Genomic DNA, 115343 nt, shown 5'->3' with positions numbered 1-115343 from the left:
GCGTAGTCAGCGCGTTGCGCACGGCGGCAACTCGTCAGAGGCTTGAGGCAGCCGCTCCGGCGGGCTCCGGGGCGACGGCCGCCGCACCAAAGAAATAAGAGCCTCACTTGCCGAGTAACGGGAGCCGCCATGACGCACGAGGCCACTTCGATGATCTCCCGCCGGCATCAGCTGGTCTTCCTGTGCGCGTACATCGCTCCAGGGTTCGCTGGCCGCATTCATGCGCAGCCCTCGGCCACTGACTTCATCGCTGGGGAAATCGTCAAGATCGATGCCGAGCGCGGCGAGGTAACGCTGCGCCACGAACCGATCGCACATCTTCACCTACCCGCAAGGACGACGATCTTCCGCTGCGTGGATGCCAGGGTGATCCTTCGGGCCAAGGGGGGCGACAAGGTCCGATTCCGGGCCGACCGCTTCGAGGGGACGCTGCGAGTGACGGCAATCCTGGTGCCGGGTATGGGCGTGCCCGGGGCGGCACCGGGCGCGGCGCCATCGAGTCCAACCTTCAGAAAGTAAACCGAACATGAGCGAGCCCGTGAAACTTCGCCTGGACCTCCCGCTGGTGCTGCCGGATGTCGACGATGCGAATGACCGCTGCGTCACCCGGCTGCTCGACGCGCTGTCGGGCCTGCCCGGACTTGCCGAGGCACATGTCGTGGGGCGTGAGAGCGGCTCGCCACAGCTATGCATCCATTACGACCCCGCCGCCCTTTCACTGACGCGGGTGCGCGAACTGATGCACTCGGTGGGTGGCCCGCTCACGTCCCGGTTTGCCCACCTGGTGCTGCGCACCGGGCCCCCTGCGCAGCATCCGGGGCGCCGATCTCGGCGTCTCGGATACGGTGCGCATCGAGTATGACCGGTCGGTCTCGTCGGAGGACATCTTGCTGGCCAGGGCTGCAGCGTGCGGTGTCCGCGGTTCGGCATCAGCCCGAGTTACGGCAGCAGCGTCGGCACTGAAAGAAACCGGAAGGCACGTCGATTCGCGAGACATACGGATGGTCCTGACCAGCCTGTTGCCGTACCCGGCGGCCATGCCGATGGTGACCAAGGGCACGATCCCGGCCCTGCCCACGCCGGACAAGCTAAGCGGGACGCCGCGACCATGCAGGTCACGATCACGCCGAGGGCAAGGGTTACCATGCCGGTTTCAACCACGCCCACCGCGGCCCTTTTGGCGAAAAGTCGGAGCTGATCTTCGCGGTGCTGGCGGGCTTGTTGCTGCTGGTCGGCTGGCTGGCTAATCGAGCGCCGGCGCCAGGCCCAGGTGACTGCCTACCGCTTGTTATGTCGCGGCCTATTACTTTTCCGGCTTCTTTACCGTCTAGGAGGCCTTCAAAAACCTGCGCACTCGCCGCTTCAAGCTCGACAAGCTGATGCTGATGGCCGCGCTGGGCGCCGGCGCGCTCGGCAAATGGGCCGAAGACGCTTTGCGGCTCCTCCTGTTCAACCTCGGCCATTCGCTGGAACACTACGCCATGGGCTGAGCTGGCCAGGCAATCGAGGCCCTGCTCAACACCAGCCGTGCGCTCTCACGTTCGATCTCGACACGCAAGACAGGCGGCACCTGCTCGTCGCGCCAATGACAGCCGCGATCGATGACCTCGATGTTGAGGTACATCGGCGCGAAATCGAACGCGGGGGTGAATTGAACGGTGCCGTCGAGAAGCCGCTGCACCGCCGCGTTTCGCGCGTGGTTGTCGGCCCGCGCCTACGCGAAGCCTGCTGAGCGTCCTACCGCCTGAGCTCGGGGTGCAACGTTGAAGAGGAGCGCTAAATCACTGTCAACTTCAAGAGTAAGGGACCTACCATGAAACAAGCGTTGATCTCCCTCGCCGTCGCCGCGTGCTGCGCCTTTGCCGGCTCAGCTTTCGCCGCAATGAATAAAGACGAGTACAAGACCAAGAAGGCCAAAATCGAGGCGACGTACAAGGCCGACAAGAAGGGTTGCGACGGCATGAAAGCAAATGCAAAGGACGTCTGCAATGCCGAAACGAAGGCCAAGGAGAAGGTCGCCAGGGCCGAGCTCGAAGCCAGCGACAAGCCGAGTCCCGGCGCCGACGCCAAGGTGAGAGAGGCCAAAGCCGACGCCGACTACGACGTCGCCAAGGAAAGGTGCGAGGACTTGAAGGGCAAGGAGCAGAGCGCCTGTAAGGTCGAAGCGAAGGCCGCGCACGAAAAGGTCACGCACGAGAAGGCTAAGGGCGAGGTGAAGGCCGCCAAGACGGAAGCCAAGGCCGAGAACAAGGCAGCCATGGGCAACTCGCCGAGCACGACGACGCCCAACACGACTACAGCCGGCCAGAAGAAGTAAGGGCTCATGACTTGGGTCCGATTGAGTAGTTCCATTCACCATGGAGCCGATCGGGCTTGATGGTGGAGAGGTCGGCACGCTTTCCGCACGCGCCCTAACCTGCTGCACCGTTGTACGGGCCTCGAGTTCACGCAGCCGCCGCGCATCGGGCACATCCATGCCGCCGTGCTTCGCACGCCACTTAATGGAATGGACTACTGAACACCTTCAGCTTTCAAGCGCTGGAGTTCTACCTGAAGGTTGGCTATGAACAGGTTGGCTTGGCTCCGGAATACCGCGGTATTCACGGCCTACACAACCGGCAGTACGTGCATAAGTTGTTCCGATAGTCTCCGCACAGCCATGAGCATCGGTGATCGGGCGGGTTGATTTGACCTGCGGAGTTCTCTTCCTAGACTCGTAAATCCACTACGAAGGAGAGCTTGAATGACCTACTTCACCGGAATCGATGTGTCCCTGAGATCCGTCTCAATCTGCATCGTGGACGACCGCGGCGAGGTCTGTCGAGAGGGCAAGGTCGACGCCCATGTCGACGTGATCGTCGACTGGCTGCACGCCTTCAGTCCGGAGCTCAGGTCCGTCGGCTTCGAGGCCGGCGCGCTGAGCCAGTACCTCACCTATGGCCTGCAGGCCGCAGGCTTCGAGGTCATCTGCCTGGAGGCCCGGCGCGTGAAGAACACCCTGGACGCCATGCGCAACAAGACCGACCGCAACGACGCGCGCGGCATCGCTCAGATCCTGCGCACCGGTTGGTACAGCCGCGTGCACATCAAGAGCCTTCACAGCCATCGTGTGCGCGCACTGCTGGCCAGCCGCAAGGCGATTCTCACGAAGTGCGTCGATCTCGAGAACGAGTTGAGGGGGCTGTTGCGCGTGTTCGGTATCCGCCTGGCCCCGCGTGTGGGCCACGGATCGTTCGACGCTCAGGTGCGCCAGACCTTCGCCGATGACGAGATGCTGTCCTGCGCGCTCGTGCCGCTGCTTGACGCGAGGACCGTGCTCTACAAGACCTACCTGAAGCTGGACAACGCGGTCAAGGCGCTGACCAAGGCAGATCCTTTGTGCGTGCGCCTGATGTCGATCCCAGGCGTCGGTCCGGTGACCGCGCTGACCTTCAAGTCCGCCGTGGACGACCCGGCCCGGTTCAAGTCGTCACGTACCGTGGCGGCTCACTTCGGTCTGACACCCAAACGGTACCAGTCGGGGGAGATGGACAACCCCGGCCATATCTCTCGAGCTGGCGATGCCGATGTGCGCTCGGCCTTGTATGTTGCGGCGCACTCGCTACTCACGCGCAACGCGCAGTGGTCATCGCTGAAGGCTTGGGGAATGCGGCTTGCCAAGACAAGAGGCCATCGACGTGCGGTGATCGCTGTGGCGCGCAAGCTGGCCGTCATCCTGCACCGCATGTGGGTGGATGGCTCCGAGTTCCGATGGGGTTCACAGGAGCCTGTTGCCGTGAAGGCCTGAGCGTGTTGGCTGGCTGATTGATTGAAGCGAAAGGAATCGAGGATTGAGCGTTCAGGTGTGGACGATGGTCCGGATGAAGCCGTATATGACTGCTGCGCTGCAAAGCGCGTCCATAAGCCGTATATGACTGCTGCGCTGCAAAGCGCGTCCATAAGCGTGGCTCTCCGCTCCGTCTGACCAATGCGTGCAGCGCCGACCTTCGGGCCGGGACCGACTGCGTAGAGAAGCGTGAACTGCACCGAGACGTTCTGTTCAACGAAACCAAAGACCGAGATACTCTGCCCTTGACAAAACGGCCCGATCAGAGAAGCGGTCGCTCGACGCGACCTACCAGTGCAGGTCCGCGAGGGCCTAGGTTCGCGCAACCCCACTGAGGATCTCGTCGAAGTCAAAGTGAAGCGTGACCGTCCAATCCAACCCATCTTGATCCCGAAACCGCGCCAATACGAGCGTTGTGCCTTAGTGGGTACCATCGCCGCGGTCGCACGCCGCACACTCAGTACGGGATCACAGCTCTTGTGCCTTTCCCTGGATCGCCTTTGCCAATCACCGGTCCGGTGGGCACCTAGCGATTGAGGCCACGGCTCGCAAGTGTCTCCCCATGCTGCCGGTGATAAGGTTCGATGTCGCTCTTGCGCAGATCCTGCTCGATACTGCCCGCGAACCACCGAAAGATGTTGGTGCGGTTTCCCCAGCCGTTGCTGAACCGAACGAATAGAAAACCCCGCTCCGCGTTGCCGAGTGCGTCAACCGGAATGCCGGCAGCGCGCAAGGCAGCGATCTCGGCATCGGCATCGATCCCGACTGGAAGCCTCAAGGTGATCGTCGCGCTATGGTGTTTTGGCATGCCTCCACCTTCGTCGTTTCTTGGACGCGCATTTGATCCAATGCGAGCCTTCTCAGGGATCCCTAGTACATAGGAAGCAGGCGCCGACACGGCACTCAGCCAGCTCGCCTTGTGACCAAGAAGAGATTTAAACGACCTTTCCATTTTAATCAAATCGTCCGAACAGCCTATCTCCCGGCCACGCACTTCCACTTCGGTCTGCTGCATTCTGGAACTCACTGCCGTTGTTCGTTCATGCTGGTGCGGACTCTCCCACTCCTTGACGAGTGGCCGTCGGCCGGCCGGCCACTGCGAGAGCCAGCGCCGGATAGCATAGCGATTACATCTTTCGTGCGCATGCCATGGACCAGCGACTGGATTGGACCCTCGCAGCTTGCGCTCGCATCCTTCGTCCGATGGTCAGGCTCGCTCTTGCCATGGGGGTCAAGCATCCCCATCTCGAAGAACTGCTGCGCGACCTCTTGATCGAGGAAGCGCAACGCTTGTGGCGCAACGAAGGTGTCGCCAAGCCCAATCTCAGTCAGCTATTCATTACCACGGGCCTGAACCGCAAAGCCGTGACCGCCAAGATTCGAGCTACGGCAGACCCACTGTCTCATACGGAGATGTCAGCGGCGGCCAAGACTTTCACGTTGTGGTTGCAAATGTCCATGCAGGATGCTTCCCTGCGGCGTCTGCCGATCACAGCGCGCAACGCGGCCCTTTCGTTCGAGACAGTGGCACGCATGAGCGGCCGGGGCAACGTAAGCCGTCAATAAACTACGCCCTTGCGCGTAGTGTCGGAACCAACGTGCGCGGGGTGGTCTACGGCGAGCCGAGCTCGATGTTCCAGGGCAGCAGCGCCTCGTAGTCGTCGACCGTCTGCGCCAGCGGCAGCTTCTTGAACAGCGCGACGAGGTAGCGGTAGGGCTCGACGTTGTTGGCCTTGGCGGTCTCGATCAGCGAGTAGAGATTGGCGCTCGCGTTGGCACCGCCGACGGTGTCGGCGAACAACCAGCTGCGCCGCCCGACGACGAAGGGCCGGATAGCGTTCTCCACCGGGTTGGAGTCCAACGGCCAGGAGCCGTTGTCCAGGAACCGCACGAGCTTGGGCCACTGACCATGCAGGTAGTGCAGCGCTTCGCCCAGTAGGCTCGACGGCGCAACGCTGTGCAGGTGCGTGAGCAGCAAGCGCTCGATCTCGCGCACGATGGCGGCGCTGTAGCGCGAACGCAGTCGCAGCCGGCGCGCGGGCGTCCAGTTCCTGACCAAGGACTCCGCACGGTACAGCTTGCCAATCAGCCGTACGAACCGGGCCGCGATCTGATCGGACGAGCGGGCTGCCTTCGGGATGGACTCGTCAGCCTTGATGAACGGCCTGCGCGCGTGCACCCAGCATCCAAGGTGCGTGAGACCGCCGGCCTTCGCGATGCCGTTGTAGACCTCTTAGCCGTCGGTGATGAGCGTCGTGCCGGGACGGATGCCGGCATACAGCTTCTCGGCGTGCACGGCGCCGCGCCCCGGTGCATAGGCGAACAACCGTACCGGTGGACCAGTGCCATTCATCTGCGCCCACATGAAGCTCTTCGTCTGTGCCTTGCGCCCAGGCTCCTTGAGCACCTGGACCGTGGTCTCGTCGCCGTAGATCAGGTCCGAGTCCAGCAAGTGGTCGCGCAGCAGGTTGATGACCGGCTGCACAGCCTGGCCGATGCGCACGATGCCGGAAGCCAGCGTATTGCTCGCGATGTCGCCACCGAAGCGGCGCAGCAGCGCGGCCGTGCGATACAGCGGCATGCCGAACTGGTACTTGCCGGTGATGACCCAGGCCTGTGCCTGCTCGGCGAGCAGCCCGCGCGGGATGATGCGCGCTGGCGTCGGTGCAACCTTCAGGCTCTGATCGCAGCAGGGACAGGCGTACTTGATGCGGTGGTGCTGCAGCACGCGCACCTGTTCGGGGATGACATCCATCTGCTCGCTGACCTCGGCGCCGATCTCCACCAGCGCGTGCCCGTCATGCGCGCACACACGCTCGGCCTCGGGCAGTTCGTGGCGCACGATCTCGCGCGGCAGCGCAGGGTCCAGCGGCTTGCGTCCGCGTTTCTTGCGTTGATGGCCCGCGACCGGTGTCGACTCCTCTTCGTCGGTCTCGGCCTGCGGCGTCTGATCTGTGGGCGCGAGCGCCTCGGCCTCGTTGAGGAACAGGTCCTTCTGATCGGTGCCGCGGGCTTCGCTCTTGGCCGCAAACAGCTGGCGCTGCAGCGCCTTCAGCCGCTCCAGTGCGAGGTCCCGCTCGGTGGTCGCGACTCGAAGCGCGCCGGCCAGCGCATCGCGCTCGGCGATGAGCGCGGCGAGTTCTTCAGCGGTGATGGTGGCGGGCGACGACACGCCCGCTTGGATCGGCATGCGCCATCATTGTTCCTTCAGGCCACGCTGGAATAGCGCAGACGAGAGTGGCGTTGCACCACCGCGATGTCGATGCCCTCCAGCAACCAGTGCAGCTGTTCGGCCGTCAGCGTGGGAACCGCATCGGCCGAGGGCCAGATGAACCTGTCCTTCTCCAGGCGCTTGAGCAACAGCCAGAAGCCGTTGCGCTCCCAACCCAGGATCTTCACCCGGTCGCGCCGGCGGTTGCTGAACACGTACGCGCACGAGGCGAACGGGTCCAGGCCCAGCGCCTGCTCCACCAGCACGGCCAGGCCGTTGATGTTCAACCGGAAGTCCACCGGCTCGCGGTGCAGGTAGACCTTCAGCCCTTCGTCGAAGCGGAACATGGAAGTCGGCTCAACATCTGCACCAGCGTCGGCAATTGCTGCAAGCTCGTCTCGCCGAGATCGAGCTGCACGCCGTTGGGCAGGCGCACATGCAACCCGACCATCGGGGTCGGTGCCGTCAAGGAGTTCTCATTCGGGATCACCGCCACTGCCGTAGCGGGTGCGTGGGCCATCGCGGGCGCCGCCACCGCACACTCGCGCTGAGGCACTCGCTGAGGCTGATCTTGTTCACCCTCTACGCGCACGGCAACGAATGCCGCATCTTGCATTCGCGCGATGTCGCCCGCTGGCACCTGGGCGCTTCGCCGCTGGTAAGCCGCGATCCACGTCCTCAGCAGGTTCGTGTTGACACCGTGCTCCATCGCCATGCGTGCCACCGACACTCCTTGCTTGAGGCAGGCAACGATCAACTCCCTCTTGGCGGCTTCGTCGTAGACGCCGCGACCGTCACTCTTGCGCCCCACAACCAACCGGCCTCTCAACTCTTCGTACTGCTCTGTCATGTCTACGTGTCCATGTTGCTATACATGGGCACGTAGCCTCACAGCTCATCGCTCCCTGAACAAGGGCGTGGTTAATTGACGGCTTACGGGGCAACGTCCACCACCGCACCATCCTCGATGAACTGATCCGCTTGACCGTGGTGAGCGAGAACGTTGGCGTGGTTGAGCTCACGAGCGATGGCTTTGTGCCGGAGGAAGATTTGCAGTTCATGCTCGCCTTCCTGGCCGACAACGAGCGCAAGACGCGCCGGCTTGCTCGCGCACGCATCGACAGCCAACTGCCAGCGGACAAGAGCTTGGCCAGCTTCGACTTCGACGCAGTTCCGGCGGTCTCCAAAGCTCACGTCACGGCGTTGGCCGAGGCCGACGGCTGGCTCGCACAAGGGCACAACTTGCTCGCCTTCGGGCCACCGGGCGTCGGCAAGACCCATCTCATCGCCGGCATCGGCCATGCCCTCATCGATCACGGCTACAAGGTGCTCTTCGTGCGAACGAGCGAATTGGCGCAACACCTGCAGGCGGCGCGGCGAGACCTTCGCTTGCCAAACGAACTCGCCAAGCTCGATCGCTTCGATCTCATCATCCTGGACGACCTCAGCTATGCGCGCCGTGGTCAGGCAGAAACCTCCGTGCTGTTCGAGCTCATCGTCGAGCGCTACGAGAGGGAGAGCATCGCCATCACGGCCAACGCGCCCTTCTCGGCGTGGGACGAGGTGTTCCCTGACAAGGCCATGACGATCGCGGCGGTCGACCGCCTGGTACAACACGCCACGATCCTGGAGATGAACGTGGACAGCTACCGCCGCCGCGCTGCGTTGCCAGCTCGCCGGCAACGCGGTGCGACGACAACTACTCAATGATCTTGCTCGACCGCACCGCCGCATTGACTCGTCGGATTTGTTACCCGAGCTGACCTGTTGCCTCACGTAACTTGCTACCCGTCGGATGGGCCGACGGGAGCAGCACTACGTGACGAGGCGAATCAGCATGGCAACACGCAAGGAGTTGGTTGAGGCAGTGCGAGCGCGCTACAGCAGCGCGCCGCCGGGAGAGAAGGCGAAGATCCTGGATGAGTTCGTGGCCTTGACCGGCTACCACCGCAAACACGCCATCCGGGTGTTGCGAGAAGAGGCCAGCACGAAGGAAACGCGGGCACGCAATCGTCTGTATGACGAGGCGGTGCGGCAAGCGCTGACGGTGCTGTGGGAGGCCGCCGATCGAGTCTGCGGCAAGCGGCTGAAGGCGTTGATCCCGATGTTGGTCGATGCGATGGAACGCCATGGCCACCTCGAGCTGGACCCGGTCGTCAAGACCAAGGTCTTGCAGGTCAGCGCAGCGACCATCGATCGCGTGCTGGCCGATGCTCGTTTGCATATCGACGGGAAGCGCAGGCGCCGCACTGGCGTCGGCGCGGCCATCAGACGCAGCATTCCGGTGCGCACGTTCGCCGACTGGCGGGATCCCGCACCTGGCTTCCTCGAGATCGACATGGTCGAACACTGCGGCGGCCCGAAGACGGACGGTGACTACGTTCACACCCTGACGCTGACCGACATTGCCAGCGGTTGGACGGAATGCGTGGCGATGAGGGTGCGCGATCAGATGTTGGTGATCGAAGCCTTCGAGAAGGTGACGGCCGATCTGCCGTTCGCGATGCTGGGCATCGACTCGGACAATGACAGTACCTTCATGAGCCAGGCCGTGTTCGACTATTGCAAGGGGCGCGGCCTTGAGCAGACGAGGTCCCGTCCCTACAAGAAGAACGATCAGGCCTGGGTCGAGCAGAAGAACGGTGCCATCGTTCGACGGCTGGTCGGCTATGGCCGCCTGAGCGGTCGCGAAGCTACCAAGGCCTTGGCGCAGCTGTACGAGTCGTCGCGGTTGTACATCAACTTCTTCCAACCCTCATTCAAACTCAAATCCAAGACGCGCGACGGCGCTCGTGTGCACAAGGTTTACTTCGCGCCGGCGACCCCATGTGAACGGCTGGTTGCCCACAACGGCGTCGAGCCGGCGATCAAGGAGAAGTTGACGGCGCAATTCAAACGACTCGACCCGGTGCGGCTGCTGCAGGAAATCCGCAGCGCGCAGCAGGTGTTGAGCGAGATCGCGGCCCACGGCGTGCCGACTGAAGTGAAGTCGAGAAGTGCAGCCGATGTTGCAACGTTCCTTCAGAGCTTGTCGTCAGCTTGGACGGAAGGCGAAGTGCGTCCAACGCATCGCAAGCAGCCCAAGGCCAAACACTGGTGGAGGACTCGGACCGACCCATTCGCCGACGCGTGGCCAGTCATTGAAGGGTGGTTGATCGCGGAGCCCTCGATAGCGGCCAAGGCCTTGATGGCTCGTCTGGTCGCGATGGTTCCAGAGATCTACGACGGTAAAGCGCAGTTGCGGACACTGCAGCGCCGGGTGAAGGCCTGGCGCTGCGCGCGCGTCACCGAAATGGTCCTGGGCGGTCTGCGCAAGGCTGATGCAGTGCCGGCCGAAGTCTGAACGCAGTCGATCACTTTACGCGATGCCGAGGGGGCCGGGCGCTTCGCGCCCGGCAGGCCATGGACATATGGACGATGCGCCTACGGCGCACCGGCTGCGACCGTGGACAACGCGCCGCTGCGCGGCTGCGTTGCCCACCGCCGCAACCTTCGACCACATGCCCACAGCCCTCAACTAAAGAATTGGAAAAGAAGACCAAACGACAACTAGCCGCCGGGTAACATTCCTTCGTGAGGCAACACGCCGCTCAAAGTAGTTGACGCCGGGCACTCCGCGTGTGCGAGCAGACGCTCGGCGCCACAGCGCATGTCCACCGGCTTCGTGCATACCCGACAAGCTTGGCCGCGCCGATCAAGGTGTAGATCACCGCAGCGCTGTGCCCGCCGTTGTCGGAGCCAAGGTGCAGGTAATTTTTTCGGCCGATCGCGACGCCTCGCAGTGCGCGCTCTGCTGCGTTGTATGAGCCTCGAACCATCCTCGGATACCGCTCGCAGCGATAGCACCCCAGGTCCTGGCAGCCGAGTTGCTGGTCAAGGATAGCGCATCTGGAGCATGGAGCACATTGAAGAATTGAGGCGCGCCCCCGGGGAGTCTGTCAAGTTCACCCCCGGGGGCTTCACTTGATGCTGATGACCCGCCTGCAGTCTCTGTCGGTGGGAGACCGCATGCCGATGACGTTTCTTTTCTCCGATGGCCAGCGGCTGCAGACGGTTTTCAGGGCTGTCCCGCCCTCGGCACATTGATGCACGTAAGGGCATTCGAGACGATTCGTCGCGTCGCGGTCGATCCGCCGTCGCTTTAGGAGGTCGCGCCCGCCGGGACGACTGCCGCGACCTGTGGCGCCAGCAAGGTGCCTTTCTTATAAGCCAGCAGACGCAGCGCGTTCACGACGACCAGTAAAGTTGAGCCTTCGTGGAACAGAACCGCGGTGCCGATGTTCAGGCCGAAGATTGTCGCGGGAATCAGCACAGCGACCACGCCCAGGCTCACGTAGAGGTTCTGCTTGATGATGCGACTCGTGCTGCGCGACAACCCTACCGCGAAGGGCAACTGAGTCAGGTCGTCGGCCATCAGGGCGACGTCGGCGGTTTCAAGCGCGACGTCGGAGCCCGCCGCACCCATGGCGATGCCAACCGTCGAGTTGGCCATCGCAGGCGCATCGTTGACGCCGTCACCAACCATGGCGACCTTGCCATGCTCCTTGCGAAGTGCCTTGATGGCATCGACCTTCTGCTCCGGCATGAGATCGCCCCGTGCCTCGGTCAGGCCGACACTCTTGGCTACCGCATCGGCGACTTGCTGGTTGTCCCCGGAGATCATGATGAGCCGCTCGATGCCAAGCGCTCGGAGTTCAGCCATGACCTGCGCTGCCATGGGCCGCGGGGTGTCCATGACGGCAATCACCCCCAGGTAACGCTCACCTTTGCGCACGACCATGGTTGTTCGACCGGAAGCGACCAGCTTGTCGTTCGCCTCCTTCACGTCCTGAGGCAGTGAAGAGCCTGGCAGCTCGGAAAACAGGATCGGCTTTCCGATGTAAACGAACTCGCCGTCGACCTGTGCTTGGACGCCGCGTCCGGTGAAGCTTTTGACGTCTGAGGCAGCAACCGCCTTCGCGCGATCACCGAGGCGTTCGCGCGCGCCGGACACAATGGCGGTCGCCAGGGGATGGTCGCTGTGCTCTTCAACGGCCAGCGCCACAGCCAACAGTTCATCATCTGTGACGCCCTGCATTGCAACGGCATCGGTCAGTTTGGGTTTGCCTTCGGTCAGCGTTCCAGTCTTGTCGAAAGCGATGGAAGTCAGCGTGCCGAGATTCTCCAGCGGGCCGCCTCCCTTGACCAGGACGCCGCCTCTGCCGGCGCGTGCCACGCCGCTGAGAACGGCGCTGGGGACGGAGATGGCCAATGCGCACGGACTTGCTGCGACCAGAACGGCCATCGCCCGATAGAAGGTGTCGGAAAACGGTTCATCGATCACGAAGCCTGCGAACAGCAGCAGGACAACCAAGGCCAGGACGGCAGGGACGAAGATGCGCTCGAAGCGCTCGGTGAATTGCTGCGTCGGCGAGCGTTGTGCCTCCGCCTCGGTCACCATCTTGACAACGCGGGCCATCGTGGATTGTTCGGCACGGCGAGCAACTGTCACCTCGATGGCACCCGACCCGTTGATCGTGCCCGCGAAGACGCGATGCTCCGGCGCAACGCGATCAAAGGCTGCGAGCGCCGCTTTGATGTCGTCGACCGGCCGCTTGTCGACCGGCACGCTCTCGCCAGTGACGGGCGCCTGGTTCACGCTGGACGTCCCAACCACAACGACACCATCGGCCGGCAGCCGTTCGTTGGGCCGCACGACGACCACGTCGCCGACCTTCAGTTGTTCGACAGCGACCTCTTCGGTACCACTGTCGCGTCGCACGGTAGCCGTCTCGGGTGCGAGCTTGGCAAGTGCTTCGATAGCCTTTCGGGCGCGTCCCATCGCGTAGTGCTCGAGCGAGTGACCCAGGCTGAAAAGGAACAGCAGCAGGGCGCCTTCCGCCCACTTGCCGAGCGCCGCGGCGCCCAGCGCCGCCACCAGCATCAGCGTATCGATCTCGAAACGACGTGCCTTCAGATTCTCAAAGGCTTCCTTGACCGTATAGAAGCCGCCGAAGAAATATGCAGCGATGTAGGTGGCCGTGGGGAGCCAGGCGGGTCCGGCGCCGCTGCGCTCGATCAGCCATCCCGCGGTCAGCAGTACGCCGGCGAGTGCGGCAAAGATCAGTTCGCTCTTCTCTCCCAAGAGGCCGCCCTCGGAGTGATCGTGACCCGCATGACCGCCAGCACCTTGTTTGCTGTGATCATGGCCCGCATGATCCGCGTGGTCGCTGTGGTCAGGCCCGCTGTGCTTGTGGCCCGCGTGGTCGTGGTTGGCATGGTCGATGGGTTCGTCGCCGGAGCGGGAAGGCTGGGGTTGAGTCTCCGGTGCGGCGTCTGTTGGCGGTGCGTTGGCGCCCGTCGTGCGGATCCCAAGCGCCGCCGCCTTTGCCCTCAATGTCTCCGCCGACACCAGTTGCCGGTCGTATTCAATACGGACGGAACCGGAGCCCGACACATCTGCTTCCAGAACGCCCGGAACACTTCGCAGATCGGCGGCAACGCCGCGCGCTGCGCGTGCATGAAGCGAGCCATCGGCTCTGATCGTCAGGTGAGAGAACCGCTCGCTCAACTGCGCGCCGACCGAGCCGACCAGTTCGCGCAGGCGAGTTATGGAGACGACGGACTGGTCGTAGTGCAGGCACAACTGGGGTTGCCCATTGGGGTCTCGAACGACGTGAGCCTCAGAAATGCCGGGTCGCCCCTCGAGCGCTTCCATCAGCCGTTGTACGCAGTGATCCTCGACGTCGTCCACGTCGGGAAGGATCAGGGGTAGATCCAAACGGAGCTTGCTCGAGTCAGTCATGGACGTTGCCTTCTATTGAAAAGTGAATACCGAATGCGGTGGTGCTGGCTTGAGTTGTTTCACACCTCATCGCGCAACAGGATTGTCGAATCATTTTTTGATTTCTCGATGTGCGACAACATCCCAGGTTGGTATGCGCACTGCAGGAAGTAGCGAAGTCACGCTCAACCGGCCTTACTTCGATGTGCCCGGCCTTATGCTCAACCCGAACCCGACTGCGGATGTAGTTCGACAAGACACCAGCGACGTCGGCCATCCGGCGTAGTTCTTTCCCACCCTGCCGAACTAGGCGGCACAGCACATGCTTGCTACATGAAGCAAGGGAATTCCAGAATTACTGGAGGCCTCGAGAAGAGCAGCAGGCTCGAACGGCTGCCCCTGATCGCGCAGGATGTGTTCGGCAGACCTTCAGTGGGGCCGCAGTTTGCACAGGGACATGTCGATTGCCACTGGGCTCATGTCCGGTTATATGCCGATGCCCCAGGCAAACTGGGTCTTCGACACAGGTTGCAGCTTTCACCCAACAGGCACAGGGTTCAATGGGCCGCACATGGCGACTACGGGCGCTATGTCGTGTACGAAAACGTGCCCGGCAACTTCATGTAGCCTTACCTCTAAAACTGGTTTCCTTTTCCATTGCTCGGTGAAGAACTTCTAGAGCCGGCGGGCACCGACCGGACCGGCGCAGTTTTCTTTCTGAATTTCCATGCAAAAAAGCCCGCGTATACGCGGGCCAAAGGTCCCAACTCAAAGACCCCTTGGAGGAACTAAATTTTCAAGACGAGCTTCGCCCTTGGGATCGGGGCCGCTCTAGAACGAGTGACGCATACCAAAGTCGTAACCGGTGGAGGTTTTTGGGGTAAAGGTCGAGTCGTTGAAGAAGGCAGGGCCACCGACCGTTAGTGCGGCACCATTCTTGTTGCTGATACGCGCAACCGTCGCGTACAGAGCAGTGCGCTTCGACAGGTTATGGACGTAGCCAATCGCCAGCTTGTTGGCTTTCGGATCTCGGGCTACGGAAAACGGAGTATTGAGGTCATACTTGACCTGCGAGTAAGCCGCTCGGATCATGCCGGGCCCAACGGGCACTGTCACCCCCAACAGGTAGCCGGTCAGATCGACGTCCGGAACGCCTCCAAGAGCCGGAACAACCGCATAGTCGCGAGTGCTCTTGGAGCGTGAGAGTTCGCCGAACAACTTCGCGGGACCGAAGTCATATGAAGCGCCGAGATTCATGGTCTTCACGGAGTTGGTGGTACCGGCATAGTAGCTGTCACCAGCGGTGCTGTTGCCGTAGGAAAAGGCCACATCGAGGGGACCGCTCTTGTACCCAACCCGGCCACCGAAATAACGACCTGCACGTACGGTTGCGACCGGCCCTGGGTTAATCGCGCCTGAGGGGCTCACGCCCGGGGGTGTCGCTGTACCAGGGTCGTACTTGTTGTTCTCATTGATCGCATACATTGCCTGACCGTAGAAGCCGCCAAGCGTCGAAGGAAGAAAGTATCCGACAGAATTACTCGCTCGATTGTAGTTAGGGTCGCCACCGAAGCCACCCGAACCGCCCGCCGTGTTCGTATTCAGCGCTGTGAAAATCAGACTGCGGCCCACACCCACGATGCCAAATGGATCAAAAACGATGTCGTTCCAAGCTGTTGGGACATAGTCGCGACCAAGGCGCACTTCGCCAAACGGGCCAGACAAGCTCACAGTGGAGCGTCGCTGAAAATTGGAGACGCCCGTCGCACCATCGTCCGGAGAAATCGAGGACTCCAACCAAAAACTTGCGGCAAGGCCACCGCCGAGGTCTTCGGATCCACGAAAGCCTAGTCGACTCGACGAATAATTGCCATTGCTCAAGGCCATCCGGCTCACGGTCCGCGTGCCCTGATTCAGATAGAACGGGTTAACCAAAGTACCACTATTTTTGTCTTGTGACTTCGACGAATAATTACTGACGCCGACGTCCACAACGCCAAACATTGTAATGGTGGATTGTGCGCTCGAAAACCCAGCACCAACCATTGCAGCAATCATGACAAACGACTTTTTCATTGCGACTCTCGAATTGACGGTTTTTATTCGTGTGTTCGGTTTTTTACGAAACACTCAGTTGAGGATTTTGGCTGTAATTTCCTGACACCCATTACACCCAGACGCATTTTAGGCATTCAAGTCTTCTGCCCGCAAGCCATCTCAGCATCCGAGATAAATTATCACTCCGGAATGTGACAAGAATTTCCAAGCCTGCGGCGATTGATTACATTTAGCACCCAATTAGATTACAAATTTGCAATCTTTGAAAGGGTAGTAGCAGGCTACGGAAATACTCTCAGCGAAGCGAGCCATCCTCGCCTGCGAGCGGTCGCTGCGTCCGGCTGCGATTTCTGGAGCCGTTTTCGCCGATTTGTTGAGTGTTTTGGGACCTTTGTGCGCCTCATGCGACTGCGCGTGGGCTTGCTGCCCCCCGCCGAACGCATGCGGGTCAAGTTGTAGGCCGCCATCGTCAGCACGAACAGGTGGTCCACGCGCTTGAGCCCGCGCACCATCACCTGACGAATCCGTCCCACCGTCTTGACCCTGCCGGGTCTCGGCTCTATGAGCTTGTGCATTCTCTGCGGCGGGACATAGCCCTCGCTCGCAGCGATGGTGTCGGGCACTGCCGAGCGCCACCCAGAAGTGCTCGGGTCCACGTGCGGGATCTCGCCCATTTCCAGGCACGCACGGATGAACTCCTGTGCGTCATAGCCGTTTCCCGCCCCCTGCGTGATGCTGATCGTGTCATCGTCCGCGGCCTCACAGCCCTACAGTCAACCCTTGCGATCCGTGGTCCCACGCTGTGGTTGAACAGTTCGATGACCGCGTCATGCGCGATCAGTCGTTCGCGGCTCTTGGTGAACATGCTGGGCACCCAGACCGCATCGTCCACGGCCAGACCGATGAATGCACGAGCAACGCGCGCAGCAGCTTCTCCGGCGCAATGCCGGGACGACCACCCTTGATGTCGGCCTCGTACATACCAGCGAACAGGCCGTCAATCTTGAGAAACGCTTCATTGACCATCGCGCAGATCGGATGAATTACGGCACGAAGTCCTCTAGGCGGCGCATGGTGAACGAACTCTCGGAGAAGGTATCGGCTCCGCGCATCGTCTGGGATCTTTTCTTGTAACTGTCGGAGGATCAACTTCCAACGCTTGTGCGACTCCGCGTGCCGACCGGCGGGAGTATTTCCGTAGCCTGTTAGGCGACGTCACGATTGAGTCATTGGCAAGATCTAGATTATCCGTAGGACGGCGCGCAAGAGGCGTGCCGCTCAGATAACCAAAGAAGGTAGTCGCATGACCCAACGCTTCATCGCCCTAGCGCTGCTGGGCACTTCACTGATGCTGTCCGCCTGCGGCGGCAGCAACAACAACAGCCCGTTGCTGCCGTTCCTTCCACCGCCCACCACGCCGCCGCCGGCCGCGCAGGCACAGAAGAACATCCTCTTCTTCCTGGGCGACGGCATGGGCATCACCACGCTGACCGCCGCGCGCATCTACAAGGTCGGTGAGGACGGCGACCTGACGATCGACACGCTGCCCGAGACCGCCTTCGTCCACACCTATTCGAACGACGCGCAGGTGACCGACAGCGCGCCCTCGATGTCGGCCTACATGACCGGCGTGAAGATGAACAACGAGGTCATCTCGATGAGCGCCGAAACCCGCGCCACCGATGCCTCCGGCAAGGCCTACCACCTCAACTTCGACAGCACCTGCCCCTCGGGCAACGGCCAGGCCGTCGACACCCTGCTCGAACAGAGCAAGGCCAAGGGCTACGCCACCGGCGTGGTCACCACCACGCGCATCACGCACGCCACGCCCGCCGCCACGTATTCGCACGTGTGCCACCGCGACGCCGAGAACACCATCGCCGCGGCGCTGGTGCCGGGCGGTGCCGGCTACAACGGCAAGCTGGGCGACGGCGTCGATGTGTTCTTCGGCGGCGGCACCGACTACTTCACGGCCAAGGAAGCCGGCGGCAAGCGCAACGACAAGCGCGACCTGATCGCCGAGCTGAAGACCGCCAAGTACAGCTTCGCCGCCAGCCGGGCCGAGTTCGACAAGCTGCCGGCCGACGGCGCCACCAAGATCGCCGGCCTCTTCACCAAGAGCCACATGGCCTACGACCTGGACCGCAACCCGACCAAGGAACCGAGCCTGGCCGAGATGACCGGCAAGGCCATCGACGCGCTGGCGGCGCGCAAGAAGGGTTTCTTCCTGATGGTGGAAGGCGGGCGCATCGACCACGCCCTGCACGCCACCAACGCGCGCCGCGCGCTGCAGGACACCGGCGCCTTCGACGACGCCATCAAGCTGGCGCTGCAGAAGATGCAGGCCATCGACCCGGGCCTGAAGAACACGCTGGTGGTGGTCACGGCCGACCACGACCACACGCTGCAGCTCAACGGCTACGCCGCGCGCACGGGCAAGACCGAATCGGGCAAGCCCGGCGTGCTCGGCCTGGTGAAGGACTACGTCGACACCAGCAAGACCAGCAAGGACGTGAACGGCATGCCCTACACCATCATCGGTTTCGGCAACGGCCCGAACCGCACGGCACGCGACATCGCGATCAGCGAGGCCGATCTGGAGCTGGCCGACTACCGCCAGGAAGCCGTGGTGCCGATGGACCCCGCGAGCGATTCCGAAACCCACGGCGGCGCCGACGTGTTCCTGGGCGCGCAAGGCCTGGGCGCCGACAACTTCTCGGGCGTGATCACCAACACCGACGTGTTCGGCCTGATCCGGAAGGCGGTCGGCCTGTGAGGGGCGGCAACCACGCATCGACGAACACAACCATGCACACGACCATGAACCGCCCCCTCCGCACCACCCGCCTGGCCGCCGCGCTCGTCTGCGCCGCCGCCGGCACGCTCGCCACCGGCGCCCACGCCGCCGGCGAAGCCAAGAACGTGATCTTCTTCCTCGGCGACGGCATGGGCCCTGTCACCGTGACCGCCGCGCGCATCTACAAGGGCGAGAAGCAGCTGGCCGCCAAGCCCGGCTCGCTGGTGAGCCCCGAGCGCGCGAACCTCACGATGCAATCGCTGCCGTATGCGGCGCGCGTGAAGACCTTTTCGCTCGACGGCCAGACCACCGACAGCGCGCCCTCGATGGCCGCCTACATGACCGGCGTGAAGATGCGCAACGAGGTGATCTCGATGTCCAGCGACACGGTCGCCGTCGACAGCGCCGGCAAGCAGTACATCAACGGCGAGAACACCACCTGCCCGCCGACCAACGGCCAGGCCGCCGACACGCTGCTCGAACTCGCCAAGGCCAAGGGCCGCGCGGTCGGCGCCGTGTCGACCACGCGCGTCGGCCATGCCACGCCGGCCACCACTTACGCGCACATCTGCAACCGCAACGGCTACAACACCATCGCCGAGCAGAGCGTGCCGGGCCACGCCAACTACAACCCCAAGCTGCTCGACGGCGTGGACGTGCTGCTGGGTGGCGGCCAGCGCAACTACCTGCCGACCACGGTCCTGGCCGGCAGCAAGCGCACCGACGGCGTCAACCTGGTGACTGCGATGCAGGCCAAGGGCTACACCTACGTCGACACGGGCACCAAGCTGCGCGCCGTCGACGCGGGCGCCACGGGCAAGCTGCTGGGCCTGTTCACGCCGAGCGAAATGGCCTACGAGCTCGACCGCGTGAAGCAGAGCCTCGACCAGCCGAGCCTGTCGGAAATGACCGAGAAGGCCCTGGGCGTGCTCAGCAAGAACGACAAGGGCTTCTTCCTCATGGTGGAAGGCGGGCGCATCGACCACGCGCTGCACGGCACCAACGCCAAGCGCGCGCTGGAAGACACGCTGGCCTTCGACACGGCCATCCAGACCGCGCTGGACTACATGAACAAGAAGGACCCGGGCCTGAAGAACACGCTGGTGGTGGTCACGGCCGACCACGACCACGCGATCGCCTTCAACGGCTATCCGAAGATCGGCAACCCGATCCTGGGCAAGGTCAACGGCTACGCCGACGGCAAGCCGTCGAAGGCGGCAGACGGCAAGCCCTACACCACGCTGGTGTTCGGCAACGGCGGCCGGCCCAACGCGACGGCCTCCAGCCAGGTCAACCCGGAAGACGGCAACAAGCCGTGGATCGCGCCGGCGCGCGGCGCCTCGCGCGACGACCAGACCGCGATGGACACCACGGACGACAACTTCCTGCAGGAAGTCGGCATCAACCTGGGCACGCCGGGGTCGGAAACGCACGGCGGCGGCGACGTGATGCTGTTCGCGGGCGGCGCGGGTGCGAAGCTCTTCAAGGGCACCGTGGAGAACATCAAGGTGTTCAACAAGGTCAAGGAAGCGGCGGGCCTGTGAACGAGCCCACACCGCTCAAGATGCTGCTGGCGGTGGCGGCCCTCGCGGCCCTGCCGCTGGTGGCCGGCGCGGCAGGCGATGCCGCCGCGCCCGACCAGACCCTGCGCATCACGCACCACGTGATGTCGATCGGCAAGGACGGCGTGCAACGCGAAAGCCGCTACGCCGACCGCATGGTGCGCCGCGCCGGCACGGTGTGGATCGAGCGCGAGCTGCCGCCCGCGCTGCGCGCCGGCCACGACCACGAGGCCAGCGAAGGCAAGGTGCACATCGGCCACGCGCACGCCGACAACACGGCCGCGCCGCTGTGGCTGCGCCGCGATGCGGCCGGCACAGTGCAGGTGAACATGGTGCTGCGCCAGCAGCGCAAGGTGATCGAGGTGGACGCGGCCAACTACGGCAACGTCGGCTACAGCGGCTCGTGGGCCAACGCCTACTGGCTGATCGATCCGGCCAGCCTGCCGCGCATGAAGGCGCTTGGTACGGCGCGCGGCGGCGTGCAGCGCTACGAGCTGCCGCAAGGCGAACGCACGCTGCGCGTCGACTGGGACGTGGCGGGCCGCTATGCGCGCAAGATCGAGCAGCGTGACGCGCACGGCACCTCGCTCAACGTGATGACCGCCTCGGCCATCGCCGCGCCGAAGGTGCTGCCGTGGCAGCAGGTCGAGAGCTACGCGCGTGGCGACTATTCGGACCTACTGGACTGAGCAGGGTCGCCGCCTAGCGAGGAGTGAGGCCTAGGAAGTCCGCGAGCGCCTGCGTTTCGGATACGTAGCGGCCGACTGGCGCATCAGTCAGCCTGACTGCCCCTTTTTTGATTTCAACTTTGTAATCGCTCTGTTCGCAATCCGACGAGTTGCTCTTTTAGTGTCTCGGCATGAGGGCCAATAGGCACTTATCGCCGATGACGATTTCCGTCCTTGGGCGCAAACTTGAAGGAGCTCACTCATGTCGATCAGAAAGATGGGGCTAGTTTTTGGTGCCACTGCTGCGGCGCTGCTGTCTTTCGTGTCCAGCGCCCAGTTCAGTGCGCAGCATGTGGAAGGGCCGTCGCACTTTGCGGCGACTGAGGAAGGTGTCAAGCAGCACCCGGAAATGACGGGAAAGCAAAGAACGGAAGCAGAAGTCGCCGCCGAACTACGCGCCGCTCAAACTAATCCGGATTGGGCCGGCGTATTGCGCTGGGGTGCTCCCATCCCGATAAAAAACGCCGGGGTGCCGAAGACCAGAGCCGAAGTCATCGCAGAGCTGGAGCGTGCTCAGACGCATCCAAGCTGGGATCGAGCAACAAGGTACGGAGCTCCACTTGTCATGCCGGCAGCACCGGGAAGTACAGTGAACGGTCCCAAGTAGACTAGAAAGAGCCTTCTCAATCCGGTACTGCGACTCGCGAAGAGACCGAAGTACTGCGCTCGAGCGGGGCCGTTTTCGAGGGAAAGCCGGCTCCAGGGGTGACCTACGACTTCTGCGTGGTACATGGTGCGCAATTCCCCACCGCGCTCCTCGGCACAACGCACATCGGCGAGGGCGAGCAAAGTGACGTGGCGCGCTCGAGTGCTATGAATACAAGGTCTATCATCGCGTGGTGAACGCCCAGTTCGGACGGCAGGCCGCCCCAGGTGTTTGGCACACGTGAGACGCAGGTTCGCCGAACTGTTGCTGGACTCAGGCAAGAGTTCGGTCGCACCGGAAGCGCACCGTCCGTCCAATCATGGAAGTCTCTCGCCTCGTACGAGAACGGGTTGTCTTGACGAGCCAAGGAGCGCTGGCGAGAAGGCGCAGTAATGCAAAGCCACTGTGGGAAGGACTACCTGGGTGGCTGCAGCTAGAGCGAAGCTGAGGTCCCGACAGCAAGCCACAGTTAAGGCCCTGAACTACAGCCTCAACCACTGGACAATGCTGACACAACCTGCACGACGATGACGTGAACGTCGACAACAACAGTCTCAAGAATCTCATCTATCCGTGGGCAACGGGATGCCGCGCATGGATCGTCGCAGGTAGCGCGTTGGCCGGCTGATGCCGCGATCGTGATGAGCTCGGTGATGTCGGCCAAGCTGCACAAGCGCGACCTATGGGCCTACCTCGATGATGTCCTGACCCGTTTGCCGTGCGGTTGGGGCAGCCATCATGCGGCGCAGCTCGAGCAGCCCCGCTGCATCTGTATCGGAGGGCACTTGATCGAGCCATACGAACAGAACACGCAGCAGTCCCCAGCATTGGGACTCAGCACCACCTTGCACTGCCCGCATTCGTAGAAGAACTGGCAGGCATCGGTGGGCATGCGCTCACGGCTGACATGGCCGCACTGGGGGCATGTCAGGACAGAGTCCAGTATGGGCGCGGTCGTGGCCGTCACTTGCGCACCGTCGAGGGATAGCCTGCTTCGGTGGTGGCCTTGACCAACGCCGGGGCAGCGGCCTTGTCCGCGTCAAACGAGACCGTGGCCGTCTTCCTCTCGAAATCGATCCGCGCCCTGCTCACGCCAGGCACGTTCTCCAGCGACTTCCTGACGGTGAGGGGGCACAGGCTGCAGGTCATGTTCTGAACGTCGAGGATCTCGGTTTGGGGCGTGGTCGCGAGCGCTGCAAACGGCATCAACGTGATCATCAAGATGGTGAGCGATTTGCGCATTCGGGCCCCTTCAAAGGAAGAATGGCGCCAGCCAGGGCACCGACAACAAAGCGAGCAGCGCGAGCGCGACGATCCAGAAAATCCATCGCTGACGCCTGAGCACCATCGGTTCAGCACAAGGTGCGCCTGGCTCGCAGACCTGCGGCAGCAGATACAGGCGACGGAATGCCAGACAGAGAAACAACACCGTTGCGCCGATGAACCAGGGCCGAAGCGGCTCCAGCGCCGTGAGATTGGCAACCCAGGCGCCGCCGATGCCAAGCGTCAACAGCACGAGCGGCCCCACGCAGCAGACCGAAGCACCGATCGCGGCCAGTGCGCCGGCAAGGAGCGAGCCTTTGACGTTGAGTGTTGACATCACGCAGAGTGAACTTGTTCGACAATCGGTAGTATAGAGTCCGTACCATGGTACGGAGTCAAGAGGAGCGCGTGATGGCCGAGCTGACGATAGGGCGACTGGCCGACGAGGCCGGCGTGAACGTGGAAACGATCCGCTACTACCAGCGGCGTGGATTGATGACTGAGCCGGACAAGCCGACCCATGGGCACCGGCGCTATGTCGCCGATGACGTCAAGCGTTTGAGGTTCATCAAGCGGGCGCAGGTGCTGGGCTTCACTCTGGAAGAGATCGGAAGCCTGCTGGATCTCGATGAGACGCATGCCTGTGCCGAAACGCGCGAGCTTGCCGCGCACAAGCTGCAGGTCATCGAGACCAAGCTCGCCGACCTGAAGGCAATGCGCAAGGCCTTGACGTCGCTCCTGCGCGAGTGCGACACGGGAACGGTACGGGAAAGCTGCCCGGTCCTGCACGCACTGATTGCAGACTTCCACGTTCACCTGCACGTCGAGAATCTGACCGAGAGCATCGCCTTCTACTAGAAGCTGTTTGCGTCGCCGCCCGCACGTCTCGAGACCGACTACGCGAAGTGGATGCTCGACGATCCGCGCGTCAACTTCGCTATCTCCACGCTCGGGCAGGGCTGGGGCATCGATCATCTCGGCATTCAGGCCGAGGACGAAGCAGAACTGGTCGAGTTGAAGGCCCGCGGCCAAGCCGCCGACCGGACCCTGCTCGACGAGGGAGAGACCGTGTGCTGTTACGCGCGCAGCGAGAAGCACTGGGTCACCGATCCGCAGGGGATCGCGTGGGAGCACTTCCAGACCTTGGACGGCGCCGTGCCGGTCTACGGTCAGCCCAAGTCCACCGCCAAGGCTGAATCTGCCTGCTGCTGAGGGCTGCGCCATGCCCCAAGAACCATCCGAATCGCTGGTCAGATCGCTGTTCGTTCGCGCAGAGGCTGCGTCTCTGTCGCACGTGCAGTCCCTTCTTCGGGATGCCGGCCTTCCTGAATCCGACCTTCGGGAAGAGCACATGGAGGCCTTCTTCGTGAGCGGTGCCGGCGATGAAGGGATTCTTGCCTGCGTCGACCTGGAGCGCTTCGGCGACACCGCCTTGCTTCGATCCCTCGCTGTTCGCGCCGATGCACGTGGCAATGGTGTGGGCGACCAGGCCCTGCAGACCAAGGAGGCCTTCGCGGCGTCGAAAGGCGGGAATCGCCTTTGCATCCTGACCACCACGGCAGAGCCGTTCTTCGAGGCCCGAGGCTTCGAGCGCTGCGACCGCACGGCGCTGCCGGCGTCCGTGCAGGCTAGCAGCGAATTCAAGAGCCTGTGTCCGGCCTCGGCCGTCTGCATGTTCAAAGAGATCACTCCGACTTCCACCGAGAAACATCGTCATGGCTGACAAGACCTACAACGTCCTCTTCATCTGCACGGGCAACTCTGCGCGCTCCATCCTGGCCGAGGGCCTGCTCAACTACTTGGGCAAAGGGCGATTCAAGGCCTACTCCGCTGGCAGCCATCCTGCTGGCAAGGTCAACGCCTATGCATTGCTCACTCTGGACAAGATGCACCTTCCCACCACCGGCTATCGAAGCAAGAACTGGGACGAGTTCGCGAAGCCGGATGCGCCGGGGATGGACTTCGTTCTCACCGTCTGCGACAAGGCCGCGGGTGAGGTGTGCCCGGTGTGGCCCGGCCGGCCGATGACCGCGCACTGGGGCGTGGCCGACCCTGCGGCCTTCGCGGGGCCAGAAGAGGCTACCGAGCGCCAGTTCATGGATACGGCCCTCACGCTGAAGCGCCGGATCGAGCTGATGCTGGCGCTGCCTCTGGCACGGCTCGATTCGATGGCCATCCAGCGCGAGATCCGCGACATCGGCAAGGTTCAAAAGGCTGCGCAATGACACTCAACGTACTCATCCTCTGCACCCACAATTCGGCGCGCAGCGTGTTGGCCGAGGGCATGCTCAACCACTGGGCCCAGAAGCTCGGCAAGGACGTGAAGGCGTTCAGCGCCGGCAGCGCGCCCAGCGGAAGAATCAACCCGTTTGCCATTGAAGTGCTGTAGGCGGCCGGCGTGAGCACCGAAGGCTTTCGCAGCAAGAGCTGGGATGAGTTCGCCACGCCGGTCATGCATGTGGTGATCACGGTATGCGACAGCGCGGCGCAGGAAGCTTGGCCGTATTGGCCCGGCACGCGTGTCAAGGTGCATTGGGGCTATCCGGACCCGTCGAATACCGACGGTGGTGATGACGCCAAGCGTCAGGCCTTCGAGCTGACGCGCCAGGCGATCTCCTACCGCATGCTGCAACTGCTCGCACTAGACAACCCGGAAGCTATGAGCGACGCCGAGCTGCAAGAGCGGCTGAAGCGCATTTCTGCGAACTGACACCATGAGCGCAGTCATCGAAAGCCCGCGCGCCAGCGCGGCCCCCATGAGCTGTTCGAGCGTTACCTGACGGTGTGGGTGTTCCTCTGCATCGTCGTCGTTATCGCATTGGGGCAATTGTTCCCGTCGGCATTCCAGGCGGTGGGCCGCCTCGAGGTCACCAAGGTCAACATCCCCGTGGGCGTGCTTATCTGGGGCATGATCATCCCGATGCTGCTGCGGGTCGATTTCGCGGCCCTCGCACAGGTGAAAAACCACTGGAGCGGCATCGGTGTGACGCTGTTCATCAACTGGGCGGTGAAGCCGTTCTCCATGGCCTTCTTGGCCGGGCTCTTCGTGCGACAGGTCTTTGCCGGCCACTTGCCGGCCGACCAGCTCGACAGCTACGTCGCGGGCTTGATCCTGCTGGCCGCTGCGTCCTGCACGGCGATGGTGTTCGTCTGGAGCCGGCTGACTGGCGGCGACCCCGCCTTCACGCTGTCGCAGGTCGCCTTGAACGACGCCATCATGGCGTTCGCCTTCGCTCCCATCGTCGGTTTGCTGCTGGGGCTGTCAGCCATCACCGTGCCGTGGGACACGCTCATCACCTCGGTGGGGCTCTACATCGTCTTGCCGGTAATCTTCGCGCAGGTGCTGCGCAAGCAACTACTGAAGAACGGGCCCGCGGCTTTCGAGCGAGCGATGCATCGCATCGGGCCATGGCCGATTGCCGCGCTGCTGCTGACGCTCGTGCTGCTGTTCGCATTCCAGGGAGAGGCCATCATCAAGCAGCCGCTGGTGATCGCCATGCTTGCGGTGCCGATCCTGATTCAGGTGGTGCTGAACTCCGGCCTGGCCTACTGGCTCAACCGGAAGCTCGACGAGAAGCACAGCATCGCATGTCCCTCCGCGCTGATCGGCGCCTCCCACTTCTTCGAGCTGGCGGTGGCCGCGGCCATCAGCCTGTTCGGCTTCCACTCGGGGGCGGCGCTGGCCACCGTGGTTGGCGTGCTGATCGAGGTGCCGCTCATGCTGGCGGTGGTGAAGGTCGTGAACTCCTCGCGAGGCTGGTATGAGTCGTGAACTGCCGAATCCTTCTGCTGTATGGCTCGATCCGTGGACGCAGGTAGCCGCTCGAACGCATCATGTACTCGGCCTCCGCGAACTCGACGACCGAACCGCCCGACGCCCAATCCGTATCACAATGCCCGAGTCGAGAGCTTCATGAAGACCCGCAAGGTCGAGGAGGAGTACCTGGCGGCCTACGAGACCTTCGCAAACGTGGCAATGCGGCTGCCGCGGTTCATCGAAGTGGTCTACAACGCAATCGATGGGGTTCGGTCCAAGCTTTCCAGAAAAAAAGCGACGCCATCAGATTTCTCAGAAAACAGACTTTGGTCGATGCGAATTGCCTCGGAGCGAAATTCTGTATCTCTCGATGCACCTCAGCACGTGGGGCGCTTCTCACATGGCAATTCTCGCTTCACTTTGTCTCGGCAATCACTTCTTGTCGCTTTTGCGGGTACCCCGGTCCGACGTCTTCGCGCGTCGATGCGCAAAGCGAGTCAGCAGACTCTTGGAATATGAACGGTCCCGTTCGCTTGGGAAGTCGCGGCGATCTTGCCACCATCGCACGACAAAGAATACGAGTCCACCAACCACGAGGATGCCAATGTAGAGGGCAAACATCGTGAAGAAGTGTGATGAGTCATCCGGATTATGGTGCACGGCTCTTCCTTTCAGTCTGGATTCAAGGCCGTGTGCCCAGCTCGCTCAATCAAAGCGATGCGCGTCCGAGGCTTGGTCACAGGGCACTCGCTCCGGTTGTATTGACGAGTGGTGAATGCTAAAGCACTCCGCCACAATCTGGGACGCCTCGAAAACGATGCGCTCCAGATCGCCGGAGGCGCTGACCAGATGAACGCTCAAGCTCACCTTGCCGCTGGAGATCGCCCAAACGTGCAGTTCGTGAACGGATTCAACACCGGGCAACGCACGCAATGCCTTGTCTATTTCTCCAACGTCCATGTCATCCGGCACACCCTCCAGCAGGATGTTCATGCTGTCGCGCAGCAGCGTTCATGTGCGGGGCAGAACCCAGAATCCGATGCCCACGGCGATAACCGAGTCAACCCATGTCCATCCTGTCAGCCAGATCACGACAGCGCCCAGGATCACGCCCAGTGATCCGAGCATGTCGCTTCACACATCCAGATAGGCACCTTTGACATTGAGACTCTGGTCCTTCCCGGACGAAAGCAGCCTCATGCTGATGAGGTTCACCACGAGACCCAGTGTGGCAATCACTCGCATCGGGATCGAGTCCACCGCCTGCGGCGCGCGCAGGCGCTGCCATGCCTCGTAGACGATGTAACCGAAGTAAGTGTCTTCTCAGTACCCTCTGTTTTTGCTGAGGGTTGATGTGCAGGATCGGTTTAGCGCACACCTCCAAGCGGGTCTGCGATTGAGGTCAGATGCTTCCTGCAGCCTGCGCATCAGGCAAGGACGGCCTTCGTCGGACTATTACAATTCTCCAGTCAAAGGGACGAGACAAAGAATCCGGCGCGGTCGTCAGAAAATCGGTTGTGAGCGAAGAAGTAAGACGGACGCGCGCCGGGTCAGCCGACGTGCATCCATTTGGGATGATCGATGTTTTCTTCGATCCTGGAGCTGTAAGGCCTGGGCGCGGTACCTGCGAATGAGTAGTTCTGCAGGGATCCGAAGGAAGCTTCTTGCACGGACCCGAACTGAGCTATCCCGGCGTGGCAATAGCTGCAGTCGTTGTGCTCTAGAAATACGGGCTTGTCCGCCAAATCGGCGGCCTTTTCGTGCACGACTTTCACGGAATCAACTTGGTGCTAATGATCGTGGTGCCCGATATGAAACGACGTTGGTGCGGTTTCATGCTCGCAGTAGGTCGCAACCGCCGCCCAGACGAACTGGGTGGGCAGCAAGAAAATCATGACGATGAGCAACCAGCGAGCCATGTGGCGAGTTTATCTGTGCAGTGTTACGCCATTTGCGACGCAGGGACAAACAGACACTGTCGGCATCTATCCTTTCCCTAGCGTGCGGGACTTGGGCTGGATCGCAATTTGAGGGGAGTCATTGCGGCTTACGAAAGTAGGTAGGCCATGGGCAAAGTTGTCATCTCAAGTTCCATGCCAGGAGGCCTGTCGCGGGAGTGTTTTGCAGTTGATGCACTGCAGCGGCCTGTGCTTTGCCCGCGAATCGTGAGCAACGCCAGAAGGTGATGCAACCCGCAGATACTTTGAGTCGACGTAGTTCTTTTACGCACGCCAAGGTTACATTTTTGTAATCCCGTTGCTGAGTGCAGAGGGCGTCGACCCGCCCCGACCTGCGACCTGCCGGCCTCATTTGCCGTACGCAGCCCGCACTTCCTGGTCGATGAGTGCCTTGAGTTGATTGGGACCGAACTCGACCAGAGGCTTGCCATTGACAAAGAAGCCAGGTGTCTGGGTCACACCAAGCAGCTTGAGGTCCGCCACATCCTGCGCGAGGATGCTGGCGGTCCGGGGATCGTTCATGTCGGCCTTTGCTTTGGCGATGTCGATGCCGGTGGTTTGTATGTGATCCCAGATCAGTGCCGGCTGAGGCGCGTCATGAGGGGCCCAGATCGGCTGTGAAGCGAACGTCGCCTCCATCGCCTGCCAATACTTATTCTGCATTCGTGCCGCTTCAAGAATCCTGACAGCCTGTTCGGACCCTTGGTGAAAGGGTGCGTAACGGACCACCAGTTTCACCTGCCCAAAACTGGCGTCGACCAACGACTTCACGATGGGATAGAACGCTCTGCATGTCTCGCAGGCCGGATCGAGAAATTCGACGATGGCCACTTTGGCGGCCTCACTGCCGTAGACAGGCGAATGCGGTCTGACCAACGCTTCCCGGTGGTCCTGAGCCAGTTTTGCTGCTTGTTGCTTCGTCTTGTCGGCGTAAAGAACGGCCCCCACAAAAAAGGCACCAATGAGCAGCACGGCAGTGCCGATGACCCAGATTTTTTTATTCATTTCGCGCACCTTTGTTGACCACAAACAAGGAAATCAGGATCAGTGTGAACGCCATCAGGGACAGCAGCGGAATCGACAGGAGCCCAGCGAGTGTCAATGGCCCGTCCGTACAGGACGCGCCTTGGCCACAAGGCACCAAGCTTTTCGGTACCACGCCCCAGTAGAGCAGGCAGTGAAAGAGCGCGACGACCCAACCGGCCAGCGCCAGAACGATTCCATAGCGAGCGCTGCGAAAATCCGTCGACAGCAACCCCATCCCTAGGATGACCACCAACGGGAACATTGCAATTCGCTGGTACCAGCACAGCACGCATGGCGTAAGACCCATGACCTCGCCCAGGAACAGAGCGCCCAATGTCGAGGTCAGCGCGATCAGCCATGCAACGAACAGTGCTGTCCAGCGAATGTTTTTCGGGAGCGCGACTATCAAACTCATGAAGCTCGTGTGGCCTGTGTCGGAATCTTGGTTGGTTTGTATAACACCCACGGTTCAAGGGGGCCGAGGCTTTACTGCGTGCGCCAGCCAACCCGGTGCCCGGCCGCCGTCGCATCGTGACGGACATCGTCCTCGGTGTGCAAATAGATGCTGGTCGTGCTGATGTTGGCATGACCCAAATTGTCGCGAACCACTTTCAGGTCGACCTTTTCGCTCAGATGGCTTCCGGCGGTGTGTCGAATCCACTGCGTCGACGCCTGCTCGAGATGAGTTGCTGCAGCTTCGAAGTCGGAACCACGCCGCCGCAGTACGGCCACGGCAGCTTGTATCCCCCTTGACGAACTCGTAGCGCCATCGGCTCGACCAGGGCGGTCAGAGCATCACCAATGGCATGCGTTCGCCCTCCAGCGGACGCGAGCTTAAGGCATGGGCCTTGTCCGTGTGCCTTGCGCTGCTGGTCATGACTGTTGACACAAGAAAGGTCTCAAGCTCTTCCCTGGCACGCTAAAGTGTTGTTGCGACTGATTGCTATTTTCTAGAGCCATACCGAGCACGGAAAAACAGCAGGGAGCGATGACTGCGCCCCGATCACATCCTTCGGAGGCCCCCAGCTACGTCACGTCATCTGAGGCTGCCGGGCTTTCATCGAGTTCAGGGCAAAGCCCGCCAGAGCGATGACCAGGACCACAGCTTGCGCAATGGTGGTCTCCGCGGACGGATACACCCCGAGTACCTCGATGCGCAGCCAATGAATCGGACTGGCGCTCAGCCAACCTGCTTCCTGGAGACCTGCAACGCCCTTGCCGGCGAGCACGACGGCAAGCACCGCCACCAGGATTGAACTGAGGCTGAAGAATTTGCCGATGGGCATGCGAGCGCTGGTACGCAGCATCAGCCACGCAATGACGGCCAGGATCGCAATGCCGCCTACCAATCCACCCAGCAACGCACCGTTGTTACCATCGCCAGCGAGGGCCGAATAGAACAAGACCGTCTCGAAAACCTCGCGGTAGACCGCGATGAAAGAGAGGGCAAACAAGGCCCATGCCGAGCGGCGCGTCATTGCAGCCGAGAGCTTCTCTTTCAAATAGGCCTGCCACTTCCCAGCGGCGCTTTTCTGGTGCATCCAGAGGCCGACACTCAACAAGACGACGGCGGCGAATAGCGAGGAGACTCCTTCGGTCACTTCACGGCTGGCCCCGCTGATTCCGACGAAGTAAGTTGCAACAGCCCAGGTCAAGCCGCCGCAGGCAAGGGCTACGACCCAGCCTCCATGAACGTAAGGCAAGACATCGCGCCGTTCCGCTTTCTTCAGGAAGGCGACCATCCCGACGACGATCAGAAGCGCTTCCACGCCTTCGCGAAGCAGGATGGTGAGCGAAGCGATGAAAGTAGTCACAGGCTCAGCTTTGTTCTCTCCCAATTCCGTGTCGACTTGAGCAAAGAGATAGTCCAGCTTCTGCGCTGTGGCGTCCGCCTGCTCCAGCTTCCCGCCGGCGAGCGCGCCGCGATATGCCAGCATGGCGTTTTCCACTTCCGTGAGAAGCGCCTGGTTGCGAGCGCGCAGCGCGGGCTCAAGCGGCTCAAAACCATCCAGGTATGCCGATAGGCCCAGCCGCGTTGCGTTGGCCTGATCGCCCGCGCGCGCGGCAGCGAGGCTCTCCTGAAGGCGCGTGCGCGCCAGACTCAGCCCGCCCGGCCCACTTGCAGCAACAGTCGCTTCCGGATGACTGCGAACGTAAGCGGTGAGGTCGCGTGCCAAGTCCGGAGACATCTGCTCGGACAAGGTGGCCTCGGTCAACGTGGCAACTGCTGCCAGGTCGGGGAAAGCACCCTTGGCAGAGGCGTCCCGGCCCCAGGACTGCTCGCCGCGCGTGCGCATGGCATCGTCGTGCGACAGTGTTCCGGTGAAAAAAGCCAGTGCCCACCTGTCCTCGTCGGAGAGCGTCGCGAAACTGGGCATTGACGTGCCCGAAACGCCCTGGGAAACGACCTGATAGAGGGCAAGCACGCTACGTGAACGGGCCCGGTCACGGTCTGTGAATGCAATCGGCGGCGGTTCCAGCTTTACTCCGAGTGGGCCATCGCCGCGGCCGGTCGTCCCGTGGCACGCGGCGCAGTTGGCTTCAAACAGCGCCTTGGCGTGTGCTAGATCTGGTGGTTTCGATGGCGAGAGCGGAAACGGGTATGCCTTGACCAGAGCGGCAGCCAATGAATGGGCACTGTCTGCCACAGCCTTTGCATCCGCCTTCACCGCGATGAGTTCATTCAGCGCCTTCGCCCGTTGTTGCAGTTCAGGCAGCGCCGGTGTGCTTGGCAATGCTCCGAGTTGCTGCGCAGCGGTCGCGGCGAACTCTTTCATCTCTTCGTATTCGCCAGCACTTTGGACCTTGCCGTCGTGCACGGCGCCGCCGTAGTCGACTGCGAGGTAGTCGAGCAACTGCCAAGTTTGCTTGGCCTGATCGCTCGCGGCAGGTTCCACCGCCCAAGCCGGAGAAGACGACCACAGCGCGAGAAGCGCCGCCATTGCCAGGAAGTGCCTGGCACAGAGTGAGAGCATTTTCATGTTGTAGTGGTGCTATTGATCCTCATTTTATCGATGGCTCGCACCGGCAGGTCGGGGTGTTGATGTCAGTGACTCCGGTGCTGCCGTACAAGCATAGGGACGGCCCAGGCGGGCAATTCAGCGTTTGTCGAGCTGGGCCGCTGTGGGCGCGCGTAGCAGGCGCAAGCCGTTGAAGACGACGGCAAGACTGGCCCCATGTCGACCATGGATCGCGAGCCACAAACTCGCATGGTCGGTGAACGCGAGAACCATGAGGATGGCTTTGGTGCCCAGGGCGAATACGATGTTGGCCGTCAAGATTCCGCCAACGCGTTGGGACAGCCTGACAAATTCAGGCAACTTGCGCAGTTCGTGCACTGCTTCTGTCGGCGGCACGCTCAATAGACGGCACCCTTCCTGTGGTCTCAGCTCCAGCATTCGGCAACCCCGAGTCATGCTCAAGGGGATTCGGGTCTTCGGTCCGTTCGAACCGTGTTGACAACGGACAGAACGGCGTCGACCACAGCATCCGGGTCGTCGAACTGAATGTTGTGCCCGGAATTCGCCAATAGCTGATGTCGACTGCGCGAGGACCACGTTGCCAGGTCTTCGTGCAGCTGCTTCCAGATGGCTTGAACCTGATTACCCTGCTCGGGCGTGATCTTCATCCCCCGGAGTTCCGCCGTGGTGTACGGAGCCATTGCAGTAAGCACCACCAGTGGACGACTGCCCAGATCCCGAAAAGCACGCGCCTCGGCGAGCGTTCTGTTGGTCGAGTCGCTCTCCGCGAGCTGCGTACTCAAAGATTTTGGAGCGTAGGCGCGAATTGCTTGTGCATCGCGCTCACTCTGATGCGGTGCCTGCGGCAAGAGCACCGGTGCTGCCGCGCGAAGGATGCCGGACCACGCGAATGCCACACCGATGCGAGAGAGCATGGATCGGGATTCCGTCATCAAGCCCGCGACGCGCTCGACCTGCTCCGGATGGGAGGGATCAACAAGAACCAATCCCACTACTTCGCGGCCGAAATACCTCGTGAAACTTATGACGTAAAGACCGCCCAATGACTGGCCAACCAGCACGAACGGACCATGTTCGCCTGCGTTGATCAACGTCGCATGAAGTTCGATTGCCACACGCTTGCCATCTGGAGCGGCATCCGAAGGATCGCTCCACATCAACCCCGGGCGGCTGTATGCGCATGCCCGGGTGTGCGCAGCGATCCTCCCCTGGACTGCYGACCAGCTCAGCGAACCGTCAAYGCTCAATCCTGCTTCGAACACGACTGTGGGCACGCCGGAGCCTTGGCAATTTAGCTGGACACTTCGACCACCGATATCGACCATTTTTCCGGGCGGGGGGAAGTCCAGGGCGGCGCGGTATTGGCCGACGCGCTCGTAAACAATGCCTGTCAAAACGACCACGGCAACGAGAATCGCRCCCCAAAGACCGATCCCCAGCGCTTGAAGTTTCGAGGGTTTCACTGTTCGACCTCATCGGCCCAGGGTGCTGTGACAGACCGCCGGGCCATGGCGCGTCGCTCACGCGGAAATTGCCTCTTTGTAATCCAAGTGGCGGGGAATTGGTGGATTGGTGACCGAGATGGGATGAGGAATGGCCCAGAGCCGAATTCCGTCCACCGACCAAAGCCACAGGATAGCCACGTCGATGTAAACCCCGCCGTAGGCGGCATACACGCGACCAGTCGCCGCCGGGTGCAGGGAAAGCAGCCAGTCGAACAGTGCCAGGCTGATCCCGGCCGGCACAAGCAACCAAGCGGGGCGGTCTTGCTTGAGCCACAGGTACGGAAGGTAGCGGCCGACGATTTCCGCCAGCGCCGTGACAATGAAAAGAGCGAGAGTTTTGAGCACTTCCATTTGACGATAGTCCTTGCGCTCCCGAATCGCTTCTTGCAGCAAGCCAACCGCCGTGGCGCGCGCAATAGGCTCAGCGCGCGGCCTCAAGGTGCGTGACGGTCGGCTTGCCTTTCATGATCTCCACATGAAACCTGACCTTGTCGCCTACCTTGACCGGGTCGAGCATTTTCCTGTCGGCGACGTCGAAGCCCATGGTCATGGCCGGCATGGCGATGTTGGGAATGTCGCCGTGCTTGAGCACGACCACGCCGTTGGCGGTGTCGATTTTCTGGACGACCGCGTCGGTCAGCATGACCGTCGCCTGCTGGCTCGGGGTTGGTGTCTTCATGGACGACATTTCGTCCTTCGACATCTGGGCCTGGGCCGCGGCGGCCGATGCAACGAGCAGTGCGAATGCGAGGGGATGCAAGACTTTCATGGGATCACTCCTTCAGTGGGTTGATTGGAAACAGCAGACAAACGGGCACGCGCGGCACGGCCGCGCCGACGCAGCAGATACCAGGCCGCGGGAACGACGAGCATGCTGAGCAGCGGCGCGGTGACCATGCCGCCGACCATCGGCGCGGCAATGCGCGTCATGACCTCCGAGCCGGTGCCGCTGCCCCACAGGATGGGCAGCAGGCCCGCCATCACGACGGCGACGGTCATGGCCTTGGGCCGCACGCGCAGCCCGGCGCCTTCGCGGATCGCGGCCAGCAGGGTCTGGTCGTTCATCGGCTCACCGGCGTCGAGGCGGCGCGCCAGCGCATTCTTCAGGTAGACCAGCATCACCACGCCGAACTCGGCCGCCACGCCCGCCAGCGCGATGAAACCCACCGCCGTGGCCACCGAGATCGAGTGGCCCAGCGCCCAGATAAGCCAGAAGCCGCCGATGAGCGAAAACGGCACCGCCGCCATCACGAGGGCCGCATCGCCGAACGACCTGAACAGCAGGTACAGCAGCACGAAGATGACCGCCAGCGTGGCCGGGACCACCAGCTTCAGCCGCTCGGTGGCGCGCTCCAGATACTCGAACTGGCCGGACCACGACACCGCGTAGCCGGCGGGCATCTTCACGGCCTTCTCGACCGCCGCCTGCATGTCGTTGACGGCGGAGCGCAGGTCGCGCCCGCGCACGTCGACGTAGACCCAGCCCGAGAGCCGCGCGTTTTCGCTGCGCAGCATCGGCGGGCCGTCTTCGATGGCGATGCGCGCGACGTCGCCCAGCAGCAGCTGTGCACCCTTGTCGGTCACGAAGGGCAGCTGCCGCAGCCGCTCCAGCGAATCGCGGATCTCGCGTGGGTAGCGCACGTTGATGGGGTAACGCTCGCGGCCCTGGATGACCTCGCCGACGTTCTCGCCGCCGATGGCCGTGGCCACCACGGCCTGCACGTCCGCCACCGAGAGGCCGTGGCGCGCCGCCGCGAGCCGGTCGACATCGACGTCGATGTAGCGCCCGCCCGTGAGCCGCTCCGCCAATGCCGACGACACGCCGGGAACGCCCTTCACCGCCGCCTCGATCTGCGTGGTGAGCGAATCGATGGTGGCCAGGTCCGCCCCCGCCACCTTGATGCCGACCGGGCTCTTGATGCCCGTGGCCAGCATGTCGATGCGGTTTCGGATGGGCGGCACCCACACGTTGGTCAGGCCCGGCACCTTGACGGCGCGGTCCAGTTCTTCGACCAGCCTGTCCGGCGTCATGCCGGCGCGCCATTCACGCTTCGGCTTGAACTGGATCGTGGTCTCGAACATCTCGAGCGGCGCCGGATCGGTCGCGGTGTCTGCGCGGCCGGCCTTGCCGAACACGCGCGCGACCTCGGGCACGGTCTTGATGAGGCGGTCGGTCTGCTGCAGCAGCTCGACGGCCTTCGACACCGACAGCCCCGGCAGTGCAGACGGCATGTAGAGCAGGTCGCCTTCGTCCAGCGGCGGCATGAACTCGCCGCCCAGCCGCATCAGCGGCACCACGGTCAACGCCAGCAACAGCGCCGCCACGGCGATCGTTCCTTTGGGAAAGCGCAGCACCAGTTCGAGCGCGGGCCGGTACACCGCCATCAGGAAGCGATTCACGGGATTGGCGGCTTCATGCGGAATGCGTCCGCGCACCAGGTAGCCCATGAGCACCGGAATCAGCGTGACCGACAGGCCCGCTGCGGCGGCCATGGCGTAGGTCTTGGTGAAGGCCAGCGGCGAGAACAGCCGCCCCTCCTGCGCCTCGAGCGAGAACACGGGCACGAAAGACAGCGTGATCACCAGCAGCGAGAAGAACAGCGCAGGCCCGACCTCCACCGACGCATCGGCGACGAGCTGCCACCGTTCCGCCACCGTGGGCTGCCGGTCGTGCTGCGTCTCGAAGGCCTCGATGTGCTTGTGCGCGTTCTCGACCATCACGATCGCGCCGTCCACCATCGCACCGATGGCGATCGCGATGCCGCCCAGCGACATGATGTTCGCGTTGACGCCCTGCCAGTGCATGACGACGAACGCGGCCAGCACGCCGATCGGCAACGCCACCACCGCCACGAGCGCCGAGCGCAGGTGGAACAGGAAGACCGCGCAGACGAGCGCGACGACGATGAACTCCTCGATCAGCTTGCCGCGCAGGTTGTCCACGGCGCGGTCGATCAGCAGCGAGCGGTCGTAGGTGGGCACGATCTCGACGCCCGGCGGCAGGCCGGACTTGAGCGTTTCCAGCTTGGCCTTGACGGCCTCGATGGTCGAGCGGGCGTTCTTGCCCGAGCGCATGACGATCACGCCGCCGGCCACCTCGCCTTCGCCGTCGAGCTCGGCGATGCCGCGGCGCATCTCGGGGCCGATCTGCACCGTCGCCACGTCGCGCAGCAGCACCGGCGTGGCGCCCGTCACGGCCAGCGGAATGGTGCGGAAATCGTCCAGCGAACGCAGGTAACCGCGCGAACGCACCATGTATTCGGCCTCGGCGAGTTCCACGACCGAGCCGCCCGAGGCCTGGTTGGCCTTTTGCAGCGCCGCCACGACCGTCGACTGCGTGATGCCGAGCGCGCGCATGCGGTCGGGGTCGAGCACCACCTGGTACTGGCGCACCATGCCGCCGATGCTGGCGACCTCGGCCACGTCGGGCACGGTCTTGAGCTCGAACTTGAGGAACCAGTCGTTCAGCGCGCGCAGTTGCCCGATGTCGCGCGTGCCCGTGCGGTCGACCAGCGCGTACTCGTAGACCCAGCCCACGCCCGTGGCATCGGGGCCCAGCGAGGCGTTGGCGCCCGCCGGCAACCGGCTTTGCACCTGGTTCAGGTACTCGACGACACGCGAGCGCGCCCAGTACGGATCGGTCTTGTCATCGAACAGCACGTAGACGAACGAGTCGCCGAAGAACGAGTAGCCGCGCACGGTCTTGGCGCCGGGCACGCTGAGCATCGTGGTGGTCAGCGGGTAGGTGACGAGGTCTTCGACCACCTGGGGCGCCTTGCCGGGAAAGGGCGTGCGGATGATGACCTGCGTGTCCGACAGGTCGGGCAGCGCATCGAGCGGCGTGCGGGCGACGGACCACCACCCGGCAGCCACCAGGAACAGGGTCGCGATCAGCACCAGGAAGCGGTTGCCGACCGACCAGCGGATCAGGGCGGCGATCATTGCTTCGCGCCCTGTTGCGTGCGCTGAACGGAGACCAGCTCGTAGCCCGTGGGGCCGCCTTCCTTGAACTCGAAGCGCACCTGATCACCGGACTTGATGTCCGGGAAGGCCATCGGCGACGCCTTGGCGAAACCCATCGTCATGGATGGCCATTTGAGCGTGGCGACGGGGCCGTGCGAGATCGTGAGGCCGTCGGGTGCCACGCTTTCGACCTTGCCTTCGGCCTTGTGCAGCACGGTGGCCAGCGGTGCGGTCGTGACCGCAGGCGATGTCATGTTGCCCAGCACCGCGCGCAGCCGGGCTTCCGAGTCGATGAGGAACTGGCCGCTGGCCACCACCTGATCGCCTTCATTCAGACCCGAGACGACTTCGGTGTCGTCGCCCAGGTCCACGCCCAGCAACACGTCACGTGGCTCGAACGCGCCGTCGGCCTTGCGCACGATGACGACCGCGCGCTTGCCGGTGCGGATGACGGCTTCGGACGGCACGACCAGCCGGGTGCTGGCGGGGCCGGTCACCTGCAGGCGCAGCAGCATGCCGGGCGTGAGCTTCCCGTTCCTGTTGTCGACCTCGAAGCGGGCCTTCAGGGTGCGAGTCGAGGTGTTGATCTCTGGAAGTATCTCGTCGAGCGTTCCATCGAAAGACTGGGCCGCATCGGCCTGAAGGATCGCCTTGACCTTCTGGCCTCGCGCGAGACGCACTGCCTGCGCTTCCGGAATCTCGGCCACTGCCCAGACCTTCTCCAGGCCCGCGATGCGGAACAGCGTCATGCCGGGCGTGACCGCGACGCCTTCACGCACGCCCAACTCAGCCACCACGCCATCGGACGGTGCGGTGAGCACGTAGCGCGCCTGCGCCGTGCCAGTCTCCTCGCTGCGGCGGATGAGCTCGGCGGGGATGGACATGGCCCGCATGCGCTCGCGTGCGGCTGCGACGAGATCGGCGGAAACGCCCGATCGCTTGAGGGCAAGCCACTCGTTCTGCGGCCCGAGCCATTCCGGCGCGAAGACCGTCGCCAGCGCCTGCCCCTTGCGCACGCGCTCCATCGGCGCGCGAACCGACAGGCGCTCGACGTAGCCGGCGACGCGCGTCTGTACGACCACATTGAGCCGCTCGTCGAACTGCACGGTGCCGACCGCATCGAAGGATGCGGAGGTTTCAGCGCGCCTCACGCCGGCATACCGGATGCCAAGGTTCTGCTGGACCGTGGGGCTCACCTGCACGCCGCCTTCGGTGCCCGTGCCGGTTGCGCTGTCGGCGTACATGGGCACCAGCTGCATGTCCATGAAGGGGGACTTGCCGGGCTTGTCGAAGCGCGGGCCCGGAACCATGGGGTCGTGCCAATAGAGAACCTTGCGACCGTCGGCAGTGGGTGCGTTGGCCGGCGCGGCCATCGACGTGTCCGCGGGCTGTGCCGTCCTGCGGCCCAGGTAGAAGGCGCTCGCTGCGAGCACCAAGGCGGCCAGCAGCGCTGCGCCGATCGTACGGGTGCGGTTCATGGGGCCACCTCGGCAGTAAGCGGCCGGAAGGCCAGTTGAACGTGGGTCCTGGCCAGGTCGCGCTGCAGCGTCAGCAGCTTGCGCTGCGCTTCGACCTCGGCATGCCGTGCCTCGAACAGCGTGACGAGGCTTCCCTGGTTGGAGCGGTAGGCCGCGGTCGCGGCAGCGGTTCTTTGACTGGCCAGAACGACCACGCCAATGCGATAGCGGTCGATGCGCTGTGCCAGGCGTTGCGCGTCGCTGCGCAGCGCCCGGTACTCGGCGGTCGCCACCCGGGTCGCTTCCGCCAGGTCGGCTTCAGCCTTCTCGACGAGGGCCAGCTTGGCAGCGGTGTCCCGGTCTTGCCTCTCACCGGGGGCGACGGGCAGAGGAATGCTCACGCCCACCGACACCATGTCCGAATAGCCGGTGCGCTGGCCGTAGGCGAGCTCCCAGGTCCAGTTGGGCTTGCGGTTGGACGCGGTGACGGCCGCCGTTTGCTTGGCCACGTCGACATCGCGCCGCATGGCCGCGACCGTGGGGTGCGCGGCCACGTAGGCTTCTTCGGACGGCACGGCGATGGCGCCCGGAGGCAGCAACTCGTCGGGCGGGACACCGGCCCAGCGCTGGAAAGCGACGCTTGCGGCCTCCTGCTGCTGCAGCAGGTCTGCCGTCTCGTCTGCAGAGACGCCTCTTGCGCCAGCCAATGCCAGCACGTCCTGGCTGCTCCCCGCAGCCGACGACAGGCGCGCACGCGACGCCTCCAGCTCTTCATGCGCATGGTGCTCCATGAGTCGCGCGAGCTTCAGGCCCTCGCCGACGTAGAAGGCGTCCACGTACGCGAGCGCGGTCTGCCGGCGGGTGTCGGCGGCCGCGGCCTGCACCTGCACCGTCTCCCGGCCGACCGACGCATCGGCGGCGGCTTGCCGCGCGGCGCGCTTGTCGGCGGACAGCCATTCCTGGCTGATGCCGATGCGCTTCATCGTCATCGAGTCACGCGTGGTGTGGAAGCGATCCACGCCCGTCGCGGGCAGGTTGTCGACTCCGATGCGCAGCGTGGGGTCAGGAAGCTGCGGGGCAGCGAATGCCGCCGCCGTGGCGCTGGCGACGCCGGCACGGGCGGCGCGGGTGGCTTCAGAGCGCCGGGCGGCAAGCTCAAGCGCCGCGTCGAGCGACAAGGGGGCCGCCGTCGCAAAGAACGGCAGCAACGCGACGGCCCAGACGGCCGCGCGCGAAAAAGGAAGGGACATGAGAACTCCGCAAACGAACGAGGTATCGCTGGCAAGCGGACGCGCCGCACCAGCACCGGTCAGTCGACGCAGATGTCAGACGCGCAGTCTGCGCGTAGCAAGAAAAACGGGATCGGGCGGCGGATGCTGCCGCTCCGGCACGGCCTGCGGCGGAAGGACGTGGCCTTCCGACACCAGCACCGGAGGCATCACCACGACCTGCACGATGGCAGGCAGCGAGGGCGTGGTCTGCTTCGCCGGCTCGAAGGACAGCGACAGGTCGGCGGCGTGCTGGAAGCACAGCACCGGCTGGGCCATGTCCATGCCTTCGCAGGGCTCGCCCGACGCCATCATCTCGGCCATCGAACCCGGGGTGTCCGATGCGCCGGGGCAGACATAGCCTGCCAGCGCCAGCTGCGAAAACAGCAGCGAAAGGACCACGAGCAACGTGGTCATGTAGCGAGGGAGGGCGTGGCGAGAGGCCATATGAACACAGAGTGTAGAGTTGTGGGAATCAACTAAAAAAAAGTTGAAGAAAAAAGATTGCCTGATCCGCTACGAGCCGGACTCGACGTGCTTTGCTCCACCAACTGATTTCCACTGGTTGCTGAGCAACATTAATCGACGCACCGGATTTGGTTGATGGCGGAATGCGGCAGCGGACCGGGAGACTGGAAGGGCAAGGCTTTGACTCTGCCGTCTTGGCTACTGTCGCGTGACGCGCGAGCCGTACTCGTGAATTTCCGGGGCCCTACAAGAGCGTCGTAACGAGCTTCGAGCATTTTGGAGCCGAGAGACAGAAGAACAATGACCTCGCCCGAGCGACCAAGCAAACAGCATTTCGACACCCCGTACTGATCGGCGTCCAGACTCTTAATCCAGACCTCGGCAAGCTGCTTCCTGAGGCCGGGACGTACCTTACCGTTATGGAACAGCTCATAGGCCCAGCTATCGACGTCGAACTGCTGTCGCCGCCACCAGCGAGCGGGTACGTCTGCAACAGCCTTTCTCCAGCAAAAGATGCCATTGCCCTTGTATCAATCGAGGATCACGGGAAGGGTATTGATGTCCGCCACGCGCATGCAGGTGGCCAGCACGCTGGTTGCGAACACCTCGGACAGTCCCTCGATCTCACGAAGTCCCGGGACGCCGAACTCCTTCACGCGCGAGTTGAACATCGAGGTGGGCGTCAGCAGATGAGAAGCATAGGTGTCAGCCCCCTTCTCCAAAACAGCACACGAGGCCCCGTTTTGATCGGGATCGTCGACGCGGCATCAGAAGGTGCGACCACACTGCATTTCCCAATGATCCAACTCATGATCGACCGAAAACCGCTCTCGGCCCCGGACCGTCGAACGCCTCACTGTGGCGGTGGCCCGGTTGCCGACACCTATCAGGGTGGCTTCGCCCCCCGGAGGCTCTCGTAGCCAACCTCCATCTCGGCGTTCATGGCGATCAGATCGATATCGAGATCGCGCGGCTCTGTGATGCTAGGCCCTGCGATATGGACCTCAGCTCGCAGCGCTGCGTCGTGGCATTTAGTGTTAAAGCCCAAATCCTCAGCCGCGGCCTTGTCACGAATGCCCTCGGACCATGCCTTGAGCACCATCTGCACATCGTCGTCGGTCACCAAACCCTCGGTCGCCGCCAACTGGCTCCTGCCGGCGGCGATCTTTTCGGGCGAACGACCATCGATGGCAACGACGCCTGGCACCTGATTTTCGTCTTCCGCACTACCGACGCGAACATAGACGGTTGCAATTGATCGATGGGAGCTCCCTCGTCAACGGCCGTCCAAAGGAGGTGACGACCAAGGCACTGAGCTTCATGGAAGTCGTCCGGCCGGCGTTCGAAGATGCTGTCTTCAGCGAGACCACGATCTACGCGGTCACCTTCAAGCGTGGTCACGGCAGCAGCAGGCCGGAGGGTACGCTGGCCGAGGACGAGCCGGCAAGGGCAGGGATGACCTTAAATATCGCACGCACTGATAAGTCGCAATCCCGAGTTGCAGCGCCTGCGGAACGACGGCTACGAGGTACGTAGCAACCACCTCCTGATGCACTCGGTGCCGTACGTCAATGCCAAGGGCGCGGGCGCCCTCGGCAGCTTGGTGTCAGTCCTCACTATGGCGGGGGACGTCACGGCGCTCCCGAGCAGTCATGTGACCATGTTCACCGGCGATCACCCTTGCAACAAGGATTGCGGCGAAATCCAGTAGATCAAGCACCACCGCGGCCAGACGTGTCCAACCGCCGCGGGGCGAGGGCTGAACGACCAAGGCGTCCTCCGGCCTTCATCGCCCCCGATGGCCTCAGCGCCAGAAGGCCGCGCCGGCCGTGCCCATCACGAACCCGTAGCGCGGCGTGGTCGTACTTCCGTCGCCGAGCTGGCCGTAGCCGTTGTAGCCCGCGCAGGCCGTGCTGCCGTTGGTCTTCAGCGCACAGGTGAAGATCGCGCCAGCCTCGACCGCCGCCACATCGGTCAGGTTCGGGATCGCCACAGGCGCCATCCGGTTGTCACCGGTGCCGTCACCGAGCTGGCCGTGGCCGTTCCAGCCCCAGCAGGCGAGCGTGCGGTCGGCCTTCAGCGCGCAGGTGTGGTGTTCGCCGCCCGCCAGGGCCATCGCGTCGCTCACGCCCGTCACGCTTACCGCCAGCGGGCGGGCAGTGGTGGTGCCGTCACCCAACTCACCGTTGAGGTTCCGCCCCCAACAGGCGACGGTGCCCTCGAGCTTGATCGCGCAGCTGTGGTACTGCCCCAGCTTCAGGGCCGCCACCTGCCAGGTAGCGACCAAGCCACTTCCTGGCAGTCGGTGCGGTGACGCCATGCGCGAGCGCAGCCCGCACGGCATCCAAGCCTTCCTGCGTCATCTGTTTGACCATCTCGATCCGGCGGGCAAAGGTAAGTCGGGCATGCTTATGGGTGTTCATCCGGTTGGGCGTACTGAGTCGATTGGGTGTTTGGCGACTTCCAGTCTCTCAAACCCAATCCGGATGAACACCGGATACAACCTATTGGAGCTTCACAGCTAGTGCTCGCACTGGCGCAAACCGAGCGCGGCGACGCCACGTCGGCCGAGGTGGCCGGCGTGCTGCGTACCTGCATTGACGACCTGCGGCTGGTGATCGATTCGCTCGAGCCGGTCGAGCACGACCTCACCACGCTGCTGGGCACGCTGCGCTACCGGCTCGGGCGCCGGATGGAAGCGGCGGGCATCGCGATGGTCTGGGAGGTGGAAGACATTCCCGCCTTGCCTTGGCTCGACCCCGAGGCCGCGCTGCACGTGCTGCGCATCGTGCAGGAGGCGCTGGCCAACGTGCTCAAGCATGCGCGGGCGCGTGAGGTGCACCTGAGCGTTCGCCGCGACGGCGACCGCATCGCGCTGAGCCTGGCCGACGACGGCTGCGGCTGCGGCTTCGATGCGGCCGGCATCACTGAGGGACGCGGACACCAGACACAACACCAGCGTGCGCAAAAGCTGCAAGCCGCATTAACACTGAACTCGCGCCCCGGCGAGGGCACGCGCGTCGAACTGCGGCTACCGTTGCAACGAGCCCACTGAGCACCGTTGCGCGTGTCCCCTGAACGAGGGACACGCCGCGCTCTTCACCCCGCAGCTGCTGTCTACACTGGCTCCCATGCCTGCCTTGACTGTTCTCATCGTCGAAGATGACGCCAAGTTCAGGGCCGCGTTCGCCAGCACCATCCTCGCCGCGCCCGACCTCGAACTCGTCGGCGCTGCTCCCGACCTGCAACGCGGCCGCGCGCTGCTCGAGGCGCACCGGCCCGACGTGCTGCTGGTGGACCTGGGTCTGCCCGACGGCAGCGGCATCGACTTGATCCGGCACGCCGCGCGCACCGTGCCCGAGTGCGACTCCGTGGTTGTCACCGTGTTCGGCGACGAGCGCCACGTGATGGCCTCCATCGAGGCCGGCACCACCGGCTATCTACTGAAGGACGTGAGTGCCTTCGACCTCGCCGATCAGATCCGCACGCTGCGCTCGGGCGGCAGCCCGATCAACCCGGTGATCGCACGGCCGCTGCTCGCGCGGCTAGTGCCCGAGGCACCGTCGCCGGCCGGTCGGCGGGCAAGTGCGCCGGTCGCCACGTCCACGCTACAAGCACTCTCGGAGCAAGAGCACCGCGTGCTCACGCTGGCAGCGAAGGGTTTCACCTACGACGAGATTGCCAGCTTCATGGTCGTGTCGCGCCACACCGTGCTGACCTACGTGAAGTGCACCCATCGCAAGCTGCAGGTGGGCTCGAAGGCGGAAGCTATGTACGAAGCGCGGCGACTGGGGTGGCTGAACGAGTAACCAGCACTCTCCACGCAGACTTTCGCTCGCTCCCGCCGACCAAATTCTTTGATGGCTAGGTCGAGACGACTTGGAAGACCTTGCAACAACGTGAGCTGATCGGGCAAGCTGCAAGTCGCTGCCGCCGGCAAAAATGCCATGCGCTGCGCCCTCTTCTCATAGCCCCTGACCCACTGATTGTCGCCAATATTTCGTCTCTCGTGCGCCGCAGGATTCGACGCTTCTGAGCCCCTTTGAGCACCCAACACATGGTGAATGCAAGATGGAGCGCTTGTTCGCCATGGTTCGTGGAATCGCGTTGCCTTGCGATGACCTAGTTTGCCTACACGGTGCCTACACGACGCCAGAAAGCGAAAAGCCCAACCTAAAGAGGTTGGGCTAAGCGTTTGATCCAAAAGGGAAAATTTGGTGGCCTGGGGCGGAATCGAACCACCGACACGCGGATTTTCAATCCGCTGCTCTACCAACTGAGCTACCGGGCCTTGGTGTGCAGCCTCAAATTATACAGCGCTTCTGCGGCCTCGCGAAAGGTCCACGCCAAGTTGTTTGAGTTTTCTATAAAGATGGGTGCGCTCGAGGCCGGTTTTCTCGGCCACGCGGGTCATCGACCCGTTCTCCATCGCGAGATGGAACTCGAAGTAAGCCTTCTCGAAACCGTCGCGCGCATCGCGCAGCGGGCGGTCGAGGTCGAAGCTCTGGGTCGACTGCGGGCCCGCGTCGGCCACCGGCACGGCGGCCAGCGATGCCATCAGCAGGCTGTCGCCCGTGGTCGTGATGGCGGCGGCCTGGTGGGCGCCGGTGGGCGGCGGCACCACGCCGGCGGCGGTGCGGCGCGCGTTCTCGCGTGCCAGCCCCTGCTCGACCGCCTTGAGCAGCTTCTGCAGCGTGATGGGTTTTTCGAGGAACGCGAAGGCGCCGATGCGCGTGGCATCGACCGCGGTGTCGATGGTGGCGTGCCCGCTCATCATGATGACGGGCATGCTCAGCAGGCCCGCGGTGGACCACTCCTTGAGCAGCGTGACACCGTCGGTGTCCGGCATCCAGATGTCGAGCAGCACGAGATCGGGCCGGGCGCGTTGTCGGGCCGCGCGGGCTTCGGCGGCGTTTTCCGCGAGCTCCACGTTGTGGCCTTCGTCATTGAGAATTTCGAAGAGCAGGTCCCTGATGCCCAGCTCGTCATCGACCACGAGAATGTTTGCCATGAGTGCTGCTTGTTGTATGCGCTGTGTGTATTGATCCGCTCCCGATCCAGCCGCGTGCGCTGGATTCACCGGTACTCAGGCGGACGAAGACTTCGAATCTTCGGTGTGAGCGACCGCTGCTCGCGGTTCGCCTGCCAGCGCGAATGATAGCGAGACTTGCGCGCCGGCCACAGCCCCGTCCACGACACGGTTGGAAAGCTCGATGCGCGCACCGTGCTCATCGGCGATCTTCTTGACGACGGCCAGGCCCAAACCGGTACCTTTTGTTTTCGTCGTGACGTAGGGCTCGAAGGCGCGCTTGAGAATATTTTCGGCAAAGCCGGGGCCGCTGTCCTGCACGGTCAGGCGCACGCGCTGGCCCGAATCGCCCAGCCGCGTGCGAATGACGACCTCGCCCACCTGCCCCGTGCCGCTGGCGGCGGCCTCGGCGGCGTCCTGTGCGTTCTGCAGCAGGTTGTGCACGACCTGGCGGATCTGCTGTTCGTCGCCGCGCACGGGCGGGCAGCGCTCGTCGAGCTCCGAGCGCAGTGTGATGGGCAGGTTCTCGGTGTGATACAGCTGCAGCACGTCGGCCAGCAGCGCATTGAGATCCACCGGCCTGAGGTCGGCCGCGGGCAGTCGCGCGTAGTCGCGGAACTCGTTCACCAGCCGCTTCATCGCATCGACCTGGTCGACGATGGTCTTGACCGACTTCACCAGGATGGCCTGCTCGGGCGGCGCCACCTTGCCCGAGAGCTTCATCTCGAGCCGCTCGGCCGACAGCTGGATCGGCGTGAGCGGGTTCTTGATTTCGTGCGCCAGGCGCCGCGCCACCTCGCCCCAGGCCTGCGCGCGCTGGGCCGAGACGATTTCGGAGATGTCGTCGAACACCAGCAGCCGCGCATCGCCCGGCAGCTCGGCGCCGCGCGCGACGATGTTGATGGCGTCGTCCTGCTGCGGCATGTCGTTGCCCGTGGCGTGCAGCTCGAAAGCGTGCTGCCAGTGGTCCAGGCCGTGCTGCATGCGCTCGACCAGGAACTCGTCGAACTGCTGCTGCACCTTGGCACCGAAATCGGCCAGGCCGGGCACATTGACCAGCGCCTGCCCTTCGTAGGCGGCCAGCGGCGCGCGCAGCACGCGGGTGGCGCCTGGGTTGGTGGACAGCACGGTGCCCTTGGCGTCGAGCACGATGACGCCCGAGGTCAGGTTGTCCAGAATGGTCTGCAGGTTGTCGCGGGCGGCGTCGAGCTGGTCCATGGTCTTCTCGACCGCGCCGCGGGCGTCGGCCAGCTGCTGCGTCATGACGGCGAACGAGCGCGTGAGGCCGCCCAGCTCGTCCTTGCCCTGCAGCACGGCGGTGGGCCGCAGGTCGCCGGCGGCCACCTGGCGCACGCCGTCGGCCAGCACGAGCAGCGGGCGCGCGAGCTGGTTGCCGAACAGCACGGCCAGCAGCACCGCGCCGAACACGGCCAGGAACAGGCTCAGCGTGAGCGTGCCGATGTACATCCGGCGCAGCCCCTCGCGCGCCAGTGCGCGCTCCTGGTACTCGCGGTTGGCCTCCTGCACGGCCAGCGCGTTGGCGACCACGGCCGGCGGCAGTGGCCGCGTGACCTGCAGGTAGCGCGGCGCGGTGTCGAAGTCGAAGCCCGGTCGCTGCACCACGGCGAGCGCGCGCACGCTGGCGGTCGACGGCGTGGCGCTGGGCAGCGCGGTTTCTTCCAGGCCCTCGATGTGCGCGACGGCGCGGTCGGGGCGCACCTGGCGAAACTGCTGCACGGTCGGCCGCTCGGGGTTGAGCTGGAAACGCGACGCGCCGGCGCTGGCCACCAGCTGGCCCGAGCCGGTCCAGAGGATCACGTCGGTGGCTTCGAGCTGGTCGCGGATGCGCTCCAGCAGCAGCCCCGCGCTCGCGTCGGGCACCTGCGCCAGCTGGGCGCTGGCGGTGCGGGTTTTCGCGGCGAGGTCGTCGGACAGCGAATCGAGCGTGGCACGGCCCAGGTTCAGGCCGGCATCGAGCGCACCTTCCACCTTGACGTCGAACCAGCTCTCGATCGAGCGCGCAACGAACTGGTAGGACACCACGTAGACCAGCGCCCCCGGCACCACCCCCACGAGCGCGAAGATGGCCGCGAGCTTGATCAGCAGCCGGCTGCCGAACTTGCCCTGCCGCAGCCGCCGCAGCAGCCGGAACGCGACCCAGCCGATCACCAGCACCAGCAGCACAGCCACCACCACGTTGATGCCGAAGAGGCGCACGTAGTAGCGCTCGTACAGCGCGCGGTTGTTGGTGGCCTGGGCCAGCAGGAAGATCAGCACCAGGCCGATGGCCGTGACCATGGCCGCGCCAACGCCCACGGCCCAGCGCAGGGCGCGCGAGCGGCGGGCGGCGGGCGTGGCCGCGGCGCCGCTGCGCGGCTTGGCACTCACCGCTGCTTCTCCAGCGGCAGCCGGGCGGTGCGCTCGGCCGCGATGTTCCATTCAGCCTGCCCGACCATGCCGATCTGGAAGGGTCGCGGCAATTGCGAGGTGTCGAGCCGGAAGCGGAAGGTGACCTGGTGCAGCGGCTCGTCGCCGATCTCGGCGGCGTCGCCCAGGCGCATCCGGCCGATGCGCTTGATGGCCTCGAGCGCGTCGGCGAGGCTGTCGAAATTCTGGTTCAGCGAAATGCCGAAGCCCGCAGCACCGGTGATCGGCACCGGCGACACATTGAGCCGCCAGCGGCGCGTGAGGGGCTGGTAGGCCAGCCGCATGTGGCGCGCCACCTGGGCGACCTTGCGGTCGGTCCAGTACCAGCGCTCCTGGAAGACCTCGGCCTCGGCCACGAAGTAGATGGCGATGCCCTTGTCGAGCACGTCTTCCACCAAGGTGGGCAGCTCGAACTGCACGGCCGCGCTGAGGTACACGCCATCGTCGGCCTGCTCCAGGCGCATCTGGGTGATGGTGGCACCGCCGGCGCGGGCCTGGGCGGTGGCGGCGGCGGGGAACAGGGCCATCCACAGGGCCCAGACCAGCAGCAAGCCGGCCAGCAGGATCGACCGGCGGCCGTCAGTGCGGCGCGGGTTTTTCAAGCAGGGCGTAGAAGAAGCCGTCGTGGTCACCAGAGGGATTGTCCGGGACGCCACGGGCATTCGCCCCACTTTGAGGCAGCAAGTGTCCCGGGGACGGCAGCAATCGGGCGTCGGTGTTGCGTACAAGAAACGCATCAATTTGTTGCGAGCCTTCTTCGCGGAACACGGAACAGGTGCAATAAAGCAGCCGACCGCCGGGCCGCACGAGCGGCCAGAGCGCAGCCAAGAGCGTCGCCTGCTGGGTCGCCAGCTGGGCGGTGTCGCTCTCGCGGCGCAGCCAGCGCACGTCGGGATGGCGCCGCACGATGCCCGAGGCGGTGCACGGCGCGTCCAGCAGGATGGCGTCGAACAGCACGCCGTCCCACCAGTCGGCGGGGCGGCCGGCATCGGCCACCACCACCTTGGCCTTCAGGCCGAGGCGGGCGAGCGTTTCGTCGATGCGGCGACTGCGCACGCCATCGACCTCGAGCGCGGTCACCTCGATGGCGTCGGCGCCGGCCCGCTCGACTAGGTGCGCGGTCTTGCCGCCGGGGGCAGCGCAGGCGTCGAGCACGCGCAGCGGCGCGGCGCCGGGCTTGGCCGGCAGCAGGCCGTCGAGCAGCAAGGGCGCGGCGAGCTGCGCGGCGGCGTCCTGCACGGAGCAGGCGCCGTCGGCGAAACCGGGGAGCTGCTGCACCGGCCGGGCCCGCGTCAGCTGCAGGCCGTCGGTGCCGACGCGCGTGGCGCCGAGGCCCACGGCTTCGAGCTCCAGCAGGTAGGCGGCCGGCGTCGATTGCAGCGCGTTGACGCGCAAGGTCATCGGCGCCTGGGCGTTGTCGGCCGACAGCACGCGCTGCCAGTCGCGCGGATGGTCGCGCTTGAGGCGCTCGATCCACCAGCGCGGGTGGTTCCACTGCGCGACCGGTTCGGTGTCGGTGGCGGCCACGAGTTCGTCGCGCTCGCGCAAGAAGCGGCGCAGGCATGCGTTGATGAAGCTGGCCTGCGCGCGCGTTGCCGGGTTGCGCTTGGCGGCTTCAACGGCCTGGTCAACCAGCGTGAAGGGTTCGTAGGGGGCGTGGTCGCTGTGCCAGGCCAGCGCGAGCGCGGTGCACAGCAAGGCGTCGGGCAGCGGCGGCGGCGTGCGCTTGGCCAGGTGGCGACGCAGCGCCTCGGCGCGGCCGAGCCAGCGCAGCACCTGGAAGCCGAGGGCCTGCACGCCGGGGCGTAGCGCAGGCTCGACGGCCTCGAACGCGACGGTGCCCGAGGTGCCGGCGCGAATCGACGCCAGCGCCCCTGCGGTCAGTTGCAGTTGGCGCCAGAGCGGCGGTTGTTGCGGCGCCGAGGAGGCGCTGCCCGAAGAGGGGTCGGAGGAAAGATCTGCTGGCAAGTTGGAGCCGATGGTAACGGGCGAGAAAGACAGCACGCCGCGCGGTGGAAAGAGAAACGAAGGCGTGACCCGCCTGTCGTCAGGTCGGGTCAGGTCAAAGCAGCGGGGCCGCAGGCCGCAGCCGCACGATCCAGGCCACGAGCAGTGCCGGGAACTGGGCGATGCCTGCGTTGTACTGCGCCACAGCCTGGTTGAACTGGCCGCGCGCGATTTCCGCTGCAGCCGACGGCTCGGGCCAGGCGATGGGCGCGGCCGGATCGGACGCGCCACCCAGGCCGGGCATCAGAGGCGCGGGTCGCGACAGTGTGCCGTCCGCGTCGAACACGGTGACCGCGCCCGGGTACTGGCGCCGCCATGCGGCAATGAGCACCTGCAGCGCGGTGGCCAGCGCCGCCATGCTGCCCGGGTCGAGCGGGCGCACCCGCGTCGCACCGAGCAAGGTCGCCAGCTGCGTGGTGGCCGCCTGCAACGGTGCCACGGTGGGCGCGCCCTCGGGCGGCGTCTCGGGCCGCGGCGCGGCGGTGATGCTGGCCTGGACGAAATCGAGCTGCTTGCGCAGCGCCACGTCGAGCACTGCATAGGCCTGGAGCACGGCGGCGCGCAAACGCACGAGCCGGTTGTAGGCGCCCACGAACCAGAACAGCAGCAGCGCGACAACGAGCCAGCCGGCCAGCGAATCGGGCAGGACGCTCATCGGAAACAGAACCTCTTGGTCATCGGTCAAAACCCAGGAAACACAAAGAAAAACGCCCCCCGACCGGTTCGGTCGGGGGGCGTGGGCTACCGGTCATGCCGGTGATGCTAACCAATTACTCGGTCGCAGCGCCTTCGTTGGCATCCACCGTGCTGGTCGTCGCTTCGCTCTCGCTGGAGCCGGCCAGATCGGCGGCTTCCGACTCGGCGATGGCGCGGCGCTCGGCCTCGTCCATGGCGTCCTTGACCTTGCGGGCCTGGTGGTACGCCATGCCGGTGCCTGCGGGAATCAGGCGACCGACGATGACGTTTTCCTTCAGACCGCGCAGCTCGTCGCGCTTGCCCATGATCGCGGCTTCGGTCAGCACGCGCGTCGTTTCCTGGAACGAAGCGGCCGAGATGAACGAGTCGGTCGACAGCGACGCCTTCGTGATACCCAGCAGCAGGTTGGTGAACGTCGCGGGGATCTTGCCGTCGGCGCGCAGGGCGTCGTTGGTGTTGAGCATTTCGCTGCGTTCGACCTGTTCGCCGGAGATGTAGCTCGTGTCGCCGATGTTGTCGACCACGACGCGGCGCAGCATCTGGCGAACGATCACCTCGATGTGCTTGTCGTTGATCTTCACACCCTGCAAACGGTACACGTCCTGCACTTCGTCCACGATGTAGCGCGCGAGTTCTTCCGAACCCAGCAGGCGCAGGATGTCCTGCGGGTCTGCCGGGCCGTCGACCACGCTTTCGCCCTTGTTCACCACCTGGCCTTCGTGCACCAGGATGTTCTTTTCCTTCGGCACGAGGTCTTCGTAGACGCCGCCTTCGGGATCGGTGATCTGCAAGCGAATCTTGCCCTTCGTTTCCTTACCGAACGACACGGTACCGGTCATTTCGGCCAGCATGCCCTTGTCCTTCGGCGAACGGGCTTCGAACAGCTCGGCCACGCGCGGCAGACCGCCGGTGATGTCTCGGGTCTTCTGACCTTCGACCGGGATGCGCGCCAGCACTTCGCCGGGGCCCACGTCCTGGCCGTCGCGGATCTGCACCAGCGAGCCGATCGGGAAGCCGATCGTCACCGAGTGGTCGGTGCCGGGGATCTTCACCTCGAGGCCCTGGGCGTCGATCAGCTTGACCTGCGGACGCACGACCTTGGCAGCGCCGCGGCGCTTCGGGTCGATCACGACCAGGGTCGACAGACCGGTCACTTCGTCCACCTGCTTGGCGACCGTCAGGCCTTCCTCGACGTTCTCGAACTGCGCCTTGCCGGCGAACTCGGTAATGATCGGGCGGGTCAGCGGGTCCCAGTTGGCGAGCACGTGGCCGGCCTTGATCTGCTGGTCGGCCTTGACGGCCAGGATCGCGCCGTACGGCACCTTGTGACGCTCGCGCTCACGGCCGTGCTCGTCATGGATGACGATCTCGCCCGAACGCGAAATCACGACCAGCTCGCTCTTGCTGTTGGTCACGTAGCGCATCGTGGCGTTGAAGCCGATCGAGCCGTTCGACTTGGCTTCCACGCTCGAAGCGATGGCAGCGCGCGAAGCGGCACCGCCGATGTGGAAGGTACGCATCGTCAGCTGCGTGCCGGGTTCGCCGATGGACTGGGCAGCGATCACACCGACGGCTTCGCCGATGTTGATCAGGCCGCCGCGGCCCAGGTCGCGGCCATAGCAGGTCGCGCAGATGCCGAAACGCGTTTCGCAGGTCAGCGCGGTGCGGACCTTGACTTCGTCGACGCCCTGGGCTTCCAGGACTTCGATGTTGTCTTCGTCGAACATCTCGCCGGCCTTGAGCAGCACCGAACGGTTTTCCGGGTGCAGCACGTCGTCCGCAGCCGAGCGGCCGAGGATACGGTCGCGCAGCGACTCGATCACTTCGCCGCCTTCGACGATGGCGCGCATCAGGTAACCGCCGTGCGTGCCGCAGTCCTGCTCGGTCACGACCAAGTCTTGCGTCACGTCGACCAGACGACGGGTCAGGTAACCCGAGTTCGCCGTCTTCAGCGCCGTGTCGGCCAGACCCTTACGGGCACCGTGGGTGGAGATGAAGTACTCCAGCACGTTCAGGCCTTCGCGGAAGTTCGCGGTAATGGGCGTCTCGATGATCGAGCCGTCCGGCTTGGCCATCAGGCCCCGCATACCGGCCACCTGGCGAATCTGCGCTGCGGAACCGCGGGCGCCGGAGTCGGCCATCATGTAGATGGAGTTGAACGACTCCTGCTCCACGTCCTTGCCGTGGCGATCGATGACGCGCTCTTTGGAGAGCTTGGACATCATGACCTTGGACACTTCGTCGCCGGCCTTGCCCCAGATGTCCACCACCTTGTTGTAGCGCTCGCCGGAGGTCACGAGACCGGAGACGTACTGCTGCTCGATCTCTTTCACTTCCTTGGCGGAACGCTCGATGATGCCGTGCTTTTCAGCGGGCACCAGCATGTCGTCGATCGCGATCGAGATACCGGCCTTGGTTGCCAGACGGAAGCCGTTTTGCAGCAGCTTGTCGGCGAACACGACGGTCTCTTTCAGGCCGCACTTGCGGAACGAGACGTTGATGAGCTTGGAGATTTCCTTCTTCTTCAGCGCCTTGTTGATGTTCGAGAACGGCAGGCCCTTGGGCAGGATCTCGGACAGCAGGGCGCGGCCCACGGTGGTGTCCACCAGCGAGGTCGACGGCGTGAACACGCCGGTTTCCTTGTCCTTGGTGTACTCCGTGATGCGCACGGCGATCTTGGCGGTGAGCACGACCACGTCGGCGTCGAGCGCGCGCTGAACTTCACCGATGTCGGAGAAGACCAGGCCCTCGCCCTTGGCGTTGATGCGGTCGCGGGTCGTGTAGTACAGACCCAGCACCACGTCCTGCGAAGGAACGATCGACGGTTCGCCCGAAGCCGGGAACAGCACGTTGTTGGAGGCCAGCATCAGCGTGCGGGCTTCCATTTGTGCTTCTACCGACAGCGGCACGTGGACAGCCATCTGGTCGCCGTCGAAGTCGGCGTTGAAGGCCGCGCAAACGAGCGGGTGCAGCTGGATGGCCTTGCCTTCGATCAGGATCGGCTCGAACGCCTGGATGCCCAAACGGTGCAGCGTAGGCGCACGGTTCAGCATGACCGGGTGCTCTTTGATGACCTCTTCCAGGATGTCCCAGACCACCGGCGTGCCCGATTCGACTTCCTTCTTGGCAGCCTTGATCGTGGTCGCGATGCCCATGGCTTCGAGGCGCGAGAAGATGAAAGGCTTGAACAGTTCGAGCGCCATCAGCTTGGGCAGGCCGCACTGGTGCAGCTTGAGCGTCGGGCCCACCACGATGACCGAACGGCCCGAGTAGTCCACGCGCTTGCCCAGCAAGTTCTGGCGGAAACGACCGCTCTTGCCCTTGATCATGTCGGCCAGCGATTTCAGTGCGCGCTTGTTGGCGCCCGTCATGGCCTTGCCGCGACGACCGTTGTCCAGCAGCGAGTCGACCGCTTCCTGCAGCATCCGCTTTTCATTGCGAGCAATGATTTCCGGAGCCTTCAGCTCCAGCAGGCGGCGCAGACGCGAGTTGCGGTTGATGACGCGGCGATACAGGTCGTTCAGGTCGGAGGTCGCGAAGCGGCCGCCGTCCAGCGGCACCAGCGGACGCAGGTCCGGCGGCAGCACGGGCAGCACTTCGAGCACCATCCAGTTGGGCTTGATGCCCGACTTGCGGAAGGCCTCGAGCACCTTCAGGCGCTTGGAGTTCTTCTTGACCTTGACTTCGGAGCCGGTCAGGTCGCCGCGCAGGCGTTCGATCTCGCTGTCGAGTTCGATGCCTTCAAGCAGGTCCTTGATGCCTTCGGCGCCCATCTTGGCGATGAACTCGTCACCATATTCCTTGCGCTTGGCGTCGTAGTCGTCCTCGGACATGATGCCGAACTTCTTCAGCGGGGTCATGCCGGGGTCGGTGATCACGTAGGCTTCGAAGTACAGCACACGTTCGATGTCGCGCAGCGTCATGTCGAGCACGAGGCCCAGACGCGACGGCAGCGACTTCAGGAACCAGATGTGGGCGCAGGGCGCGGCCAGGTCGATGTGACCCATGCGCTCGCGACGCACCTTGGTCTGCGTGACTTCAACGCCGCACTTCTCGCAGATCACGCCGCGGTGCTTCAGGCGCTTGTACTTGCCGCACAGGCACTCGTAGTCCTTGATGGGGCCGAAGATCTTGGCGCAGAACAGACCGTCGCGCTCGGGCTTGAACGTGCGGTAGTTGATCGTCTCAGGCTTCTTCACCTCGCCGAAAGACCACGAACGGATCTTCTCGGGCGAAGCCATGCCGATCTTGATGGCATCGAAATGCTCATCGGGCGTGAATTGCTTGAACAGGTCGAGTAGCGATTTCATAAGACTCTTTCCCTTTTCAACTTAGGAACGCTCGAGCTCGATGTCGAGACCCAGCGAACGAATTTCCTTGACCAGCACGTTGAACGATTCCGGCATGCCGGCTTCGATCGAGTGTTCGCCCTTGACGATCGACTCGTACACCTTGGTGCGGCCGACCACGTCGTCGGACTTCACGGTCAGCATTTCCTGCAGCACGTAAGCGGCGCCGTAGGCTTCCAGTGCCCACACTTCCATTTCACCGAAGCGCTGGCCACCGAACTGGGCCTTGCCGCCCAGCGGTTGTTGCGTGACGAGCGAGTACGGGCCGGTCGAACGGGCGTGCATCTTGTCGTCGACCAAGTGGTGCAGCTTCAAGAAGTGCATGTAGCCGACAGTGACGGGACGCTCGAACTGATCGCCGGTGCGGCCGTCGTACAGGTACGCCTGCGTGCGCGTATCGGTCAGGCCCTTGAGCTTGGCGATGTCGTCCGGGTAGGCGAGCTTCAGCATGCCGCGGATTTCTTCTTCCGAGGCGCCGTCGAACACCGGCGTCGCGAAGGTCGCGCCGCTTTGCAGGTTGGCCGCCATATCGAGCAGCTCGGTGTCGCTCAGCTGGCCGAGCTCTTCCTTGCGGCCCGAGCCGTTGTACAGCTGCTCCAGGAACTTGCGCAGCTCGGCCACCTTGGCCTCTTGCTGCAGCATGTCACCGATGCGCTGGCCGATGCCCTTGCCGGCCCAGCCCAAGTGCACTTCAAGCACCTGGCCCACGTTCATCCGCGAAGGCACGCCCAGCGGGTTCAGGCAGATGTCGCACGGCGTGCCGTCGGCCATGTGGGGCATGTCTTCGACCGGAACGATCTTGGACACCACACCCTTGTTGCCGTGACGGCCGGCCATCTTGTCGCCGGGTTGCAGGCGGCGCTTGACGGCCAAGTAGACCTTGACCATCTTGAGCACGCCCGCGGGCAGCTCGTCGCCCTGCGTGAGCTTCTTGCGCTTTTCTTCGAACGCGAGGTCGAAGCTGTGACGCGTTTGCTCGAGCGAGTTCTTGATCGATTCGAGCTGCGTTGCCACTTCGTCTTCCGCCGGGCGGATGTCGAACCAGTGGAACTTCTCGACCGACGACAGGTAGGCCTTGTCGAGCTTGGTGCCCTTGGCCAGCTTGTTCGGGCCGCCGTTGGCGACCTTGCCGGTCAGCAGCTTCTCGATACGGTCGAACGCGTCGGCTTCGACGATGCGCAGCTGGTCGTTCAGGTCGAGGCGGAAGCGCTTGAGCTCGTCGTCGATGATCTGCTGGGCGCGCTTGTCGCGCTGGATGCCTTCGCGGGTGAACACCTGCACGTCGATCACAGTGCCTTGCGAGCCCTGGTCCACACGCAGCGAGGTGTCCTTCACGTCGGAAGCCTTCTCGCCGAAGATGGCGCGAAGCAGCTTCTCTTCCGGCGTCAGCGTGGTCTCGCCCTTCGGCGTGACCTTGCCCACCAGCGTGTCGCCCGGCTGCACTTCGGCGCCGACATAAATGATGCCGGATTCGTCGAGGCGGTTGAGCTGCTGCTCGGCCAGGTTCGGGATGTCGCGCGTGATTTCTTCGGCGCCCAGCTTCGTATCGCGCGCCATCACCACCAGTTCCTCGATGTGGATCGAGGTGTAGCGGTCTTCGGCGACGACGCGTTCGGAGATCAGGATCGAGTCTTCGAAGTTGTAGCCGTTCCAGGGCATGAACGCGATCAGCATGTTCTGGCCGAGGGCCAGTTCGCCGAGGTCGGTCGATGCACCGTCGGCCACCACGTCGCCCTTGGCGATCTTGTCGCCGCGCTTGACGATGGGGCGCTGGTGGATGTTGGTGTTCTGGTTCGAACGCTGATACTTGATCAGGTTATAGATGTCCACACCGACTTCACCGGCTGCCGCTTCGGCGTCGTTCACGCGCACCACGACACGGGTCGCATCGACGTAATCGACGATACCGCCGCGGGTGGCCGTGACCACGGTGCCCGAGTCGACCGCGGAAACGCGCTCGATGCCGGTACCGACCATCGGCTTTTCGGGACGCAGCACAGGCACGGCCTGACGCTGCATGTTGGCGCCCATCAGCGCGCGGTTCGCATCGTCGTGCTCCAGGAACGGCACGAGCGAGGCAGCCACCGACACGATCTGCGCGGGCGACACGTCCATGTACTGGATGCGTTCGGCACCGACCAGGATCGATTCGCCGGCTTCACGCGCCGAGACCAGGTCGCCGGTCAGCTTGCCGTCCTTGTCCAGGACCGCATTGGCCTGGGCGATGACGTACTTGCCTTCTTCGATGGCCGACAGGTAGTCGATGTCCATCGTGACCTTGCTGTCGACCACGCGACGGTACGGCGTCTCGATGAAGCCGTATTCGTTCAGGCGGGCGTACAGGGCCAGCGAGTTGATCAGGCCGATGTTCGGGCCTTCAGGCGTTTCGATCGGGCACACGCGGCCGTAATGGGTCACGTGCACGTCACGAACTTCGAAGCCTGCACGTTCACGCGTCAGACCACCCGGGCCAAGAGCCGACACGCGGCGCTTGTGGGTGATTTCGGACAGCGGGTTCGTCTGGTCCATGAACTGCGACAGCTGCGACGCACCGAAGAATTCCTTCAGCGCGGCCGAGATCGGCTTGCTGTTGATCAGGTCGTGCGGCATCAGCGGCTCTTGCTCGGCCTGACCCAGACGTTCCTTCACGGCCTTCTCGATACGTGCCAGGCCGGTGCGGTACTGGTTTTCGGCCAGTTCGCCGACGCAACGCACGCGGCGGTTGCCCAGGTGGTCGATGTCGTCGACTTCGCCGTTGCCGTTGCGCAGGTCCACGAGGATCTTGACGACAGCCAGGATGTCTTCGTTGGTCAGCACCATCGGGCCGGTCGATTCGTCGCGGCCAACCTTGGCGTTGAACTTCATGCGGCCCACGCGCGACAGGTCGTACGTGTCCGGGTTGTAGAACAGGCGCTGGAACAGGGCCTGCACTGCGTCTTCCGTCGGTGGCTCGCCGGGGCGCATCATGCGGTAGATGGCCACGCGCGCGGCGAACTCATCGACGGTTTCGTCGATGCGCAGCGTCTGCGAGATGTACGCGCCCTGGTCCAGTTCGTTCGTGTAGATGACCTGGATGTCCTGCACGCCCGAGGTGCGCAGCTTCTTCAGCAGTGCTTCGGTCAGTTCGTCGTTGGCCTTGGCCAGGATTTCACCGGAGTCGGCGTCGACGATGTTGCGGGCGATCACGCGACCAATCAGGAAGTCTTCCGGCACGCTGATGTGCGTGGTGCCGCCCTGCTCGAGCTCACGCGTGTGGCGCGCCGTGACGCGCTTGTCCTTGGCGACCACGACCTTGCCCGACTTGTCGGTGATGTCGAAGCGCGCGACTTCGCCGCGCAGGCGCTCGGAGACGAACTCCATCTGCGCGCCGCTGTCCATCAGGCGGAAGTTGTCGTTCACGAAGAAGTTCGCGAGGATCGATTCCGGGTTCAGGCCGATGGCCTTCAGCAGGATCGTGACCGGCATCTTGCGGCGACGGTCCACGCGGAAGTACAGCATGTCCTTCGGGTCGAATTCGAAGTCGAGCCACGAACCGCGGTAAGGAATCACGCGGGCCGAGAACAGCAGCTTGCCCGAGCTGTGCGTCTTGCCCTTGTCGTGTTCGAAGAACACGCCGGGCGAACGGTGCAGCTGCGAGACGATCACGCGCTCGGTGCCGTTGATGATGAACGAACCCTTGTCGGTCATGAGCGGCACTTCGCCCATGTAGACCTCTTGTTCCTTCACTTCCTTGACCACCTTCGACTGCGACGTCGACGACTCGCGGTCATAGATGATGAGCTGCACCTTGGCGCGCACGGCCGAGGCGAAGGTCAGACCACGGGTCTGGCACTCACGCACATCGAACGCCGGCTTCGCCAGGTTGTACTCGAGGAACTTCATCTCGACGAAACCGTTGTGCGAGACGATCGGGAAGGCGGCGTCGAACGCGGCCTGCAGGCCTTCGACGGTGCGTTGTTTGGGGGCGATGCCGGCTTGCAAGAACGCGGTGTACGCGTCTTTCTGCATCTGCAGCAGGTAAGGGATTTCGACGACGCTGTCGCGGTTACCGAAACTTTTTCGGATGCGCTTGCGTTCGGTGTAACTGTACGCGGACGATTGGGCCATGAGAGCTCCGGTGCTTGAGATCTTCAGCGACTTGTCAGCGATGCCGGACGAACGGCATCACTGCTTGGCGGCTGGCCACTACCAGCCGTTGGCGGACGGCGATGCATTGCACATCGCCCGAACCAAGGGGTCTTCTGCAGTCGGGTTCAGAAGACACTCAAAAATCGTCTTGGTTTTTGCTTTTCCGTCGACCTTTCGGTCTTCGGGAAAGCCGGAACCAAGCCGGCTTTTGGGTGCGCTCTGAAAGCGGCAAAGGCTGGAGGGCCTTTTCAGGCACCTCCAGCCCTCTAGGGGGTCTGAATTACTTCAGTTCCACCTTGGCGCCGGCATCTTCCAGCTTCTTCTTGGCGGCTTCAGCGTCAGCCTTCGACAGGCCTTCCTTGACAGCCTTGGGAGCGGCTTCCACCAGGTCCTTGGCTTCCTTGAGGCCCAGGCCGGTGATTTCGCGCACGGCCTTGATCGCCGACACCTTGTTCGCGCCAGCATCCATCAGCATGACGTTGAATTCGGTTTGTTCTTCAACGGCTGCAGCGGCGGGGCCGGCAGCTGCGGGGCCTGCCATGGCGGCAGCGCTCACGCCAAACTTCTCTTCGATGGCTTTCACCAGGTCGTTGAGTTCCAGGACCGTCATGCCGTCAAGCGCGGTCAGAAATGCGTCTTTATCGAATGCCATTTTTGTTTCCTAACAATTGGGTTGAATATTTCGAACGCGGGCCGCTTACGCGGGCTGCGCTTCGGCTTCCGCCGGTGCATCGGTTGCGGGTGCTGCTTCGCCTTCGCCACGCTTCGCGGCCAGCGCCGCGAGAACGCGTGCCGTACGGGAAATCGGGGACTGCATCAAGCCCAGCAGTTGCGCCAACAGCACTTCCTTCGAAGGGATGCTTGCGAGCTGCTTCACGCCGTTCACGTCCAGGGCCTTGCCGCCAAACGCACCACCGCGAATCACCAACTTGTCGTTGGTCTTCGCGAAGTCGGCCACCACCTTGGCGGCGGCCACTGCGTCTTCGGAAAAGCCGTAGATCAGCGGACCGGTCATCTGGTCGCCAATGACTTCAAATGCGCTACCAGCCACAGCACGGCGTGCCAGGGTGTTCTTCAGAACACTCAGGGTCACACCCTTGCTGCGAGCTTCGGCACGCAGTTTGGTCATGTCGGCAACCGAAATACCACGGTATTCCGCCATCACGAGCGTTTGAGCTTTTGCGGCGAGGCTGGTCACATCACTGATGACCGCTTCTTTCTCACTGCGATTCAGACTCAAGGTCTACTCCTTTTAATGCGACCTTCGGCCGGGGCCTCGGATCGCGCTTCATGCAGCGACCAACTGTTTCGGAACAAAAATCAAATTCCTTGCAGTGGGGTCGCCATCTGCGCTGGATACCGGAAGGATCGATCCGGCCATTAAGTGCAGCGCCCTGCACACCAGCGGTCTTGGATGGCTCGCGGCAACCGAAGCTGCCGCGACCCACCACATTCGCCCTGCTCCTTTCAGAGCCGGGCCAATCTCTTCAGCTCGCCGAGATGGTTTGCGTGTCCACGCGGACACCCAGACCCATGGTCGACGACACAGCCACCTTGCGCAGGTACACACCCTTGCTGGTCGCGGGCTTGGCCTTGACCAGAGCGTCGATCAGCGCAGCGAGGTTGCCTTGCAGCTTGTCGTTGTCGAACGAGCGACGGCCGATCGTGCCGTGGATGATGCCGGCCTTGTCGACGCGGAACTGGACCTGGCCAGCCTTGGCGTTCTTGACAGCGGTTGCGACGTCAGGCGTCACGGTGCCAACCTTGGGGTTGGGCATCAGGCCACGCGGGCCGAGGATCTGACCGAGCGTACCGACGACGCGCATGGCGTCAGGGGCAGCGATCACGACGTCGAAAGGCATGTCGCCAGCCTTGACCATCGCAGCCAGGTCGTCCATGCCGACGATGTCGGCGCCGGCGGCCTTGGCTTCTTCAGCCTTGGCGCCTTGGGCGAACACAGCGACGCGCTTGGTCTTGCCGGTGCCGTTCGGCAGCACGACAGCGCCACGAACCACTTGGTCCGACTTCTTCGCGTCGATGCCGAGCTGCACAGCCACGTCGATCGATTCGTCGAACTTGGCGGTGGCGGCGTCCTTGACGATGACGATGGCGTCAGCCAGGGCGTACAGCTTGTTGCTGTCGACCTTGCCTTCGAGCGACTTTTGCTTCTTGGTGATCTTGGACATTTACACGCCCTCCACATTCACGCCCATCGAGCGGGCCGAGCCGGCGATGGTGCGAACTGCTGCGTCGAGGTCGGCGGCAGTCAGGTCCTTCATCTTGGCCTTGGCAATTTCTTCGAGCTGAGCGCGCGTGATCTTGCCGACCTTGTCGGTGTGCGGACGGGCCGAGCCCTTGTCCAGCTTGATGGCCTTCTTGATCAAGGTGATCGCCGGGGGCGTCTTGATGATGAAGGTGAAGCTCTTGTCAGCGAACGCGGTGATGACCACCGGCAGCGGCAGACCCGGCTCGACGCCTTGGGTTTGCGCGTTGAACGCCTTGCAGAACTCCATGATGTTCAAACCACGCTGGCCCAGTGCGGGACCGATGGGTGGTGACGGGTTGGCCTTACCAGCTGGTACTTGCAGCTTGATGAAGCCGACGATTTTTTTCGCCATGCTTTGCTCCTTGCGGGTGATATCGCCTTGGCTTTCGCCGCGGCTCCCCGGGGTTAAACGACTCTTCGATCAAAGCCGCGCGCCGAGTCGGACAACGCGCAGCCGGAAACTGGCAGGCCCGCCCGAAGGCAGGCCGTGGGATCAGGTCTTCTCGACCTGACCGAATTCGAGCTCCACAGGGGTGGCGCGGCCGAAAATCATGACCGACACGCTGACCTTGCTCTTCTCGTAGTTGACGTCTTCCACCGTGCCATTGAAGTCGGTGAACGGGCCTTCCTTGACGCGCACGAACTCGCCCACGGTGAATTCGACCTTGTGGCGCGGCTTCTCGGTGCCCTGCTGCATCTGGTTGACGATGTCCTCGACCTCTTTCTGCGAGATCGGAGCCGGACGGTTCTTGGCGCCGCCCACGAAACCCGTCACCTTGTTGGTGTGCTTCACCAGGTGCCAGCTCTCGTCGTCCATGATCATTTCGACCAGCACGTAGCCCGGGAAGAAGCGGCGCTCGGTGGTGCGCTTCTGGCCGTTCTTGATTTCGACCACTTCTTCGGTCGGGACCAGGATGCGGCCGAACTTGTCCTGCATGCCGGCGCGGGTGATGCGCTCAGTGATGTTGCGCTCGACAGCTTTCTCCATGCCCGAATAGGCATGCACCACATACCACCGCAGATCAGGGTTGGCAGCAGGCATCAGAAGGGGGTTTTTCTCCTCTTCCGGCGTGCTCGGCGTGGTTTCAACTGCGTCGTCGGTCATTATTTTCTCCAGCCCAGAATGAGGTCAAAGAACACCCATTCGAGCGTCTTGTCGGTGAGCCAGAGGAAGACGGACATGATCGCCACGAAGGCGAACACATAGGCCGTCATCTGCATCGATTCCTTGCGGGTCGGCCACACGACCTTCTTGACCTCGCGCCACGAATCACGGCCGAAAGCCCACAGCTGACGGCCATTCTCGGAACTGCCGAAGGCGCCCACGGCCGCAGCCAAGCCGACCAGCAGCGCAGCCCATTGCACCAGCGAGCCTTGGCGCGACAGCAGGTAGAACGCCACGATGGCGCTCACTGCCAGCACCACCGCCGCAGCCAGCTTGGCTTTGTCGGCACCCGTGCTCACGGTTTCGATTTGAGAAGTGGCCATGTCGGCTGATTTCCTGTGACCTTGCGGCCTTCAATTCAATGCGTCCCTTGAGACGCCGAAGCCCACCGGATCGCGATGGGCTTGTCGGGGTGCCACCTAGGTGGCAGGGGCAGTAGGAATCGAACCTACAACCTTCGGTTTTGGAGACCGACGCTCTGCCAATTGAGCTATACCCCTCCGGTACTCTTTACGCTTGGCTTAGATGTCGAGGATCTTGGCCACGACGCCCGAACCCACGGTACGGCCGCCTTCACGGATGGCGAAGCGCAGGCCTTCTTCCATTGCGATCGGGTTGATCAGCTTGACGGTGATGCTGACGTTGTCGCCGGGCATGACCATTTCCTTGTCCGTGGGCAGCTCGATCGCGCCGGTCACGTCCGTCGTGCGGAAGTAGAACTGCGGACGGTAGTTGTTGAAGAACGGCGTGTGACGGCCACCTTCGTCCTTGGACAGGACATACACCTCAGCGGTGAAGTGCACGTGCGGCTTGATCGAGCCGGGCTTGCACAGCACTTGGCCGCGTTCGACTTCTTCGCGCTTCGTGCCGCGCAGCAACACGCCGACGTTGTCGCCAGCTTGACCTTGGTCCAGCAGCTTGCGGAACATTTCCACGCCGGTGCAGGTGGTCTTGACCGTCGGGCGGATGCCGACGATTTCGATTTCTTCGCCGACCTTGATCACGCCGCGCTCGACAGCGCCGGTCACCACAGTGCCGCGACCCGAGATCGAGAACACGTCTTCGACGGGCATCAGGAACGTGCCGTCCACAGCGCGCTCAGGCGTGGGGATGTACGTGTCCAGCGCCTCGGCCAGCTTCAGGATGGCCTCTTCGCCCAGCTTGCCCTTGTCGCCTTCGAGAGCGAGCTTGGCCGAGCCGTGGATGATGGGGGTGTCGTCGCCAGGGAACTCGTACTTGTCGAGCAGCTCGCGCACTTCCATTTCGACCAGCTCGAGCAGCTCGGCGTCGTCGACCATGTCGCACTTGTTCAGGAAAACRATGATGTARCCCACGCCCACCTGGCGAGCCAGCAGGATGTGTTCACGGGTCTGGGGCATCGGGCCGTCAGCGGCCGAGCACACCAGGATGGCGCCGTCCATYTGAGCGGCGCCCGTGATCATGTTCTTCACATAGTCGGCGTGACCGGGGCAGTCGACGTGTGCGTAGTGGCGGTTGGCCGTTTCGTACTCGACGTGCGCGGTGTTGATCGTGATGCCGCGGGCCTTTTCTTCGGGCGCTGCGTCGATCTGGTCGTAAGCCTTGGCTTCGCCGCCGAACTTGGCCGACAGAACGGTTGCGATCGCAGCCGTCAGCGTCGTCTTGCCGTGGTCAACGTGACCGATCGTGCCCACGTTCACGTGCGGCTTGGTGCGGGTGAATTTACCTTTTGCCATTTTTCGACTCCGAAAAAAACGATTTCAACGCATGCAGATGGGTCGCAAGCCTGTCGTTGCAACCCCAGAAAACTGGTGCCCTTTGCGGGAATCGGACCCGCGACCTCTCCCTTACCAAGGGAGTGCTCTACCACTGAGCCAAAAGGGCTTTTGTTCTAACCAAATCGCTTCCGGCGCCGAACAGGGTCTCTGGAGCGGGAGACGGGAATCGAACCCGCGTCATCAGCTTGGAAGGCTGGGGTTCTACCATTGAACTACTCCCGCATCGGGGGCACTTCAAGGCACCCAAAGCGCTAGATCCAATCGCTCTTAGAAACCAAATTCATCGCTGGTGGAGAGGGCTGGATTCGAACCAGCGTACTCGTAAGAGGGCAGATTTACAGTCTGCTGCCATTAACCACTCGGCCACCTCTCCGGCGAACCTCGAAATATAGCACGATTTTGTGACTACACAGGATTCCCAGCAAAAGATGAAGCGGGGAAACCTGCTCGAGGTGTGAAGCCTCTGATTATCAGCGAAGTTCGGAGCCTCCCGACTGCTGCGCCTCACGCCATGCACGGGCTTCGCTGAAATGGCCGCAGCCGATGAACGGAACCGGCGGTCGAAGCGCCGAAAGCGGCGAGGGATGATTCGACATCAGCACCTTATGGCGCTCAACATCAATCAACGCGCGCTTACTCTGCGCGTGCGAACCCCATAGCATAAAAACAACAGGCCGTTCGCCCTGCGCCACATGGCGAATCACCGCATCGGTGAGCACCTCCCAGCCGCGGCCTGCATGGCTGGCTGGCTGGGCTTCTTCGACCGTGAGACAGGTGTTGAGCAGCAGCACGCCGTGCGTCGCCCATTTCACGAGGCTGCCGCCCGGGTTCGGAAACGCCGGCGGCGGCGTGCCCAGGTCGCGCTGGAGCTCCTTGAAGATGTTGCGCAGCGACGGTGGCAGGGCCACGCCCGACGCCACCGAGAAGGCCAGCCCCTCGGCCTGCCCTCGCCCGTGGTACGGGTCCTGGCCCAGGATCACGACCCGCACGTCTTCCGGCGGCGTGAGTTCGAGCGCCCGCAGCGGCTGCGGCGGAAAGATCACCGCCCCGGCGTCGAGGCGCTCGCGCAGAAAACCCTGCAGCTTCTGCCCGACAGCGCCCGCAAAGAACTCGTCGACCAGCGGCTGCCAGCCCGGCGCCACCGGCCAGTCGGCAGGATCGCTGCTCGACAGCTGATCCGGCCGCGTCATTTGAACAATGCGGCGAGGGCCTCGCCGGGCTCCTTGGCGCGCATGAAGGCTTCGCCGACCAGAAAGGCGTTGACGCCCGCGGCGCGCAGCGTGGCGACGTCCTCGCGCGTGGCAATGCCCGACTCGGTCACTGGCAGGCGATCCGCCGGCAGCCTCGGCAGCAAATCGATCGTCGCCTGGATCGACACCTCGAAGTTGCGCAGGTTGCGGTTGTTGACGCCGATGAGCGCCGTCTTGAGCTTCAGCGCGCGCTCGAGTTCGGCCGCGTCGTGCACCTCGACCAGTACCGCCATGCCCAGTCCGCGCGCGATGGCTTCGTAGTCCTTCATCTGCGTGTCGTCGAGGCAGGCGGCGATCAGCAGGATCGCGTCGGCGCCCATCGCGCGCGACTCGTACACCTGGTAGGCGTCGATGATGAAATCCTTGCGCAGCACGGGCAGGTCGCACGAGGCGCGCGCCTGCTTCAGGTAGTCGACGCCGCCCTGGAAGAACTGCTTGTCGGTCAGCACCGAGAGGCAGGCCGCGCTGACCACGCCGTCGCCCTCGGCATAGCTTTGCGCGATATCGGCCGGAATGAAGTCTTCACGCAGCACGCCCTTGCTCGGGCTGGCTTTCTTGACCTCGGCGATCACCGCCGCCTGGCCGGCCGCGACCTTGGCGCGCAGTGCGGCTTCGAAGTCGCGCGTGAGCACGCGGCTTTCGGCGTCGAAGCGCACGGCCTCGAGCGGGGCACGCTTCAGCGCAGCGGCGACTTCCTGGCGTTTGACGGCGACGATCTTGTCGAGAATGTCTGACATGGCTTGCTCTGCTTTCGGTGGCACGACGGCCTGATTCTCAGAAGGAGGTGGTGGCCGCGACCAGCTCGGCGAGCTTGGCCTTGGCCGCACCGGACGCGATGGCTTGGCGCGAACGCTCCACGCCCGCCGGCACCGAATCGACCACGTTGGCCGCGTACAGCGCCGCGCCCGCGTTGAGGAGCACGATGTCCAGCGCCGGGCCGGCCTGGTTGTCCAGCACGCCCATCAGCATGGTCTTCGACTGCTCGGGCGTCTCGACGCGCAGCGAACGGTTGCTCGCCATCTGGAAGCCGAAGTCTTCCGGGTGCAGCTCGTACTCGCGGATTTCGCCGTCCTTGAGCTCGCCGATCATGGTGGACGCGCCCAGCGAGATCTCGTCCATGCCGTCGCGGCCGTAGACCACCAGCGCGTGCTCGGCGCCGAGGCGCTGCAGCGCACGCACCTGAATGCCCACGAGGTCGGGGTGAAACACGCCCATCAGGATGTTCGGTGCGCCGGCCGGGTTGGTCAGCGGGCCGAGGATGTTGAAGATCGTCTTGATGCCGAGTTCCTTGCGCACCGGCGCGACGTTCTTCATCGCGGGGTGGTGGTTCGGCGCGAACATGAAGCCGATGCCGACCTGCGCGATGCACTGCGCGATCTGCTCGGGCTTGAGGTTGATGTTGACGCCCAGCGACTCCAGCACGTCTGCACTGCCCGACTTGCTCGACACGCTGCGCCCGCCATGCTTGCTGACCTTGGCGCCGCCCGCGGCCGCCACGAACATCGAGCAGGTCGAGATGTTGAAGGTGTGCGAGCCGTCGCCGCCGGTGCCGACGATGTCCACTAGGTTCGTGGTGTCGGCCACGGGCACCTTGGTCGACACCTCGCGCATCACCTCTGCTGCGGCGGTGATCTCGCCGATGGTTTCCTTCTTGACGCGCAGGCCGGTGATCAGCGCGGCCATCATCACGGGCGAACACTCGCCGCTCATGATGAGCCGCACGATGTGCAGCATCTCGTCGTGGAAGACTTCGCGGTGTTCGATGGTGCGCTGCAGCGCTTCCTGGGGGGTGATCATGAGAATGTCTCCTCGGTGTGTGCGTATCGGCAGGCCTCAGGCCCTGAAGAAGCCGCGGATCGCCGCGACAGCGCGGTCGACGCCTGCGGCATCGACATCCAGGTGCGTCACGAAGCGCAAGCGGTACAGCCCGGTCGCGAGGATGCCCTGCTGGTTGAGGCTGGCGAGCAGCTCCGAAGAAAGCGCCTGCGCCGCGCCCGTGAGGTCGACGAACACGATGTTCGTGTGCGGCGCCTCGACGGTCAGCCCTTCGATGCCTTCGAGCCCCTGTGCGAGCCGCTGCGCCAGCGCATGGTCTTCGGCCAGTCGGTCGACATGGTGGTCGAGCGCATGCGAGGCCGCAGCCGCCAACAGGCCCGCCTGCCGCATGCCGCCGCCCGCCATCTTGCGGATGCGGTGCGCGCGCGCAATGAAGTCACGCGAGCCGACCAGCGCCGAGCCGATCGGTGCGCCCAGGCCTTTGCTGAAGCACACCGACACGCTGTCGAAGCACTGCGCGATGCGGCGGGCTTCGGCGCGAATATCGGTTCGCTTGTTCTGAGCAGCCTGCGCGGTGGCGGCATTGAAGAGCCGCGCGCCATCGAGGTGCCGTTGCAGACCCTTGCGCTTCGCCAGGTCGGTCGCCGCCTGCACGTAGTCGAACGGCAGCAGCTTGCCGCCCAGCGTGTTCTCCAGCGCCAGCAGCTTCGTGCGCGCAAAGTGCGCGTCGTCGGGCTTGATGGCCGCCTCGATCTGCGCGAGCGGCAGCGTGCCGTCGGGCGCATGGTCGAGCGGCTGCGGCTGCACGCTGCCGAACACCGCGGCACCGCCGCCCTCCCAGCGGTAGGCATGCGCCTGCTGGCCGACGATGTACTCGTCGCCGCGGCCGCAGTGCGACAGGATCGCGCACAGGTTGCTCTGCGTGCCGGTGGGCACGAACAGCGCCGCCTCGAAGCCCAGCAGTGCGGCGATCTTTTCCTGCAGCGCGTTCACGCTGGGGTCGGCGCTGAAGACGTCGTCGCCCAGCGGTGCGGCCGCCATGGCCTCGCGCATCGCGGGCGTGGGCTGCGTGACGGTGTCGCTGCGCAGGTCGACGAGGGAAGAGCGGTCGGTCATGGGGGTCAGTCCAGGAAGTTCTTGAGCATGGCGTGGCCATGTTCTGTGAGGATCGATTCGGGATGGAACTGCACGCCTTCGATGCGCACGTCGTGCGCGAAGCCGGTGTGCCGCACGCCCATGATCTCGCCGTCGTCGGTCCAGGCGGTGACAGCCAGCGCCTTCGGGCAGCTCTCGCGCTCGATCGAGAGCGAGTGGTACCGGTTGACGATGAACTTCTGCGGCAGGCCCGCGAACACGCCCTCTTGCGTGGTCGTGATCTCGCTGGTCTTGCCGTGCATGAGCTGTTGCGCGCGCACGATCTTGCCGCCGAAGGCCGCGCCGATGGCCTGGTGGCCCAGGCACACGCCAAGAATCGGCAGCTTGCCCGCGAAGGCCTCGATGGCCGCCACCGACACGCCCGCCTCGGCCGGCGAACACGGTCCGGGCGACACCACCAGCCGCGTCACGCCCGAAGCGATCAGCTCACCGATCTGCGCGACGGTGATCTCGTCGTTGCGATGCACCTGCACGTCCGCCCCCAGCTCGCCGAAGTACTGGACGATGTTGTAGGTGAACGAATCGTAGTTGTCGATCATCAGCAGTTTCATGGCTTGCTCACAATCCGGTGCACGCCCTTCACGACAGGGAACACGTTGAAGTTGATGAGAAGGCCCAGCTTGAGGCCCGACAGGCGCAATGCGGCCAGCACCTGCGCGCGGTGAAGATCGGTCAGTACGTCGACCGCCTTCAGCTCGACGATGACCGACTGCTCGATCACGAAGCCCGCGCGGTAAACATCGCCCAGCGAGCGGCCCTTGTAGCTGGCCGACAGCGCCACGTCGCGCGTGAAGCCGATCTCGCGCTCGGCGAGTTCGATGGCCAGTGCCGCGGCGTAGGCCCCTTCGTCGAGCCCCGTGCCGAGCACGCGCTGCACTTCGACGGCGGCGCCGATGATCTCGTGCGAGAAGTCGTTCTGAATGTCGGGTGCGTTGCTCATTCCAGGCCTTCCTCGACCAGTTCGGCGGCACGCAGGAGTGCGCGCGCCTTGGCTTCTGTTTCTTTCCACTCCAGCTCGGGCACCGAGTCGGCGACCACGCCGGCTGCGGCCTGCACGTGCAGCATCTGGTCTTTCACGATGCCAGTGCGGATCGCGATGGCCACGTCCATGTCGCCGGCGTAGCTGATGTAGCCGCAGGCGCCGCCGTAGAGGCCGCGCTTGGTGGGCTCCAGCTGGTCGATGAGTTCCATCGCGTGCACCTTCGGCGCGCCGGTCAGCGTGCCGGCGGGGAACGTGGCCTTGAGCACGTCGATGGCGGTCATGCCGTCCTTCAGCGTGCCTTCGACGTTGCTCACGATGTGCATCACATGGCTGTAGCGCTCCACCGCGAAGGCCTCGGTCACCTTCACGGTGCCGGTCTTCGCGATGCGGCCGATGTCGTTGCGCGCCAGGTCGATCAGCATCACGTGCTCGGCGCGTTCCTTCGGATCGTTGATGAGCTCCACCTCGGCCGCCTTGTCGAGCTCGATCGACGCGCCGCGCGGGCGCGTGCCGGCCAGCGGGCGGATGGTGATCTTCTGCTCGCCGTCGCCCGTGTTCTCCTGGCGCACCAGGATCTCGGGCGAGGCGCCCACCACGTGGAAGTCGCCCAGGTTGTAGTAGTACATGTAGGGCGACGGGTTCAGCGAACGCAGCGCGCGGTACAGCGACAACGGCGACTCGGTGTAGCGCTTGCTGATGCGCTGGCCCACCTGCACCTGCATGAAGTCGCCGGCGGCAATCATCTCTTTCGCGCGCTCGACAGCGGCGATGTAGTCGGCCTTGGCAAAGCTGCGCTCGGGCGGATGCGCCTGCGTGGGCTTCACGACGGGCGCGCTCACCGAGTACTTGAGCTTGTCCTTCAGCTCGCGCAGGCGGCGCTTGCCCACGGCATAGGCCTCAGGCTGCTTCGGGTCGGCGTAGACGATCAGGTAGAGCTTGCCCGACAGGTTGTCGATGACCGCGAGTTCTTCGCACTGCAGCAGCAGGATGTCGGGGCAGCCCAGCGTGTCGGGCGGGCAGCTTTTTTCGAGCTTGCGCTCGATGTGGCGCACGGTGTCGTAGCCGAAGTAGCCGGCCAGGCCGCCGCAAAAGCGCGGCAGGCCGGGCCGCAGCGCGACCTTGAATCGCTTCTGGTAGTCGGCCACGAAGTCCAGCGGATTGCCCTTGGCGGTTTCGACGACCTGGCCATCGGTCACCACTTCGGTGACGGCCTCGTCGCCGAAGCCGCTGGCACGCAACAAGGTACGCGCCGGCAAGCCGATGAAGCTGTAGCGCCCGAAGCGCTCGCCACCTACGACCGATTCGAGCAGGAAGCTGTGCTTGCCGCCGCCCTGCGAATGGGCGAGCTTGAGGTACAGGGAAAGAGGCGTTTCGAGGTCGGCAAAGGCCTCGGCCATCAGCGGGATGCGGTTGTAGCCCTGGGCGCTGAGGCTCTTGAATTCAAGTTCGGTGATCACGGATCGTTCTCCAGTTGCCTGCCGGCGCTCCTTTGGCCGGTGGCAAGGTCATTCACTGGTGGCCCGGAATCGATGCGTCGATCCGGAACCGCGGGCGCACGGCGTGCGCCGTGCAATCAAACAGTCAGCGATGTATGGCGACGCCAGGGCCAGGCTCCCCGGCTGCCTTCACCTGTTTGAATGATGTGATGAACGAACATGGAGCGCCGAGTTTAGCCCACGAAAACGGCGCCTTGTGCAACCGCAGGCTTCAGGGTTCCCCCGGGCCCTGCGGGATAAAACGAAAAGATACATTCGCACGACCGTTCGCAAATTCAAGGAGACTCACTTGTTCGCCCTCCCGCTCCCGGCCGTGTTCTCCCGCCTCGCGGCGCTCGCTTTTCTTTCCGCCGTGCTCTGCGGCGGCGCCTTTGCGGCGCAGGTCGACGTGGCCGGCGTCAAGCTCGAAGACCAGATGGATCTGCGCGGCGCCCCGCTGCTGCTCAATGGCGCGGGCATCCGCTACAAGACCATCATCAAGGTCTACACGGCCGGCCTGTACCTGGGCAAGAAGGCCTCGACCACCGAGGAGGCGCTGGCCGTGCCGGGCCCCAAGCGCGTGGCGATCACGATGCTGCGCGACATCGACGCCAACGAGCTCGGCAAGCTCTTCGTCAAGGGCGTGGAAGACAACTCGCCCAAGAGCGAGATGGTCAACCTGATCCCCGGGCTGCTGCGCATGGGCCAGATGTTCGCGGACCAGAAGCAGCTCAAGGCCGGCGACACCTTCACCATCGACTGGCTGCCCGGCACGGGCACGCTGATCACGGTGCGCGGCGTGCCGCAGCCCGACCCGGTGAAGGAAGTGGCGTTCTTCAATGCGCTGATGCGCATCTGGCTGGGCCCGAACCCGGCCGACTGGAAGCTGAAGGACGCGCTGCTCGGAAAGCAGTAAGCAGGCAGCCCGTCAGGCCGCCGCGAGGTCGGCCAGCGAATCCACGAACCCGTCCGCATCCACGCCGCGCACCGGCTCGCCGTGGTTGTAGCCGTAGGTGACAAGCACCACGGGGCAGCCGGCAGCGCGCGCGGCACGCGCGTCGTTGCTCGAATCGCCCACCATCAGCGTGCGCGACGGCACCGTGCCCAGCGCCTCGCAGGTCTTCAGCAACGGCAGCGGATCGGGCTTCTTGCGCTCGAAGGCATCGCCGCCGAACACCTGCTCGAAGAAACCGTCGAGCCCCTTCGCAGCCAGCAGCGGCTTGGCGAAAGCCGTCGGCTTGTTCGTGAGGCAGGCCAGCCGCAGCCCGCGCGCGCGCAGCGCCTTCAGGCCTTCGACCACGCCGGGGTACGCGGCCGAATGGCGGCCGTTGATCTCCAGATAGTGGTGCTGGTAGCGCTCCCAGGCGCGATCGAACAGCGCCGCCGGGGCCGGCGCGCCCACGTGCGCCAGCGCCGACATGATCAGGTGCTCCGAGCCCTTGCCCACCATGTGCTCGATAGCGGCGGGCGGCACCGGCGGCAGGTCGAGGTCGCGCAGCATGCGGTTCAGGGCCTCGGCAAAGTCGCCGAGCGTGTCGACCATGGTGCCGTCGAGGTCGACGATGGCGGCGTCGAAGCGGGAGAGGTCGGTGCGAAGAGTGTCCAAAACAGGCGGCTCCCAAGGAGCGAAGTGGGTGGTGGATGCGCGAGGCACGCATTCTCCCCCGGCCGCAAAATAGGCGCCCATGACCCCCACGACGCCCCCGCCCTCCGCCCCCCGCCCCATCCGCACCGCCGCCACGCTGGTCGTATTGCGCGACGGCCCCGAAGGCCTCGAGGTGCTCATGCTGCGGCGGGCCGAAAAAGCCAACGACCAGAACAGCGGCGCCAGCGTCTTTCCGGGCGGCATGGTCGATGCGCACGACCGCCTGCTGCACCCGCTGTGCGCGGGCCTGGACGATGCCGCCGCGAGCGCGCGCCTGGGCCTGCCCGAAGGCGGGCTCGACTTCCATGCGGCCGCCATCCGCGAGTGCTTCGAAGAGGCCGGCCTGCTGCTCGCGAACGATGTGCAGGGCCGCCCGGTCGAGCTGCTCACGCTCACGTCGGGCGAACTCGATGCCATGCGCGCGGCGGCCGAACGCAGCACCGACGCCCTCCTCGCGCTGTGCGCGCAACGGGGCTGGTGCCTCGCCGTCGATCGCGTCGCCTACTTCAGCCACTGGCTGACGCCGCCCGGCATGCCGCGCCGCTTCGACACGCGCTTCTTCGCCGCGGCGATGCCCGCCGGCCAGGAGGTGCGCCCCGACGGCCGCGAGACCGTCGAACACCTGTGGCTGAAGCCCGCCGATGCGGTCAGCCCCGCGCGCGGCCTCAAGCTGATGAACGTGACGCGGCGCGTGCTCGAGCACCTGGGCGCCTTCGCCAACGTCGACGACTTCATGGCGCATGCGCACGCGCTGCGCCGCATTCCGCTGACCATGCCGCGACTGGCCGATGGCCCCGCAGGGCGTCGCCCGGTGAACATGGAAGAGCCCGCCTACGCCGAGATCGGTCACCTCGACCCCGACGGCCAGGGCGGCGGTCGCTATGCGCTCGAAGCGGGCCTCGTCACGCCGCTGTCCGCGCGCGTGCTGCGCGTCGTGCACGACAACGGCCTCAACAGCTTTCTCGTCGGCGGCACCGAAGGCTGGGCGCTGATCAACCGCGTGCCCGGCGATGCGGCGCACGAGGCCGCGCTGCGGGCGGCAGCGCCCGGACCGGTGCGATGGGTGATGTCGGCTGACTCGGCGCCGCAGTCCCTGGACCTTGGCGGTGCCACGCTCCACGTGCTGGGCGCACAGCGCTTCTTGCTGGCTGAAGAACGCATGCTGTTCACGGACGACGCAACGACGCCCGTGTCCGAAACGGATCAGATCGTCGAATGGATCGTGCCCTCGCGCGGCTTCATGCGCCGCCCGGCGTCGGCTGTCGCCGACTGAGTTGCCGCGATCGCGTCAGGCCTGCTGCGCTTCCGTCAACGCCTGCGCCGCCACCACCGCCTCGGTGCGGTTGCGCACGTTGAGGGCACGGAAGATCGCCGCGAGGTGGATCTTCACCGTGCCTTCGCTGATGCCCAGGCTGCGCCCGATCAGCTTGTTCGGCTTGCCTTGCGACAGCAGCTGCAGCACCTCGACCTGCCGCTCGGTCAGCACGTTGCGCAGGTGTTCGAGGGTCTGGGTGCCGCCGCCATTGCCGCCGCGCGCAAAGGGCTCGCCCCCTGCCGAAGACGACGGCGACACGCCGGCCACGATGCCAGGCGGCAGCGCCGTGAGCATCATCGGCGGCACATACACGCCGCCCGCCAGCACGAGGCGCACCGCCGACAGCATGACTTCGGGGGAATAGGCCTTGGGAATGAAACCGAGCACGCCGCGTTCGAGCGCGCTGCGCATGATGGACGGGTCTTCGTAGCCCGACAGCACGATCACGGGCACGGCCGGGTGTCGTCGCCGGATTTCGTCGATGTGGGCCTGCCCGTCCGCGCCGGGCATGTTGAGATCGATCAGGGCCAGGTCGAGATCGTCGGTGGCGCCGGCAAGCAGCTCGTCGACGCTCAGCGCCAGGACGAACTCGATGCCGGTGCCCAGCTCCGACAACTTGGCTTTGACCGCCTCGATGACGAGCCGGTGGTCGTCGGCGATCAGAATTTTCATGGCATACCCCAGTGTCCCAACGTCAATGTGCATTGGATTCTTCTGCGACTGCGAAGATAACGGCGATTGTCCCGTCCCACAAGGCCGCTGCGCCCTACCAACGGCATAGACCCCAAGCGGTATGGCGGCCCCACAGGCCCCTTGAAAAAATGAACGCCTACTCGAACCACCGGGGACATGGGCATGTGCGATCGCTGCAGACGCCGGTGCACGGCATGCTTCGCAATGCACGCTTGAGAAGCGGGCATCCCTCATGGCCCGCCTGCTCGACTGCTTCTCGCCCTTCATTGCCTTCGGTCTCGGCCTGGACGCATCGATTGCCGCCGGCCGCCCCACCCTCCCCCACGACGACGCCCAGCGCGAGGCGCTGCGGCTGCTCGACATTGCGCGCGCCGACGCCCGTGACGCGGGCGCCAGCGCCACGCAGATCGAATCGGCCGCCTTCGCCATGGTCGCGTGGCTCGACGAGATCCTGGGGCGCCACCCCGATGCGGTGGACGGCGCCGCGCCGCTGCAGGTGCAGCTGTTCAACTCCAACAACGCGCACAGCGAGTTCTTCCACCACCTCTCGGCCCTGGGCGCGCACGACCACGAAGTGCGCGAGGTCTACTGGCACGCGCTGGCGCACGGCTTCAAGGGCCAGTACTACTTCGAGTCGGGCGACGAAGGCGAGCTGGGCAAGCTGAAGGACCTGCACGGCCGGCAGCTGCAGCCGCGTCCGGCCGAACTCGAAGGCCTGGCGCAAGAGGGCGCCGCGCTGCCACCGCACGACGTGCGCGACCTTCATGACCCGCGCGGCCTCGCCGCCCTGCGCCGACGCCGACGCGACCGCACCCTGCGGCGCACCGCCGCCGCGCTCGCGGTGCTGTTGCCATCGCTCGTCCTGCTGTGGCTCTGGCAGGCTGGCCCGCCGGCCGCCGACACCGCGCTCACGCAGCGCATCGACCAGCAGCTCGCCAGCTACGCCTGCGCCGACCTCGAGGCGTCGATCGACGCCGACGGCCGCCCGCGCGTGACCGGTTTTGTCTCGCAGCGCGACGACCTGCTGAAAGTGGCGGACGACGTGGCGGCCATTCCCGGCGTGCGCGCGCCCCACTTCAACATCGGGCTGCGCGTGTGGCCGCATTGCGAGGTGTTCGCCATCCTCAAGCCCTCGCAGGCGCGCAACCGCCAGAAGAAACACGGGCTCAGCGTGAGCGCCCCCTCGGCCATCGACGGCCGGTTGCGCGAGGGCGATGCGGTGCGCGTGCAGGTGGTGGCGCCGCACCACGAGAGCTACATCTGGGTCGACTACTTCACCGCCGACGGCTCCGTGATGCACCTGAACACCGGGCCGGCCCCGACGCGGTTGCGCGCGGGCGAGTCGCTGGAGCTGGGGCGCGACATCCCGTCGAGCTGGCTGGTGAGTCCGCCGTTCGGCAACGTGATGATCACCGTGCTGTCGGCGCCGATGCCGTTCAGCGAGACCTCCGGCCGACCGCCGTACGAGATGGCCTCGGCCTACCTGCTGCGCCTGCGCGAGGCGCTGGCGGCCAGCAAGAACAGCGAGCGGCTGATCGCCGATCTCATCTCGCTGGAAACCGTGGCGCGCTGAACGTTGTCAGCGCGCGCAGCCGCCGGAGCTACTTGGCCGCGTCCACGCGGATCTGCCGCGCGCCGAAGGTCACGTTGAGCACCTGCGCCTGGCCCGGCGTGACCGCGCGCACCTCGCGCCAGCGCGCGCGGTCGAGGTCGCGGAACGCGGCCATCACGCCGATCGCCTTGGCATCGGCCGGCAGGGTGAGGTCGAGCTTCTTGCTCTCGCCGGGGCGCAGCAGCATCTCTTCGCGCTGCACCAGCTCGGCGCCGAGCGTGGCCTGGTCTTTCTCGAACAGGGAGAAGAAGTCGGCGCCTTCGAAGGGCCCCGGCGTCTTGAGCGCATAGACGCGCACGGTGAGCGGCGAGGCGCGACCGCGCGCATCGGGGTTGGCATCGGCGGCGGCGGTGAGCGTGATCGACACCGGCGTGACCACCGGTTTGCTCGCGCAGCCCGCCAGCCAAAGACCCGCTGCAGCAAGGCCAAGGGCCGCGATACGGCGCCGCGATGCAGCAGCAAGAAGGCCCTCATAGGACGAATGGTGTGTACCCAACGTGCGCATGCTATTCCCTTCGTTGCATTGACCGGTCCTGACGCATCTTTGATTATCACCAGCGAACTCGAACAGGCAACATGCTGACTCCACAACTCGTCGACGCACTGCTCACGCCCATCGGCGAGGCCTCGCCCTGCGGGGACGACCTGGAGTACGACGCGGACTTCATGGCCCTCACCGCTGCGGCGCAGGGCAAGGCCGAACAGCAGTTCGGCGACACCGTGATCCCCGCCGTCGAACCCGACTGGCGCGACGTGGCCGAGCGCGCCGACGCGCAGCTGCGCCGCAGCAAGGACGTGCGCGCCGCCGTGCTGCTGTTGCGCGGCGCCACGCGCCTGCAAGGCACGGTCGGCTTCGCCACCGGCCTGCAACTGCTCACCTCGCTGCTCGACACCTTCTGGGACGGCATACATCCAAAGCTGGATGCGGACGACGACAACGACCCCACCATGCGCCTGAACGCACTCGCGCCGCTCGGCGACGACAGCATGGTGCCGCGCGACCTGTACGACGCCGTGGTGGGCAACGCGCCCGGCGTGGGCCCGATCCGCGTGCGCGACATCGCCATTGCGCACGGCGTGCTCAACGCCGTCGGCGGCGACGCCTCCTATTCGCCCGCGCAGGTGCATGGCGGGCTCGAGGCGCTGCACGCGGCGAACCCCGAGCAACTGCAGGCCGCCATCGGTCTTCCCGCGCTGCTGGACCGCCTGCAGAAGCTGCTGGGTGAGCGCACCGGCCGCACCGACGCGGTGGACCTCGGCACGCTGCGCACCGTGTCGCGCACGGTCGCCAAGGCCTGCACGGCAGCAGCCGGCGCGCCCGAAGCATCGGCCGATGAAGGCGCAGTCGCAGACGGCGACGCACCCTCTGGCAATGCGGCCCGCCCGGCCGCGGCGCGCGGCGAGATCCAGAACCGCCAGGACGCGGTGCAGATGCTCGACCGCGTCATCCGCTACCTCGAACAGGCCGAGCCGGGCAACCCCGCGCCGCTCCTGATCGAACGCGCCAAGAAGCTCATCGGCGTGAGCTTCCTGGACATCATGGCCAACCTCGCGCCCGGCGCGATGGACACCATCGAGACCGTGACGGGCAAACGCCAGTCCGAATGACCGACCCCGTTTCCACCCGTTCCCCTTCATTCCCGCAAGGAGCATCGCCATGGCCAAGAGCAGTCAGAAATTCATCGCACGCAACCGCGCGCCCCGGGTCCAGATCGAATACGACGTCGAGCTGTACGGCGCGGAGAAAAAGGTCCAGCTGCCCTTCGTGATGGGCGTGCTGGCCGACCTGTCGGGCAAGCCCGCCGACCCGCTCGCGCCCGTGGTCGATCGCAAGTTCCTCGAGTTCGACGTCGACAACTTCGACGCCCGCATGAAGGCCATGAAGCCGCGCGCCGCCTTCGCGGTCGAGAACTCGCTCACCGGCGAAGGCGACCTCAAGGTCGAGCTCACCTTCGACAGCATGGACGATTTTTCGCCCGCCGCCGTGGCCCGCAAGGTGGGCGCACTCAACAAGCTGCTCGAAGCGCGCACGCAGCTGTCGAACCTCGTGACCTACATGGACGGCAAGGGCGGCGCCGAAGACCTGCTGGCCAAGGTGCTCGAAGACCCGGCCCTGCTGCAGACGCTGGCCGCCAGCAAGAAGCCCGAAGACGGCGAAGCCGCCGCCTGAGCCCGTTCAGATTTCCTGACAGACACACACCGGTACACGAGGAGAAACCATCATGGCCGACGCACTCGAGCAGAGCGCACTCAAAGACGTTGCGTATGCGGGAAGCGATTTTTCGTCGCTGCTGCAAAAAGAATTCAAGCCACGCAGCGACGAAGCCAAGAGCGCCGTCGAAGCGGCCGTGCTCACGCTGGCGCAGCAGGCGCTGAGCAACAGCACCGTCATCGGCAGGGACGTGACCAAGTCGATCCAGGCCATGATCGCCGCGATCGACGCCAAGCTCACCGACCAGGTGAACAAGATCATTCACCACCCCGACTACCAGAAGCTCGAGAGTGCGTGGCGCGGCCTGCACTACATGGTGAACAACACCGAGACCGACGAGAACCTGAAGATCCGGGTGATGGACATCTCCAAGGTCGAGCTGGCCAAGAACCTCAAGAAGTTCAAAGGCGCGGCCTGGGACCAGAGCCCGATGTTCAAGAAGATCTACGAGGAAGAGTACGGCCAGTTCGGCGGCGAGCCCTTCGGCGCGCTGGTGGGCGACTACCACTTCGACCAGAGCCCGCCCGACGTCGAGATGCTCGGCGAGATGGCTAAGATCGCCGCCTCGGCGCACGCGCCCTTCATCACCGGCGCGAGTCCCAACCTTATGCAGATGGAGTCGTGGCAGGAGCTGGCCAACCCGCGCGACCTGACCAAGATCTTCTCCACGCCCGAGTACGCCGGCTGGCGCTCGCTGCGCGAGTCGGACGACTCCAAGTACCTGGGTATGTGCATGCCGCGCTTTTTGGCGCGCACGCCCTACGGCGCCAACACCAACCCGGTGGAAGAGTTCGACTTCGAGGAGGACACCGCCGGCGCCGACCACAGCAAGTACGCCTGGGCCAATGCCGCCTATGCGATGGCGACCAACATCAACCGCTCGTACAAGCTGTACGGCTGGGGTTCGCGCATCCGCGGCATCGAGTCGGGCGGCGCGGTCGAAAACCTGCCGCTGCACACCTTCCCCAGCGACGACGGCGGCGTGGACCAGAAGTGCCCCACCGAAATCGCCATCAGCGACCGGCGCGAGGCCGAGCTGTCGAAGGCCGGCCTGCTGTCGATGATCCACCGCAAGAACTCCGACTTCGCCGCCTTCATCGGCGCCCAGTCGCTGAACAAGCCGGCCGAGTACGACGACCCCGACGCCACGGCCAACGCCAACCTGGCGGCGCGCCTGCCGTACCTGTTTGCCTGCAACCGCTTTGCGCACTACCTGAAGTGCATCGTGCGCGACAAGGTCGGCAGCTTCAAGGAGCGCGAGGACATGCAGCGCTGGCTCAACAAGTGGATCATGAATTACGTGGACGGCGACCCCGCCAACTCGTCGGAAACCACCAAGGCCCAGAAGCCGCTGGCCGCCGCCGAGGTGATCGTGGAAGAAGTGGAAGGCAATCCCGGCTACTACACGTCCAAGTTCTTCCTGCGTCCGCACTACCAGCTCGAAGGCCTCACGGTCTCTCTGCGGCTGGTGTCCAAGCTGCCGACGGCCAAGGGCGCCGGTTGAAAAAAATCTGCGGATTCTTCTTGAATTGCCGGTTCCGTTTCGTTCTATGAGTAGCTGCCGGGCATCGGAACTTTTCTCTCCCCGCCGGCAGCCATTTTTTTCGTTTCGATCATCAACCGCCCGAATGCAAATCGGGTTCCAAGGAGTAGGAACATGTCATCTGACTTTCACATCAAGCTCGACGGCGTCAAGGGCGAGTCCTCGCACAAGGACCACAAGGACGAGATCGAGATTTCGTCGTGGTCCTGGAACGTGAGCAATGCATCGGGCGCGGGCTCTGGCGGCGGTTCGGGCAAGGGCAAGGCCACGCCGGGTGAATTCAATTTCACGCACACCTACGACAAGGCCTCCCCCGTGCTCGCCAAGAACTGCGTGAGCGGCAAGCACTTCAAGGACATGGTCATGACCTGCCGCAAGTCGGGCGAAGGCCAGCAGGAGTACCTGAAGGTCACGCTCAAGGAAGTCTTCATCTCCGCCGTGGGCCCCGGCGGCGCGCAGGGCGGCGACGTGCACGAGCAGGTGGCCTGCAGCTTCAAGGACATCGAGTTCGCCTACAAGGGCCAGGACGACAAGGGCGCCGGCGGCGGCGAAGTGAAGTTCGGCTGGAACGTGGCCACCACCGAAACCCGCTGACGGGCGACGGACTCGTCAGCCCAGTCCGCCCTTGGCACCCCACGGTGCCGGGGCCGGTCCCTGCACGTCCTCACCGGAGCAATGCCATGGCATTCAGCACCACACTCATCGGCACCAGCGGCAAGCTGCACACGACCTACAACTCCGATTGGTCGGTCGGACGGATCGGCTCCAACACGCGTGAAGACGTGATGCTGGTGCAGGCCCTGTTCAAGATCTTCTACTACGAGCTGCTCGGCTTCAACCACGACTTCGACCCGCCCCCCAACTGGAACGAAGTGATCGTCGTGGACGGCTACTACGGGCCGGTCACGCAGAAGCACATCACGCACTTCCAGGAGCAGGCGATCGCGCGCGGTCGCAAGGTCCTGCCGGACGGCATCTTCGATCCGTTCCGCGAGCCCGGTGCGTCCAGCACGATCAGCAAGACGCGCTATGCGCTCGATTTGCTGAACAACGGCTGTGCCAACAGCTGCGAAGAGCAGAACATCGACAACTACAGCAACCTGCCGAACCGGGAAGACATGCCCGCGTTGCTGCGCAGCGCGCTGAAGAAAGTCAAGAAGAAGGCCAGCAAGTACAGCTGAAAAGCTGAAAAGCTGAAAAGCTGAACAGCCTCGGCGGCCCCAAGCAAAACGCCCATCCATCAGATGGGCGTTTTGCTTGGGGGAATGGATGGCACCGCCTCGTCGCGAGGCAGGCCCTGCTCAGGGGTCCGTCGGCGCAACGCTCTCGGGCAACAGCCGCGTCATGTCGTCATCCTGGTCCTCGATCACCCACAGCGTGAGCGCCGTGTAGTTGTCGTGGCCCGGCTTGGCGTTGGCCTTGATCTGCGCATCGAGCAGTTCGGTCCACTGGCTGGGCGTGCGCGAGGCATGCAGCGTGTCGACCAGGCACTCGTCGCCCAGCGGCTCCCACACGCCGTCGCTGCACAACAGCAGCACGTCGCCGGGCAGCAGGCGCATGCGGTCGGACACCGCGATGTCGGGCGCCTCCTCGATCGAGCCCAAGGCCGACAGCAGCATGTTGCGCTGCGGATGCAGGCGCGCGCCCTCTTCGTCGAGCATGCCGCCCGCGACCATCTGCTGCACCAGGCTGTGGTCGGTGGTGCGCGCCACGATGGCGCCGCCGCGGAACAGGTAGGCGCGGCTGTCGCCGCTGTGGACCCAGGCCAGCGCTTCGCGCTCCAGGTCGATCACCGCGAACACCACCGTGGAGCGCATGCCGGCGAGCTTGCCGCCTTCGGCCTGGCGCGCCACCACATCCAGGTTGGCGCGTTCGACCAGCGCGCGCAGCGCGGCCTCGTCGAGCGAGGGCGCGCCCGAGAAGCCGCCGAGCATGCTGGCACGCACCGTGGCCGCCGCCACGTCGCCGCCACCATGGCCGCCCGCGCCGTCGGCCACCAGGCAGGCGACGTAGCGCTCGTCGTGCCAGTGGCCGTGCACGTCCTCGTTGTAGGTGCGGCCGCCCTGCCGGGAGAGCGTGACGATTTCGATTTCCAAGCGGGGTGCCTCGCGTGTGCTGGGGGTTGTTTTGGTTTTCTTCAGGTGTCGGACTTGAGGCGCGCCATCTGCTCTTCGTAGGCCGCGAGGAAGGCCTTGCCGAAGAGGCTGTGGAAGTCGTCCTCGGCCTCGCTCGCGATGCCGCCGTACAGCGCCACGAACTGGTCCCAGAGCTTGGCCTTGCGGTTGGCGGCAAAGAGCGCGTCGAGCGCGGTCTTCGCGCTGATCTTCTTCTCGAGCTCGGCCGGCTCGAAGCGCCCGATGACATGGGCCAGCGCCGCGCGCATGCCCACCATCACGCCGAACTGGTGCGCACGCAGGTCGTCGAAGGCGTCGCGCATCGCGGCCTCGGGCGGCATGAAGCCGCGCACGCCGGGCCCCAGCAGGTGTGCCAGCGCGACCTCGACCGTGGGCGAGAACTTGAGCGGGTTGTTGGCCTGCGACGCGATCATCGTGACCTCGGCGCGCACCTCGCGCTTGAACTCCTGGCGCGTGAGCAGCAGCTGCAGCGTGCCTTCGGTGGACGTACGCAGCATCGCGCCGATGCGCTCCATGAGGCCGGGCGTGAGCATCTCGGGCGGCTGGTGCGTGCTGGCCAGGCCGCGCAGGAAGGCGGCGAGCAGTTCGTCGTCGGTGGCGGTGCGCGGGGACGAGGCGGCTGCGGGTGTTGCCGGCGGCGCGACGTACACGGGCGGCGGTGGTGGCGGGGGCGGTGGCGGCTCCGCCACGCGGCCGGCGTTCTCGGGCCCGCTGATGCGGATCGGTTGGCCGGTCACGTCGTCGAACTTCGCGAGCGGAGCCACGGGTGCAGGCGCGGGCGCAGGGGGCGGCGGGGGTGGCGGCTGCGTGATGGCCTTCGGCGGCTCGAAGCCGAACTGGTCGATCGGCAAATGGTCGGAGCGCGGCACCGGCGTGGCGGGCGCGGTGCGTTGGAACGCGGCCATCGGGTCGGCGTCCGACGCGGTGTTGGGCTGCAGCAGCGGATCGGCCAGCGGCGACAGCGCGAGCGGATCACCGCCGATGCCGCCGGCGCCCGGCGAACCGCCGAAGAGGTCGTCGATGCTCGCGGCCTTGCCATGCGCGGGCGGCGCGCCGAGGTCGGAAAAATCGTCGAGCGCGCCGAGCCCCGCAGAAGGTGCGGCCGACGGCGTGGGGCCGAGCAGGTTCGCGAACGGGTCGACCTCGTCGGCCTGTGCATTGCGCGAGCCGCCGGCCATCGGGTCGGGGAAGAGCAGCGACTCGGCGGGCACGGCGGCGGCACGGGCCGGAGCAGGCGCCGGAGCGGGCGCAGCCGGTGACCCCAGCCCCGCGAGCAGGTCGGCGAACGGATCGTCGCTGTTGCTGGCAGGCGCAGCGGCCGGTGCCGACATCACGGTGTTGGGAATGACCGGCGCGGGCGACGGCGCCGCAGCCGCCATCACGCGCACCGAGAGTTCGAAGCTGCCGATGACGAGGCGTGCGCCGTCCGTCAGCGCCGCTTCCTTGCCCGCGCCCAGCGACACGCCGTTGCATTGCATCGCGTTGCTGCCGCGGTCGATGACGAAGTACTGGCCCTCGCGGCACAGCACCTGCGCGTGCACGCGGGAGACGGTGCGATCGGGATCGTCGAGCACCAGCGTGTTGGTGTCGGCACGCCCGATCGTGCCCCCGCTGGGACCGAAATCGGCGGCAATGGCCGGCCCTGCCGGGGCGCCTTGCCGTGTGATGACAGCGATATGAATCATGAGTCGGCCCCCGGGGCTGCTACGCCCGAACACGGCCCGCGCGTGCGCGGGCGAAGTCCAAAGGAGTATTCATTCCGGGGGGCGGGTTGGCAATCTCGCCGGAAGAGGTATGCCATTGCGGCGCGGTGGTGGCAAAGCGCGCACTGCATGCACCTCATGGCGCCAGCAGGAGCACCAGCGTCTGGCTCGGCACCGTGCGCACGCCGGGGCAGTTGGTGCTGTTCTGCAGCGAGGTGCTGGTCAGGCGCGTGGCGGGCATGCTGTTCAGCAGCACCGTGAAGGCGCCCGTCAGATGGCGGCTGGGTCCCATGACCGTGCCGGACGCCACGCCCAGCAGCACGCCCGGGTTGTCGCCATTGGTCATGGGAATGACCGTGCCGAGGTTGTGGGCCGGCGTGCACATGAACAGGATCGTCGGGCAGTTCGGAATGGCCATCGGCCCCATCGCGATGTTCGGATAAGGCACCGGGATCGGCGAGGGCGCGGCGGGCGTGATGCAGACATCGGGAAACCCCATGTCCGTTCCCATCATCTGGCAGTTGGCGAACATGGTGCTGCCTCAGCCGAAGTGGATTTGCGCGCCGCGCGTCTTCACCAGCTTGGCGCCGTTGATCAGCGCATGCTCGCCGCGCAGGTGCAGCAGCTCGGTTGCATCGCATTCGATGTGGGCCGCATTCACGCGGTCCAGCCCCTTGGTCGTGCGCAGGTAGTGCTGGCTGAAGTGGTTGACGCGGTCCACCACTGTGCTCAGCAGACTGCCCACGAGCTTGACCGTGCCGGCGATCATGCGCACCCGTTCGCCGATGAACTCGGTCGAATCGAGCGACACGGTGGCGGTGGCGGCGCGCACGCCCAGGCGGTGCGACGCCAGGTGCAGTTGATCGGCCTCGAGCGCGAGCTGTCCGCCCTCCACCACGAGCCGCGTGTCGCCGCTGCACCGGAGCACGCGCTCCTGCGTGCCGGCGCAGCGCTCCAGCACCGAGAGCACCCAGATGTCGCCCGGTGCCGTGCCGAAGCACAGCACGGTGTCGCCGGCCGCCGGCACCAGCAGGCAGCCCGCGGCCGTTCGCACGGCCGCGACCTGCGCGCCCTGCCGGACGCACAGCGTGCCGTTGCGTCCCGCCTCCAGCAGCGCGGTCCAGCAACGCTCGGGGGGTCCCGCGGGCGGCGCCGGGTCGGCGTCGATCGGCCTGGCGCTGCGCGGCGCGGCGGTGGCGCGGCGGACGGGGTGGTGGGCGGTGGTTTTCATGGCAGGGCTTCCAATGGAAAGAAGGGGCATCGGCCGGTGGCGCCTCAGGCCGGCAGGGGGCGCCAGTCTTCGGCCTGGGCCAACTCGGGATCGGTTTCGATCGCGCGGGAGCGGTCCTCGATCTGCGCCTCGTCGGTCAGGGCCCGGTGCAGGCAGGTTCGCGCGAGGGTCGCACCGCGCAGGTCGGCCTGGTGCAGGTGCGCGTGGCGCAGGTCGGCGTACGTGAGGTCCGCCCCGTTGAAGCGCGCCCGGTCCAGCACGGCGCCGGCGAAATGGGCCTGGTGCAGGCGCGCGCCGCTGAAGTTCGCCTGCGGCAGCTTGGCACCGGTGAACAACGCCTGCGTCAGCACGGCACTGGAGAAATCGACGCCGGCTCCCTGGGCCTCGCAGAACAGGGCCAGGGGCGCGTCGATGCGGTCGAAGCGCGCCTCGTCGAGCGTGGCGCCCTGGAAGTTGCACTGGCGCAGCGGCGCTCCGCTGAACTGGGCACCGCGCAGGTCGGCGCCCGCGAACTGGCAGCTCTCGAGCGCGACGCCGTCGAACGACACGCCGGCCAGCTGCGTGGTGGAGAACGCCACGCGCAGCAGGTGGGCACCGCGCCACGCCACATGGCGCAGATCGCAGCCGGCCACGGTCACGTGCGTCCAGCGCGTCGATTCGGCCCCCAGGTCGACCAGGCTGCTCTCGGTGAGCACGCTGGCATCCAGCAGCGCACCGCGCAACATCGCGTGATCGAGGCGGGTCTTGGTGCAGGCGAGCATGCTCAGGTCGGCATCCGACAGGTTCGCATGCGGCGCCTGGCACTCGCTCAACACGGCCGCGTGCAGGCCGGCCCCGTGCAGGTCGATGTGGTCCATCAGGCACTGGTTGAACACGGCGCGCTGCAGCCGCGCCCCGCCCAGCAGCGCGCCGCGCAGGTCGCATTGGTTGAACACGACCTCGCGCAGGTCGGCCCCGCGCAGATCGGCTTTCGCGAAGTTCACCCGGTCGAACAGCCCGCCGGCCAGCTGTGCATTCGAAAAATGACCGCCCGACAGGTCGAGCCCGGCAATCGACTCGCCGAGCAGCACGGCCAGAGTCAGCATGGTGGTGTTCATCATGGCGGCGGCGTCCTCATGCGCCCGCGGCCTGCTGTTCGGGCGTGAGCCGCGGCCATGTGCGCGCGCGCTGCAGCAGGGCCCCGTCGAAGCGCACGTCGCCGTCGAGCCGTGCGCGCGACAGGTCGGCCGCGAACAGGTTGCTGTTGCGCAAGTCGCAGCCACGCAGGTCGGCGTGCTGCAGGATCGCCTCGCTGAAGTTCACGCCCGCCAGCCTGGCGCCCCGCAGCACGGTCCGGCGCAGCAACGCGCCCTTGGCCGAGGCCAGCCGCCAGTCGCTGTCGGGCAGCCGGGCCTCGCACAGGTTGGCGCCGTCGAGCACGCTGCCGAGCATCCGCGCGCGCGACATGTCCGCGGCGCCGAAGTTGGCGCCCTGCATCCGGGCTCCGGAAAAATCCGCGTCGGCCAGGTCGCAGTGCTGGGCGAACACCATGCCCGTGCCGCGTGCACCGCCAAAGCGGGCGCCGGTCAGCTTGCAGGTGATCAGGTTGGCCTGGGCCAGGTGGGCCTCGCGGAAGTCGGCCCCCGCGAGGTCGCACTCGACGAACTGGCAGCCCGCGAGATCGGCCTCGGCGATCGAGAGGCCCGGCAGCGACAGCCGGTAGAACAGCTGCTCGGGCGCCTGCAGCCCGTGCGCATCGGTGCCGTCCCAGCGCGTGCCGATCAGCATGGCGCCCTTCATCCTGGCGCGTCGCAGCGAGAGGCCACCCAGGTTGGCGTGCGACAGCTGCGTCGCGCTGAAATCGGCCTCGTCGAACACCGCGCCCTGCCAGCGCGTGCAACCCAGGTTGGCGCCCTGGAGGATGGCCCGGATGCCGATCGCGCCGTCGAGGTTCGCATGCGCCAGCACCGCCGCCGTGAAGTTCGCGCCCGACACGTTGGCTTTTCCGAAGTCCACGCTCTCGAGCCACGCGCCGGCGAAATTGACATCGCGCAGGTCCAGCCCCGAGAAGTCGGCGCCGGTGAAGTCCATGCCGCCGAAGAACCGCAGCCCGCCGGCCAGCGCCTGCTTCATGCCGTCCTTCAGCGTCTGGGCCTGCGCCGCCTGCATCGCGGGTGCGGGCTGCTGCGCGTGCGCGCCCTGCAGATAGCCCAGCCGCTCCATCGCTTCCTGCTGCAGCAACTGGCCATGCACGGCCGCGAGGTCGAACGTGCCGGTCGCGCCGGCGTTCGCACCCTGGAGCTGTGCCAGCGCCACATCGGCATTGAAGAGCGGCGGCCCCCGATGCTCGATGGGCTTCATGGCCGGGTTCGCCTTGCGCGCCGCCACCGCCTGCTCGAGGGCGTCGAGCGCATCGTCGACGGCCGCCAGCTTCTGCGCTTCGACCTCCTGCAGCTTCTGCTTCAGATAGGCCACGCGCTGCGCCGGCGCTGGGGGCTCTTCACGCGGCGGCATGACGATGCCCATCGCATCCGGGTCGCGGCCGCTGGCGCGCACCTCTTCCCGTGCGAGGGCCACATCGATCTCGGCGCGGCGGTATTGCGCCTGCGCCTGCAGGCCCTGGCTCGCGAAGGCCTCGGCGGCCCGCTCGGCCTCGGGGTCCACCGCGTCCAGGCCCTCGGGCAGCAGGTCGCTGTCGTCCAGGCATTCGACCCCGCCCCATCGCTGATCGGCGCGTCGCGCCAGCGCATCGAGGTAGTGGGCGTCGGGCCGCGACGCATCGACACGTTCGACGGCGCCGAGCAGCCCGTGCACGTCGGAGCCGTCGTCGGTGGCCACCTCGGCCAGCCCCTGGAACAGCAGCAGCGCCCGTTCGGCATGCGGAAAGAACCAGACCGTCGTCAGGCGCAGCGGCACTTCGCGCAGGCGCGGCTCGGCGGTGCCGACGGCGCGGTAGTCGGCGAACACGCGCGCGCGCAGGCCGGGCAGCCGCCCTTCGAGCCGCGGCTTCTGCGGATGCATGTGATCGAACTGGAAAGGCTCGTCGCCGCGCAGCGGGGCGTCGAACCATTGATCCTCGGGAGCGAGATTGAAGTAGCGCCAGTCCAGGTCTGGCGCGAAGCCCGGCGCGTGCGCCTTGAGGTAGTCCACGTCGTAGGTGCCGCGAAAACGCGCGCGCTCCGGATGCATCGGCCCCCGCAGGCCGAAGCCGGCGGGCGCCACGGGCTGTGCCGGATCGCGCAGGGGTTGGTCGGGCCGCTCGATGTGGGGCAACCGGTGGCGCCCGCCCTCGGGCGCGGCGCCGATGCCCTCGGGGTTGGCCGGCACCGCGGGGCCCCCATAGGCATGCGCGGCGTCGATGGGCATGGCGTCGAACGGCAGCGGCGCGCTGGCCTTCGTGCCCTCCCAGTGGCGATCGCCGAAGACGAGCAGGGTCTTGCTGCGGCTGCCCAGCCGCGCGCGCACCGCGCAGGCGCTCGGGCTTTCAGCGGGAGGAAAGGCCTGGCCGTGCACGAGGAACTCGGGCGTGAGCTTGGCCACGCCCTCGTCGACCAGCGGCACCGCCATCTCGCGTCCGATGAAGTTCCAGGCCGACTGCTCGCCCCACAGCGTGCCGCCCTCGGCTTGCTCGAACGGCACGTGCAGCATGGCCGTCACGCACAGGCCGAAGCGCTTGCGGTACTCGATCGGCCGGGTGCTCAGGCAGACAGCCTGGGGTTTGACGACTTGCATGATGGTTCGCGCGCTGGCCTTCTTCCCGATCAGCCGTTGGGATGGGTGGGGTTGCCGGCGTCATCGCGGCCGAGCAGCTCGCCGGCGCCGCGTTCGCTGCCCACGGCGTCGACGCCGGGGATCATGCCCAGCAGTGCCAGCACCGCGCCGCCGGTGCCCACCGTCGCGACCGTGAGGGCGCCGTCGTTGAGATTGGTGCTCACCAGATTGCGCATGCGCTCCAGCCGTCCGCGCATGCCGGGGATGCGGTCGATGTCGCTGCTCGAGAGAATTTCGTTCATCAACTTCCTCGCGTCGGCGTACTGGGAACCCAGGGACGCCGCGCCGCTGATCATGGAAACGGCACCGTACGCAAGGCTCGCGACTGCCCCCACCGTCCCGGCGGTGGCCATGGCGCCCGTCGCGGCGGTGCCCGCCCCGGCCCCGGCGCCCGGCATGATCGAATGCAGCGGGGCCTGCCGCACCGAGGTGCCGTCCCGCTCGATCTTGAGGCCGGCCACCGATTCCATGCTGATGGCCAAGGTGTTGTCGACCTTCAACCCGAGGAAGTTCGACATCGCGATGCCCAGCGCGTTGTCCATGCTCAGCCCCATGAAGGTCGAGCGGGCGACGCCGAGATTGAAGTCGGTGTTGTTGCCGATGTAGCCGCTGGTGTTGGGGCCGAGCACCGTGGTGTTCGAGCCCACCGACACGGTGTTGATGTTGCCGATGGCCACCATGTTGAGCTCGGTGTTGCTCACCAGCGTGTACTTCTGGAAGGCCGCGGCATACGGTGCGGCATTGGCATCGATCTTCATCGAGTTGCCGCCGGTCACCTTGAACTCCATGTGCCCCGCTTCGAAGACCATGGTCGGGGCCTTGTACTTCACTCCGCCCTGCACCGTGACGGTCTGCGTGCCCGTGACCGTGCGCGTCTCGTTGCCGCCCGTGATGTCGGTGCGGTTGCCGTCGGACTGGATCTTGTGATGGCCCTTCACCAGCAACGCATGGTCGATGTCGACATTCGTGGTCTGGTAGCCCACCACATGGTTGTCCTGGTTCTTGCCGACCGTGAGCTTCTGGAACTTCTGGATGATCGTGGTGTCGTTGTTCTCCACCGTCGTCTTGCGGTCCCGCACGACCGTGGAGGTCTGGTCGCGCTTCACGGTCACGGTCTGGTCGCGGTCCACCGTGGTGGAGTCGTCCAGCTCCACGCTGCGGCTCATGTTCTTCTCGGCGTGGATGTTGATGTTCTCCTCGCCCTTCTTGTCCTCGAACATGATCTCGTTGTAGTTGTTCACGCCGCCGCCCGGCGTGGACCGGGTCCGGAAGCCGCTCTGCGTGGGCGACTTGTACGGAATGGGCTGGTCGTCGTTGTAGACGCGGCCCACGATCACCGGGCGGTCGGGGTCGCCGTTGAGAAAGTCGACGATCACCTCCTGGCCGATGCGCGGCGCGAAGTAGCCGCCCCAGCCCTTGCCGCCCCAGGGTTGCGACACGCGCACCCAGCAGGTCGACTTCTCGTTGCTCTCGTCGTAGCGGTCCCAGTGAAAGTGCACCTTCACGCGGCCGTGGTCGTCCACGTGCAGCTCGTCGCCCTTGGGGCCGACCACGATCGCGGTCTGCGGGCCGGGCATGGTCACGCGCGGCGTGAGGCGCGGCGCACGGAACGGGCGGTCGACCGGCATCACGGTGAGCAGGAAGATGCTGCTGCCGGTCTGCGCGGCGGCCAGCGCGGGCGTGGCGGCGATCAGCTCTTCCAGCACCGGCAGGGTGTCGGCGTTCACGGCGTCGTCCCGCAGCACGTCGGCCAGCGCGCGCTGCACGGGCTGCGCTGCCGCGCTGGCGCTCACGCCTTCGTAGCCGCGGTGGCTGGCGATGAAGGTGCAGGCGGCGATCACGTACTCGCCGTTGCGCGTGCCGTCGGGGTCGTCCTCGTACTTGAAGCTGCGTCCGGCCGCGGCGTCGGGCCACGGTGTGAGCGCCCAGTGGCGGTCGCGGCGCGCGTTGAGTTCGTCGCCGCGCAGCTTGGCGCGCGTCTCGGCGTCGCCGCCGGTGAAGTAGCCGCCGGGAAACTCGAACATCTCGAACTCCGCGAGTTCGTGCTCGTCGGAACTGTCGATGTCGGCGCCCAGCTTCTTCTTGATGGCCTTGAAGTCGCTGTCGCGCGACGCATGCTTGCCGGTGTCGAACTGCCGCGCACTGACCCAGCGCGAAATTTCGTTGAAGCGCGGCTCGGCCGCATTGACCGCCATGTGGCGCAGCGTGTCGGTGGCGGGCAGTTTGTCGTGCGCCATGTCGCTGGCGTCCGACAGGTGCATGGTGCCGGGCGCGTCGTGCGCGTCGAACCAGTAGTAGATGCCCTCGTCTTCCAGCAGGCGCGACAGGAACTGGTAGTCGCTCTCCTGGTGCTGCACGCAGTAGCGGCGCGGGTTGTGCGTGCCGATGACGTTGGTGGCCTTGGTCTTCTTGAAGCGCTTGATCGGGCTGTCCTCGAACACCGCGTCGAGCACTTCGAGCACCTTCTTTTCCTGGTGGATGCGCGAGTTGGCGCGCTTGGTCAGCAGCCAGAACCACGAGCGCAGCGTGATGCGGTACTCGTAGTGCCGCCCCATGTGGCCCGCGCGCACGAAGCGCACGGCATGCCCCTGGCAGTGCCGCTCGTGCGCGCCGCCGTCGGCGTCCTGGAACGCGATGACGACGTCGAAGGCGTGGCCCAGGATGTCCTTGGCGGCGAGGTCCTTGTTCTTCGACAGCACGGTGAGCTCGTAGGCCGCGGGGCGCGCCAGCGCCTCGTGCCCGACGATGCGCCAGAACATCAGGTCGTCCTTGGCGGGCGAATCGCTCTCGATGCGGAACTCGTGGTCGGCCATCTTGGGTCTCTCGGAAGTGAAGCGTCTCGCTGCGCGGGGGTCAGTCGAACGCGTAGGTGAAGTCGGCATCCTTCACGTCGAGCGCGACGCGGCGGATCTCGCCGCCGGACGCCAGGCGTTGCAGGTACTCGACCGAAATGGTGGGCAGCACGGTGTTGGTCAGGATCGCGTCGATCACGCGCCCGCCCGACTCCGGGTCCTGGCAGCGCGCCACCACCTGCTCGATCACCGCCTCGGTGTATTCGAAAGGCACGCCGTGGTTCGTTTCCACGCGCTTCTTGATGCGACCCAGCTGCAGCCGCACGATCTTCTTCATCATGTCGGGCGACAGCGGGTAATAGGGAATGGTGACGATGCGGCCCAGCAGCGCGGGCGGGAACACCTTCATGAGCGGCGCCTTCAGCGCATCGGCCAGTGCATTCGAATCGGGCAGCAGCTCGGGGTCGCGGCACATGCTCATCACGAGCTCGCTGCCGGCGTTGGTGGTGAGCAGGATGATCGTGTTCTTGAAATCGATCATGCGGCCCTCGCCGTCCTCCATCCAGCCCTTGTCGAAGACCTGGAAGAAGATCTCGTGCACGTCGGGGTGGGCCTTCTCCACTTCATCGAGCAGCACCACGCTGTACGGGCGGCGGCGCACGGCCTCGGTCAGGATGCCGCCCTCGCCGTAGCCCACGTAGCCGGGTGGCGCACCCTTGAGCGTGGAGACGGTGTGCGCCTCCTGGAACTCGCTCATGTTGATGGTGATGATGTTCTGCTCGCCGCCGTAGAGCGCCTCGGCCAGCGCCAGTGCGGTCTCGGTCTTGCCCACGCCCGAGGTGCCGCAGAGCATGAAGACGCCGATGGGTTTCTGCGGGTTGTCGAGCCGCGCACGCGAGGTCTGGATGCGGCGCGCGATCATCTCGAGGCCATGCTTCTGTCCGATGACGCGCTGGTTCAGCGTGTCGGCGAGCTTGAGCACGGCTTCGACTTCGTTCTTGACCATGCGGCCGACGGGAATGCCGGTCCAGTCGGCGACGACCGAGGCCACGGCCTGCTCGTCGACCGACGGCAGGATGAGCGGCGACTCGCCTTGCACCGCATGGATCTTGGCCTGCAGTTCGTGCAGCTCGGCCAGCAGCGTGGCGCGGTCGGGGCCGGCTTCCGCGGGCTCTGCGGCGGCTTCGCCGTTCGCGGGCGCATCGACCGGTTTGTTGCCCGCGCGCAGCTTGCTGCGCAGTTCGAGCAGCCGATCGACCAGCCCTTTCTCTTCCTGCCAGCGCGCATTCAGCCCTTCGAGCTGCAGCTTCGATTCGACCAGCAAGGCCTCCACCTGCGCAGAGCGCTTGGTCACGTCGATGCCGATGGTGGCCTCGCGGCCGATGATCTCCTGCTCGACCGTGAGCCCTTCGATGCGGCGCATGCAGTCTTCCACTTCGGGCGGTGTCGCGTGCTGGCTCACGGCCACGCGCGCGCAGGCCGTGTCGAGCAGGCTCACGGCCTTGTCGGGCAACTGGCGCGCGGGAATGTAGCGATGACTCAGCTTCACCGCGGCTTCGATCGCCTCGTCGAGCAGCTGCACGCGGTGGTGCTTCTCGAGCACGCTGGCCACGCCGCGCAGCATCAGGATCGCCTTGACTTCGTCGGGCTCTGGCACCTGCACGACCTGGAAACGCCGGGTGAGCGCCGGGTCTTTCTCGATGTACTTCTTGTACTCGGCCCAGGTGGTGGCGCCGATGGTGCGCAGGTTGCCGCGCGCCAGTGCAGGCTTGAGCAGGTTGGCCGCATCGCCGGTGCCGGCCGCGCCGCCCGCACCGACGAGCGTGTGGATCTCGTCGATGAACAAAATGATCGGCGTCGGCGAACTCTGCACTTCGTCGATCACCTGGCGCAGGCGCTGCTCGAACTCGCCCTTCATGCTCGCGCCTGCTTGCAAGAGGCCGATGTCCAGCGTGAGCAGCTTCACGTCCTTCAGCTGCGGCGGCACGTCGCCGCGCGCCAGGCGCTGCGCGAAGCCTTCCACCACCGCGGTCTTGCCGACACCCGCCTCACCCGTGAGCAGCGGGTTGTTCTGGCGGCGGCGCATGAGGATGTCGACGATCTGGCGGATTTCCTCGTCCCGCCCGGTCACCGGGTCCATCTCTCCCTTCTTGGCTTTCTCCGTGAGGTCGACAGCAAATTTCTTGAGGGCGTCGCCCTTGCCCATGGCGGCCGGCGCCATGGCGCCCGAGTCTTCGCCGGGTGTGCCGCTGCCCATGCCGGTGCCGTCTTGCGCGCGCATCTGTGCTTCGGGCGAGGCGTCGCAAATCTTCGGGAAGTTGTCGGCCAGGTCTTCGACCTTGATCTTCTCGAACTGCTTCGAGAGATTGAACAGCGGGTTGCGCAGGCTCTGCGTTTTCAGCATGGCGACCACGATGTAGCCGGTGCGCACCTGCGCTTCACCGAACTGCAGCGTCGCGTAAGTCCACGCGCGCTCGATGGCGTTTTCGATGTGCGGCGAAAAATCGCTGATGGCGGTGGCGCCGCGCGGCAGGCGGTCGAGCGCGGCCGTCATGTCTTTGGCGATCACCGACACGTCGAGGCCGTAGTGCTGGATCACGCGGTGCAGGTCGGAGTCCTGCGCCTGCAGCAGCTGGGCGAACCAGTGCTCCAGTTCCACATACGGGTTGCCCCGCATCTTGCAGAAGACGGTGGCGCCCTCGATGGCCTTGTAGGCCAGCGAGTTGAGTTTGCCGAAGAGGGCGGTGCGGCTGATTTCACTCATGGAGGACTCCGTATCTCTTCTGAACGAATGAAGAGGGGTTTATTGAAAGGAGGCGGGCTGCGGCGACCGCGCCCTCGACGGCTGGCTGGCAATGCGCACGTCCGCCGCATCGCGGGTGCGCGGGCGTTCGCCGAGCCACGAGACCCAGCCCAGGCGCGGGCCGTTGCCCCGGGCCTGGCCCAGGCGCGTGGACGGCACCTGTGCTTTTTCGAGCACCAGCTCGGCATCCCATTCGAGGGTGTCGCCGAGCAGCTGCTGCATCCAGCGCTGCAGCACGGGCTGCGCGTCGCCGATGGGAAGGAACATGCGGTACTGCGCGACCGTGAGCGGCCCCAGGTGCAGGCGCACGCGGTGCTGGCGGTCCCACGCGCGCGTGCCGAGCATCGCGCCCATGCCCATCGACCGCGAACTCTCGCCCTGCCCCAGCCGTGTGAGGTCGTCCGTCGGCAGGCGCATCCAGTGGCCGACCCAGCGCTCCAGCTTCACCGGCACGCCGAAATAACTGCACAGCACCGACTCCACGCTTTCCGCGTTGTGCACGCGGCGCGCGAGCCAGCCCGAAAAGTGCAGGCGCGCGTCGTCATGGATCTCGTCGCGATCGATGCGTCCCGGCGTGCCGATGCCGATCAGCGCGCCCACCTGCAGGCGGAAGCGGTCTTCGCCCGGCCGGTCGAGTGCCACGGCCGGACGCGACTGCGCCCACGCACGGTAGAAGTGCAGCGAGAAGCGGTGCGAGAAGGTGTCGAGAAAAGCCAGCCAGGTCGGGTCGCCGTGGTTCAGGCTGCGCTCGCGGATGAAGTCGCTCAGGTGCACCGGCAGCGGACCATTGGGGCCGATGTAGCCGAAGAAGTGCTGGCGCAGGCGCGGCGGCGAATAGGCGGTGGCCGGCTCGAAGCGGCTGAAGCTGGCGGGCGCGAACGAGAGCGAAGGCTCCTGCCCCACGCGCACCGGCTCGGCGCTCGGCAACAGCGCGCGGCCCCAGCGCGGCGTGGTCTTCGCGACCGATTCGAGGCGGCGCATCACAGCGAAGTAATCGAAGTCCCACGGCTGCGCCGACCACCCGCGCAGCGCGTTGTCCACCCGCGTGCTCACAGAATCTGTCGTGTCCCGCACAGCGGCCTCCAGCGCATGGCTTCGCCCTTGCCCGCGACGCGCAGCACGGTCTCGACGAAGTGGTTCACCTCGACGTGGCGCGCGAGAAACTGCGCGAGCACGGCGCCGAACAGGAAGGCGCTGTGGCCGTGGAAGGCGTCCTTGTCGACCTCGAGCGTCACTTCGAGCCCGCGCCCGAAGGCGATCGGGCCCGCGAGCGGCAGGCGCCGCGCGACGGGCTTGCTCTTCACCGACAGCAGCCCGCGCACCTGGCCCTGGCGCATCTCGTCGGCATGCACGGCGTAGAGCATGAGCGTCTCGCGCAACGCAGCGGCGCCCTGCTCCGGCGTGCTGTCGGACAGCGACAGGTAGTTGAGCGCCAGATGGTCCACCACGCGCCAGCCCAGCCCCTGGCTCACGACCGGCGACACCGGCCGCGACGGCCCGCGCACCATGCGCACGCGCTGCACAGGAAAGGAATCGACGCAGTCGAAGTCGTTCTCGCGGCCCAGCGGCATCAGCAGCGGCAGGTCGCGGTTGGTGCACAGCGCGGTCACGGCGAGCTGGCGCAGCGTGGCGGCATACGGCGCCTGCTGCGGGTCGACGATCTGCATGTAGACCTCGGAGCCGATGTGGCTGCTGCGGTGGCCTTCGGTGCGCTGGCGCACCGAGAGCATGCGCGGCTCGCGCGTGGTCGTGAAGTAGGCCGGGTGGCTGTTGCGGCTGCCGTGGAAGGCCGAGTAGAACGGCCGGAACGGCTGCTCGGCCACCGCGGCGTCGGCGCCGGGCGCGCCATGGCCGATGACCTCGGTGACGGTGTGCACCTCGAAGTCCTGCGGGCGCGTGCGGTCGGGCACGAGGTGGAACTGGCTCACGCCCTCGGTCACGGGCACGCGGTCGAGCCGCTTGGTGAACAGGTTGACGGCGGGCACGCAATGCAGCTGCACGTTGTCGGCGCTCACCAGCTTCTCGAGCGCCGCATCGCCGCGCGAGAACAGCAGCACGATCTCGATGTCGGTCACTGGCATCGTCGCGAGCAGCGCCTGCAGCCCGCCGATGCGCACGAACTGGAAGCGCTGCGGAAACGCGAAGTACTCCTGCAGCAGCCGGAAGCCCGAGAAGCCCGTGGCCGTGACCGGCAGCAAGGCCTCGTCGTCCTCGAAGCCGACCGCGCCAATGGCGCTGCCCGGCAGGCTGCGGGCCGTGCCCTGCAAGGCACCACTGGCCGTGAGCGGTCGCACCCACACGCTGATGGGCTGGCCCAGCGCGCATTCGTGCAGCTGCCAGGCCACGTCTTCCGCGCCGCCGAAATGCAGCACCAGGTCGTCGAGCGCGATCTGGCTGAAGTCCAGCCCCGCCGTGGCGCGCAAGGCAATGCGCAGGCCGCCGCGGATGGCGCGCGATTGCGGGTGGGTGTTCAGCGGCAGGTCGGGCGCATAGGTGAAGTATTGGGCGCGCTGCACCTCGATCGGCCAGATGCGCAGCGCAGCGGCGGTGCGGAACTCGCAGTGCGTGTTCTGCCCCACGGCCTGGCGCGCGCGCAGGCCGGCGCCGCGCGGCAGCGTGGGGCCGGCCGCGAGGTTGGCGTCTTCCGGATCGGGCACGAACGACACCACCGTCATGGCCGGCGTGGGCGCTAGGAAGTGCGGGTAGACGATGTCGAGCAGGTGGCCCGTAAAGCGCGGGTATTCGGCGTCGAGCTTCAGGCCCACACGCGCCGAGAGAAAAGCCGTGGCCTCGATCAGCCGCTCCACATACGGGTCGGCGACTTCCTGGCCTTCGATGCCCAGGCGGTGCGCGATCTTCGGAAAAGCGCGCGCGAACTCGGCGGCGCTTTCGCGGAAGTAGCGCAGTTCCTGCTCGTACAGGCTCAGCAGCCGAGGGTCCATGTGGACTTACCTTGGGTTTTGCGCCATGTCCACGATCTCTATGCGGCCTTCCTCAAGATCGACGCGGCTTCGCATCAGGAACTCGAGCGGCACGGGCTGCGCCCACAGCATGCCGCGGATCTGCAGGCCGATGCTGTTGTGGGACTCCAGGGCCGGGCCTTCCATGACGAGTTCGACTTCGAGTGTGCGGGACAAAATGCGCGGCTCGAACTGCAGGATTGCGTTCTTCAAAGCCTGTTCCATGCTGACACGCTGCACCGACGAGGTGAACTGGCCAGACAGCATAGGCAATCCGTAGTTGATGACGGAGCGCGCGGCATTCGGGTGCTGCTTGTCGTCCATCGAGAGGCCGTGCCCCGTGGCATTGAAGAGCCAGCCGAGGTCGCGCAGCACGGCCTGGCGCAGCGCCTGCTTGGTGAGCGTGCGCTTGTCGTCGCCCTCGCGCTTTTCGTCGGGCGCGTGGTCGACGAGGCGGTCGAGCAGCGAGGGCTGCAGCCGCTCCTGCGCGGTGAGTTCAGCCACCGCCGCTGCTTTCTTCACCGCCCTCGGCCGTGTCGGCGGCGGCGGGCGTGAAAAGGATTTCGCGCACGTCCATCAGCGCGTACTCGCCGGCATCGCTGCCGAGCACACGCTGGCCGTAGCCGGCCCAGACCTCGGGGCGCAGCTCGCGCCACTCGGTCTTGCGCGCCAGGCGCAGCTCGCCGTCGTCCTGCGCCTCGGTGCCTTCGTAGCGCGTGGGAATGAGTGCCAGCGTTTCGCCGCCGTTCTCGAACTGCAGGTGCGCGGGCATCCAGACGCAGTCGCGCAGGTCTTCGGGCGGCTCGATCTTGATGTGCGCAAGCCGCGCATACGGAATCCAGTAGTACTTGCCGTTGACGAAGGCCTCGAGCACCGGACCCAGGCGCATGTCGGCGTCGGCCAGCCATTCGAAGGGCGCGCCGTCGATGGTGCCGGCGATGGCGGGTGCGCCGTCGAAGGCACGCTGGCGCAGGTCTTCGGCCAGCTCGCTCTCGCCGCGGCCTTGCCGCAGCAGCGATTCGATGAGCAGTGCCAGCCATTCGTCGGGCTGGCCGAAGATCATCGGCGTGCGCGTGCCGGCGAACACCTCGGCGCGCAGGCCTTCGCAGCGCACGGCCTCGCCGTACACCTGCTTCATGGGCACGGCGAGCGCGTCGAGTTCGGCCGCCACGGTGAGCTGGTTGAGCGCGCGCTCCCACTGCCCGAGCACGCACAGCAACTGCGCCATGAAGACGCGGTGCTTGGCGTCGGAGGGCTTGGCGCGCACGTCGTCGCTCAGGGCCTTGAGCGCGGCGGCCGGGTCGGCGGCCTTGAGGAAATCTGCAGCGGTCGTCGTCATGGCGTAGTGCTCCTGGAGGCGTTCGGATTCAGATTTCGGTTCACGTCCGGGTGAACTGGCATTCGCGCACCGCGCCGCGCGCGCCGCTGGTCTTCTGCGGGGCCGACTTGATCTTCACCGTGCGGTAGCTGATGGAGACCAGCTCCGAGGGCACGCCCCAGTGGCCGCCGGAGTTGAGCACCAGCCGGCAGATGCGCGCGTTTTCCAGCGACATCTCGAAGGTCGATTGCGCCTCGGGCGATTGCGGGTCGCCGCCGGCCTTGTAGGCGCTGATGACGACCTTCAGGTCTTTTTCCTGCGCGCGCAGCAGGCTGGCGAGCGTGGCCGTGGCCGCGTCGCTGCGGCGTGCGACCACCAGGTTGTTGGGCACGACCTGGTTCTGCGCGGACGACTCGGGCACCTGCACCGACCAGTAGTAGCCGCCGATGTTCAGGCGCGCCTTGCCGTCGTCGAAGACGCGTTCGAGCTCACCCTCGACGGGCGAGCCCTTGCTCTCGATCATCATGACCAGGTCGGTCTCGGCCGAGCCGGTGCCGATCAGTTCGTAGAACTGCCGTGCGTCTTCGGGGCTCCAGGAGCCGTCTTCGAGAAATGCCATATCAACCTCCGGATTCGGACAAAGAAAACAACTGAACCGGCACCGCGCGCGCCCGCCTCACGGCCGCGCCCCACCGTCTGCCGTGCCGACGCTGCTGCTGCTCCTGCGCAGCAAGGCCGCGAACACCTGGCGCTCGCCGCTGGCGGCCGGCGGCTGGCCGCCGCGCACGCGCACTTCCGACACATCGGCCTGCGCCGCGGTGGCCACGCCGAACAGACGCGGCGCGCTGTGGGGTGCGGCCGGCACCGCCATGACGAGCAGACGTGCCTCGCCGGCGGCATCGAGCCAGGGCAGATCGAAACGCTTGACCGCCGGCTGCTCGGGCGTGCCGCGCTTGAAGCGGTTGGTTTCGCCGGCCCCGTCGGGATACACCGCCTGCAGCGCGCCGCGCGCGTCGACGCCGGTGATGACGAGGTCGAGCGAACGGCCGCTGGTGTTGCGCACGTTCAGGCGCACACGCTCGCCAGTACGCAGTGCAGGCAGCACGCTCGCGGCCTCGGCGACCGGCACGCTGCGCAGCAGCCGGTCGCCGCTCCAGACTTCGAGCGCCGCATCGAAACCGTCGAGCTGGCCGCCCTTCGCATGGGCCTGCAACTGGGCCAGCCACTTGAGCTGCGCCAGGGCCTGGAGGCGGCGGCGCAGCGCGGCCACGTCGGGCACCACGACGGCCGAGGCGGCGGTGCCGAACACGGGCGCGAGCGCTTCGAGGCGATGGCCCGCGGGGCCGAGGTCGGTCCAGCGCACGTCGGCCGCTGCGGGGTCGTCGGCCAGGCGGATCGCGGCCGGGTAGTCGAGGCTCAGGCCGACGGGCAGCGGCTTGTCGGCGCGCACGCGCAGCGCCGTCGCGGCCGGCTCGGTGACCGGCGTGACGCTCCAGAACGCGCTGCCCGGCAGGTCTTTCAACGCCGCGGGCACGGCGAGCCACGCGCCGCCGAGCTTGATCTGCGCGATGGCGGCCGGTGCGCGGCGCACAGTGCCGTCGTCGAGCGTCGCGAGCACACGCACCTCCTGCTGCGCCGCCAGGCCGTCGAGCAGGCCGGCCTTGACGGCCAGGCTGTCGCCGCTGCGCTGCGCGCTCCACACAGGCCGCGTGGACGCGGGTGCGCCGCTGTTGGCAAACAGCGGCGCATCGAGGTTGCCCTCGGCCACGGGCGACGGCAGCTCGCGCGTGGGAAAGCGCTGCGCCAGCTCGTCGATGACCGGCGGGTACAGCGCGAGCACGCCGTCGAACAGGTCGCGCCAGGTGGCGGGCTTGCGCGCCAGCGACTCGACCACGGCCCAGGTCAGCAGGCCCTGCGGCCGGGCGCTGCGCGCCTTGCGCGGCAGGCGCAGCTCGGGCGTGATCTGGTGGCTTTCGGACGCGAACAGCGCCACGTAGCGGGCGCGCGGCACGGCATCGGTCGCAGCCGGCGGAGCAGCAAGAGACCGTGCGGGCGACGCACCGCCCGTGAGCTGCGTCGTGCGCAGGCCGCGCCAGCGCACCTCGTCGTCGGCCGGGCCTTCGGCGGTCGCGGGCGCATCGCCCGTGCCGCGCGTCATGGAGTTGGCGGAGCAGGTGTCGAACACCGAGGCGACGAACACGTTCTTCGCGAGGAAGGCCTGGATCCAGGCGTCGAAGTCGACGTCGCGCAGATCACCGCTGAGTGCGGCGTCGGTGCCGAGCGTGCCGCGCACGTCACGCGCGAGGAAGTTCTCGGACAACCCGTCGGGCTCCTGGTAGCGCTTGGCCACGTCGCGCAGGCGCGTGCCGTGGCCGGAGAAATACAGCAGCACGAAGTCGCCGCTGGCCGACTGCGCGAGCAGTCGCGCCAGCGCTTCGTGGATGGCCTGCGATTCGGGCAGCGCCGCGCCGGGCACACCGTCGGCGAGCACGGCGATGTCGGGCACGGTGAAGCCCTGCTTCAGCAAGGCATCGCGCATGAGCATCACGTCGTTGCGCGGCGCCTGCAGCCACAGGGCCTGCGGCTGGTTGACGAGTTCGGAGACGCCGACGAGCAAGGCGCGCTGGGTGGCGAAGGCGGTGCTGCCGCAGACGAGCAGCGCCAGCATCCACAGCACCTGCAAGCCGAGCACCCGCATCGCTCCTTCCCCCGCTGGGGGAGGGCTGGGATGGGGGCAGACAGAGCGCCCGATGGATGCGCCGCTTGCCCCCACCCCTGCCCTCCCCCAGCGGGGGAGGGAGAAAGACGGGGGCCGCGCGGCGCGTGTCATCGCTGCTCCGAAGCCGGCCCGGCTGATGCAACCAACGGCGACGCCGCAAGCACCGACAAACCGCCGACCGGATCGGCCACGCGCACGCGCCAGACGCCGTTCGGCCCTGGCCCGCCGACCACTTCCGCCGACATCGAGCGCAGCAGGCGATCGGCCTCGTCGATGCGCACGCCGTCCTTCCAGCGCACGACCAGATTCGCCTGCGCCGCGACAGGCGCCACAGGCACCGAGCGAAAGCGCACGTCGTCGTCTTCGGTGGTGCTCCGCCCGCCGATGAGCCCCACGTTCTGGATCACCGCGAACAGCGCCACCGCCGCAAACGCCGGGCGCGCCCAGCCTTCGGCACCGAACCAGCGGCGGATGCTTCCCCACCAGCCGTCCTCGGGCCGAGGCAGCGGCCGAGCGGGCGATGGCGACGGTGCGGCGGACGTTTCGTCCTGCGGTTGCGCCAGCGCGCGCCCCAGTTGCAAGCCCGCATCGCGGTACAGCGACTGGTAGTCGACACGCGGGTCTTGCGGCCCGAGCGGCGTGCCCGACAGCACCGAGAACGCACCGCCCACGGCGCGCAGCGCGATGCGCCCCGGCTCCGGTGCGATGGCAGAAGCGGCGTGCGCGGCCCATTCGTCGTGCACCGCGCGGATCGCGGCGAGCCGCGTGGCCGACACCTCGCCGAGCACGCGCGCGGCCAGCTGCGGGCTGGGTTCGAGCGTGAGCACGTTCCAGGCCTGGATCACGCCGAACATCGGCTCGAAGGGCTCGTCGTCGGGCTCGAGCAGCACGTCGAAGTCGGAGGCCCAGTCGGGCTCGCCGGCGGCCATCCAGCCCTGCCAGAGGTCGCCGTGGATGCAGCGGTCGAGCAGCACGCCGAGCAGGCGCCCGTCGTGCACCACGCTCACGAGGCGGCCCGGCGCCCAGCGCGCAGTGAAGGCGCGCCGGGCGACAGCCTCGCGGCGCCGGGCCAATTCGGTCAAGGGGAGCAGCAGGTCCGACACCACGGGCGTGCCTACGCTCGCGCCTGCGCTGCTGTGCGGCATCGCGACGGTGGCAACGCCCGGTGGGGCATCGCCCGGCGGCGCGCCGGTTTCGAACGCATGGCGGATCACGCTGAGCGGGGGCCAGAGGTCGGTGGTCATGGCGTCTGTTCCTGAATGGCTATGTCTTCAGACATAAGACGCTTCAGCCCCGAGGATTTTGAAAACCTGCAGGATCGCCGCCATGTTGTCGGCCTCGATGGCGATGCCCAGGGTCTGGCCGATCCAGCTGCCGATGCGCGTTTGCGCATAGCCGGCGCCCAGCCCTTCGCGCTTGTGCACGAGGCCCAGCCGGCCGGCGCGGTAGTGGTACGAGGCGATGGCGTGGCGCGAGGCGATGCCCGACAGCCCGCCCTCGGCCTCCTGCCCGAAGCCCTCGCACAGCAGGATGCGCTCGGGCTCGGGCAGCCCGGCAATGAAGGCGCGCGCCGCCAGCTGCACGGCCTGCGCGCTGAGGCCGTGCTCGGCCAGGCAGCCTTCGAGGTCTTCGCCCGGGCCGAGTTCGTCTTCGAGCTGGGCCTCGGTGATCTGGTCGCCGATGGAGACCTTGCGGCGAAACGCGCTGGCGCGCGTGCAGTCGATGAGGTAGCGGCGGAAGTACGCGCACAGGGCGAAGGCGGTGGAAGGTGCGCTGTGGCCGGCGCGCTCTTCCGACTCGTCGGGGTCGGCATCGAGCCGCAGCACCTTCACGTAGATGAACTGCGCCACCAGCTCCTGCCGCCCCTCGCCCAGCACCTGCAGCTCGGGCGGATTGCAGGCCACGAGCGCATCGCCCACGATGCGGTACATGGTGCCCATGTCGTCCGAGGACAACGTCTGCCGTCGCCGCCAGAGGCGGACGAGTTCAGAGCTTTCCGCGGACGAAAGGGTTTCCTGCATGAAGGGCCAAGGGGGTCGAGAAAAGTGAGGTCAGTCGTCGACGCAGACGCCTTCAGACGGAACGAGGCACTGCGGCAGGTTCGCACCCACCGGACCACCGCGCGTGCGGATCGCACCCGACACCGCGGCCTGCGCCACAGCCAGGCCGCGTGGCAGCAAGATCCACAGCTGCCCGCGCTCCTTCATGCGACGCGCGTTGGTGGCGGCCTGCTGGCCGTTGCCGAAGAAGTAGTCGGCCCGCACCGCGCCGCGGATGGCACCGCCGGTGTCCTGCGCGATGGTCAGGCGCTGCATGGGTGCGCCGCTGCCGGGCGTGCGTGTCGACACGAACACCGGGTAGCCCAGCGGCGTGCTGCGCGGATCGACCGCGATCGAACGGCCGGCCGACAGCGGCACGCCGAAGGCACCCACCGGACCGCCCGCGGGCGAGGTCGATTCCTTGAAGAACACGTAGCTCGGGTCCTTGATGCCGGAGCCGGCCACCGCACCGGCCGTGCGACGGCCCGGCACCACCACCGCGCCGCTGGCCGTGGGCCGTGCCAGCGTGAAGCCGCGCGTGCGGATCACGCTGTTGTCGATGGCGCCCGTGTCTTCGTCGTCGCCGTCGTCCAGCGTCAGCTCGAGCGAACCACCGCGCACCTTCACGGCGCTGCGCGGCTTGCCGTTGGCGGCCTGCGCGATGGTCGGGCGGAAGGGCTGGCCGTTCTGCTCGGCATAGGCCACGCGCACGATCTCGCCGCTGGGCAGCTTGATGCGGCCCGAACCCTGGATCTGCATCTCGTACAGCGCCGTGGCGCTGCTCACGAAGGCCAGCACCTTGGCGTTGGGCGCGCCCTTGGTCTCGATCTCTTCGCGCGTGTAGTACGGCAGCAGGCGCTTGCCGTCGATGCGCAGGCGCACCTTGCGGTCGAGCGTGTCGCGGGTGATGGCCGAGAGGTCGAGCGCGTACAGGCCGGGTGCGCCCATGTCGCGCGTGTTCAGGCCGGTCTGCACGATCACGTTGCGGCCTTCGACCTTCGCAGGCACCGTGCCGCTGCCGGCCGGGAGCTTGCGTGCATCGACGAACAGCATGTCCTCGGGCTGGCCGTAGACCGGGTAGATGAACGGCGCAACGTAGGTGCGGCTGCCCGCGATCTCGGGCTCGAAGTAGCCGGTGACCACGCCGTCGGGTTTGCGGTCGTCGTCGCGGATCTGGTACGCCGAGAACTCGCTCTCGAAGAAGCCGCGAATGGCCTGCGTGCTCTTGCCGTCGACCTTCAGCGCGCGCTCGCACACCTCTTTCCATTCGGCGCCGCGCCCGTTGAGCACCTTGCAGCTGCCCAGAAACGCCGGCCAGCTTTCCGAGAAGTCGTCGCGCGCCCAGCCCGGCACGGCGTCGAAGCCGACCGAGGTGTAGGTGGCGAGCTGGGTCGAGAAGGTGCGCGCCTGCCCGGCCACGCTGCCGCCGGTGGGGCGGGCCGGTGCGGTCGCAGAGTCGGTCGTGGCGGTCGGCGTGGCGGCCGTGCCCGTGGCGGACGGCGGCGTGTTGGCGCAGGCGGCCAGCAGTGCCAGCGCGACCACGGCGGCCGTTCGGCGAAGGGGAAGCGCGAAGTGCGGCGACGGTGACGTGTGCATGAAAGTCTCCTGGTCGGGTCGTGGAAAGGGGCCGAAAGCGGCCGACGCTCTACAGACGATTACTTCTCGACGATTTTGAAATTCGCGACGCCATAGACGTCGTTGCACGGCGTGGCGCCTGGCGCGCACACCGGTTTGCCCAGCAACGGCGTGGGCCCGGTGCCGCGTGTGGCTTCGAGCGCCGAGAGCACCGGCAGCGGGAACTGCGGAAACACGCCTTCGTTCTGCACGCCCGAGGCGCCGAAGTCGCGCTCGTGCTCGCTCACGAGCACCGCGAACTGGTTGGTGCCGGCCGGCCCGCCGGCGTCCATCGGCCAGGAGGCACGCGGCAGCGCGAGCGCGGCGTTGGCGGCGATCTTGTTGTACTTGTCGAGCAGGTTCGGGAACAGCAGGAACATCTCGCCGCCGCTGGACAGCAGGAACACGTAAACGAAACCGTCGCGCTTGCTGCGCACCTCGAAGGCCAGCTTGTCCTTGCCGATGGCGACTTCGGCTTTCTTCGGCGTGGCCGTGACCTCGAAGCCCGGGGCGGCGCCGGCGGCGAGGGATTGCAGGGATTCGACGGGGGTGCGTGGCTTCGGAGGGGGCGGGGGCGGGGGTGGAGGCGCCGGTGGGGCCTCGGCGACCTGGGTGGGGGTGTCGGGGGGTGGCGCGGGTGTGGCTGTTTGCGCCGTCTTGCCTGTATCGCCTTCGCCGCCCGAGCGGCCGAGGAACCACCATCCACCGCCTGCTGCGACGACCAGCACGGCGGCGGCGACGGCGCCGAGAACCGCCTTGTTGCTGCCGCTCTTGTTATTGGAGACAGGTGCCTTGGCAGCGATGGGCTTTGGCATGTGGGCCGTGCCGATCACGGTGGGTGCATCGGCACCCGACTGACTGCTTCGTGCACCCGACGGCGGCACGGTGCGCGGCGTGGGCGCGATGCTGTGGCCGACTTCGAGACCCAATGCCGCGCGCAACTCTGCCATCGACTGCGGTCGCGCCTCGGGTCGCACGCCCAAGCCCGCATCGATCGCTGCCAGCAGCCGGTCGCTGTAGCGCTGGCGCAGGATGTCATTGCCCGCGAGCGGCACGTAGCTGTCGGACAGCAGCCGCGCGACCGACGGCGGCGGCGCGCGGCCGCACACCGCGACGTGCATCACGGCGGCGAGCGCGTAGACGTCGGTCCATGCGCCCTGGGACATGTCCGGCATCTCGGCGTACTGCTCGATGGGCGCGTAGCCGGGCTTGAGGATGACGGTGATCGCCTGCGTCTTGTCGGTGATCACGCGGCGCGCAGCGCCGAAGTCGAGCACCACGGGGCGGCCGGAGCCTTCGAGCAGGATGATGTTGTCGGGGGCGATGTCGCGGTGGTAGCAGTTGGCGCTGTGCATCACGGCGAGGGCCTGGGTGACGCCGTCCATGATGCGGGTGAGCCAGGCTTCGTCGACGCCTGCCGGGATCGCTACGAGTGCCTCTCGCAAGGTGTCGCCCTTGTAGAAGGGCATGACCATGTAGGTGGTGCCCTTTTCTTGCCAGAAGCGGTAGACCTTGAGGAGGGATGGGTGGTCGAACTGGGCGAGGAGGCGGGCTTCGTTGATGAAGCTGCGCATGCCTAGGTCGAAGGTTTCTCTGTGTCTTTCTGACAAGGGGACTACGGTGCCGTCTTGCTGTCTTGTCGATAGCGACGTGGGCAGGTATTCCTTGATGGCTACTACGCGTTCTAGGGTGTGATCCCAGGCTTCGTAGACGACGCCGAAGCCGCCTTGGCCGACTACTCGGGTGACTTCGAATTCGGCGAGGCGGCTGCCTACGGGGAGGAGGCCTGCGTCGTGGGTTGCTGTTGCTGGGCTGGTGACTGGGGTGCCTGAGGCTGTGGTGAAGCCGCCGGCGGTGATGACGGTGGCGCCGCCTGTGTCAGCTTCGGTTGTGGGAGTGCGTGAGACGACTCGGGTGCGGTCGTCTTCGGGTGGAGGGGCGTTGTCGGTCATTGACCTGCTCCTGCTGGGTGAACGCCGTTTTTGGTTTGCTTTCCGGGGCCGGGTCTCGCCCCGGCGGGCGACCTACTTTTCTTTGCTTCGCCAAAGAAACGTAGGCAAAAGAAAGGCGACCCTGCTGTCTGCGTCCCTACGCTTCGCTTCGGGCAACCTGCGGTGCTCACGTTTCGCGGGGTCTCGCCCAAACTCGCTTCGCTCAAACAAGGGCGAGCCCTGATCCGCGAAACGCTGCGCTCCTCGGCGCATACAGAAGGGGTTTGGATACCAACGGGCCATCGCTGCGCTCGGCCAGTGGGCCGCAGCAGGCGCTTTGCGCCTGCTGCGGCGGGGATTGGTGGTGATGTTGGTTTTGACTTGCGTGCTGTCGCAGGCGCGGATGCAAACACGAGCACGGAATTCGGCTGCTGGAAACTCCGGGCCGAGCGAAGCGACGGCCCGAGGTCCCCCTCCCCTCTGTATGCGCCGAGGAGCGCAGCGTTTCGCGGATCAGGGCTCGCAGCTGTTTGAGCGCAGCGAGTTCTGCGAGACCCCGCGAAACGCGAGCACCGCAGGTTGCCCGTAGCGAAGCGAAGGGTCGCAGACAGTGGGGTCGCCTTTTCTTTGCTTACTTTCTTTTGGCGAAGCAAAAGAAAGTGAGTCGCCCGCCGGGGCGAGACCCGGCCTCGGAAAGCAAAAGAAAGCCCTGCCCTCATTCCCCACCCCCAAGAAACAAAGCGTCGAACTGCACATCCCGAGGCAACCCGGTAGCCAACATCCGAACCCCGCCCTCCACCCCAGGCGTCTCCATCCAAAGCGAGGCCCCTGCCAAAGGCAACTCAAGCGATCGGCCTTCAACAGAAGCGTCATCAGCAGAAGCCACAAACAAGCGCCCCAGCGCCGCATCAAACCGCAACGCATCCAAATCACTCTCAAGCCCTTCAAGCACAGCCAGCGTCCCCAACGCCCACCACCGAAGAGCAGCAGCAAGCGCCTCCCCACTCAGAACACCAGAAGCAACGCCCTCATCCAACTCAACAGCCAGAGTGAACGGAAAGTACCGCCCCACCCCATCGACCGAAGGCATCAACACCCCCATCCACCCCCGTTCCCCCACCACCTGCGCCCCCAGCGCAAAGCACCACACAGGCGCCTCCAGGTAGTGAGCAGTCCAATCCGCATGCCGATCCTTCAGCCTCGCCAGGCCGCGCTGCAACCACGGATCCCACACCGAGCGAAACGCCTCCGGCAACCGCCGATGCGCAAAGTCCCCCATCCCCGGCAGCTTGCCAAACCACCCCGGCAACTCAGAGGAAACGAAGAGAGAAGAAGAGGCCAAGCTCACAACCCCTCCGGACAAGAAAACTCCCGCAACTCCTTCAACCGAATCGGATGCTGCACGCTGTTCGTCGTCACCTCGAACCGCGTCTTCCGCGCCCCCACCTGGAACGTGATGAAAAACTTCTCCGGTGCATCCCCAGCTTCCAGCTGCCCGTCATCCAGCGTGCGGAACAAAGCCCAAGGCCCATCCATCGCCGACCCCGAACTCCCGGTGGTCGACGGCGGGCTCACTTGAACACGCACCTGATTGCTCCCCTTCGGCCCCGGCCACTGCACCGCCATCGGCACCACCGGCCCATGCGCGTACTTCACGAGCTGCCCGTCCACGTCGAGGATGAACTGCGTGATGCCCGCATCCATCTCCACCGGCTTGAAGTCGAGCCGCATCGACGGGCCGCGCCCGCCGCCGCGGAAGAAGATGTCCTTGATGCGCGCCGCGCGCTCGAACTGCGCCAGCGCCTGCGTGGTGACGGCGCCGCGCTCGGCCACGGGCTTGTAGCGCCACGGCCGGGTGCTGGTGTCGACCAGCGCGGCCAGACGCTTCTGGAAGAAGTCGTCCATCAGGCCACCGGCGCCGAACATCTGGCCGAAGTCTTCGGGCAGCACGTCGCGCTTGCTGCTTTGTACAAACGGGTAGCGGCCCGCGATGGCGCGGCTGCAGAACTCGGTCACGGGGCGCAGGTCCTGGCTCAGGTTGCCGCGCTCGGCCACCTGCGCCTGGGTGGCGCCGGTCTGGCTCAGGTTCTCGATCATGCTGCGCACCGGCTCGGGCAGACGGCCCGCGTCCGACTTGAGCTTGCCGGCCACGTCGCCGGGCGGCGGCGAGGTGCGGCCCTTCACGGCCGTGTCGACGGCGTTGAGGTACACGTACACCTCGTTGAAGAGCTTGAGCGCATCGTCGATCGGCGCGGGCTGGTTCGGGCCGCCCGCGGTGACGAGGCGGCGCAGCGATTCAAAGCGGTCGTCCACGATGCTCTCGATGCGCTTGCCCGGCGCCACCTGCTTGCCGGGGTCACTGCCGAACAGGTCTTCCAGACCCTTGCGCGTGTTGCGCACGGTCTCGGAGGCCTTGCTGACCACGTCCTTGTTGGCATCGGCCGCAGGAATCAGCGTGGTCTGCTTGACCACCGCACGCAAAAAATTCGCGAGCGGCGAATCGACGCCCGACAGGATGCGCGCGGTCTCGATGTTCTTCTCCAAGCCGCTGACGCGGATCAGCCGCACATCGGCCAGCAGCGCTTCCCACTGCTTGACGTACTCCTCCAGGTAGAGACGACGCACGCGGTCGGTGAGCGCGCCGAGCGCCGCGGCATCGCGCAAACGCTCGCTGGCGTTGCGATCCTGACCGAGCACCCACGGGTCTTCGGCGGCCAGCAGGCCGGTGAGCACCACGACCTCGTTCTGGAAGCGCTTGTGGTACCCGTCGTAGGTGAACATGCCCGGCACGCCTTCGCTCAGCGGCTTGCCGCTGATGCGCTCGAACACGAGCGGGCCCGACGGGCCGGTGGCCTGCGCGACGCTGAAGCCCGGGATGTCCTTGGTGGCACGCTGGCGCTTCAAGCGGCTGAACACGCGCTGCTCCAGCGGGTAGCTCGCGAGCACGGCACGCACGCTGCGCACCAGGTTCTCGTCCATCTTCAGCGGCGAGCGCGGCGGGCCTTGGGCGATGAGCACGTCGAGCTGGTCTTCGAGCGCCTTGCGCTGGTCTTCGGGAATGCCGCGATCGAGGTTGCGCGCCCAGTCGAGCGTGATCCAGGCCTTCAGCGCCTCGGGGTCGAAACGCTCGGGCTGGTAGAGCATCAAGTAGCTCTTCAGGGCCTCGTAAGTGAACTCGAGGTTGTCCTTCTGCGCGGTGCGCAGCTGGTCTTCGATGCGCTTGGCGATCTGCGGCAAAAAGGCGTCGTTGAGCGCGCGCTGGTGCGTGAGCATGGCGGCGGCGTCGAGCTTGTCGCCCTGGTACAGGCCCAGCGTCATCGACAGCGGCTCGTCGCCCTGGCGGTTGTCGGGCGTCTTCCAGATGTCGCGCAGGCCCTGCAGCACGGGCGCGACCTCGACCAGGTTCTGCACGCGCGTCGGCAGCGCGGCCAAGGTTTTCTGCGCGGGCTCGACGCGCGCCTCGACCGACTTCAGGTAGTTGTTGTTCTGCCAGGTGCTGTAGCCCCAGGCCGCGAGCAGGCCGACAGTGACCAGCGTCATCGCGGCCACGCCCGCCAGGCGCAGCGTGTTGCGGCGGCGCTCCAGCTTCACGTCGGCGCCCGCAAGGCGCTGCTCGGGGAACACCACCTCGCGCAGCAGCGCGGTGAGGAAGTAGCTGCGACCGCTCGACTTCTGCGGCGCGAGCAGGGCGCGCTCGATGCCGAAGCTGCGCGCCAGGCTGCCCATCACGCGGTCGATCGGGCTGCCCTCTTGCGTGCCGCTGGTGAAGTACACGCCGCGCACCCACGGCGGCTGCGCAAAACGCGAGCCGGTGAACACCTGCTCGAGCAGGTCGGACAGCAGCGGGCCGACCGAACCGAACTGCGCCGGAAAGCCGAAGATCGCCGCGCGGCGCGTGCCGTCGGTCTCGCGCTGCATGCGTGCGATGAGGCCGTCGTTGATGCGGTTGTGCAGCAGGCCGAACTCGCGGTGGAACGCGGCCGACAGGCCCTTCTCTTCAAGCTGCACGTTCTCGTCCGCCGGCAGCGTGAAGCCGAAGACCTGCGCGCGCTGCTCCTTGCCGAGGTCGTCGAAGTAATCGGTGAAGCCGTAGAGCAGGTCGCTCTTCGTCACAAGCACGTACACCGGCAGGCGCGTGGTGAGCTTGCTGTCGAGTTCGAGCAGCCGCGCGCGGATCGACGCCGCGAGCTGCGTGCGCGCCTCGGGGCCCTGGCTCAGCAGGTCGCCCACGCTCACGGTGAGGAACACGCCGTTGAGCGGCCGGCGCGGGCGCGCCTTCTTCAGCAGGCCGAGGAAGCCTTCCCATGCACTCTTGTCTTCCGACTGGTGGCTGTCCTGCGTGGTGTAGCGCCCGGCCGTGTCGATGAGCACGGCCTCGTCGGTGAACCACCAGTCGCAGTTGCGCGTGCCGCCCACGCCGCGGATCGCGCCGGGCCCGAACTTCTCGGCCAACGGAAAGCTCAGGCCCGAGTTGACGAGCGCCGTGGTCTTGCCCGCCCCCGGAGCGCCGATGAAGACGTACCACGGCAGGTCGTACAGATAGCTGCCGCCCGAGATCGACAGCCAGTCGCGCCAGCCCGGCTTCTTGCCGGCGGCGTGCAGGCGCATCTGTTTGAGCGTGGCGACGGCTTCGCTGAAGCGCGTGTCGAGGATCTTCTGTTCGCCGTCGACCGGTGCACCGGTCTTGGCGGCGGCCGGCGCCTTCATCAAGCCGTCGGTCAGGTGCTGACTGGCACGGCGCGCACGCCAGCGGCGGTACAGCGCGCGCAGCACGACGATGAGCACGATGACGCCGATGACGATGGCGCGCGTCATCTCGCCTTCGAGCGGCGCGAGCGAACCGATCTTCACCAGCGGGCCGATCCACCAGATCAGCAGTGCGACGACGATCAGCGCCAGCAGCGTCAGCAGCAGCGGGCTGAACAGGAACCCGAAGATTTTCTTGATCATTTCGTTGCTCCTGGAACGGGAGCAGCGGGTGCGGCAGCAGCAGCCACGCGCTCGGGTTCGGTCAGCAGCACGATGTCGACGCGACGGTTGCGCGCGCGGTTGACCGGCGTGTCATTAGCGGCCACCGGCTCGGCGTCGGCCTTGCCGTCGGAGCGCATGCGCGCGGGGTCGACCAGCGTGGTGAGCGCGCCCTTCACCGCATCGGCGCGTGCGGCCGACAGGTGCCAGTTCGACGGGTAGCGCAGCGAGCGGATCGGCTGGTTGTCGGAGTGGCCGGTGATGAGCACCTCGCCCTTCACCTCGGCCAGCGCCTGGCCGATGCGGCGCAGCACGGGCAGCGAGGCCGCCATCGGCTCGGCGCTGCCCGAGCCGAAGAACGAATCGCCACGCAGGCGCACCACGCTGCGGTCGGCCTCGTCGGTCACCGTGACCAGCCCCTGCTTGATCTCGGGTTCGAGAAAACGCGCGAGCCGCGGCGACTTGGCCGGCGCGGCGGGCGGTGCGATCTGGATGTTGGGCACACGCAGGCTCGACACGGCCGCATAGGTGGTGTCGGAGCGGTGATTGAGCGTGAGCCGCAGCCCGAACCACGCCAGCGCCAGCAGCAGCGCAAAGCCGGCCGCGAACACCCACAGCGGCAGCGACTCGCGCAGCCGCACCGTGCCCGCGCCCTGCCCGCGCCAGTGCGGCGACAGCTCGGGCTCGACGGCCGGACGGTCCTTGGCGATGAGGTCGGCCAGGCGCTGACGCACCGAGTCGAGCTGCGCACGGCCGTTGTCGACCACGCGGTAGCGGCCCTCGAAGCCGAGCGCGAGCACGCTGTAGATCAGCTCGAGCAACTGGCGGTGCGTGGGCACGTCTTGCGCGAGCTTGGCGAGCAGCTGGAACACCTTTTCGCCGCCCCAGGTCTCGTTGTGGAACTGCACCAGCAGGCTCTGCTTGTTCCAGCCGGCCTGCACGCCCCAGGGCGTGTTGGCCACGGCCTCGTCGAGCGCGGTGCACAGCACGTAGCGCGCGGCCAGCACCGACTCGTTGCCCACGCCCGCACGGCGCGCCGAGGCATCGAACTGGTTCACCGCGTCGGCGGTGGACGCGCGCAGCGCCGGCACGTTGGGCGGCTGCGCGAGGTTGCGCAGCTTGCCGATCAGCACCAGCAGCTTGCCCGCGGCCGACACCAGCGGATTGAGCAGGCCGATCTCGCCCACCTCGGCCACGGGCGTCGGATCGGCGCCGCCGAAGAACGGCGCAGGCGCAGCGGCCGGCGGCGTGCCGCCCGGCGTGCGCGGCTTGGGCTTGATGACCGTGCGCTCGGACTCGAAGGCGGCAAAGGGGTCGGGAGGGGTGCTCATGGTGATGTTCCGTTTCCGTCAGCCGGCGGCGGCTAGGAACGAATGGCCCAGAACGCGAGGTCGAGGCCGGGGAAATCGCCCGCGATGTGCATCGCGATGCCGCCCGATTGCTCGAGCTGGCGCCACAGGTCGCTGTTGCGCGTTTCGAGTTCGAAGTAGTTGGCGCCCGTGTGGAAGGGAATCTGGCGCGGCGCCACCGGCATCGGTGTCAGCGTGACGCCCGGCAGCGCGAGGTTCACGAGGTCGCGGATGCGCTCGACCGGCCCGATCTTCACCTGCGTGGGGAAGCGCGCGCGCAGCGCCTCGCTCGGCATGTTCGCGCTCACCGCGAGCACGAAAGTCGCCTTGCGCTGAAGCTCCACATCGGTCACCACCGCCACGCGCACGCCGTGCTTGCGGTCGTGCAGGTCGATGCGGATCGCCGACTGCTCGAACACCATCGACAGGCTGCGGCGCAGGTCGTCCATGACCGGACGGAAGCTCAGCGCCAGGTCGTCGTGGATGTAGGGCCCGAAGCGCGCCACGCGGCGCGTGTCGCGAAAACTCGCGAGGTCACCGGCCAGCCCGAGCGCGTGCTCGAAGAAATGCTGCGGGTGCAGCATCGCGCTCTTGGCCAGGTGCGCAAAGATGGCCTCGTTGCGGTTCACGGCCTGCAGCAGCATGAAGTCGGCGATCTCGGCCACGCCGCCCGTGCCCCCTTGGGTCATGCGCCCGGCCAGCGCCTCGCCGCGCTGGCGCAGCAGGCCCAGCAGCTCATCGAGCCAGGCACGGATCACCGCATGGCCGGCCACGTCGAGCAGCGGCGGCAGCATCGCGCGATCAAGCTGCACCTGGTTGTCGACCCGGCGCTCGACCACGCGGGCCACGCCCAGCGTGGCCCAGGCGTCGGTGGCTTCGCTGGCACGCATCAGGCGCGTGTGGAGCTGGCCCAGTTGCAGCATCGCGGTGCGCTCGCCGGCCGTGTTGGAGTCGGGCACGTCCGACTCCAGCACGCGGTGGCGCACCAGCTCTTCGTATTCTTCAGCGTCCGCTTCGCGCGCTCCGGCGCGGCGCAGCGGCAGCGCAAGCACCACGGCTTCGTCGCGCATGGACGCGGGAATGTCGATGGGCTCGGGCAACGGATCGACCGCCGGCATGTCGAACACCGTGCCATCGCCGAAGATGCCCACCGCCCGCACCAGCGCCAGCTTGCCCAGCGTGAGCGCCGCCGCGTCGATCTCGACTTCGGCGAATCCCCAGGCGTAGGGCGTGGTGGTGCGCAACAGCACATGCCGCGCATGATCGGCATGCCGCTCGCTTTGCTGCAGGTGCTGAGGCTGCAACAGCATCC

Annotated in this window: 100 protein-coding genes, 5 tRNA genes and 8 pseudogenes (2 of these 113 running past the window's edge); 31 read left to right on the top strand and 82 right to left on the bottom strand. The window is 65.7% G+C overall.

Annotated elements, in window-relative coordinates:
- The 3 genes in view from CY658_RS01030 to CY658_RS32310 are tightly spaced (at most 31 nt apart) and all read left to right on the top strand, a layout consistent with a single transcriptional unit that may run on beyond the window.
- Positions 1-98, top strand: partial view of a sodium:proton exchanger gene (locus tag CY658_RS01030; RefSeq protein ID WP_101488472.1) — the 3' portion only. It extends 1189 nt beyond the left edge of the window; the window shows 98 of its 1287 coding nt (coding positions 1190-1287); its start codon lies off the left edge, out of view; the stop codon is at positions 96-98.
- A gap of 31 nt (positions 99-129) precedes the next feature.
- A complete protein-coding gene (locus tag CY658_RS01025; protein WP_257884604.1) occupies positions 130-519 on the top strand; it encodes a copper-binding protein in 390 nt (129 codons plus the stop codon).
- A 7-nt stretch (positions 520-526) separates the two neighbouring features.
- Complete coding sequence (locus CY658_RS32310) at positions 527-862, top strand: hypothetical protein (RefSeq protein WP_143713512.1); 336 nt, start codon at positions 527-529, stop codon at positions 860-862.
- 612 nt (positions 863-1474) lie between these two features.
- Here the strand turns inward: CY658_RS32310 and CY658_RS01020 are convergent.
- On the bottom strand, positions 1475-1681 hold the full coding sequence (locus CY658_RS01020; RefSeq protein ID WP_101488471.1) for a hypothetical protein: 207 nt from the start codon (positions 1679-1681) through the stop codon (positions 1475-1477).
- A gap of 132 nt (positions 1682-1813) precedes the next feature.
- Here CY658_RS01020 and CY658_RS01015 point away from each other — a divergent pair, with 132 nt between their 5' ends.
- Positions 1814-2317: a hypothetical protein gene (locus CY658_RS01015; RefSeq protein WP_180838818.1), complete on the top strand. Its 504-nt coding sequence runs from the start codon at positions 1814-1816 to the stop codon at positions 2315-2317.
- A gap of 426 nt (positions 2318-2743) precedes the next feature.
- Positions 2744-3787: an IS110 family transposase gene (locus CY658_RS01010; RefSeq protein WP_101488470.1), complete on the top strand. Its 1044-nt coding sequence runs from the start codon at positions 2744-2746 to the stop codon at positions 3785-3787.
- 565 nt (positions 3788-4352) lie between these two features.
- On the opposite strand, the gene CY658_RS32925 is transcribed toward CY658_RS01010, so the two are convergent.
- On the bottom strand, positions 4353-4841 hold the full coding sequence (locus tag CY658_RS32925) for a hypothetical protein (RefSeq protein WP_257884603.1): 489 nt from the start codon (positions 4839-4841) through the stop codon (positions 4353-4355).
- Positions 4842-4975: 134 nt separating this feature from the next.
- Here CY658_RS32925 and CY658_RS01000 point away from each other — a divergent pair, with 134 nt between their 5' ends.
- Entirely contained in the window at positions 4976-5392 is a 417-nt protein-coding gene (locus tag CY658_RS01000; protein WP_257884602.1) for a hypothetical protein, read from the top strand.
- A gap of 46 nt (positions 5393-5438) precedes the next feature.
- On the opposite strand, the pseudogene tnpC reads toward CY658_RS01000, so the two are convergent.
- The 3 genes and pseudogenes from tnpC to CY658_RS00985 form a co-directional block, all read right to left on the bottom strand.
- Positions 5439-7016, bottom strand: a pseudogene (tnpC, locus tag CY658_RS00995) (IS66 family transposase).
- A 17-nt stretch (positions 7017-7033) separates the two neighbouring features.
- Entirely contained in the window at positions 7034-7384 is a 351-nt protein-coding gene (tnpB, locus tag CY658_RS00990; protein WP_101488468.1) for an IS66 family insertion sequence element accessory protein TnpB, read from the bottom strand.
- Positions 7360-7887, bottom strand: coding sequence for a transposase (locus tag CY658_RS00985; RefSeq protein ID WP_101488467.1), 528 nt, complete (start codon positions 7885-7887; stop codon positions 7360-7362). The genes tnpB and CY658_RS00985 overlap by 25 nt, the downstream gene beginning before the upstream one ends.
- A 185-nt stretch (positions 7888-8072) precedes the next feature.
- On the opposite strand from CY658_RS00985, the gene istB reads away from it, so the two are divergent.
- Both istB and CY658_RS00975 read left to right on the top strand, forming a co-directional pair.
- Positions 8073-8747 carry an IS21-like element helper ATPase IstB gene (gene istB, locus CY658_RS00980; protein WP_441351217.1) on the top strand — a complete coding sequence of 225 codons (675 nt, stop codon included), beginning with the start codon at positions 8073-8075 and terminating at the stop codon, positions 8745-8747.
- Between the two features lie 85 nt (positions 8748-8832).
- Complete coding sequence (locus CY658_RS00975) at positions 8833-10380, top strand: transposase family protein (protein WP_374221077.1); 1548 nt, start codon at positions 8833-8835, stop codon at positions 10378-10380.
- Positions 10381-10707: 327 nt separating this feature from the next.
- On the opposite strand, the pseudogene CY658_RS32305 reads toward CY658_RS00975, so the two are convergent.
- Positions 10708-10831, bottom strand: a pseudogene (locus tag CY658_RS32305) (hypothetical protein); the annotation flags it as partial.
- A 118-nt stretch (positions 10832-10949) separates the two neighbouring features.
- Here CY658_RS32305 and CY658_RS33145 point away from each other — a divergent pair.
- Positions 10950-11123 carry a copper chaperone PCu(A)C gene (locus tag CY658_RS33145; protein WP_101488464.1) on the top strand — a complete coding sequence of 58 codons (174 nt, stop codon included), beginning with the start codon at positions 10950-10952 and terminating at the stop codon, positions 11121-11123.
- A 55-nt stretch (positions 11124-11178) separates the two neighbouring features.
- Here the strand turns inward: CY658_RS33145 and CY658_RS00960 are convergent, their stop codons facing one another.
- The 3 genes and pseudogenes from CY658_RS00960 to CY658_RS00950 all read right to left on the bottom strand — a co-directional run.
- The gene (locus tag CY658_RS00960; protein ID WP_101488463.1) at positions 11179-13821 is read right to left on the bottom strand and encodes a heavy metal translocating P-type ATPase; all 2643 of its coding nucleotides are present in this window, start codon (positions 13819-13821) and stop codon (positions 11179-11181) included.
- An 810-nt stretch (positions 13822-14631) separates the two neighbouring features.
- Complete coding sequence (locus CY658_RS00955) at positions 14632-15876, bottom strand: porin (RefSeq protein ID WP_101488462.1); 1245 nt, start codon at positions 15874-15876, stop codon at positions 14632-14634.
- A 389-nt stretch (positions 15877-16265) separates the two neighbouring features.
- Positions 16266-16970, bottom strand: a pseudogene (locus CY658_RS00950) (hypothetical protein); the annotation flags it as partial.
- A gap of 191 nt (positions 16971-17161) precedes the next feature.
- Between CY658_RS00950 and CY658_RS00945 the strand changes: the two are divergent.
- The 4 genes from CY658_RS00945 (at position 17162) to CY658_RS32300 (ending at position 21552) form a co-directional block, all read left to right on the top strand.
- Positions 17162-18634: an alkaline phosphatase gene (locus CY658_RS00945; RefSeq protein ID WP_101488461.1), complete on the top strand. Its 1473-nt coding sequence runs from the start codon at positions 17162-17164 to the stop codon at positions 18632-18634.
- Positions 18635-18666: 32 nt separating this feature from the next.
- Positions 18667-20199 (top strand): alkaline phosphatase, encoded by a 1533-nt coding sequence (locus CY658_RS00940; protein WP_374221076.1) that lies wholly within the window; start codon positions 18667-18669, stop codon positions 20197-20199.
- Positions 20196-20906 (top strand): hypothetical protein, encoded by a 711-nt coding sequence (locus CY658_RS00935; RefSeq protein WP_257884598.1) that lies wholly within the window; start codon positions 20196-20198, stop codon positions 20904-20906. The genes CY658_RS00940 and CY658_RS00935 overlap by 4 nt, the downstream gene beginning before the upstream one ends.
- A 241-nt stretch (positions 20907-21147) precedes the next feature.
- Positions 21148-21552, top strand: coding sequence for a hypothetical protein (locus CY658_RS32300; protein WP_143713510.1), 405 nt, complete (start codon positions 21148-21150; stop codon positions 21550-21552).
- A 775-nt stretch (positions 21553-22327) separates the two neighbouring features.
- Here CY658_RS32300 and CY658_RS32920 read toward each other — a convergent pair.
- The 3 genes from CY658_RS32920 to CY658_RS00920 are packed head-to-tail and all read right to left on the bottom strand — an operon-like array spanning position 22328 to position 23191.
- Complete coding sequence (locus tag CY658_RS32920) at positions 22328-22558, bottom strand: GDCCVxC domain-containing (seleno)protein (protein WP_101488460.1); 231 nt, start codon at positions 22556-22558, stop codon at positions 22328-22330.
- A complete protein-coding gene (locus CY658_RS00925) occupies positions 22555-22833 on the bottom strand; it encodes a cation transporter (protein WP_101488459.1) in 279 nt (92 codons plus the stop codon). Before CY658_RS00925 ends, CY658_RS32920 begins: the two co-directional genes overlap by 4 nt.
- Before the next feature lie 10 nt (positions 22834-22843).
- Entirely contained in the window at positions 22844-23191 is a 348-nt protein-coding gene (locus CY658_RS00920; protein WP_101488458.1) for a mercuric transporter MerT family protein, read from the bottom strand.
- Between the two features lie 47 nt (positions 23192-23238).
- Here CY658_RS00920 and merR point away from each other — a divergent pair.
- From merR to CY658_RS32295, 7 genes and pseudogenes are all read left to right on the top strand, one after another.
- A pseudogene (gene merR / locus CY658_RS00915) lies at positions 23239-23637 on the top strand (Hg(II)-responsive transcriptional regulator); the annotation flags it as partial.
- A 12-nt stretch (positions 23638-23649) separates the two neighbouring features.
- Positions 23650-24066 (top strand): annotated as a pseudogene (locus tag CY658_RS00910) (ArsI/CadI family heavy metal resistance metalloenzyme).
- Positions 24067-24076: 10 nt separating this feature from the next.
- Positions 24077-24577, top strand: coding sequence for an arsenic resistance N-acetyltransferase ArsN2 (arsN2, locus tag CY658_RS00905; RefSeq protein ID WP_101488456.1), 501 nt, complete (start codon positions 24077-24079; stop codon positions 24575-24577).
- Entirely contained in the window at positions 24570-25079 is a 510-nt protein-coding gene (locus CY658_RS00900; protein ID WP_101488455.1) for an arsenate reductase ArsC, read from the top strand. Before arsN2 ends, CY658_RS00900 begins: the two co-directional genes overlap by 8 nt.
- A pseudogene (locus tag CY658_RS00895) lies at positions 25076-25564 on the top strand (arsenate reductase ArsC). The gene CY658_RS00900 and the pseudogene CY658_RS00895 overlap by 4 nt, the downstream one beginning before the upstream one ends.
- Before the next feature lie 78 nt (positions 25565-25642).
- A complete protein-coding gene (gene arsB / locus CY658_RS00890) occupies positions 25643-26626 on the top strand; it encodes an ACR3 family arsenite efflux transporter (RefSeq protein WP_257884595.1) in 984 nt (327 codons plus the stop codon).
- Between the two features lie 141 nt (positions 26627-26767).
- On the top strand, positions 26768-27130 hold the full coding sequence (locus CY658_RS32295) for a hypothetical protein (RefSeq protein WP_143713508.1): 363 nt from the start codon (positions 26768-26770) through the stop codon (positions 27128-27130).
- Between the two features lie 186 nt (positions 27131-27316).
- On the opposite strand, the gene CY658_RS00885 is transcribed toward CY658_RS32295, so the two are convergent.
- The 17 genes and pseudogenes from CY658_RS00885 to CY658_RS00815 form a co-directional block, all read right to left on the bottom strand.
- On the bottom strand, positions 27317-27604 hold the full coding sequence (locus tag CY658_RS00885; protein ID WP_101488453.1) for a cation transporter dimerization domain-containing protein: 288 nt from the start codon (positions 27602-27604) through the stop codon (positions 27317-27319).
- Between the two features lie 18 nt (positions 27605-27622).
- On the bottom strand, positions 27623-27739 hold the full coding sequence (locus CY658_RS33140; protein ID WP_374221075.1) for a hypothetical protein: 117 nt from the start codon (positions 27737-27739) through the stop codon (positions 27623-27625).
- Between the two features lie 422 nt (positions 27740-28161).
- Complete coding sequence (locus CY658_RS32290; protein ID WP_143713506.1) at positions 28162-28386, bottom strand: hypothetical protein; 225 nt, start codon at positions 28384-28386, stop codon at positions 28162-28164.
- A gap of 531 nt (positions 28387-28917) precedes the next feature.
- A complete protein-coding gene (locus tag CY658_RS00880; RefSeq protein ID WP_101488452.1) occupies positions 28918-29574 on the bottom strand; it encodes a DsbA family protein in 657 nt (218 codons plus the stop codon).
- Complete coding sequence (locus tag CY658_RS00875; RefSeq protein WP_101488451.1) at positions 29567-30010, bottom strand: disulfide bond formation protein B; 444 nt, start codon at positions 30008-30010, stop codon at positions 29567-29569. The genes CY658_RS00880 and CY658_RS00875 overlap by 8 nt, the downstream gene beginning before the upstream one ends.
- Before the next feature lie 71 nt (positions 30011-30081).
- Entirely contained in the window at positions 30082-30327 is a 246-nt protein-coding gene (locus CY658_RS00870) for a tyrosine-type recombinase/integrase (protein WP_308217174.1), read from the bottom strand.
- A gap of 299 nt (positions 30328-30626) precedes the next feature.
- A complete protein-coding gene (locus tag CY658_RS00865) occupies positions 30627-32576 on the bottom strand; it encodes a cytochrome c/FTR1 family iron permease (RefSeq protein ID WP_101488449.1) in 1950 nt (649 codons plus the stop codon).
- 117 nt (positions 32577-32693) lie between these two features.
- Entirely contained in the window at positions 32694-32933 is a 240-nt protein-coding gene (locus CY658_RS00860; RefSeq protein WP_257884594.1) for a hypothetical protein, read from the bottom strand.
- 80 nt (positions 32934-33013) lie between these two features.
- A complete protein-coding gene (locus CY658_RS00855) occupies positions 33014-34039 on the bottom strand; it encodes an alpha/beta fold hydrolase (protein WP_257884593.1) in 1026 nt (341 codons plus the stop codon).
- Positions 34040-34180: 141 nt separating this feature from the next.
- A pseudogene (locus tag CY658_RS00850) lies at positions 34181-34432 on the bottom strand (YnfA family protein); the annotation flags it as partial.
- A 70-nt stretch (positions 34433-34502) separates the two neighbouring features.
- The gene (locus tag CY658_RS00845; protein WP_101488448.1) at positions 34503-34850 is read right to left on the bottom strand and encodes a copper-binding protein; all 348 of its coding nucleotides are present in this window, start codon (positions 34848-34850) and stop codon (positions 34503-34505) included.
- On the bottom strand, positions 34847-38023 hold the full coding sequence (locus CY658_RS00840) for an efflux RND transporter permease subunit (protein ID WP_101488447.1): 3177 nt from the start codon (positions 38021-38023) through the stop codon (positions 34847-34849). Before CY658_RS00840 ends, CY658_RS00845 begins: the two co-directional genes overlap by 4 nt.
- Positions 38020-39522 (bottom strand): efflux RND transporter periplasmic adaptor subunit, encoded by a 1503-nt coding sequence (locus tag CY658_RS00835; protein WP_101488446.1) that lies wholly within the window; start codon positions 39520-39522, stop codon positions 38020-38022. The genes CY658_RS00840 and CY658_RS00835 overlap by 4 nt, the downstream gene beginning before the upstream one ends.
- Entirely contained in the window at positions 39519-40751 is a 1233-nt protein-coding gene (locus tag CY658_RS00830; RefSeq protein WP_101488445.1) for a TolC family protein, read from the bottom strand. The genes CY658_RS00835 and CY658_RS00830 overlap by 4 nt, the downstream gene beginning before the upstream one ends.
- Before the next feature lie 75 nt (positions 40752-40826).
- The gene (locus tag CY658_RS00825) at positions 40827-41186 is read right to left on the bottom strand and encodes a hypothetical protein (RefSeq protein WP_101488444.1); all 360 of its coding nucleotides are present in this window, start codon (positions 41184-41186) and stop codon (positions 40827-40829) included.
- 581 nt (positions 41187-41767) lie between these two features.
- Complete coding sequence (locus CY658_RS32635) at positions 41768-41908, bottom strand: hypothetical protein (RefSeq protein ID WP_180838816.1); 141 nt, start codon at positions 41906-41908, stop codon at positions 41768-41770.
- Between the two features lie 215 nt (positions 41909-42123).
- Positions 42124-42444, bottom strand: coding sequence for a hypothetical protein (locus CY658_RS00815; protein ID WP_101488442.1), 321 nt, complete (start codon positions 42442-42444; stop codon positions 42124-42126).
- A gap of 291 nt (positions 42445-42735) precedes the next feature.
- Between CY658_RS00815 and CY658_RS33135 the strand changes: the two genes are divergently transcribed.
- Positions 42736-42948: a DUF6791 domain-containing protein gene (locus CY658_RS33135; RefSeq protein ID WP_101488441.1), complete on the top strand. Its 213-nt coding sequence runs from the start codon at positions 42736-42738 to the stop codon at positions 42946-42948.
- Between the two features lie 93 nt (positions 42949-43041).
- Here CY658_RS33135 and CY658_RS00805 read toward each other — a convergent pair whose 3' ends face one another.
- Together CY658_RS00805 and CY658_RS00800 are read right to left on the bottom strand one after the other, a co-directional pair.
- Entirely contained in the window at positions 43042-43557 is a 516-nt protein-coding gene (locus CY658_RS00805; RefSeq protein WP_257884592.1) for an RCC1 domain-containing protein, read from the bottom strand.
- Positions 43502-43660: pseudogene (locus CY658_RS00800) on the bottom strand (leucine zipper domain-containing protein); the annotation flags it as partial. The gene CY658_RS00805 and the pseudogene CY658_RS00800, both read right to left, overlap by 56 nt.
- Positions 43661-43761: 101 nt before the next feature.
- Here CY658_RS00800 and CY658_RS00795 point away from each other — a divergent pair.
- Together CY658_RS00795 and CY658_RS00790 are read left to right on the top strand one after the other, a co-directional pair.
- A complete protein-coding gene (locus CY658_RS00795) occupies positions 43762-44292 on the top strand; it encodes a sensor histidine kinase (protein ID WP_101488439.1) in 531 nt (176 codons plus the stop codon).
- Between the two features lie 76 nt (positions 44293-44368).
- Entirely contained in the window at positions 44369-45046 is a 678-nt protein-coding gene (locus CY658_RS00790; protein WP_101488438.1) for a response regulator, read from the top strand.
- A 406-nt stretch (positions 45047-45452) separates the two neighbouring features.
- On the opposite strand, the gene CY658_RS00785 is transcribed toward CY658_RS00790, so the two are convergent.
- From CY658_RS00785 to trpE, 26 genes are all read right to left on the bottom strand, one after another.
- Positions 45453-45528 (bottom strand) — tRNA-Phe (locus tag CY658_RS00785).
- Positions 45529-45546: 18 nt separating this feature from the next.
- The gene (locus CY658_RS00780) at positions 45547-46248 is read right to left on the bottom strand and encodes a response regulator (protein ID WP_099794860.1); all 702 of its coding nucleotides are present in this window, start codon (positions 46246-46248) and stop codon (positions 45547-45549) included.
- 75 nt (positions 46249-46323) lie between these two features.
- Positions 46324-48654, bottom strand: a complete 2331-nt coding sequence (locus tag CY658_RS00775) for a sensor histidine kinase (RefSeq protein WP_101488437.1) — start codon at positions 48652-48654, stop codon at positions 46324-46326.
- Positions 48651-49295, bottom strand: a complete 645-nt coding sequence (locus tag CY658_RS00770) for a DUF4390 domain-containing protein (RefSeq protein WP_374221074.1) — start codon at positions 49293-49295, stop codon at positions 48651-48653. Before CY658_RS00770 ends, CY658_RS00775 begins: the two co-directional genes overlap by 4 nt.
- Complete coding sequence (gene rsmB, locus CY658_RS00765; protein ID WP_101490154.1) at positions 49273-50661, bottom strand: 16S rRNA (cytosine(967)-C(5))-methyltransferase RsmB; 1389 nt, start codon at positions 50659-50661, stop codon at positions 49273-49275. Before rsmB ends, CY658_RS00770 begins: the two co-directional genes overlap by 23 nt.
- A gap of 94 nt (positions 50662-50755) precedes the next feature.
- Positions 50756-51355: a lema family protein gene (locus tag CY658_RS00760; protein WP_099794857.1), complete on the bottom strand. Its 600-nt coding sequence runs from the start codon at positions 51353-51355 to the stop codon at positions 50756-50758.
- 115 nt (positions 51356-51470) lie between these two features.
- Entirely contained in the window at positions 51471-55706 is a 4236-nt protein-coding gene (rpoC, locus tag CY658_RS00755; RefSeq protein ID WP_101488435.1) for a DNA-directed RNA polymerase subunit beta', read from the bottom strand.
- Between the two features lie 21 nt (positions 55707-55727).
- Entirely contained in the window at positions 55728-59852 is a 4125-nt protein-coding gene (gene rpoB, locus CY658_RS00750) for a DNA-directed RNA polymerase subunit beta (protein WP_101488434.1), read from the bottom strand.
- A gap of 301 nt (positions 59853-60153) precedes the next feature.
- On the bottom strand, positions 60154-60525 hold the full coding sequence (gene rplL, locus CY658_RS00745) for a 50S ribosomal protein L7/L12 (RefSeq protein ID WP_101488433.1): 372 nt from the start codon (positions 60523-60525) through the stop codon (positions 60154-60156).
- A gap of 45 nt (positions 60526-60570) precedes the next feature.
- Complete coding sequence (gene rplJ, locus CY658_RS00740) at positions 60571-61113, bottom strand: 50S ribosomal protein L10 (protein ID WP_099794853.1); 543 nt, start codon at positions 61111-61113, stop codon at positions 60571-60573.
- A 247-nt stretch (positions 61114-61360) separates the two neighbouring features.
- The gene (gene rplA, locus CY658_RS00735) at positions 61361-62059 is read right to left on the bottom strand and encodes a 50S ribosomal protein L1 (protein WP_101488432.1); all 699 of its coding nucleotides are present in this window, start codon (positions 62057-62059) and stop codon (positions 61361-61363) included.
- A complete protein-coding gene (rplK, locus tag CY658_RS00730) occupies positions 62060-62491 on the bottom strand; it encodes a 50S ribosomal protein L11 (RefSeq protein ID WP_056584627.1) in 432 nt (143 codons plus the stop codon).
- A 141-nt stretch (positions 62492-62632) separates the two neighbouring features.
- A complete protein-coding gene (gene nusG, locus CY658_RS00725) occupies positions 62633-63244 on the bottom strand; it encodes a transcription termination/antitermination protein NusG (protein ID WP_099794852.1) in 612 nt (203 codons plus the stop codon).
- Positions 63244-63627 carry a preprotein translocase subunit SecE gene (gene secE / locus CY658_RS00720; RefSeq protein ID WP_101488431.1) on the bottom strand — a complete coding sequence of 128 codons (384 nt, stop codon included), beginning with the start codon at positions 63625-63627 and terminating at the stop codon, positions 63244-63246. The genes nusG and secE overlap by 1 nt, the downstream gene beginning before the upstream one ends.
- 101 nt (positions 63628-63728) lie before the next feature.
- Positions 63729-63804 (bottom strand) — tRNA-Trp (locus CY658_RS00715).
- A 21-nt stretch (positions 63805-63825) separates the two neighbouring features.
- A complete protein-coding gene (gene tuf / locus CY658_RS00710; protein WP_101488430.1) occupies positions 63826-65019 on the bottom strand; it encodes an elongation factor Tu in 1194 nt (397 codons plus the stop codon).
- A gap of 73 nt (positions 65020-65092) precedes the next feature.
- A tRNA-Thr gene (locus CY658_RS00705) sits at positions 65093-65167 on the bottom strand.
- 42 nt (positions 65168-65209) lie between these two features.
- A tRNA-Gly gene (locus CY658_RS00700) sits at positions 65210-65283 on the bottom strand.
- Between the two features lie 65 nt (positions 65284-65348).
- A tRNA-Tyr gene (locus CY658_RS00695) sits at positions 65349-65434 on the bottom strand.
- A gap of 97 nt (positions 65435-65531) precedes the next feature.
- Positions 65532-66251, bottom strand: a complete 720-nt coding sequence (locus tag CY658_RS00690; RefSeq protein WP_101488429.1) for a uracil-DNA glycosylase — start codon at positions 66249-66251, stop codon at positions 65532-65534.
- Positions 66248-67048, bottom strand: a complete 801-nt coding sequence (gene trpC, locus CY658_RS00685; RefSeq protein ID WP_101488428.1) for an indole-3-glycerol phosphate synthase TrpC — start codon at positions 67046-67048, stop codon at positions 66248-66250. Before trpC ends, CY658_RS00690 begins: the two co-directional genes overlap by 4 nt.
- 37 nt (positions 67049-67085) lie before the next feature.
- Complete coding sequence (gene trpD / locus CY658_RS00680; protein WP_101488427.1) at positions 67086-68108, bottom strand: anthranilate phosphoribosyltransferase; 1023 nt, start codon at positions 68106-68108, stop codon at positions 67086-67088.
- Positions 68109-68144: 36 nt separating this feature from the next.
- A complete protein-coding gene (ltaE, locus tag CY658_RS00675) occupies positions 68145-69203 on the bottom strand; it encodes a low-specificity L-threonine aldolase (protein WP_101488426.1) in 1059 nt (352 codons plus the stop codon).
- A gap of 5 nt (positions 69204-69208) precedes the next feature.
- Entirely contained in the window at positions 69209-69793 is a 585-nt protein-coding gene (locus CY658_RS00670) for an aminodeoxychorismate/anthranilate synthase component II (RefSeq protein WP_099794847.1), read from the bottom strand.
- Positions 69790-70182: a GxxExxY protein gene (locus tag CY658_RS00665; protein WP_056584604.1), complete on the bottom strand. Its 393-nt coding sequence runs from the start codon at positions 70180-70182 to the stop codon at positions 69790-69792. The genes CY658_RS00670 and CY658_RS00665 overlap by 4 nt, the downstream gene beginning before the upstream one ends.
- On the bottom strand, positions 70179-71681 hold the full coding sequence (trpE, locus tag CY658_RS00660) for an anthranilate synthase component I (protein ID WP_099794846.1): 1503 nt from the start codon (positions 71679-71681) through the stop codon (positions 70179-70181). Before trpE ends, CY658_RS00665 begins: the two co-directional genes overlap by 4 nt.
- A gap of 328 nt (positions 71682-72009) precedes the next feature.
- Between trpE and CY658_RS00655 the strand changes: the two genes are divergently transcribed.
- A complete protein-coding gene (locus tag CY658_RS00655) occupies positions 72010-72615 on the top strand; it encodes a chalcone isomerase family protein (RefSeq protein ID WP_101488425.1) in 606 nt (201 codons plus the stop codon).
- A gap of 12 nt (positions 72616-72627) precedes the next feature.
- Here the strand turns inward: CY658_RS00655 and CY658_RS00650 are convergent, their stop codons facing one another.
- On the bottom strand, positions 72628-73305 hold the full coding sequence (locus CY658_RS00650) for a phosphoglycolate phosphatase (protein ID WP_101488424.1): 678 nt from the start codon (positions 73303-73305) through the stop codon (positions 72628-72630).
- A gap of 79 nt (positions 73306-73384) precedes the next feature.
- Here CY658_RS00650 and CY658_RS00645 point away from each other — a divergent pair, with 79 nt between their 5' ends.
- A complete protein-coding gene (locus CY658_RS00645; RefSeq protein ID WP_101488423.1) occupies positions 73385-74617 on the top strand; it encodes an NUDIX hydrolase in 1233 nt (410 codons plus the stop codon).
- Positions 74618-74632: 15 nt separating this feature from the next.
- On the opposite strand, the gene CY658_RS00640 is transcribed toward CY658_RS00645, so the two are convergent.
- The gene (locus CY658_RS00640) at positions 74633-75331 is read right to left on the bottom strand and encodes a response regulator transcription factor (RefSeq protein ID WP_101488422.1); all 699 of its coding nucleotides are present in this window, start codon (positions 75329-75331) and stop codon (positions 74633-74635) included.
- 253 nt (positions 75332-75584) lie between these two features.
- Here CY658_RS00640 and CY658_RS00635 point away from each other — a divergent pair, with 253 nt between their 5' ends.
- Positions 75585-76925 carry a DotU family type IV/VI secretion system protein gene (locus CY658_RS00635; RefSeq protein ID WP_101488421.1) on the top strand — a complete coding sequence of 447 codons (1341 nt, stop codon included), beginning with the start codon at positions 75585-75587 and terminating at the stop codon, positions 76923-76925.
- A gap of 28 nt (positions 76926-76953) precedes the next feature.
- On the opposite strand, the gene tssJ is transcribed toward CY658_RS00635, so the two are convergent.
- Positions 76954-77469: a type VI secretion system lipoprotein TssJ gene (gene tssJ, locus CY658_RS00630; RefSeq protein WP_101488420.1), complete on the bottom strand. Its 516-nt coding sequence runs from the start codon at positions 77467-77469 to the stop codon at positions 76954-76956.
- A 71-nt stretch (positions 77470-77540) separates the two neighbouring features.
- On the opposite strand from tssJ, the gene CY658_RS00625 reads away from it, so the two are divergent.
- The 5 genes from CY658_RS00625 (at position 77541) to CY658_RS00605 (ending at position 81900) form a co-directional block, all read left to right on the top strand.
- Positions 77541-78572: an ImpA family type VI secretion system protein gene (locus CY658_RS00625; protein ID WP_101488419.1), complete on the top strand. Its 1032-nt coding sequence runs from the start codon at positions 77541-77543 to the stop codon at positions 78570-78572.
- A gap of 49 nt (positions 78573-78621) precedes the next feature.
- A complete protein-coding gene (gene tssB / locus CY658_RS00620; protein ID WP_101488418.1) occupies positions 78622-79134 on the top strand; it encodes a type VI secretion system contractile sheath small subunit in 513 nt (170 codons plus the stop codon).
- Positions 79135-79186: 52 nt separating this feature from the next.
- Positions 79187-80680, top strand: coding sequence for a type VI secretion system contractile sheath large subunit (gene tssC, locus CY658_RS00615; RefSeq protein WP_101488417.1), 1494 nt, complete (start codon positions 79187-79189; stop codon positions 80678-80680).
- Between the two features lie 153 nt (positions 80681-80833).
- Complete coding sequence (locus CY658_RS00610; RefSeq protein ID WP_101488416.1) at positions 80834-81313, top strand: Hcp family type VI secretion system effector; 480 nt, start codon at positions 80834-80836, stop codon at positions 81311-81313.
- 86 nt (positions 81314-81399) lie between these two features.
- On the top strand, positions 81400-81900 hold the full coding sequence (locus CY658_RS00605) for a peptidoglycan-binding domain-containing protein (RefSeq protein WP_101488415.1): 501 nt from the start codon (positions 81400-81402) through the stop codon (positions 81898-81900).
- Between the two features lie 120 nt (positions 81901-82020).
- On the opposite strand, the gene CY658_RS00600 is transcribed toward CY658_RS00605, so the two are convergent.
- The 22 genes from CY658_RS00600 to tssK all read right to left on the bottom strand — a co-directional run.
- Entirely contained in the window at positions 82021-82815 is a 795-nt protein-coding gene (locus CY658_RS00600) for a PP2C family protein-serine/threonine phosphatase (protein WP_101488414.1), read from the bottom strand.
- A 41-nt stretch (positions 82816-82856) separates the two neighbouring features.
- Positions 82857-84539: a type VI secretion system-associated FHA domain protein TagH gene (gene tagH, locus CY658_RS00595; protein ID WP_101488413.1), complete on the bottom strand. Its 1683-nt coding sequence runs from the start codon at positions 84537-84539 to the stop codon at positions 82857-82859.
- A gap of 154 nt (positions 84540-84693) precedes the next feature.
- Positions 84694-85089, bottom strand: coding sequence for a DUF4150 domain-containing protein (locus CY658_RS00590; protein ID WP_056584565.1), 396 nt, complete (start codon positions 85087-85089; stop codon positions 84694-84696).
- Between the two features lie 9 nt (positions 85090-85098).
- Positions 85099-85788: a DUF3540 domain-containing protein gene (locus CY658_RS00585; RefSeq protein WP_180838813.1), complete on the bottom strand. Its 690-nt coding sequence runs from the start codon at positions 85786-85788 to the stop codon at positions 85099-85101.
- A 44-nt stretch (positions 85789-85832) separates the two neighbouring features.
- Positions 85833-86888, bottom strand: coding sequence for a pentapeptide repeat-containing protein (locus CY658_RS00580; protein WP_257884590.1), 1056 nt, complete (start codon positions 86886-86888; stop codon positions 85833-85835).
- Between the two features lie 13 nt (positions 86889-86901).
- A complete protein-coding gene (locus tag CY658_RS00575; protein ID WP_101488411.1) occupies positions 86902-89499 on the bottom strand; it encodes a DUF2169 family type VI secretion system accessory protein in 2598 nt (865 codons plus the stop codon).
- Between the two features lie 29 nt (positions 89500-89528).
- Entirely contained in the window at positions 89529-92351 is a 2823-nt protein-coding gene (locus CY658_RS00570; protein ID WP_101488410.1) for a type VI secretion system Vgr family protein, read from the bottom strand.
- 40 nt (positions 92352-92391) lie between these two features.
- Positions 92392-95094: a type VI secretion system ATPase TssH gene (gene tssH, locus CY658_RS00565; protein ID WP_101488409.1), complete on the bottom strand. Its 2703-nt coding sequence runs from the start codon at positions 95092-95094 to the stop codon at positions 92392-92394.
- Positions 95095-95133: 39 nt separating this feature from the next.
- On the bottom strand, positions 95134-96186 hold the full coding sequence (tssG, locus tag CY658_RS00560) for a type VI secretion system baseplate subunit TssG (protein WP_257884589.1): 1053 nt from the start codon (positions 96184-96186) through the stop codon (positions 95134-95136).
- Positions 96183-98075 (bottom strand): type VI secretion system baseplate subunit TssF, encoded by a 1893-nt coding sequence (tssF, locus tag CY658_RS00555; protein WP_101488408.1) that lies wholly within the window; start codon positions 98073-98075, stop codon positions 96183-96185. The genes tssG and tssF overlap by 4 nt, the downstream gene beginning before the upstream one ends.
- A gap of 6 nt (positions 98076-98081) precedes the next feature.
- On the bottom strand, positions 98082-98597 hold the full coding sequence (gene tssE / locus CY658_RS00550; RefSeq protein WP_062481207.1) for a type VI secretion system baseplate subunit TssE: 516 nt from the start codon (positions 98595-98597) through the stop codon (positions 98082-98084).
- A complete protein-coding gene (locus CY658_RS00545; RefSeq protein ID WP_101488407.1) occupies positions 98590-99432 on the bottom strand; it encodes a type VI secretion system accessory protein TagJ in 843 nt (280 codons plus the stop codon). The genes tssE and CY658_RS00545 overlap by 8 nt, the downstream gene beginning before the upstream one ends.
- Positions 99433-99472: 40 nt before the next feature.
- Positions 99473-100030, bottom strand: a complete 558-nt coding sequence (locus CY658_RS00540; protein ID WP_101488406.1) for a type VI secretion system tube protein Hcp — start codon at positions 100028-100030, stop codon at positions 99473-99475.
- Positions 100031-100087: 57 nt separating this feature from the next.
- Entirely contained in the window at positions 100088-102109 is a 2022-nt protein-coding gene (locus CY658_RS00535) for a caspase family protein (protein ID WP_257884588.1), read from the bottom strand.
- Positions 102110-102237: 128 nt separating this feature from the next.
- Entirely contained in the window at positions 102238-103374 is a 1137-nt protein-coding gene (locus CY658_RS00530) for a hypothetical protein (RefSeq protein ID WP_101488404.1), read from the bottom strand.
- Between the two features lie 27 nt (positions 103375-103401).
- Entirely contained in the window at positions 103402-104061 is a 660-nt protein-coding gene (locus tag CY658_RS00525) for a hypothetical protein (protein ID WP_257884587.1), read from the bottom strand.
- A gap of 120 nt (positions 104062-104181) precedes the next feature.
- Positions 104182-105765, bottom strand: a complete 1584-nt coding sequence (gene mltA, locus CY658_RS00520) for a murein transglycosylase A (RefSeq protein WP_101488402.1) — start codon at positions 105763-105765, stop codon at positions 104182-104184.
- Between the two features lie 59 nt (positions 105766-105824).
- The gene (locus CY658_RS00515) at positions 105825-107735 is read right to left on the bottom strand and encodes a serine/threonine-protein kinase (protein ID WP_101488401.1); all 1911 of its coding nucleotides are present in this window, start codon (positions 107733-107735) and stop codon (positions 105825-105827) included.
- Between the two features lie 694 nt (positions 107736-108429).
- A complete protein-coding gene (gene tagF / locus CY658_RS00505) occupies positions 108430-109062 on the bottom strand; it encodes a type VI secretion system-associated protein TagF (RefSeq protein ID WP_101488400.1) in 633 nt (210 codons plus the stop codon).
- Entirely contained in the window at positions 109059-112664 is a 3606-nt protein-coding gene (gene tssM, locus CY658_RS00500) for a type VI secretion system membrane subunit TssM (protein ID WP_101488399.1), read from the bottom strand. Before tssM ends, tagF begins: the two co-directional genes overlap by 4 nt.
- Positions 112661-114013: a DotU family type VI secretion system protein gene (locus CY658_RS00495; RefSeq protein ID WP_101488398.1), complete on the bottom strand. Its 1353-nt coding sequence runs from the start codon at positions 114011-114013 to the stop codon at positions 112661-112663. The genes tssM and CY658_RS00495 overlap by 4 nt, the downstream gene beginning before the upstream one ends.
- Positions 114014-114045: 32 nt before the next feature.
- Positions 114046-115343 carry the 3' portion of a type VI secretion system baseplate subunit TssK gene (tssK, locus tag CY658_RS00490; RefSeq protein ID WP_062481388.1) on the bottom strand. Its footprint extends 34 nt past the window's final position, so 1298 of the gene's 1332 nt are visible here — the last part of the coding sequence; the start codon falls outside the window, past its right edge — the gene reads right to left on this strand; the stop codon is at positions 114046-114048.

This window comes from Variovorax sp. RO1, from assembly GCF_002849325.1.
Lineage (GTDB): Bacteria > Pseudomonadota > Gammaproteobacteria > Burkholderiales > Burkholderiaceae_C > Variovorax.
Note: the sequence above shows the minus strand (reverse complement) of the source record. Positions and strands in the feature narration are given on the sequence as shown.

Bases quoted from the DNA above. Each gene is read 5' to 3' on its own strand.
- CY658_RS01025 (WP_257884604.1), top strand. From the start codon at position 130: ATGACGCACGAGGCCACTTCGATGATCTCCCGCCGGCATCAGCTGGTC.
- CY658_RS32310 (WP_143713512.1), top strand. From the start codon at position 527: ATGAGCGAGCCCGTGAAACTTCGCCTGGACCTCCCGCTGGTGCTGCCG.
- CY658_RS01015 (WP_180838818.1), top strand. From the start codon at position 1,814: ATGAAACAAGCGTTGATCTCCCTCGCCGTCGCCGCGTGCTGCGCCTTT.
- CY658_RS01010 (WP_101488470.1), top strand. From the start codon at position 2,744: ATGACCTACTTCACCGGAATCGATGTGTCCCTGAGATCCGTCTCAATC.
- CY658_RS32925 (WP_257884603.1), bottom strand. From the start codon at position 4,841: ATGCAGCAGACCGAAGTGGAAGTGCGTGGCCGGGAGATAGGCTGTTCG.
- CY658_RS01000 (WP_257884602.1), top strand. From the start codon at position 4,976: ATGGACCAGCGACTGGATTGGACCCTCGCAGCTTGCGCTCGCATCCTT.
- tnpB (WP_101488468.1), bottom strand. From the start codon at position 7,384: ATGTTCCGCTTCGACGAAGGGCTGAAGGTCTACCTGCACCGCGAGCCG.
- CY658_RS00985 (WP_101488467.1), bottom strand. From the start codon at position 7,887: ATGACAGAGCAGTACGAAGAGTTGAGAGGCCGGTTGGTTGTGGGGCGC.
- CY658_RS00975 (WP_374221077.1), top strand. From the start codon at position 8,833: ATGGGCCGACGGGAGCAGCACTACGTGACGAGGCGAATCAGCATGGCA.
- CY658_RS00960 (WP_101488463.1), bottom strand. From the start codon at position 13,821: ATGACTGACTCGAGCAAGCTCCGTTTGGATCTACCCCTGATCCTTCCC.
- CY658_RS00955 (WP_101488462.1), bottom strand. From the start codon at position 15,876: ATGAAAAAGTCGTTTGTCATGATTGCTGCAATGGTTGGTGCTGGGTTT.
- CY658_RS00945 (WP_101488461.1), top strand. From the start codon at position 17,162: ATGACCCAACGCTTCATCGCCCTAGCGCTGCTGGGCACTTCACTGATG.
- CY658_RS00940 (WP_374221076.1), top strand. From the start codon at position 18,667: ATGCACACGACCATGAACCGCCCCCTCCGCACCACCCGCCTGGCCGCC.
- CY658_RS32300 (WP_143713510.1), top strand. From the start codon at position 21,148: ATGTCGATCAGAAAGATGGGGCTAGTTTTTGGTGCCACTGCTGCGGCG.
- CY658_RS00925 (WP_101488459.1), bottom strand. From the start codon at position 22,833: ATGCGCAAATCGCTCACCATCTTGATGATCACGTTGATGCCGTTTGCA.
- CY658_RS00920 (WP_101488458.1), bottom strand. From the start codon at position 23,191: ATGTCAACACTCAACGTCAAAGGCTCGCTCCTTGCCGGCGCACTGGCC.
- arsN2 (WP_101488456.1), top strand. From the start codon at position 24,077: ATGCCCCAAGAACCATCCGAATCGCTGGTCAGATCGCTGTTCGTTCGC.
- CY658_RS00900 (WP_101488455.1), top strand. From the start codon at position 24,570: ATGGCTGACAAGACCTACAACGTCCTCTTCATCTGCACGGGCAACTCT.
- CY658_RS32295 (WP_143713508.1), top strand. From the start codon at position 26,768: ATGAAGACCCGCAAGGTCGAGGAGGAGTACCTGGCGGCCTACGAGACC.
- CY658_RS00885 (WP_101488453.1), bottom strand. From the start codon at position 27,604: ATGAACATCCTGCTGGAGGGTGTGCCGGATGACATGGACGTTGGAGAA.
- CY658_RS33140 (WP_374221075.1), bottom strand. From the start codon at position 27,739: ATGCTCGGATCACTGGGCGTGATCCTGGGCGCTGTCGTGATCTGGCTG.
- CY658_RS00880 (WP_101488452.1), bottom strand. From the start codon at position 29,574: ATGAATAAAAAAATCTGGGTCATCGGCACTGCCGTGCTGCTCATTGGT.
- CY658_RS00875 (WP_101488451.1), bottom strand. From the start codon at position 30,010: ATGAGTTTGATAGTCGCGCTCCCGAAAAACATTCGCTGGACAGCACTG.
- CY658_RS00865 (WP_101488449.1), bottom strand. From the start codon at position 32,576: ATGAAAATGCTCTCACTCTGTGCCAGGCACTTCCTGGCAATGGCGGCG.
- CY658_RS00845 (WP_101488448.1), bottom strand. From the start codon at position 34,850: ATGAAAGTCTTGCATCCCCTCGCATTCGCACTGCTCGTTGCATCGGCC.
- CY658_RS00840 (WP_101488447.1), bottom strand. From the start codon at position 38,023: ATGATCGCCGCCCTGATCCGCTGGTCGGTCGGCAACCGCTTCCTGGTG.
- CY658_RS00835 (WP_101488446.1), bottom strand. From the start codon at position 39,522: ATGAACCGCACCCGTACGATCGGCGCAGCGCTGCTGGCCGCCTTGGTG.
- CY658_RS00830 (WP_101488445.1), bottom strand. From the start codon at position 40,751: ATGTCCCTTCCTTTTTCGCGCGCGGCCGTCTGGGCCGTCGCGTTGCTG.
- CY658_RS00825 (WP_101488444.1), bottom strand. From the start codon at position 41,186: ATGACCACGTTGCTCGTGGTCCTTTCGCTGCTGTTTTCGCAGCTGGCG.
- CY658_RS32635 (WP_180838816.1), bottom strand. From the start codon at position 41,908: ATGTTCAACTCGCGCGTGAAGGAGTTCGGCGTCCCGGGACTTCGTGAG.
- CY658_RS00805 (WP_257884592.1), bottom strand. From the start codon at position 43,557: ATGGCGTCACCGCACCGACTGCCAGGAAGTGGCTTGGTCGCTACCTGG.
- CY658_RS00790 (WP_101488438.1), top strand. From the start codon at position 44,369: ATGCCTGCCTTGACTGTTCTCATCGTCGAAGATGACGCCAAGTTCAGG.
- CY658_RS00780 (WP_099794860.1), bottom strand. From the start codon at position 46,248: ATGGCAAACATTCTCGTGGTCGATGACGAGCTGGGCATCAGGGACCTG.
- CY658_RS00760 (WP_099794857.1), bottom strand. From the start codon at position 51,355: ATGAGCGTCCTGCCCGATTCGCTGGCCGGCTGGCTCGTTGTCGCGCTG.
- rpoC (WP_101488435.1), bottom strand. From the start codon at position 55,706: ATGAAATCGCTACTCGACCTGTTCAAGCAATTCACGCCCGATGAGCAT.
- rpoB (WP_101488434.1), bottom strand. From the start codon at position 59,852: ATGGCCCAATCGTCCGCGTACAGTTACACCGAACGCAAGCGCATCCGA.
- rplL (WP_101488433.1), bottom strand. From the start codon at position 60,525: ATGGCATTCGATAAAGACGCATTTCTGACCGCGCTTGACGGCATGACG.
- rplA (WP_101488432.1), bottom strand. From the start codon at position 62,059: ATGTCCAAGATCACCAAGAAGCAAAAGTCGCTCGAAGGCAAGGTCGAC.
- rplK (WP_056584627.1), bottom strand. From the start codon at position 62,491: ATGGCGAAAAAAATCGTCGGCTTCATCAAGCTGCAAGTACCAGCTGGT.
- nusG (WP_099794852.1), bottom strand. From the start codon at position 63,244: ATGACCGACGACGCAGTTGAAACCACGCCGAGCACGCCGGAAGAGGAG.
- secE (WP_101488431.1), bottom strand. From the start codon at position 63,627: ATGGCCACTTCTCAAATCGAAACCGTGAGCACGGGTGCCGACAAAGCC.
- CY658_RS00690 (WP_101488429.1), bottom strand. From the start codon at position 66,251: ATGACGCGGCCGGATCAGCTGTCGAGCAGCGATCCTGCCGACTGGCCG.
- trpC (WP_101488428.1), bottom strand. From the start codon at position 67,048: ATGTCAGACATTCTCGACAAGATCGTCGCCGTCAAACGCCAGGAAGTC.
- trpD (WP_101488427.1), bottom strand. From the start codon at position 68,108: ATGATCACCCCCCAGGAAGCGCTGCAGCGCACCATCGAACACCGCGAA.
- ltaE (WP_101488426.1), bottom strand. From the start codon at position 69,203: ATGACCGACCGCTCTTCCCTCGTCGACCTGCGCAGCGACACCGTCACG.
- CY658_RS00670 (WP_099794847.1), bottom strand. From the start codon at position 69,793: ATGAAACTGCTGATGATCGACAACTACGATTCGTTCACCTACAACATC.
- CY658_RS00665 (WP_056584604.1), bottom strand. From the start codon at position 70,182: ATGAGCAACGCACCCGACATTCAGAACGACTTCTCGCACGAGATCATC.
- CY658_RS00645 (WP_101488423.1), top strand. From the start codon at position 73,385: ATGACCCCCACGACGCCCCCGCCCTCCGCCCCCCGCCCCATCCGCACC.
- CY658_RS00640 (WP_101488422.1), bottom strand. From the start codon at position 75,331: ATGAAAATTCTGATCGCCGACGACCACCGGCTCGTCATCGAGGCGGTC.
- CY658_RS00635 (WP_101488421.1), top strand. From the start codon at position 75,585: ATGGCCCGCCTGCTCGACTGCTTCTCGCCCTTCATTGCCTTCGGTCTC.
- tssJ (WP_101488420.1), bottom strand. From the start codon at position 77,469: ATGCGCACGTTGGGTACACACCATTCGTCCTATGAGGGCCTTCTTGCT.
- CY658_RS00625 (WP_101488419.1), top strand. From the start codon at position 77,541: ATGCTGACTCCACAACTCGTCGACGCACTGCTCACGCCCATCGGCGAG.
- tssB (WP_101488418.1), top strand. From the start codon at position 78,622: ATGGCCAAGAGCAGTCAGAAATTCATCGCACGCAACCGCGCGCCCCGG.
- tssC (WP_101488417.1), top strand. From the start codon at position 79,187: ATGGCCGACGCACTCGAGCAGAGCGCACTCAAAGACGTTGCGTATGCG.
- CY658_RS00610 (WP_101488416.1), top strand. From the start codon at position 80,834: ATGTCATCTGACTTTCACATCAAGCTCGACGGCGTCAAGGGCGAGTCC.
- CY658_RS00605 (WP_101488415.1), top strand. From the start codon at position 81,400: ATGGCATTCAGCACCACACTCATCGGCACCAGCGGCAAGCTGCACACG.
- tagH (WP_101488413.1), bottom strand. From the start codon at position 84,539: ATGATTCATATCGCTGTCATCACACGGCAAGGCGCCCCGGCAGGGCCG.
- CY658_RS00590 (WP_056584565.1), bottom strand. From the start codon at position 85,089: ATGTTCGCCAACTGCCAGATGATGGGAACGGACATGGGGTTTCCCGAT.
- CY658_RS00585 (WP_180838813.1), bottom strand. From the start codon at position 85,788: ATGAAAACCACCGCCCACCACCCCGTCCGCCGCGCCACCGCCGCGCCG.
- CY658_RS00580 (WP_257884590.1), bottom strand. From the start codon at position 86,888: ATGATGAACACCACCATGCTGACTCTGGCCGTGCTGCTCGGCGAGTCG.
- CY658_RS00575 (WP_101488411.1), bottom strand. From the start codon at position 89,499: ATGCAAGTCGTCAAACCCCAGGCTGTCTGCCTGAGCACCCGGCCGATC.
- CY658_RS00570 (WP_101488410.1), bottom strand. From the start codon at position 92,351: ATGGCCGACCACGAGTTCCGCATCGAGAGCGATTCGCCCGCCAAGGAC.
- tssH (WP_101488409.1), bottom strand. From the start codon at position 95,094: ATGAGTGAAATCAGCCGCACCGCCCTCTTCGGCAAACTCAACTCGCTG.
- tssF (WP_101488408.1), bottom strand. From the start codon at position 98,075: ATGGACCCTCGGCTGCTGAGCCTGTACGAGCAGGAACTGCGCTACTTC.
- CY658_RS00545 (WP_101488407.1), bottom strand. From the start codon at position 99,432: ATGACGACGACCGCTGCAGATTTCCTCAAGGCCGCCGACCCGGCCGCC.
- CY658_RS00540 (WP_101488406.1), bottom strand. From the start codon at position 100,030: ATGGCATTTCTCGAAGACGGCTCCTGGAGCCCCGAAGACGCACGGCAG.
- CY658_RS00535 (WP_257884588.1), bottom strand. From the start codon at position 102,109: ATGCGGGTGCTCGGCTTGCAGGTGCTGTGGATGCTGGCGCTGCTCGTC.
- CY658_RS00530 (WP_101488404.1), bottom strand. From the start codon at position 103,374: ATGACCACCGACCTCTGGCCCCCGCTCAGCGTGATCCGCCATGCGTTC.
- CY658_RS00525 (WP_257884587.1), bottom strand. From the start codon at position 104,061: ATGTACCGCATCGTGGGCGATGCGCTCGTGGCCTGCAATCCGCCCGAG.
- mltA (WP_101488402.1), bottom strand. From the start codon at position 105,765: ATGCACACGTCACCGTCGCCGCACTTCGCGCTTCCCCTTCGCCGAACG.
- CY658_RS00515 (WP_101488401.1), bottom strand. From the start codon at position 107,735: ATGACCGACAACGCCCCTCCACCCGAAGACGACCGCACCCGAGTCGTC.
- tssM (WP_101488399.1), bottom strand. From the start codon at position 112,664: ATGATCAAGAAAATCTTCGGGTTCCTGTTCAGCCCGCTGCTGCTGACG.
- CY658_RS00495 (WP_101488398.1), bottom strand. From the start codon at position 114,013: ATGAGCACCCCTCCCGACCCCTTTGCCGCCTTCGAGTCCGAGCGCACG.